Origin of the sequence: Arthrobacter endolithicus, assembly GCF_026627425.1 — a bacterium.
Lineage (GTDB): Bacteria > Actinomycetota > Actinomycetes > Actinomycetales > Micrococcaceae > Arthrobacter_M.
In genome coordinates, this window is sequence record NZ_JAPNLH010000010.1 from 1 (window position 1) to 115,343 (window position 115,343).

The following is a 115,343-nucleotide window of genomic DNA, read 5'->3' on the forward strand; positions in this document are numbered from 1 at the left end:
CGGTAGAGGAATCAAGATCTAGATAATCTGATTCTCTCCCAAGGCCCTCACCTCAACCGAAACAACCTCCAGCCGCGGACTCCTCACGCGGCAGCCCCGACTACACTCTCAATTCTGAAGAGCCATTAAAAGCTCCGAACGGCCAGCCGGAGCCGATAATTGAGCCGATGGCGGCAAAGAGCAAACCGATCGGACCGAGATGGCGTTTGAGTTTCACTTCCGGACGGCTGGTGGTGGTTGCCGTGTTGTCCTGCATCTTCGGCTCCTGCCTCGGTGAACCCCGATCCCGGCACTCTCACGCGGGATCCGTTTGGCAAGAGCATTGTCGGCGGAAGCCGCTGAGACAAAGAAGCGCTATCGCTAGAACGCGGAATACGAGGAGGCGCCTACTGGTTGAAGCTAGCAAGACCAACATGGGGAAGGACCAATGAGCACCTTACTTTTAGCGGCCCCGCCCACCGTCGGCCTGTGGCAGGGACCAATTCGGCAGACAACCGCACAGCCGGTACCAGTAGACTTGGCCCTGATGAATAGCACCGAGCATGCCGACACGCTGGCCACCGGAGACGATGCGGAAACGGCTCCCGAGCTGACTCCTGCGCAGCTGGCCGAGGGGTCCGTCGATGTCGCCACGGAGACGGCGGCCGCGCGCCGCATCCGGTTCGAACGCGACGCCATGCAGTACGTGGATCAGTTGTATTCAGCGGCCATGCGGATGGCCCGAAACCCCTCGGACGCCGAGGACCTGGTGCAGGAGGCCTACACCAAAGCGTTTTCCGCGTTCCACCAATACCGCCCCGGGACCAATCTCAAGGCGTGGTTGTACCGTATCCTCACCAACACTTACATCAACCTTTACCGCAAACGCCAGCGGGAGCCATTGCAGTCCAATTCGGACCAGGTGGAGGACTGGCAGCTGGCAAGGGCCGAGTCACATACTTCCCGCGGGCTGCGCTCGGCCGAGGCTGAGGCGATGGACCATCTGCCGGACAATGATGTGAAACGTGCGCTGCAGTCCATCCCGGAGGAGTTCAGACTGGCAGTCTATTTTGCAGACGTTGAGGGTTTTGCGTACAAAGAGATCTCGGAAATCATGAACACGCCGATCGGCACCGTTATGTCCCGGCTGCACCGCGGGCGCAAACTGCTGCGGGACATGCTTGCCGATTATGCGCAGGAGCGCGGCTTCCGTGCAAATGGTCCCGATTCGGCAGGTAAAACTGCGACCGCGGACGCCCAGAGCGCAAATACCGTTGCGGCCTCACCCGCCGTTGCGCCGGTGAACACCGTCAGCGGTACGGGAAGTAATGATCAGGAGAAAAGTAAATGAGCGACTGCCGGAGTTTAGGTGATTGCGACGACTCGCGCATGGTGCGGATCTATGAATATCTGGACGGTGCGCTGTCCTGTGACGACTTGGCCGAAATCAAGCAGCACCTGGACGGCTGCCCGGACTGTGCTCAGGATTATGACTTGGAGTGTGTGATCCGTACCGTGGTCAGGCGCTCCTGTAAGGAAGCGGCGCCGGAAAACCTCAAGGCCGCCATCCTGGAAAGAATCCACGGCAGCCGGGCCGCCCAAGTCTAGCGGGCACTGTCCGGCTCGCCGCTGGAGCCGGAATCTTTGGGACGGGGCTTAGGGGCAGCCGCGGGCTGGAAGGCCGCGGGTTTGATCGAGCCGATGGTCGTGAAATCGCTGGGACTTTTTCCGCGGACTCTGCGGTGGATGGAACCGGCTATCCTGGCTGCTTGGAGTTTTGCCAACTCTGCTTTTTCGCCGGCATAGAGATCGTCCACTGTGCCGGTCCAGAGCTCAAGCCAGCGATCGAAGTGTCCTGCCGTAAGTTCCACCTTGGCATTGAGATCCAGGTGGATCGCCAGCGCGTTCCGTCGGTAGAGGCCGGCCCGGAACAGGACCGTTTCCCAGAAGTCAGCCATAATTGGCAGGTGCTGCTCCAGTTCCATCCGCGCGACATCCACAAAGACTGGTCCCAGCAGCTGATCCGCGAAGGCCCGCTGGTAAAAGGTCCTGACGAGCAGGATGACGTCCGAGCGGTCGTACAGATCAGCCTTCACGGTTGGCTCCTGTCCGGGGCTTGGTGAAAAGCCCGGTAGCTCAATTGCGGCCGTCCGCGGCGGTGCGGGGCATTCTGGACGACTTCGCTGAGGGCGGCCCGGATCAATTCCTTGAGGTGGAACCGGATAGTGCTCAACTGCAGGTCCAGCCGGTCGGCAAGTTCGACCGCTGTCGCTGCTGTTCGGGAGGCTTCGGGTTGGGGCACGCGGTCAGTCTACGACTAGAAATGATGGTTCTCGATTCAATTCGGCAAATGGACTCCTCAGCGGCTTCGCGGGAAAAAGGAAACCTCCCAAACCAAATGGTTCAGGAGGTCTCTTTCAGCCTTGAGCACAAGGGTTAAGCGTTGGGACGCTTACCGTGGTTTGCGCCGCCACGCTTCCGGTCACGACGCTTGCGTGCACGTTTGGACATAGCTGCCTCCCATCTTCTAAAACGATTTGGAAAAGATCCGCCCTCTAGTCTCCCACATGCCGTACGCGCTGACCTAACCGGTGTCCGCCGCCGTCGACCGTCCCGCACGGGGTGAATCGATAAGATCGAGGTACGTCCAGCCAAAGGAGTCCTGTTATGCGTGCTGTGTTTGCCACCGCTATTTCCGCCGACGATCCCCTGTCCGGATTGGAGGTTGGCGAGCTCGACGACGTGGTCGGTCCGGCCGGCTGGGTCAAGGTCAGGTTAAAGACGTCAGCGCTGAACCATCACGATCTGTTTTCACTCCGAGGGATGGGACTGAGCGCCGATAAGCTGCCGATGGTTTTGGGATGCGACGGAGCCGGCGTCGACGATGAAGGATACGAGGTAATGGTGCATTCCGTGATCCCTACCGACGGTTGGCGCGGGGACGAGACGCTGGACCCCAAGCGCAGTCTGCTGTCCGAGCTGCATCCGGGGACGTTTGCCGATTATGTCTGGGTCCCTGCCGCAAATGTGCTGCCCAAACCGGCCGAATTGAGCTGGGAACAAGCAGGGTGCTTATCAACTGCGTGGCTGACCGCCTTCAAGATGCTCTTTTCGGTCTCGCCGGCCGGTCCTGGTTCCACCGTTCTGGTTCAAGGCTCCGGGGGCGGCGTGGCAACGGCCCTGATCGCGATGGCTGCGAAAGCGGGCTTCCGGGTCTGGGTGACCGGACGGACCGAGGCCAAACGGGCCGCAGCCCTGAGCCTGGGCGCGTCGGAAGCCTTCGAGTCCGGAGCGCGATTGCCCGAGCGCGTCGACGTGGTCTTTGACTCCGTAGGCCAGGCAACTTGGAATCATTCGCTGAAGAGCCTCAAGCCGGGAGGCGCCATTGTTACCTGCGGTGCGACCAGCGGCTCCAATCCGCCGGCGGAGCTGAGCAGGGTCTTTTTCACGCAGCTGAGGATTTTGGGATCCACCATGGGCAGCCGGTCAGAATTCCAGCGGCTGGCACAGTTCCTGGTCAGCTCCGGGGCCCGGCCAATGATTGATTCCGTGCTGCCGCTGGAGCGGGCCAGGGAAGGATTTGACCGGATGCTCAGCGGAGAGGTCCACGGAAAGATTGTGTTCCAACACTGAGAGCGCACGCGCTGGGCGGTTGTCTGCGCCGAGAAGAGCTGGACGGTTGTTTCCCCAGCGAAGAAGTGCAAGGCTCTGGGTATGAGCACGGATGCCAGCACGGACGTTTCCATGGACCGCCGGGACGACCGGAAGCACTATGAGGCGCTCGTCGGCGCAGAGCCTGCGGTGACCATCAGCTACTTGGAGCGCCCGGAAAGCGTCGACTTTGTGTACACGGAAACCGTGGAGAAGTTCCAAGGTCAGGGGCTGGCGACGAAGCTTGCGCTTTTTGCCCTGCAGGATGCCGTCAGCCGGGGAAAGCGGATCATCCCGCACTGTGCTTTTGTTGCCGATATTGTCAGCAGCCGCGAGGAATATGAAGGCAAGGTCGATTGGCCAGGGACAGGCGCCTAGTTCGCATATTCACCGGGTGCAGGCGAAGCTACGCAGCAGGACCAGTAAGTACCGAAGGTAGTAAAGGCAGGAGAAACCGTGAAAACGCTTCCGCTGTTGAACGCCGTTGACCGTCTGGAGAACCTGAAAGCGCTGGACCCGGTGGCCGGAGCCGTCCGGGATCTGGTGAACCGGGCTGTCCGGCCGCGGTGGTTGCGGGATGTATTGCACGGAGTCCCACTGGGCCACCCGTTACATCCATTGCTGGTGCAGGTACCCATGGGCGCGTGGATCAGCGCGGCCGTGCTCGACTGCCTGCCCGGTGGTGCTCCTGCTGCTACCTCGTTGGTAGCAGTCGGGCTCAGCACAGCGGGGCCATCAGCGCTGGCAGGTTATGTGGACTTCTCCACGCTCCATGAACAGCAGCAGCGTGTCGGCGTGCTGCACTCCGCTGCCAATCTGTCCGCCGTCGGCCTCTACACGGGATCCTTGCTGCAACGCCTCCGCGGCAGATCGCGAAGCGGGAAGGTGCTCGGGTTTGCCGGTCTTGCCGTCGTGATGGCCGGCGGCTGGCTGGGTGGGCATTTGGCTTTCCGGCAGGCCGCCGGCGCTAACCACGCCGAGGATGTTCCGCACCTGGTCCGCCCCGGTTGGCAGCCACTGGTGCGTCTGGACGAACTCACCGAGGGCAAAATGGAGCGCCGGATGCTCAGCACTGTTCCGTTACTGGTCCTGCGGACAGGGCAGGACGGGGTGCATGTTCTGTCGGACACCTGCAGCCACCTCTCCGGACCGCTAAGCGAAGGGAAGCTGCAAAACGCTGACGGGGCGGCCTGCGTCGTGTGTCCGTGGCACACGAGCGTTTTTTCCCTTGTTACCGGTGAGGTCGTGCACGGCCCGGCTACCTCACCGCAACCTGTCTTCCAAACGCGCGTCATTGACGGCACAGTGGAAGTCTGCCTGCCGGAAGCAGGCTAGAGGGCTTCGGGGATGTTAAGCCACTGATACCAGCCGCGGTGCAGGACCAGCCACGCCATCAGACCGTAGCCGGCCTGCCCTGGCATGCCGCCATTCGCGGCCAGATCGGTGCGCCACTGCTCGTGATTCTGCAGCGGGGAGAACGTATCCACGTACCGGTGCTTGCGGCGGGTGGTGACGTCTGCAAAGGCCGTGTTGAGCTCCGCCAGTTTCTTGTTCAGGGCCGGGTCAAGGCTGGGCGGGGGGCCGACGACGAAGGCCGGGATGCTCAGTTGGGCGGCGCCATCGAGAATGTTTGCCAGGTTTAGCCGGCTGCGGGCCGTGGACAGACCAAAGTCAATGTCGCGGCCGGAGAGTCCGATGACCAGCCGGTTTTCGTGAAAGTCGTCAAAGCGCCGATCGCACTCCTGCCGCCAGCGCGCGGCCAGCGCCTCGGTGCCTTCCTGCGGGCTCGCCAGCGGATACGCCTCTAGGGAGATCCCCTCCTGCGGGGTGCGGGCCAGCACACGGCCGAGCCAGCCCAGCGCACGGGGATCGCCCACGCCCGCAATGAGCTCATCTCCGACCGCGGCAATCCGCAGTTTCCTGTCCTCCACTATTGACCTTTCATGTGCTGCGTTAGGAACTGCCGTGACGGTAGATGCCCCGGTGCTGGATGTTACTGCCATAGCGGATGTCCGGTCTGCAGTGCAGGCCGGACATCCGCGGTTGGTACTACTGGCGTTCGAACGCTTTCTTCAGCAGGAGAGCCTGCTCGACGGCATGTCGCTTTGCTGACCCGGTGGCCGTTGAGGCCGAGGCAGGCCGGGATACCAGACGCAGCTTGCGGTCCAGTTTCGGCGCCAGGTTCAGACCCATGAACGGCCATGGTCCCTGGTTGGCGGGCTCATCCTGCGCCCAGACAATGTCGGCGTTCGGGTACTTGGCGAGCTCGGCACGAATCTCTGCCAACGGCAACGGATACAGCTGCTCCACCCGGATAATCGCAGATTTGCTGTCCTGCGCTTTCTGCCGGGCCGACAGCAGATCGTAGTACAGCCGCCCGGAGACGAGGACCACGCGTTCGACGGCGTTGCCATCCTGCACTGCCTCGTCACCGATGATCGGGCGGAAGCTGCCCGCAGTGAAGTCCTCCACGGCCGATGCGGCTGCCTTCAGGCGCAGCAGCTGCTTGGGGGTAAAGACAATCAGAGGTTTGCGCGGCTTGCTGTATGCCTGGCGGCGCAACAGATGGAAATGCGAGGCGGGAGTCGTCGGGTTGGCGACGATCATGTTTTCCTCCGCGCACATCTGCAGGTAGCGCTCGATCCTGGCTGACGAGTGGTCCGGACCCTGACCTTCGTAGCCGTGCGGCAACAGCAGCACCAGGGAGGAACGCTGGCCCCACTTCTGCTCGGCCGAGGAAATGAATTCGTCCACGACCGTCTGGGCGCCGTTGGCGAAGTCGCCGAACTGGGCCTCCCAGATGACGAGGGCGTCCGGGCGCTCCACCGAGTAGCCGTATTCAAAGGCCATGGCGGCGTATTCGGACAATAACGAATCGTAGATCCACAGTTTCGCCTGTGAATCGCTCAGTTCGGTCAGCGGCGTCCATTCACTGCCGTTGGCGCGGTCGTGGAAGACAGCATGGCGCTGGACGAACGTGCCGCGGCGGGTGTCCTGACCTGCCATCCTGACAGGAACGCCCTCCATCAGCAGCGAGCCAAGGGCAGCGAGCTCGCCAAAGCCCCAGTCGATGTTGCCTTCCCGGGACATCTGATCGCGCTTTTCCAGCAGCGCCTTGAGCTTCGGGTGGACTGTGAAGCCCTCCGGTACGCTCACGTGCGCGTGGCCGATCTGCGCCAGTACCTCCGTGGTGATGGCCGTGGACTTCGGCGTGTTCACGCCGCCGTCGGCCTGCTGCGCGGAGGGCCGCTCCAGATCCGAGATTGCCTGCGAATCGTCGGTGATGATCGGGATGGGGGACGTCTGCGCGGCGTGGGTTTCCGCGAAGACGCGTTCCAGCCGCTCCTGGTAATCCCGCAGTAACTGCTCGGCCTCTTCCTCGGAAATGTCACCGCGGCCGATCAGGGCTTCGGTGTACAACCGGCGGACCGACCGCTTGGCCTCGATCAGGTTGTACATCAGGGGCTGCGTCATGGAGGGGTCGTCGCCCTCGTTGTGCCCACGACGCCGGTAGCAGACCATGTCGATGACGACGTCCTTGCGGAATTTCTGCTGGAACTGATAGGCCAGCTGAGCCACCCGCACGACTGCCTCTGGGTCATCGCCGTTGACGTGGAAAACCGGCGCCTGGATCATTTTCGCCACGTCGGTGGAGTACACCGACGAGCGCGACGACGACGGCGCGGTGGTGAATCCAACCTGGTTGTTCACCACGATGTGAATGGTTCCGCCGGTGCGGTAACCGCGCAGCTGGGACAAGTTCAGCGTTTCCGCGACAACGCCCTGCCCGGCGAAGGCGGCGTCTCCGTGCACCATGACCGGCAGCACGGGGAAGGCCTCGCCCCGATCGAGTCGGTCCTGCTTGGCGCGGACGATGCCTTCTATGACGCCGTCTGCGGCTTCCAAGTGGGACGGGTTCGCGGCCAGGTAGACCTTGGTGGTATTGCCGCTGTCCGAGGTGAAGGTGCCTTCAGTACCCAAATGGTACTTCACGTCCCCGGAGCCCTGCACACTGCGCGGATCCTGGGTTCCCTCAAATTCACGGAACACCTGCGCGTAGGTTTTGCCCGCAATGTTGGTGAGCACGTTCAGGCGGCCGCGGTGTGCCATTGCGATCGCCACCTCGTCCAGACCGTCGTCGGCAGCGTCGGAGATGATGCTGTCCAGCAGCGGAATCAGCGATTCGCCACCCTCCAAGGAGAAACGCTTCTGGCCGACGAACTTGGTCTGCAAAAAGGTCTCAAACGCCTCCGCCGCGTTGAGCTTGGAGACAATCCTCAGCTGTTCTTCGCGGCTGGGCTTGGAATACGGGTGCTCCAGCTGGTCCTGGAACCAGTGGCGCTGGGCGGGATCCTGGATGTGCATGTATTCGATGCCCGTGGTGCGGCAGTAGGCATCGCGGAGCACGCCGAGGATGTCGCGGAATTTCAGCATCGGCTTGCCGCCAAAGCCGCCGGTGGGCCATTCGCGGTCCAGGTCCCACAGGGTCAGTCCGTAGGTCAGCACGTCCAGATCCGGGTGCTTGCGCTGGACATATTCCAGCGGATCTGTGTCCGCCATGAGGTGTCCGCGGACCCGGTAGGAGTGAATCAGCTGTTGGATCCGGGCCACCTTGTTGATCTGGTCGGCGGGATCGACCTGCAGGTCGTGGCTCCAGCGGACCGGCTCGTAGGGGATCCGCAGGGATTCGAAGATTTCGTCGTAGAAGTTCTGCTCACCCAGGAGCAGCTGCTGGACCAGCCGCAGGAACTCCCCGCTGCCGGCCCCCTGTATTACCCGGTGGTCATAGGTGGAGGTCAGCGTGAGGACTTTGCTGATGGCGTTCTGCGCCAGGATCTTGGCGCTGGTGCCCTGGAACTCGGCGGGGTAGTCAAGGGCGCCGACGCCGATAATGGCGGCCTGTCCCTTGGATAAGCGCGGCACCGAATGCACCGTGCCGATCCCCCCGGGGTTGGTTAGCGAGACCGTGGTGCCCGAGTAGTCATCGGCGGTCAGCTTACCGGTACGCGCACGCTTAATCAGGGCCTCGTAGGTATGCCAGAATTCGGAGAAGTTGAGCGTCTCCGCCTTCTTGATATTGGGTACAACCAACAGCCGGGAACCATCTGGCTTGGGCATGTCGATGGCGATGCCGAAGTTGACATGCGCGGGCTGGACCGCAACCGGCTTGCCGTCGGCCTCGTCGTAGTGGACGTTCATGGAAGGGAACTGGGCCAGTGCCCGGACCACGGCGTAGCCGATCAGGTGGGTGAATGAGACCTTCCCGCCCCTGGCCCGGCCGAGATTAGAGTTCAGCACCACGCGGTTGTCGATCAGCAGCTTGGCAGGGATGGCGCGCACGCTGGTGGCAGTGGGCACCTCCAGGCTGGTAATCATGTTCGTGGCGATGGCCTTCGCCGGTCCACGCAGAACGGTTTTCGTGTCCTCTTCGGGAACCGAGTTGTCCTTGGCGGTACGGGGGAGTTGGGCAGGTATCGGTGCGGAACCGTTCCGGGCCGCGTCCTTGGCCGGACCCGGCTGGGGTGCTGGCGTGGGAGCTGCGGCACCGGTGCGGGCAGCGGCGGCGTCATTAGCGGGAGCTGCGGAAGGGGCAGCGGGGGTAGGGGTGGCACTGGGCGCGTTGGCAGCGGGTGCGGTTGCCGCTGGAGCGGCTGCGGGAGTGCCAACCGCAGCGGCTGGTTTTGCTGCTGCCGGCGCGTTCGAAGGCTCGGCTGGGGCGGCTGACGCGACCGGTTTCGCGGGAGCCGACGTTGCACCAGCTGCTGCCGGCACGACGGGAAGTTCCCTGGTTATCGGGTTCGCCGTCCCTTCAGTGGACGAGCGGCTTCCATTACCCGTGGTTCCGCCGTCTGAATCGAAGGATTCAAAGAGCGGCCACCACTTGGTGTCGACAGACTTTTTGTTCTGTTGATACCGCTCATAGAGCTCGTCAACGAGCCACTCGTTTCCGCCAAAGTCCTCGGGTAGACGGTGGATAGGTTGATCTGGCACGTGAAATACGCCTCTTCCGTGAGTTCTAGTAGCCCGCTGACAGACCCCGACGCACGCGGGAGCTGCTCCTGCGTTCTGACCGCGCGGTTTCTGCCGATACTCTGCCTTGTCCGGACCGGGTCTTCAAACCTTCGCCCCATGACAGTCTAGTGAGAAGTACAAGGCGCAGGCCAATCTGGCTCCGGCCTGCGCGGAGTTTTTGGCTAGACTCGTCACGTTGGCACGAACGGGCCGAAAAGGCCCGTCGGCGACATGAATTTAGTAGTGACAGTAATTTTGTAGTGACGGAGTTTTGGTAGCGACGGGATTATTGCCGCGGTCATTGTAGCGACAGAATTTTCCCGGCACGTTCCGTCCTCTTTTTTCGTCCAATCGAAGGTTGTGCCCATGCGGTTCCTGAACACTCCCAGCACAGATCTGACGTATTCTGACGTTTTTCTCGTCCCGTCGCGTTCGGACGTGGCCTCCCGTCTGGACGTGGACCTGTCCAGCAGTGATGGAACCGGAACCACTATTCCATTGGTGGTGGCCAATATGACCGCCGTGACGGGTAAGCGCATGATGGAGACCGTTGCCCGGCGGGGCGGTCTGGCGGTTTTGCCGCAGGACATTCCGCTGCCGGTAGTCAGCAACGTGACGAGTTGGGTCAAACAGCGGGACCTGTTGTTCGAAACTCCACTGACGTTAACGCCGCAGGACACGGTGATTGACGCGCTGCACCTGATGAGCAAGCGGCCGCATAATGCCGTGCTGATCATTGCAGGACCGGAGGGGGACGACGGCGGCGCGGGCACCTTTGTGGGACTGGTCCGGGCAGCCGATTGCGCGGACGTGGACCGTTTTTCCTCGCTCCGGTCCGTTATGCACAGCAACGTGGTGACAATTGATGCCGCTCCTTTTGATCACGTTGATCACGCGGCTCCTTTTGACAGCTCTGCCGTGGCCGGTCTGCATGATGGCGCCCTTCGCGATGCCTTTGAACTGCTCGACGCCGCCGGCTCCGATTTTGCCCCGGTGCTCCGGGATGGCAAGGTGATTGGCGCTCTGACCCGCACGGGGGCCCTGCGGTCGACGATTTACCGGCCCGCGGTGGACAATACCGGCGCGCTTCGGGTGGCGGCCGCCGTCGGCATTAACGGTGATGTGCAGGCGAAGGCCATTGCACTGCTCGAAGCGGGTGTCGATACGTTGGTGGTGGATACGGCCCATGGGCACCAGCGGAAGATGATCGAGGCGGTACAGGCTGTGCGCAGGGTGGCCGATGATGCCCGGATCGTGGCGGGCAATGTGGTCAGCGCCGACGGCGTCCGCGATCTGGTGGCGGCAGGAGCCGACATTATTAAGGTCGGGGTGGGGCCCGGTGCCATGTGCACTACCCGGATGCAGACCGCCGTCGGCCGCCCGCAGTTCTCCGCCGTCCACGAGTGTGCCGCCGCCGCCGGGGAGCTGGGCGCCGCGGTATGGGCAGACGGCGGGGTGCGGTATCCACGCGATGTTGCGTTGGCGCTTGCCGCGGGAGCCAGTCAGGTCATGATCGGCTCCTGGTTTGCCGGCACGTACGAGAGCCCGGGCGACCTGAACACGGACAGCGAAGGACGCCGCTATAAGGAAAGCTTCGGGATGGCCTCGGCGCGGGCAGTCCAGCACCGCACGCAGGGCGACGGCGCCTTTGACCGGGCCCGCAAGGGCTTGTTTGAGGAAGGGATTTCGTCCTCCCGGATGTACCTGGACCCGGCCCGCCCCGGGGTGGAGGATCTGCTGGACCTGATCACCGCCGGACTGCGCAGTTCGATGACTTACGCGGGCGCCCGCAATCTGGCCGAATTCCACCGCAACGCCGTTGTGGGCGTGCAATCTGCTGCCGGGTACGACGAAGGCCGCCCGCTGCGAACCAGTTGGTAGCCGGCTGGCGTCGGGGCCTGTGCGCGGGGCCGATGCTAGCGGTGACGGCGGGAACCCTGAGCGCTTTCGATGGGTCAGCGTGCGGGAGCAGGACCGGTGGCGAGAAGGCCATAATGTAGACTGAGAGTCTCATGGACAGCAATTCTAGGGGCCGGCACCCGGGTCTGGACTGTGGAACCAACCACAGATCCTTGGACCACGCACCTGCCGGCAGACCCCGTACTCGTGCCCATCGTACTTCCGCTGACTCAACCGCCACAGGCTCTACGGCCGGCTGCGCAACAGGCGCATCCGACCGGCCTCCGCCTGCCGCGTCCGACAGGCGTGCGGAACCCTGGGGCAGGGGGAACGGCTGATGGAATGGCTGCTCTTACTCGTCGGACTCCTGCTGATCCTGGGCACCGGGTTCTTCGTCGCCGTTGAATTTTCCCTGCTGGCTCTTGACCAATCGACGGTGCAACGGGCCATCGACGGAGGGGATGGCGCTGCGGTCCCGCTGCTGCACTGCCTGAAATCACTGTCCACCCAGCTCTCCAGCTGCCAGTTGGGCATTACCCTGACCACGCTCTTGACGGGGTTCGTTATGGAGCCGTCGGTAGGCGTTTTGCTGGCCCGTCCGTTGACTGGTGTTGGGTTGGATCCGTCCGTGGTGCAGCCCGTCGCGCTAACGGCTGCTATGATCCTGGCCACCTTGCTGTCAATGCTGATCGGCGAATTGGTGCCCAAAAACATGGCAATCGCCCGCGCTTTTGAGATCGGCCGGGCCTTGGCACGCCCCCAATTGGTCTTCACTGCCATCTTCAAGCCGGCCATCCTGGCGCTCAATGGCTTTTCCAATCGCGTGCTCCACCTCTTTGGCCTGGAGGCGAAAGAGGAAATTTCCGGAGCCCGCTCGCCGGCCGAGCTTGCCTCGCTGGTTCGGCGTTCTGCTGACATGGGCACACTGGACGCACGGACCGCCAGTTTTGTGGCCCGAACGCTGAAGTTCGCGGACCGGACGGCCGCGGATGTGATGACGCCGCGGATTCGGTTGGTCAGTATCGAAGCGGATCAGTCCGTGGCGGATATTGTCGAGGCCGTGCGCCGGACGGGGCATTCGAGGTTCCCGGTGATTGGCGACTCGCCCGACGATGTCCGGGGTGTGGTGCATGTGAAAAAGGCCATCGCCGTCCCGTCCGGCAAACGGGCGCAGCTGCAGGCCGGTGCCATCATGACGGACGTCCTGCGTGTTCCGGAGACCATCCATCTGGATGCGCTGCTGACCGAACTCCGGGAGGGGAACCTGCAACTGGCCGTGGTGCTGGACGAGTATGGCGGCACGGCCGGAGTCACCACCTTGGAGGACCTGGTGGAGGAAATTGTCGGCGAGGTCTCCGACGAACACGACCGGACCAAGCCGGGTGTACTGCAAAGTGCCGCCGGAGAATGGTTCTTCCCGGGTCTGATGCGTCCGGACGAGGTCTCCGAGCAGGTGCCCGGACTGAGTGTGCCGGACGAATCGAGCTATGAAACCGTGGGCGGCTTTGTGATGGCGGCCCTGGGCAGGATCCCTCTCGTGGGCGACCTTGTCGACGTGGGCGGAGGACAGCTGGAGGTGGAACGGATGGACCGGCGAAGGATTGACCGGATCCGCTTCATCCCCGCTGCGGTGATCGAAGATTATCCGGAATCCGCCGGCGGTGCGCAGATGCCCAGTCGCGATGTGCCCAGTCGCGATGTGCCCAGTCGAGGTGGGGTCGGATGAGCGACTGGTCCGGCATCCTCTGGCTGGTGCTGCTGCTGGCAGGTAATGCTTTTTTTGTGGGTGCTGAATTCGCCATCATGTCAGCACGCCGCAGCCAGATTGAGCCGCGGGCGGACGCGGGATCCGTCCGTGCCAAGACCACTCTGGCGGCGATGGAGAACGTTTCCTTGATGCTGGCCTGCTCACAGCTGGGGATCACGGTCTGCTCGCTGCTGATTCTCAACGTTTCGGAGCCGGCGATTCACCACTTACTGGCCGGCCCGTTGTCCGCAGTGGGTATCTCCGATGACATTGCAGCGCCGGCAACCTTTGTGCTGGCCCTGCTGATGGTCACCTTTCTGCACGTGACGTTTGGCGAGATGATCCCGAAGAACATTTCCGTTTCGACGGCGGACAAGGCGGCCTTGCTGCTGGCGCCGCCGCTGGTCTTCGTCGGAAGGCTGGTGAAACCGGTGATCTATTCACTGAACTGGCTGGCAAACCACATTGTGCGGCTGTTCCGGATCGAGCCCAAAGATGAGGTCACCTCAAGCTTTACCCTGGAGGAAGTCCAGTCGATTGTGCAGGAGTCCACGCGCAGCGGTCTGGTGGATGACCAGACCGGGCTGATCAACGGTGCGCTGGAGTTCTCGGCCCAAACGGCGGGCAGAATCATGGTCCCGCACGATGCTTTGGTCACCCTGCAGACGACGGCGACGCCGGTGGACTTTGAGCGTGCGGTCCGCCGCACCGGGTTCTCCCGTTTTGTGCTGGCGGACGATTCGGGGAATCTGACCGGTTATATGCACGTCAAGGACGTTATTTCCATTCCGCAGGAAAGCTATCAGCTGCCCTTTGCGGAGAGCCGGGTGCGCTCACTGGTCAACATCGGAGTCGACGATGAGATCGAAGATGCGCTGGCAACGATGCAACGCACCGGGTCGCATCTGGCCCGCGTCATTTCCTCCGACGGCGGCACTGGTGGCGTCCTGTTCCTCGAGGACGTGATCGAAGAACTGGTCGGCGAAATCCGCGACGCCACCCAGGCCACCGGGTGGCGGCGGTTGGGCGGCCGGGGTAACGGCGAGGACTGACGGCACACTCCTGGGCGCGGCGCCTTCTGCGGCGTCGCCCCGCGCCGTCCTTGATGCGAATGGTTCCTATTTGCGCTATGCTGAGACAGAGCTTATTCGTAACTATTCTCATCTAGCTGGAAGTGAAGGGCAACCATAGTGCGTCGTCTTTTGGGTATCTGCGCGGCAGGGGCTGCGGCAGCACTGTTGCTGGCTGGCTGCGGGAACGGGGCAGTAACGCCTGGAGCGCAACCGCCGACGGCGGCGGCCGGCAAGATCCGCGTGGTCACTTCCACCGATGTTTACGCCAGCATGGTGGAAAGCATTGGGGGCGACCACGTGCAGGTCAGCTCCCTGATCAACAGGCCCAGCCAGGACCCGCATTCCTACGAGGCCACGGCGCAGGACAAACTTGCCATATCCAAAGCCCAGCTTGGCGTGGAAAACGGCGGGGGCTACGACGGATTCTTCGACCAGCTTGCCGGCGGGGGAACGCTGGCAGCGGAGAAGATCCTTAATGCCACGGACATCTCCGGGCTGCGGACCGAAGCGAACAAGGATAGTTTTAATGAGCATCTTTGGTACAGCCTGCCCACCGCCGGCAGGGTTGCCGACGCCGTGGCCGCACGCCTTGCTGAGCTGGATCCGGCGGCAGGCGGCATTTTCAAGGACAACGCCGCAGCCTTTAAGGATTCCGTGGCGAAGATAAGCGCAATGCTCGCCGGCCTTAAGGCCGAGCACGCCGGGCAGGAAATAGCGGTCACCGAACCAGTCCCGCTGTACCTGATCGAGGCGGCGGGCCTGGTGAACAAAACGCCGGCGGCCTACAGCCATGCCATTGAAGAAGGGCAGGATGTCCCACCGGCGGTGTTGCGCGAAACCACTGACTTGGTTGGTAAGCACACCATCCGGTTCCTGGCGTACAACGACCAGACGGAAGGCCCGCAGACGCTCATGCTGAAGAAAGCCGCCGACGCCGCCGGAGTCCCGGTACTCAATTTCAGCGAAACGTTACCCGCAGGCCAGGACTACCTGACGTGGATGGCCGCCAATGCCGAGAGTATTAAGAAGGCGCTCGGCTAGTGAGCTCAGTTTCTTCGCCGCGGTCCGCTGCACCAGCCGTCTCGACCCTGTTGGCCGTCCCCACCGCCTCGGCGCCGGTAGTGAGCCTCGCCGAGGCCAGCTTGAGCTTTGCTGAACGCGTCCTGTGGGATGGACTGGACCTGCAGATCAAGGCGGGGGAGTTCTTCGCCGTGCTGGGACCCAACGGCAGCGGAAAGACCAGTTTCCTGAAAGTGCTGCTGGGACTGCAGACCCTCACCGGCGGAAGCGTTCGGTTAGGCGGCGAGGCGCCGCGCCGGGGAAGCAAGCACATTGGCTACATTCCTCAGCAAAAGGGCTTCGCCGCGGATACTCCGCTGCGCGCCCGTGATCTTGTCGGTCTCGGGGTGGATGGACACCGCTGGGGAGTGCGGTTGGGCCTGCGCCGGCATCGACGTCGTGTCGATGAACTGCTGGACCGGGTTGGCGCAGCCGATTACGCCAACGTGCCCGTCGGGCTGCTGTCCGGCGGCGAGCAGCAGCGCCTTCGGGTAGCCCAGGCCCTGGCCACGGATCCGGAGGTCTTACTCTGCGACGAGGCCCTGCTCTCCTTGGATCTGCATCATCAGCAAGCTGTCAGCAAGCTGATCAGTGATCAGTCCCGGGACCACGGCAGCGCGGTGGTTTTCGTCACCCACGAGATCAATCCGATCATTGAGTATGTGGACCGCGTGCTCTATCTGGCCGACGGAAAATTCCGCATCGGTGCACCGGACGTGGTGATGACCACCGAGGTGCTTTCGGACCTGTACGGCACCCATGTTGAGGTGCTGCACGCCAACGGGCGCATCGTCGTCGTCGGACTGCCGGATGCCACGACCCACGGGCACGCAACGGGAGGGCACTGATGACCTTCCAGGACTTCATGGATGCGGTTTTCAACTTCCAGAACTACGGAGAACTCCTGCCGCTGTTTCGTGACTCCATTCTGGCCGGAGCCATCTTGGGACTCGTCGGCGGGCTGATCGGCACCTTTGTGATGATGCGCGATCTGGCGTTCGCCGTGCACGGTATTGCTGAACTGTCCTTTGCCGGTGCCGCCTTTGCCTTGTTGGTGGGTGCGGACGTCATTCTGGGGTCTCTGGTCGGTTCGGTGCTGGCCGCGCTGGTGCTCGGAGTGATGGGCGTGCGGGCGCGGGACAAGAACTCCGTCATCGGTGTGATCATGCCGTTTGGCCTGGGTCTGGGAATTCTATTCCTGGCGCTGTACCAGGGCCGGGCGGCGAACAAATTCGGGCTCTTGACGGGTCAGATAGTGGCGGTAGATTCAACGGCGCTGTCCATGCTGGCCGGCGCCGCAGTCGTCGTCATTGCCGGCCTGCTCATCCTCTGGCGCCCGCTCACCTTCGCCAGCGCAGATCCGGAAATCGCCTCCGCCCGCGGGGTACCGGTCCGCATGCTGTCCTTGGTGTTCATGTTCCTGCTGGGCATCTCCGTGGCGCTGTCCATCCAGGTGGTCGGGGCGCTGCTGGTGCTGGCGCTGCTCATCACCCCCGCAGCGGCGGCGCTGCAGGTGACGTCCTCGCCCAAGCTCGTGGTGCTGCTGAGCATCGGATTCGCCATGCTGTCCACAGTGGGCGGGATCTTGCTGGCGTTGGGCGGCCGGATCCCGGTCAGCCCCTATGTCACCACGCTGTCATTTTTGGTTTACGTCAGCTGCCGCGGAATCGGCGCCTTCAGGCGCAAGCGCGGCCGCAACGGGCGGATTGTGCGCCAGGAGTTGGCCGGGCGCATCGCCGTCAGTGAACTTCCCGTTCCGTAGCAGCCAGCTGTGCTCCCGGATCACGTCCGCGTGGCCCGAGCCGAGCATTCGGGGCAGAGGCCGACAATCTCCACGGTGTGCTGGACCTCGGTGAAACCATGCGCAGCGGCCGTTGTGGCCGCCCAACTCTCCACCTCGGGCGCCTCGATCTCCACGGCTTTTCCGCAACTGCGGCACAGCAGGTGATGGTGATGCGCCGCGACCGAACAGCGGCGGTAAACCGCCTCACCGTCGGCATTGCGCAGGACATCAACCAGACCGTCCTCCGCCATGGACTGCAGGATCCGGTACACCGTGGCCAGCGCCACTGATGACCCATCCCCTTGCAGGCTCCGGTGTAGCTCTTGGGTACTGACGAAGTCGTCCAGCTGATCCAACGCCGAACTGACCGCCACACGTTGCTTCGTGACGCGCTGCTCCCTGCCGGGACGCGACTGCTCACCGCCGGCATCGGCCACCGGCGTGCCCTCGGCGGCCGATGCCGCTTCAGGGGTCGCTGCCTCGGACGTTCTTACCTCGGACATTGCTGCTGCTCACTTCCTTGCGGGGTTATCCGCTCCGCCCCTCCAGATTATCAGTGCACGATTAAGCAGCTGACGGCCCTTCGCCCGTGGTGTGCAGCTCTTGCAGCATCCCTTGGTGCACGCGCACCCCGGACGTAGGCTGAGGGCATGAAGCTGACGAAGTACACGCATGCCTGTGTCCGGTTGGAAAAAGACGGCCACGTCCTGGTGATCGATCCCGGAATCTTCTCCGAAACAGAAACGGCGCTGTCCGGGGCCGGGGCAATTCTCATCACGCATGAGCACGCGGATCACCTCGACTCCGACGCGGTCGCGGCGGCGCTGAGGGCAAACTCCGACTTGGTGCTCCATACCCTCGCGGGTATCGCAGAGGAGCTGCGAAAGAAAGTGCCCGAAGCGGCAGCCCGGGTGCACGAGGTTGCACCCGGTGCGGACTTTTCTGCGGCGGGCTTCGCGATTCGCACCTTTGGCAGTCAGCACGCGCTGATCCACCAACTGGTTCCCATCGTTGCCAACATTGGTTTTTTGGTGGACGGGGATGTCTACCACCCGGGGGATTCCTTCACAGTGCCCGACGGCGTCCAAGTACAGACCCTGCTGGTCCCCATCCACGCGCCGTGGTCCAAGACGGCGGAGGTCATTGACTTCGTCATCTCCGTACGGGCCCCGAAAGCGTTCCAGATTCACGACGCACTGCTGAACGAGCAGGGGTTGAGCTTTTCCGAAGGACATGTGGCCAAAGTCGGAGCCAACTACGGCACTGAATTCCGTCACCTCGCATCCGGCGAAAGCGTCCAGCTCTGAGAAACTGAGTCATAAAGCGGGGTAGTGAGACTTTGGCGGCTATGAACCGTCTGACCAGGTGGTTTCGCTCACGGCGAGGGATGCAGGGTGACCTTGGCCCAGGTCAGGCACGAGTAGACAGTGGTCGGGGCAGGGGTCGTGCCTTCGATGGGGACAATGCACAACGAGTCAGCTCGCTGGCGGTGGCGCCGCTCGTGACTGACCTGGCCGGCGCCGCAGGCCCCACCAGTGCAGCGGCCACTGGGCAGGGGGACGTCTGGGCGCCTGACCACGCGCGCGGAGGCAAGACAGTGCGCGGACGGCCGGAACCATTGGCAGAGATCCGCCAACTGAATGCTATGTGGAGCTCTTCTCCACGAACAGGCACTCCGCGGGCCGGTGGTTGCCGGACGACTGGCTGGCAACTTGCCTGCCGTCGATCGTGACGGTGCAGGAGATCTCGCCGGTGGCGCCGGAGGCATATTTGCCCAGCACCAGGACCTTCGTGAAGGAGGCGTCGGCGGGCAGCGTGAGTTCTTGGTCGAAAGGCAGCTTCACATCCTGCATGTCTCCGCCGTTTTCTTTGCCGTCGCCTGTCACTACGAGGGTCTTCACGAGTGCATTGGCATGGGCGCCCTCAACATGAAGGCTCACCAGGCGTCCCACCGGTACCGTCGACGGCGTGGGGTCCGTGCTTGGGGTGGTCGTGACGTCAGTGGTGGCCTCCGCGGATAACGGCTTTTGGACCGGCGAAACGGCGCTGGGTGATTCGGCGGGGGCAGCGGTTTCAGTCGTGGAGCACCCGGCCAGCGACAATCCCAGCGCTGCCATGGTGATGCCGGAAAAGGCACTCACGGCGGACTTTCTGAGGGGTGTTATCGTACTGTTCATACAGCCATACTTGCCCACGGGCCGATGGAACGAAAATTGGACGTTGGCGCGCACTGTCTGTACCGGCAGCCAACGCCGACCCGGGCGGCGATGTCAGGGGAGTTCCGTACGGCGCAAAGGCAGGCGGTGGCCAGAATAGCTGCTCCGGCGTCGCACGTCACCGCGATGCCTGCAGTGAAGTCGCTGCAACTACCGTAGGTATTCGCATCCGTCGTCGCCCCCACGGGCGCGGGTCTGACTTTTGCTGGATCGATACGGCCGGCTCGTCCGCTGGCTCGAAGTGCGTTCCGAATAGGCTGAACCTTCCGTGTGCTGTACGGCAATGCGAGGTGGGCCAGCCGACCATGACAACGGTGGCTGAAGTGATGGCTGATCTCGAAACGACTAGCGGAACCATCCACTATTCTGCGGAGCATCAACTGGCGGACGCCGTCGTGCGGCGTATCGTCCAGGCCCGGCGAGCTGAGATTGACGCAGAAGCCCGTTAGGCAAGTTTTGCTTTGCTCTCGGGTCCGCACCTGTTGCTACCTCCGCGGCCCTTGATAGCCGATCAGGTTGAGCTCTGTTCACCACGGAGCCAGCTTGCGTTTCGCGTACTACGGGCCACGTCCAGCTAGCCAAACCATAAACGCCGCCATTCACTGGATGGACCCAGCCTGTCGGGGTCATTCGTCGATCTTTAGCCCGCGCGGGTGCCGACGATCTGGGCGAGAAGTGATCGGCGATTGTGCGTCTGCGACTTTGCGAAGATGGACTTGAGGTGATCCTGCACGGTTAGTTCGGACAGGAACATTCGCTGGGCAATCAGTTTCGTGTCGCTCCCGTCTGCCAGCATGGCCAGAAGTTCTGCCTCGCGCGCGCTCATACCGTGTGCCAGGGCGAAGACCTCAAGACGTTCCTCGGGCGAGCTCGCCTCAAGCGACACTGCGATCTGCGAACCCATTCTCGCTGCACGAACGGTGATCCACGTGCCGTCGGTGAGATGCACACGAGCGCGGGCCTCATGTGAATCGACCTTTTGTTCGACCGCAAGTAGCTGAGCTGCCGCGTTATAAACGCTCGCCGGCACCGGCGGGAAATCACTGGCAGCCGGCAAGAGCGTGCGAAGCCATTCTTCCGCCGCACCGGTCTGGCTGACCACCTCGAGGTTCTCACTCAGGACAAGTACGACGGGTCCGCTGTCGCGGCGACGGGCCGACGGTACTGTCGAAAAGGTGACCGACTGACGCACACGAAGCCCACGCGTCAGCACCGGCGCGAGCTGCCGAAGAAACGTAAGCTCATCGTCATCGAACGCGTTCGGGGCGCCCCTGCGCCATAGGTCGAGAAACCCCCAGCAACCGTAACGATCGGCCATGACTATCGATGCGACGTCCTTCACCCCGTAGTCGTGGAGAACTTCCCTCCAGAGAAGGCTCCTCGCCAGATCTGCGCCCGTAGCCTCGACAAGGGAGGCAACCTGCACCCTGCGCGCAATCAAATCACTCCATCGATTAACCGCAGTCAGGTACTTGAACTTAATTAGGGAAGGCAGCTGACCGAACGCCGGAACATCCGCATGCGGGTCGGAACCGACAGTCGTCACCGGATCAGTGAGCAGCCACACGTGCGCGTCAAAGCCAACCGCACGATGCAGTTCGCGTAGTACGTCGGTGCGAAACTTCCTGGCATCCGAAGCCGCCCCACTGAGGGACTCGATCCGCTCAAGAACGTTGGCGCGTGTAAGCTCTCTGGCCATGTCTCGACAGTACGCCCAACAAAACCCCGGCTCGCGCGTTGAGATTGCGGCCGCTCACCGTTGAAAACATCCCAGAGGGCTGGGATGTTTTCTGTCCGCGACCACACTTACGCTCAGAGAACACCCACTGGAGAAAGTAAGGATCATGCCTATTCTTCGGATTGAACATCCCACTGAAGATTTCGCCACATGGAAGGCCGCGTTTGACCGGGACCCGGCAGGCCGAGGCACAGCAGGAGTACAGCAATACTCCATCTACCAGCCCGTCGACAACCCGCGTTATGTGTTGATCGATCTGGAATTCGAGACGGTCACCCAAGCAGAACGGCTCCTAGCCTCAATGAAACAGGTCTGGAGCTCCGGTGCCGCCGGACCCGCGCTCGGCGGTGAGCCGCGAACGCAGATTCTTGCGACCAAGGAAGTCACACAAATCCTGGAGTGACGTCCGACAACCGTATGGCGCGGGACTTCTTCATCGTGGCCCGACGGCGTCAAAGTACAGATGAGCGCCGCGCACCCGCGACATCTTTGAATGGAAGCGGTTCGTCTTTGAGCTCCGCTCACAGTCAGGCCGGGCGCCGGGGCTGATCGGCCCGAGCCCGCACTTGCCTGCACGACACGGGCTTTGTCAGCCAGGACGGGCAGCACTTCCGTAGACTCGATGGGGATTCTGGATGTCTCCTTTAGGGAGACATGCCCGCCACAGGAAGAGCCATCTATGAAGATTGTCGTCCTTGTAAAAGTGGTCCCCGACACGTACGGGGACCGAAAGCTGAACCTCGAAACAGGCCTCGCCGATCGAGAAGCCAGCGAGGCAGTCGTTGATGAAATTGGTGAGCGAGCTTTGGAGCTGGCACTCACGTACGCCGACGCAAACGAGGGTACCGAGGTCGCAATTCTCACCTTGGCCCCAGAGAGTGCAACGCCAACGATACGCAAGGGGCTTGCGATGGGCGCGGGGTGCGCTATCCACGTCTCGGACCAGGGGCTTAGGGGAGCGGACCTTGGGCTGACGGCTGGAACCCTCGCCGCAGCGATTCGCCGCCACGACTTTGACCTTGTGATCACCGGCAACGTCTCCACCGATGGATCCGGCGGCATGATTCCCGCGATGCTTGCGGAATTGCTCGACGTACCGCATGCTACCGGTCTCAGCTCGGTAGAAATCAGCGACGGCGTGGTTTCTGGCTCCAGGCCGGTTGAATCCGGCGTGCAGCAGGTATCAGCGAACCTGCCCGCAGTGATCTCCATAACCGAGGCGCTTCCCAGCGGGCGCTTCCCGAACTTCAAGGGAATCATGGCCGCAAAGAAGAAGCCCCTTGAGGTGCTTACCCTCTCAGACCTAGGGATCATCGCCGACGATCCGGAGGCGGCGAGTTCGATCATGCTCACGGTTGCAGAGAAGCCCCCGCGTGCGGCGGGCGTGAAGATCATTGACGAGGGTGATGCTGGCGAAAAGCTCGCTGACTTCCTGGTAGAGAACCGACTGGCGTAAGGGGCAACGACATGACTGAATTCCCTCGTGATGCAATCCTGGTTGTCGTAGAAGTCCAAGGCTCCGGTGGGCTCGAGAAGGCTGCGGCCGGACTCCTCGGTGCTGCCGCTGCAGTTGGCACGCCGGTTGCCCTGGTACTAGCCCCACCCGGCGCCGGAACCGCCGCCGCCGCGAAGGTCGCTGTCCTTGGTGCTGCGCGCGTACTTATCGCCGAGACTGCCGATCCTTCAGTCCTCGGCGTGCCGAGCGTTGATGCGCTTACCGCCGCTGTGGAGCGGGTCCGGCCAGACGCGATCCTGATTTCACATTCTTTGGACGGGCGCGACCTTGCTGGCCGTTACGCTGCTCGGTCACGTGCAGCGATTTGTGCCGATGCGATCGGGCTGGCGCGTGATGAAGAGGGCGTCGTGGCACACCACTCCGTCTACGGCGGTGCCTACAACGTCACGTCGACATCCACGTTTGGGGCGCCGGTGATAACCGTTCGCTAGGGCTCCATCGATGCCCGTGCCACGGCTCAGCCCGAGGAATCAGAGACCCTGGCAGTGACGCCCTCCGAGAAGCCGGCTGCACGGATCGACTCCTTCGAGGAGGAAGTCGGAGCCTCCTCGCGGCCGGAACTGCGTGGTGCCGCGAAGGTTGTCGCAGGTGGCCGAGGCTTCGGGTCGGAGGAACAGTTCGCACTCGTTGGACAGCTCGCCGATACACTCGGCGCTGCCGTTGGCGCCTCGCGTGCCGCGGTGGATGCGGGCTACGTCCCGCAGTCGCATCAGGTCGGCCAGACCGGGGTTTCCGTATCATCACAGTTGTATGTCGCGCTGGGCATCTCCGGTGCGATCCAGCATCGGGCCGGCATGCAGACCTCGAAGATGATCGTCGCCGTCAACAAGGATGCCGACGCACCGATCTTTGAGATCGCCGACTTTGGTGTGGTCGGCGATCTCTTCAAGGTGGTACCCCAGCTGATCAGCGCACTCGAGGCTCGGAAGAAGCAGTGATGGTACCTCTATCTCCATCGGTTCGGCGGGGCCTGCCGCGCGTCGAGGGCGGTGCCCCCTGGCCTGCAGCAGGCCAGGCGCCCGCACGCATTGTCGCGGAAGAGGCGGGAAACCCGTCGGCGGCTGATTCCAGGGTGGTACCGGTAGCTGACGGGCCACCCTCTGCCCCCGCTGCGCCAACCGCTGCTGCTGCTTCCGCCCCGGTTGCTGCTGCTACCGCCACCGTTGAGCCCGCCCCTGCTGCCAGTCAGGAGACGGTACCCGCCGCGGCGGTGTCCGCGCCGACGGTGAACGAAAGCGTCAGGCTGACGCTGCAGCTTCGCCGGGGCCTGCCCCGCGTGCCGGGCGGAGAGCCTTGGCCGCCAGCGGGTGAGGTGTCGGTATTACTGACTCTGCCGGAATCGCCGGCCTCAGCAGCAACGCCAACCCCAAATCCAGGTGTTCCTGCGCAATCCGGGTCTGCAACGACGGCACTTGCGGCGGCTCCAACCACCGCATCCGTGTCTGCAACGACGGCACCTGCGGCGGCTCCAATGACGCCACCCACCACACAGACAATGGGAAGCGTCCCGCTTCGCCGCGGGCTTCCCCGTACCGCCGGTGGCGGACCGTGGCCGCCGGAAGGATTCACGCCCGCGGTTATGCCAGCGTCTCTTGCCCAGGCAGCCACTGAAGCTGTTGCTGCAGCGCCTTCTGCGGTGATGTCCGAAGCCGCGGTGCCAGCTTTTGCCGCTCCCGAAGCACCGGCTGTGGTGAGTGAGGCACCCGCACTGCGTGCCGCCGTCGTGCCTCCAGCACTGGCTCCTGCCAAAGCGGTTGTCACAGACATGCCAGCGAAGGCCACAGCCGAGGCGAAGCTCTACCGTTCGCGGACCGTGACCCAGTGGATCAAGTTGGTCGCGCTGCTCGCGGTCGGCGCTGTCGCTGCAGCAGGGATTCTTGTGCTCGCCGCGCGGGGTGTGACGACACTGCCGGGCGTGCCAGAGTTCCTCCAGCGGTACCCAGGGTCGTATCAGCTGCCCGATACGACCCAGTCCGGCTTCCCATGGTGGGCGCAGTGGGCACATTTCATGAACATCTTTCTGATCGTGCTTATAATCCGCTCCGGCTATCAGGTGCGCAGTCAGCAGAAGCCGCCAGCGTTCTGGACGCCGAAGCGCGGTGGCAAGAAAATCAGCATCAACCTGTGGCTGCATCAGTCGCTGGACATTCTGTGGTTGGTCACCGGATTCATCTTTGTGCTGCTGTTGTTCGCATCCGGTCACTGGATACGAATCGTACCGACCAGTTGGGAGGCGGTTCCGAACGCGCTCTCCGCGCTCCTGCAATACATGACGCTGGACTGGCCCGTGGAGAGCGGCTGGGTGAACTACAACAGCCTGCAGCAGATTATGTACTTCATCGTGGTCTTCATTGCGGCCCCGCTCGCGGCGATCACGGGTGTGCGCATGAGCGAGTTCTGGCCGAAGAACGCGAAGACGGTGAATAAGATCTACCCGGTGGAGGTCGCGCGCGCGATTCATTTTCCGACAATGTTGTTTTTCGTGCTGTTCATCCTCATCCACGTGTTCCTGGTCTTTGCCACGGGTGCACTGCGCAACTTGAACCACATGTTCGGCGGCACCGACCTGGTGAACTGGGTGGGGTTCTGGCTCTTCGCGGCCGCAATCGCTATCACTGCGGCTGGGTGGTATGCCGCCCGCCCGCTCCTGCTCGCGCCAATCGCGAAGCAGTTCGGGCAGGTGAGCAGCCGCTAGGCTTGGCGACTGCACGGGGGAGGGCCTGGCCACGCGCAGCCAGGCGGTCTGGGACGCGAAAGTCATGGCGTGGTTTCGTACCCGTAGGCTCAGGCGCGCGGGTACATCGAGGTGGCAGGTTGTGCTTCGGGCGGAAGTGGACCCACGACCAAGAGAAACTCAGGACTCTCATGCCAACAGTCTTCGTTGTCCGTAAAAAACCGTGTACTTTCGGGGGGATTCCAGGACGACGGGGTCCCTTTGGCATGCCAACAATTGGCGTTGGTTTTCGTTCAAAAACGTGAGTAAAACGTGACGAGGCTCTTCAGCGTAGCGCCGGAGCTGCCGTTTGATGGCGTTTGCAGGTTCGTCGACATCGTGGACGGCATGCCACCGGGTGTGAAATGACGGATGTCGTGTGTCAATGCACTTCGTTGTTCGGGGGGTGATTTTGGTCCGGCCGGCAAACGGCCAGCTGCGGTTGTGAAACTTGCAAATGGGTGACCTTTTGTTAGGCGATTGGAGCATTACCTACCTTAAATTGGTGGCTATTTGCGCTAACTATCCATCTCTCCGGGCCTGAATATGGATGATTTTCCTGAGCCAAACTGCGAACCTTTGAATGACTGCGGGACACGAGAAAGTGCGAGCGTTTGGTTTGCTAGGGGTCCAACAAGTCGAGGAGGGCACCGGCTTGTTACAACCCTTGAGTTATATGCCTTAGGTGTTGGCGCGGGCCGCAGCTTGGCCGACCTTTGGTGGACACGGTGGTGCGGTCGCGACACAAGAACATGAAGGAACTACGGCCAGGGTCCAGTGGCCGGTCGGAGCTGCGGGTGTTGTTTGCCTTTGATCCGCAGCGCCAGGCGATCTTGCTCGTGGCCGGGGACAAGGCCGGGAACTGGTCAAAGTGGTACATGAAAAACATTCCGATCGCTGATGACCTATTCGACGGCCACTTGAATACTTTGAAGGGAGAACCGTGATGGCAATGTCCATGGAGGAGATGCTGGCGAAGCGTCCCGTTGACCGGGTGGTCGTGGAGGAACATAAGAAGCGCATGCTCGATGAAGTCCGCGCCTACCGCCTGCGTGAACTGCGCGAGGCATTCGAGCTGACGCAGGTCCAGCTCGCCGGTCGTCTGCAGGTCACGCAGAACCGGGTGTCCCGGATTGAGCACGGTGACGTCGACGGTGCCCAGGTCGACACGCTGCGCAAATATGTTGAAGCCATCGGTGGCACGTTGCGCATCGAAGTCGAGCTCGGCGACGAACGCATCCAAATCGGCTAAATTTTCGATTGTCAGGTGCGGGTGAGCCCCAGAGCTGCCGGTGCAACCGGAGCCCGAGCAGTTTCGTCTGGGACCGTACTCGCTGACAGGGATCGATCCTACCGTGCCCAACGACTGAAACCGTGGCAAGATCCGTCCCATATAGGGTCCGCGGGATTCTATCGATCGAAGCAACACCTATTTTAAGGTGATTCGATATGCATTTGAGTTCTTCTTCTCCAACATGCATCAGGTTTTTGGCTTCATTTAAGCATGGACATGGTCTCAAGCCTTAATGCAATGGCGTTCCGGCAGAACTTATTTATATTTTCGAGATCCAGCGACCCGTGCCCGTGCCGATGAAATATCGAGGTTAGTCAGTGTCGGAAGAGTGGGTGCTTATTGTCCGCCAACTCTCCTGCTCCCGAATCGCGTGTTGGATCCGAAGACTGATATCGCGCAGCTGACCCCGTTGGGCGGTCGTGAGAGGCTCTAAGACTAATTTCGTGACGGTCCGAGAATGCACGGGAGTGGCCTTTTCGACCATCGCAAGCCCGGCCTCGGTCAGGGAGGCCAAGGTCGACCGCCCATCCAATGGGTCACGACTGCGCTGCACCCAACCGCGACCCTCAATCCGCGATACTGCTCGAGAGAGCCTAGAAAGCGAGCTATTGGCATAGCCGGCCAGGACAGTCATCCCCAGCGTCTGGTTCGGCGCGTCAGCCAAGGCGAAGAGGATTCCGTACTCGAAGTGCGTGAGGTCGAAATCACGAACCAAAGGCGCATCGAGTGCGGCAGGCAGCCATTCCAATACCGTCGCAAGAGCTGCCCACGACGTGAGGTTATCTCCCTTGAGGAGGTTTGGGACGCTGGAATAAGTCATGTATACAGGTTACCTGTTTACTTGACTGGGCAAACAACTTTGACTATTCTTACTTGACTGAGCAAGTAATAATGAGAGGTTAAAACGACCATGGACATGCAGCTGTCAACCAAACGCGCCTTTATAAGCGGGTCAACGCAAGGGATTGGGTACTCGATCGCAAAGGCGCTCCTCCAAGAAGGGGCCGAGGTGGTAATCAACGGCCGCGACGCCAGCCGCCTACAGCAATCGGTGAAGAACCTTCAAGCCGAAGTATCTGGCGGAGTAGTTACCGGCATTGCGGCGGACTTCACAGACGCCTCAGCGGTGCAGAGCCTGCTCAGCACGCTCGGGGCCGTCGACATCCTTGTCAATAACGTCGGTCTCTTCGGGCTAAAGCCCTTCACTGAAATATCTGACGATGACTGGTCTCGTTATTTCGCGGTAAACGTGATGAGCGGAGTCCGGCTCTCCAGAGAGCTACTACCCGGGATGATCGATGCTGGCTGGGGTCGGATCATTTTCGTAGGCAGCGAATCAGGCGTAAACGTACCCGCTGACATGACGCACTACGGCGTGACGAAAGCAGGGATGCTCGCCTTGAGCAACGGTCTCGCCAAACTCACCCGTGGAACCGATGTGACGGTCAACACGATCCTCGGCGGCCCGACCTACTCCGACGGCGTTGCCGGTACCATCCATGACATTGCGGAGTCGCAGCGAATGTCAGCGGATGAGATGAAAGCAATGATCATTGGTGGCAATCAGACATCTCTCCTTGAGCGCTTCATCGAGCCCGCCGAAATCGCGAACCTCGCCGTGTATCTCTCAAGCCCCCTCTCCTCCGCGACAAACGGAACTGCCGTGCGCGCTGACGGCGGAGTACTGACCGCAATACTCTGACCGGCGCACTAGAGTTCCACCCTCTCAAGCTTTCACCCACACTCACCGGTCCGTATCCGCCTTGCAGCCCGGTAGAGGTTCCCTTGTGGAACACCACCGATGCGAGACTTCAGCACACCAGATTAGTTTCAGTGTCCCATCCAGTGTTGGCCATAGGGGTGAAGAGGAAGTCGGTGGATGGACGAGCCATTTCCTGAAGCGCAGAATTAAATCGCGCACCAGTTGATACGTGAAAGGTGAGATCTATGAGCGAGACGATCGTTGTTGCGGGTGCCACCGGCTACGTCGGACGACATGTCGTCGAGGCGCTGGACTTGCGAGGTTATCGGGTGCGTGCGCTGGTCCGTTCGAGGGATCGGGCGGAAGCCAAGGGTGCGTTCGGTGCGCCGTCGTTGCGTGGCCATGTTGCCGAGTGGAGAATCGTTGACTACACGGATTCCTCGACGCTCATGGATGCCTGCCAGGGCGCCGACCGCGTCGTCTCCGCTCTGGGAGTCACCCGGCAGAACGCGAGTCCGTGGGATATCGACTTCCTCGGCAACCTGCGTTTACTCGAGGACGCAGAGCGCCACGGGGCAGCATCCTTCCTCTACGTCAACGTCTTGCACTGCGAGAGCGGCACGTCCCTGACCATGCGTTCCAAGCACGCATTCTCGGAAACGCTGTGCCGCAGCCGTGTAGCAGCTCAGATCGTCAACCCCTCCGGTTACTTCTCGGATGTTACCGATTTCCTGCTTATGGCGAGGCGAGGGTTCGGATTCACCCTCGGCGACGGCACCGCGAAAATCAACCCCATCCATGGCGCTGATCTCGCCGAATTCATCGTCGAACATCTTGGCGAACCGTCGATGAGCTGGGACGTCGGCGGCCCCGACATCCTCAGCTACCGCGAACTTGCAGAACTTGCGTTCAGGGTCGCAGGTCGCCGTCAGCGCATTCTGCGCCTCCGGCCGGCGATCGTGCGACCACTCCAATGGGCGGCCGATCGAAGTTCTTTGCGCCTGAGCAATCTCACAAGGTTCTTCCTCGAATCACTGAAAGTCGATGCCGTCGGCACCCCGACGGGAGAGCGGCGGATCGAACCATTCCTGAAAGCGATTCACTAACGCCCCGCTGAACTCTCCTTACCCCCGGGCTGCTGCCCTGGGCATGGCGACGCGGTTCGTTGGGCTGGTGTGAGGAATAACTGTCGAATGACGTGAGGTGGGGCCAACGCTTCCGCGGAGGTTCTTCCTGCAGTATTGCAAACAGAATTCCGGCTCACTCAAGGTTCTCAGTGCCGCGAGCTAGGACGATCGGAGGGCCAATAGTTGACAGCCACGGCCCCCAAACAGTTCGGTCCCGGGAAAACGGCGGATTACCGCGGATTTCCTGCCCACCAGTTGAAAATCGTGACCCCAACCGGCCTTTTAATTGGCCCTGCACAGGGCAAAAACGTGACCAACTTTTCGTTCAAAAACGTGAGTAAAACGTGATTTGGCTACTTACGCGTCACTGGTGGAAACAGTAAAACCGAAGGTCAGCGGCATGTTGGGTGCCCCGGGCCGGACTCGAACCGGCGGCCAAGAGAATGTCAGGACCCTCATTCCAACAGTCTCTGTTGACTGCCAAAAAACCACTAGTTTCCGGGGGAGTGCGGGACAGGATGCGCGAAGTGGAGAACCGAGGAACGACACGGGGTGACAGGGAGTCCGTCAGTCATCCCAACGGCCGGTTTTGAAGAAGCGTTCGATGGTGGCGGTGTGGGCGCCGGGTTCAAGACCTTTCTCTGCCAGCCACTCGGGATTGTTGTAGCTGCCTGCATACCGTTCGCCGCCGTCGCACATCAGGGACACGACGCTGCCGCGCTCGCCGTTGGCGATCATCTGGGCGATCAGCTGCCAGACGCCCCAGAGATTGGTCCCGGTCGAGGGACCGGCGAATAGACCGGTGAGCTTGCGCAGGTGCACCATGGCGGCGACCGATGCGGCGTCCGGGACCTGGATCATGTGGTCGATCACTGAGGGGACAAAGCTCGGTTCCATCCGGGACCTGCCGATGCCTTCAATGCGGGAGGGCATCCCGGTGGTGTGCTGGGCGTCGCCGGTCTTCCACGCGGGGTAGAACGCGGAGTTCTCCGGATCAACGACTGCCAGCGATGTTGCGTGGCGGCTGTAGCGCAGGTAGCGCCCGACGGTGGCGCTGGTGCCCCCGGTGCCGGCGCCGACAACGATCCAGCGCGGGACCGGATGCTCCTCCAGGGCAAGCTGGCCGAAGATGGATTCCGCGATGTTATTGTTGCCGCGCCAGTCGGTGGCCCGTTCCGCGTAGGTGAATTGGTCCATGTAGTGGCCACCACACTCGGCGGCCAGTCCGGCAGCGACGCTGTAGACCTGGTCGGCACGCTCCACGAAGTGGCAGCGGCCTCCGGATTGCTCGATCAGGGCGGTCTTCTCCGGGCTGGTGGTGCTCGCCATGACGGCGATAAAGGGCAGGCCCAGCATCCGCGCGAAATAGGCCTCGGAGACGGCGGTGCTGCCGGAACTTGCCTCCACGATGGTGGTTCCCTCTTGGATCCAGCCGTTGACCAGGCCAAACAGGAACAGGGAGCGGGCCAGGCGGTGCTTGAGGCTGCCGGAATGATGCGTTGACTCATCTTTGAGGTAGAGCTGAACGCCCCAAGACTCCGGCAAGGGTACCGCGTAAAGGTGTGTATCGGCGGAGCGGTTGTTTTCGGCCATAATGCGGCGGAGGGCGTCATCCGCCCAGGCGCGCGCGGAAGTATCGCTGACGGTATACATACTGGCCAGCTTATTGCACACTTTTTCCTGCACGGCCTTCGAGCCAGACTTCAAGGCACGGGCGTGTTTAGCGGCCGGTATTGAGGCCCGGGCGGGGCACGGGCGGGGCACAGGCTAGGCACGGGCTGGGCACGGGCATGGTACGGGCGGGGCAGCCGAGCGGCAGCCGGCAACCCACTGTGGGCTGCTGAATGCTGGCTAGAGTAAGGCAATGCTACGAATCAGGGTGTACCGCAACGGCCGGGTTACGAATGAAAAGGTTAAGGTGGATCAGCTTGGCTGGCTTGCAAAGGACCAGAACGCGACGATCTGGGTTGATCTGGATTCCCCAGATCCGGAGACGATCGAGGCGCTGCGGGATCAGTTGGGCTTCCACAAACTGGCCGTTGAGGACGTGCTGGGGGCGCGGCAGCGGCCCAAATTGGAGACGTACGGGGACCGGTTCTTCCTTAACGCGTACGCCACCGAGGTTCGCGCGGTCCGGGAGGACGGGGAGCCCCGCGAGGCCTGCGAGGACGGGGAATCCCGCAAAAATGCAGGCGCAGCGTCGCCTTCGGCGCTGGGACGTGGTCCGGATGAGGACGCGGGGGAGGACCCGGATGGTGACCCCGGCCAGGCCGCCGACCTGCGGCTGCGAACCACCGAAGTTTCCGCTTTCATTACCGACAATATGGTGGTGGTGGTGCCCGGCGGCGGTGGGTTTGACGCCGAAGAGGTTTTAACCCGCGCGGACCAAAATGCCGATATTTGCCACAGAGGATCAGGATTTTTGGTGTACAGCCTGCTGGACTACCTGGTGGACCGGCAGCTTGAGGCGGCAGAGGCCCTTGACGGCTCTGCCGATGATCTGGGCTCGCTGCTTTTTGCCCGCCGCCCACAGGACATCCAATTGCGCAGCTTTCGGCTGCACAAGGAGCTGACTGTTCTGCGCCGGGTGCTGGTACCCATGCGGGAGGTGCTCAGCGCCGTGCTGCGCCACGCATCCGCCCCGCAGAATGCTCAGGGCGCAGTCAACACGGAATTGCTGCCGTATTTCCAGGACGTCTATGATCACGTGCTCCGTGCGGTGGACTGGACCGAATCGGCCCGCGACATGGTCAACAACGTGCTGCAGACCTACCTGACCATTCAAAGCAACAACATGAACATCATCATGAAAAAAGTGACCAGCTGGGCTGCCATTGTTGCGGTCCCCACGGCGATCACTGGTTTCTATGGCATGAATGTGCCATATCCGGGCGTCGGCACGCAATGGGGAGTGGCGGTGGCCGTGGTCGTGATGCTTGCGCTGTCAGTACTCCTGTATACGGTGTTTAAACGCAAGAACTGGCTCTAAGTGATGATGAAGGGAGACGCCGTGAAGACCCTGATCGATGCAGCCGCGCTGTGGGAACGGATGCAGGCCGGCGCGAGGACGGTGCTGCTGGACGTCCGCTGGACGCTGGGGGGTCCGCATGGCCACGAATCCTATACCCGCGGGCATATCCCGGGTGCGGTTTTTGTGGATCTGGAAACGGAGCTTGCCGGGCATGGCACCGCGCAGCAGGGCAGGCACCCGCTGCCGGAGCCGGCCGCCCTCACGGAGGCAGCGCGAGGCTGGGGGATCAATACCGGGGACACGGTGGTGGCATACGACGACGGCGGCAACATGGCTGCGGCGCGCTTGTGGTGGCTGCTGCGCGACGGCGGCTTTGACCGGGTAGCGCTGCTGGACGGCGGTTTGGGTGCCTGGCGTGCCGCAGACTATCCGATAGCCGACGGCGACGAGAGGCCACCCAGAGGCGACGTCCAGCTCGCCTCGGGCCGGATGCCAACGGTGGGCGCGGACACAGCTGTAACGGGGCTTGACGACGTGCGTCGGTGGCCGTCATCGGGCATCCTGCTCGATGCCCGGGCCGGTGAGCGGTACCGGGGCGAGACGGAACCCATGGATCCGCGGGCTGGTCATGTTCCGGGAGCGCTGAGCGCCCCGACGTCAGCCAATCTGGCAGCTGACAACCGCTTCCTTCCGGCCGCGGAGCTGACCGTGCGGTTCGCCGCATTGGGCGTCACGCCGTCGTCTGCCGTTGCCGTTTACTGCGGTTCCGGGATCACGGCTGCACACGAAATCGCGGCCCTGGAAGTCGCGGGCATTCGGGCAGCGCTCTTTCCCGGATCCTTCTCTGCCTGGTCCAATCACCCGGAACTGCCCGTAGCCACCGGGCCAGCAGCCGGCGCCCAGGTGGTGGACCGGCAGCTCCCAGAATCCCGCGATAAAGTAAACGGATGAGTATAACTAAGGCCTATGCATCCGATTCTCCCACCAGTGGTTTTGCCGCCACGGCCCTGGACCGGCGTGAACCCGGTCCCACCGATGTGGAAATTTCCATCGACTTCTGCGGCCTTTGCCACTCCGATGTGCATTCGGTCCGGGGCGAATGGGGTTCCAACACCTATTCTCTGACGCCGGGGCATGAAATCGTGGGCACTGTCAGTGCTGTCGGTTCGAAGGTCAGCTCCTTTGCTCCCGGAGACGCCGTAGGGGTTGGCTGCATGGTCGACTCGTGCCGTGAATGTGACAGCTGCCTCAAAGGGTTCGAGCAGTACTGCGAACGGGGCATGATCGGTACCTATGGGGCCGTGGATAAGCGGCACGGGTCGGTAATCACGCAGGGCGGGTACTCACAGAGCATTGTGGTGGACCAGAGCTATGTGCTGCGCGTGCCCGGTAACCTGGACCCCGCCGCCGTCGCCCCGTTGCTGTGCGCCGGCATCACCACTTACTCGCCGCTGCGACGCCTGAACGTCGACAAGGGCGACACAGTTGGCGTGATCGGGCTCGGCGGCCTTGGACACATGGCCGTGAAGATTGCGAAGGCGATGGGGGCGCGGGTAACCGTCTTCACCAGCTCGCCGGCCAAGGAGGGGGCCGCCCGCGCTTTGGGTGCCGATACGGTGGTCGTTTCCAGCGACGCGCAGCAGCTGGAAGCGGCGAATGATTCCGTCAACGTCATTATCGACACTGTCGCCGCCGTGCACGATTTGAATCCGTATTTGCGCACGCTTAAGCGTGACGGCTCACTGGTCCAGCTGGGATTGCCGGCCGGGGCGATGCCTGCGGTGGATCCCGGGCAGCTGATCCGCAAGCGCCTGTCCTACAGCGGATCGCTGATCGGCGGGATTGCTGAAACCCAGGAAATGTTGGATTTCTGCGCCAAGCACAATGTGGTTTCCACTATCGAGATGGTCAGTGCAGGCCAGCTGGACGAGGCATATGACCGCATGGTGGCCGGCGATGTGCAGTACCGGTTCGTCCTGGACACCTCAACCCTCTAAGGACGCAGCATGGCAACGTTGTTCAGCCGCATCATCGCAGGCGAAATTCCCGGCCGCTTCGTCTGGAAAGACGAGGACCTGGTGGCATTCCTGACCATCGGCCCGCTCACCGACGGGCACACCCTAGTGGTGCCGCGGGAGGAAATCGACCGTTGGACGGATGCCCCGGCAGCGCTGATGGCTCGGCTGACTGCCGTGGCGCAGCTGATCGGGCAGGCACAGGTGCAGGCATTCGAGGTGGAGCGGGCCGGGCTGGTCATTGCCGGCTTCGAGGTGGAACACCTGCATCTGCATGTTTTCCCGACCCGCTCGATGGCGGACTTCGATTTCAGCCGGGTGGATAATTCTCCGGACCCGGCAGTGATGGATCTGAGCGCGCAGAAGCTGCGGGCGGCGTTGCGCGCCGCCGGGCACGGAGAGTTCGTCCCGGCAGGGTGACCGGAGTGGGGGTGCGCTTCACCCAGCCCTTCCCGGGGCCCGTGGGATCTAGTCGGGGAACCTGGTCCACAGTCGCGGACCGGGGAAATCTTCCACAGCTGCCGCGCTGACTCCGTTTCCGGCTGCCGCGCTGACTCCGTTTCCGGCTGCCGCGCTGAACAGGTCCACACTGGGCACTTCCGCGCAGCGGAAACCGGCGCGTTCGGCAACCCGCTCGCTGGCATGGTTACCGTCCTGTGTCCATAACGCTACGTACGGCGCGCCGGATTTCAGCGCCCAGCCGGTCAAGAGGTTGACCGCGGCCGTCGCAGTGCCTTGCCCACGCCCGATGGGCAGCAGCGCATAGAAGATTTCGGGAGCGTCGTCGCTGTTTTTGATCCCCGCCGTTCCTACGGCGGCTCCGTTGTGCTCCAGCACGTACCGGGCGCTGATCCCGGATGCGGCCGACTCTGCGGACCGCACGATTCGTGCGCAAGCCTGCTCCTGGGTCAGGTGCGCCGGGTAGTACGTCCAGGTCACCACGTCCGGGCACGAAGAGAGAGCCTGTTCCAGCTGTGCGTCCTGTTCCAGCTGTGCGTCCTGTTCCAGCTGTGCGTCCGTAAACCCCGAATCCGGACATCCGAGCCGGCGCAGCCGCACGGAACCGGCGGTCAGGACAATCGGTGGTATCTTAATCTGCACGCGCGGCGTCCTCACGCTGGCGCCAGGGCCTTATTCAGTGCCAGCCGGATGCGCTTTTCCGACACCGGGTAGGCCGTGCCGAGCTCGACGGCAAACAGGCTCACCCGTAGCTCCTCGATCATCCAGCGAACGTGTACAAGGGCGGCGTCCGGCCGCTGATGACGGCCGGGCAGCATAGCCGACACGGCGTCGTCGTACTCATCTTCCAGGCGCTGGACCACCGCCATATTCAACCCGTCGCGCTGGACGTTGGTGGGAAGTCTTTCGAGACGGCGTTCAATGGCGTTCAGATACCGCGGGAGCATGGCCAGCTGTGCGTACCCGGTGCGCGCCACGAATCCGGGATAGACCAGCAACTCCAGCTGGGCCTTAATATCGTTGAGGGCGGAAATCAGGGCAAGACTGGTGGTCCCCTTCAGCGCCTTCTCAATCCGGCGCGCGCTGGCCAAAATGCGTTCGACGACGGCTGTAACAGTGAATACCGTGTCGATCAGTTCCGCGCGTACCACCTCGTAGAGAGCATCGTATTCTGCGGACGACCAGGGGAGCGACTCGGGAGTCAGTTTGTCCACCGCGGCGAGTGTGCAGTCGGCAATCAGGGACGCGACGCTGCCGTGCGGGTTCTGCGTGAAGGTGAGTTTTTCATTGTTGCTCAGGTGCTCCAGCACGTACCTGTCGGGGGAGGGGACCCGTTGGGCCAGCAGCTTGATGACGCCACCGCGCATGGCCGTGAGCTGCTCCGGTTCGGTCTGGAAAATACGCAGACCCACGCCGGTTCCTTCATCCACCAGGGCAGGGTAGCCGGTGACGGTGTGGCCGGCCACGAGCCGCTTGACCTCACGTGGCACGGTGCCGACAGACCAGTCGGTCAGCCCGGAGCGCTCCTGAATAGCGGTACCGGCGGCACCGGCGGCACCGGCGGCACCGGCGGATGGCGACGGACCCCCTTCGCCGCGCCGGGAATCTGGGCGTTCCACGGACTTGCGCTGCGTCGTTTTGGGCGTCGCACCCAGGGACTCCGCGATGGCGCGGCGCGTGGCACCGGCCAGTTCGTCCTGCAGCCGGACCAGATCGGTGCCTTCATCGAGGATTCTGCCGTTGCGGTCCACCACTTGGAACGTCATCCGCAGATGAGTCGGAACCGCCTCCCAGTTCCAGGATCCGGGCGGGATGAGGTGGCCTTTGAGCCGACGCAGCACCAGTTCGAGGGACGACTCGAGGGCATCGGTCGCGGGGTCGAAATCCGCCGCGAGGGCTGCGGTGACGGCCCGTGCAACGTCCGGAGCAGGGATGAAATTCTTTCTGATCTGCTTGGGCAGGGACTTGATCAGCGCCGTGACCAGTTCCGCACGGAGTCCGGGGATCTGCCAGCGGAAAGGTGCCTCGGTGAGCTGGTTCAGGAACAACACCGGTACCCGAGCGGTCACGCCGTCGGAAGGATTGGGGGCCGAGCCGGGAGCGGTGGGATGGAACTCGTAGGAGAGCGGGAAGTCGAAGCCGCCCTGGTGCCAGACCTGAGGGAAGGCTCCCTCGTCAAGGCCGGCGGCGTCGTCGGCCAGCAGCACGCCAGGATCGAAGTCCAGCAGCGTGGGGTGCTCCTGGCGGGTGGCTTTCCACCACTTGTCAAAGTGCCGTTCGGAGACCACCTCGGACCCGACCCGCTCATCATAAAAGACGAACAGGGTCTCGTCATCCACGCGCAGGTCCCGGCGGCGCATCCGTGTTTCCAGCTCTTCAACCTCGGCCAGCAGCGCCTGATTCCGATGGAAGAACTTATGATGCGTGTTCCAATCCCCCTCCACCAGCGCATGCCGGATGAACAGTTCCCGGCTGAGTTCGGCATCGATGCGGCCGTAGTTGATCCGGCGCTGCGGGACGATCGGGATGCCGTAGAGCGTCACCTTCTCGTACGCCATGACGGAGCCCATTTTCTTGGACCAGTGCGGCTCGCTGAAGCTGCGCTTGACTAAATCAGGCGCCACCTGCTCGGCCCAGAGCGGGTCAAACTTCGCGGCAACGCGGGCCCACAGACGTGAGGTTTCCACCAGCTCGGCAGCCATCACCCAGTCCGGGGACTTCTTGAACAGCGCGGAGCCAGGGAAGATGGCGAAACGGGAGCCGCGGGCGCCGGCGTATTCGCGTTTGCGCGGATCGTAGAGACCTATGTGGCTGAGCAGTCCGGCCAGCAGGCTGATGTGGATTTCGGTGTGCTGTCCCACGGCGTCCACCTCACCTGGGGCCAGCGCAATCCCGAGAGGTTTGGCCAGCTGGCGCAATTGGGCAAAGAGATCCTGCCATTCGCGCACGCGCAGGAAATTGATGAACTCGGCCTTACAAAGCCGGCGGAAGGCTGTGGAGGAAAGCTCCTCCTGCTTCGCCTGCAGATAGCGCCAGAGGTTTAGAAAACCCGTGAAGTCGGAGATTTCGTCGGTAAACCGCTTGTGCTTTTCGGCGGCCAGCTGCTGCTTTCCACTCTCGGCCTGCGGGCGCTCCCGCGGATCCTGGATGGTCAGTGCGGCGGCGAGAATCATCACCTCGCGTGCACAGCCGCGCTTTCCGGCCTCCACAATCATCCGTCCCAGCCGGGGATCCACCGGTAGCTGTGCGAGCTGACGGCCGACGGCGGTAATGGCGCCCTGGGCGGTGACGGCGCCGAGCTCGCGCAACAAGGTGACGCCGTCGGCAATGGCCTTCGAATCCGGCGGTTCCACGAAGGGGAAATCCGCTACGTCCTTAGGGCCTTGGGCAACCCCCATGGAGGTCATCTGCAAAATGACCGCTGCGAGGTTGGTGCGCAAAATCTCCGGGTCGGTGAATTCGCGCCGGCTGGCGAAATCTTCCTCCGAGTACAGCCGGATGCAGATGCCGTCGGAAACACGGCCGCACCGGCCCGAACGCTGGTTCGCCGAGGCCTGCGAGACCTTTTCAATCGGCAGCCGCTGGACCTTGGTGCGGTGCGAATAGCGTGAGATCCGCGCCGTGCCGGGATCGATGACGTACTTAATGCCGGGGACCGTCAGGGAAGTTTCTGCCACGTTCGTGGCCAGCACAATCCGGCGTCGGGCCTTGGCACCTTTCCCCGGCGTGAAGACCGCATGCTGCTCGGCGAGGGAAAGGCGGGCAAAGAGCGGCAGGATCTCCGTCTCCCGCAACCCGGAGTTCAGCGGGGCTGATTTGGCCCGGCCGCGTAGGGCCTCGGCCGCATCGCGGATCTCGCGTTCGCCGGAAAAGAAAATCAGGACATCGCCCGGTGTCTCCTTGGCCAGTTCATCCACTGCGTCACAGACGGCGTCCAGCGGGTCGCGGTCCTCACTGGTGCCCTCATCGGTGGCGTCGCCGTCGTCATCCTCCATCGCCGGACCGCTCAGCGGGCGGTACCGGATTTCCACCGGGTAGGTGCGCCCGGACACCTCGACGATCGGAGCCGGACCCGCCGCGGTGGCGAAGTGCGCCGCGAAGCGCTGCGGATCAATCGTGGCGGAGGTGATGACGACCTTCAGATCCGGCCGTTTGGGCAGAATCTGCTTGAGATAGCCCAGGATGAGATCGATGTTCAGGCTGCGCTCGTGCGCCTCATCGATGATCAGGGTCGAATAGCGGCGCAGCAGCCGGTCGCGCTGGATCTCTGCCAGCAGGATCCCATCCGTCATCAGCTTGATCTTCGTCTGCGGGCCGACATGGCCGGTGAAACGGACCTGAAAACCTACCTCGGCGCCCAATTCGACGTCGAGTTCGCTCGCGATCCGCTCCGCAACTGTCCGCGCGGCGAGCCGACGCGGCTGCGTATGGCCGATCAGCCCCTTCTCCGCAAGCCCCAGTTCCAGACACATCTTGGGGATCTGCGTGGTCTTTCCCGACCCGGTTTCCCCGGCGATAATGGTGACCTGATTGGCGGCGATGGCGGCCATGAGATCCTCGCGGCGCTCCGAGACCGGCAGCTCGGGCGGGTACTGGATAGTCAAAGTCATTATGCCTCCAGTTTATCGGCCGTCTCCGCCAGTTGATGACCCAGCCTCCGACCCGATCCCCAACCTGACCCTTGACCAAACTAAGTAGCAGATAGCGCACTCATTCCGCGTTTTGAGAGCCACAAGTTCTACCTAGTTGGGGCGGGGCGCAAAAAACCCCGCCAATTCGGTGAACTGGCGGGGCATGCTGACTGGGACTTCTGTGGTGCCCTCGATAGGATTCGAACCTACGACCTTCCGCTCCGGAGGCGGACGCTCTATCCCCTGAGCTACGAAGGCAAGGTGACGGCGTGTCACCTGCAGGACTTAAATAGCTTATCAGGTGCGGGCGGTGCAACGGAAAACGCGTCCGACGGCGGCGTCTCGGGACTTGCGCGTGGCGCATCGCACCTCTTCAAGGGCGGACGCACAGCTCCTGTGCCCGGTATTTCCCGGTAACGTCTAAGGCGTGGTAAAAAAAGGAATTCGCTCCCGCTGGCTGGTGGTGGCCGGCATACTCCTGGTCGCGCTGACCCTTCGCACCACCGTGACGGTCGTGCCACCGCTGATCTCGACGATCAATCACGATCTCCCGCTGGACCCGTCGGTGGTCGGCGTACTGGGCATGCTGCCCACGGCGGCCTTCGCAGTCTTCGGCTTCCTGACCCCCTACGTCATTAAGTGGGCGAGCCTGGAACGGCTCACCGTCATCGCGATGCTGGTTGCCGTCGTCGGGCAAATCTGCCGGGTGCTGGTCCCGAACACCGGGCTGTTCCTGCTGTTTTCCGTGATCGCACTTGCGGGCCTGGGCGCCGGAAACGTGTTGCTGCCGCCGCTGGTCAAACAATACTTTCCGGACCGGATCGGTCTGATGACCGCACTGTATGTCACCGTCCTCAGTGCGGGCACGGCCTTGCCTGCCCAGCTGGCGGTCCCGGTAGCAGACGCCGCGGGATGGCAGACTTCGCTGGCGCTATGGGCCGGCGTTAACATGCTGGCGGCCGTGCCGTGGTTCTTCATGTTAATCGGTTCCCGAAGCCGTGGACGGTCGGCACCGGGTACCGCGGCGGCCGAAGACGCTGCTGGTCGGGCCGCGATGGGCGTGGCTGTGGCGGCGCCGAAAGCGCCTGTCCCGGAAGCGGCCAAGGCACAAACCATCAAGATACGCCCGTGGCGCTCGCCCCTGGCCCTCGGGCTGACGCTGATGTTCGGCTGCACGTCGTTAAATACTTACTCCCTCTTCGCCTGGCTTCCCTCAATCCTGACCGACGCGGGGCTCGGCAGATCGGAGGCGGGCAGCATGCTGGCCTTGTTTGCCGCCGTCGGCCTGCCGTTGAGCCTATTGGTACCGCTGGTGGCCTCCCGGCTGAAGAATCCCTTCCCCATGGTGCTGGTGTTTCTGGCTTGCTTCATCGGCGGCTATCTCGGGCTGCTCCTGTCTCCGGCGTCCGGAACCTGGCTGTGGGTAGTGCTTGCGGGCCTGGGGCCGGGGACCTTCCCGCTGTCCCTGCTGCTGATTAACCACCGCACCAGAACCAGGACCGGTGCCGGGGCGCTCTCCGGGTTCAGCCAGGGCGCCGGCTATGCCCTCGCCTGTACCGGGCCGCTCTTCTTCGGCCTGCTGCATCAGGGAACGGGGAGCTGGCTTGTTCCGTTTCTCTTCCTCTTCGCGACGTTGCTGCTGTTGGTCAGCGGCGCGTTCTTTGCCTGTAAGCCGCGGTATCTGGAGGACCACCCCTTCGTAGGCCGGGAATCTCGAAGAGGGAGCAGTGACTGACTCGCCGTGGCTGTGTTCCTTCGCCCTGCCTGTGTTCCCCGACGTGCACGCCCCCGCTCCCATAAAGGGGAGCGGGGGCGGGCATCGTCCGAGGCCTAGGGACGATGAAATGGACCTCGGATGAGCAGGTGTCTCTTAACCGCCAGACCACCGTGGAGTTTGCCCATCAGATCCTGGGGATTGATACCTAACTTGCTCAGCAGGCCCGAATCCTTGTCTGTGTCGACCTGGTCGGGGAGGTCAGACTGGTTTCCCAAGGAATTATTGAGGGTATACGTTCAGTGTTGGCGTCCTGCCCGTCCCGTGGGCGGGACAATGCTTCAGCGATTTCTGCCCTCGCCGCCCTTGGTGGCGTCGGTGCCGGCGTCGGTGTCGATTTGTTCCTTGCGGACTTCCTCGTTCACTTCATGATTCTCTGTCACGGTTTCGGTGCCGAGCCGGACCCGTTCCACCGGAACCGTTTCCTTCTCCACAACCGGCCGTTCTGCGTGGAGCGTGACCTCGTGCTCCTCTTCGCTGATGTCCGGACCGGAAGTCGCAGCTCCACGGTTGGCCTCGGTGATGGGCTCGCGTTCGATCCGGACCTCCTCATGGCTGACCGGTACCGTCTGGGAGACGTTTTCCGTGACCACGTACTTGCGCAGCCGGACCCTCCCGGACTCGACTTTTTCCGTCCCGATATTCAAGCGCTCCTCCGAACGTGTCATCGCGTCATCGGTGGTGGGGCCGGAGGTGTCGCGCCCCTGAACGCCGGGCTCGCCGCCGCGATCCTGGCGCTGTCCCTGGGCCGGAGCACCGCCGGCCGGAAGTCCGGAATCCGAGGTCCGTTCCGTATAGGCCATGCTGTAGTACTCATAGAGGGCCGCTTCCTGATCCTTGCTCAGGTGTCCTTCGGCGTCGTCCATGCGGGGAGCGTTTTTGACCTTGTCCTTGTCGTAGGGGACCCTGATGGTGTCACCGTCAAGGGTTGCTTCGGCCAACGGAATGAAGGTCTCGGAACCGCCGAACATTCCGGTCTTGGTAGTAACCCATTCGGGCTTTCCGGTTTCGTCATCCAGGTAGACCTGGCCGATTTTGCCGATCTTTTCCCCTTCGCCGCCGACCACGGTGCCACCGCTGCCGAGCAGGTCCTGAATCTGTTCTGTCGTAATCATGAGGATTCTCCTTTATTGTGCGGCCCCGAGTGGGCTCTGTGTTGTGGCGATGGACTCTGTGTTTTGGGCGCACCTGCGTGAACCGGCGCGTTGTAAAGCGGTCTGCTACCTGCTGGTGCCGTCAGAAAAGTCGGTGGCGATGCGTTCCTTGCGGAGATCGCCTTTGATATCCTGCTCCGCGGTGACGATGACCTTGCGGACTTTTATCCGCTCGATGGGTACGGTTTCCATCCGGACCACCGGCCGCTCGGCGTAGAGAATGACGTCGTATTCTTCTTCGCTCAGCACAGCATCGTCCGGCACTCGAGTCTGATTTCCCGCTGAAATTGGTTCACGGTCAAGACGGAATTCTTCGTGGCTGACCGGGACGGTCAGCGTGACCTCTTCGGTCACGATGTGTTTGCCCAAGCGGATTTTCCCGGTTTCAAACGTCCCGGTACTCACCCGCATACGCTCCTCTGAGCGGATCACGGAATCCTTGGCGGCCGATGCGAAGCTGTCATTCATGTCAGTGCCTTCCATGATCTATTGCAGAACGGTGCCGGAGGAATGCACCACCGTTCCGGAGCTTTGCGTACGGCCGCTGACATCAATCTGCAGCCGGCTCTTCTGCAACGTTGTCTCCAACGCCTTGGCCAGATCCGGCAGGGTGGACGTACGAATCCGCGCGATGACGTCCTGAACGTCAGCGCGGTCATTGACCGTCACCTTCAGGGTCAGGTCCGGATCTGTGGCCGTTCCGCGCAGTAGTGCCGAGGAGGTGACAACGCCCGGCAGTGTATTGATCTGGTTTTCCACGGCCGTGGCCAGGACGGAAGGGTCACAGACGGTGAAACCCTGCGCACCGTCGTGGTGCAGCCGGTAGGCATCCGCGGCGTTTTTCCGTGGAATCTGTGCCAGCATCCACAGCAGGCCCAGCAGGCCCACAATGACCCCTGCGAGCAATACCACGACCGCTACCCACTGCGGAGACGTGGCTGAGTGCAGGTCTGAGGTAACAACTCGGTCCGAGGAAGGAGCAGTGTTGGCCAGGCTATGGAGTTCTCCGCTGGCCTGCAGGAGCGCAGCGATGCCGGCAACCAGGACAATGATTCCTAGAATTGTCAGCCAAGTGCGGTTCAGAGTTCCGGCTGTTTGTCTCATCAGAAACGTTCCTTGCGTAGGTGGTGCGCGGGTTCGGGCATGATGTCAGTCCTTGGAGTGGACCGTGGCGCTCACGCGCGGAAGCGGGTCAAGCCCTGCGGCTTCGAGGCGCTCCCTGACCGATTCTGTGATCCTCGTCTGCAAATCACCGGTTTCGCGCAGATTGGTGCTGACGTTCAGGTGTACGCGCTTGCTGGTGGCCGTCGCGGTGGCGGAGCTCACGCCGTCGATCCCCCCGCACCGCGCCCTGGCGAGGTGGGCTACCGCACGTCGGGTCATCACGGTCTCTTGCTCCTGCACCGGCGCTTGGTCAGAACCATCGGAACCGCGGACCGGGAGGGCACTGAAAGCGCCGGGCACGATCGCGCACAACAAAAGAATCAAGCCCACGACGACGGCGCCGGCTCCTATGCCCCACACCCCGGGACTGTTCCAGGTCAGCCCGGTTAGCAAGTCCCGGGGTCCCTGCAGGACCGTGGGCCACGTACCGTTCATCAGTCTGGCGATTGTCAGCCAGACCAGGGTGACGCCGGTGGCCAAGAGTAAAATTCCCACGATCAGTGCCGGGACGGTCCGGCTGGGCCGGCGCCGCAAACTCGTAGATCGTCCGTCATGCCGACTCACAACAACCGCCTCCGCCCCGGCGCAGCTCCTTCGGTTGTCAACCATGCGACCTTGATATCGACTTGGCGGACCTCAACACCGGTCAGTTCCGTGACCCTGCCCCTGATCCGCTGCCGCAGATCCTCGGTGGCCTGGCGCAATGGAGTCGGGTACAACAGCCCGACCTCAACACTCACCGTGGCAATGTTCCCGCTCAGCTCAACGGAAGCTTTAGGCCGGGCAGACAAATCCGCGTGGGCGCCAATTCCGAGAAATCCTCCGGACGAGCCCCCGGCCGAGGTTTCATCGCTGGCGACCTGGCCGGCAATTTTCTCGATCACCCTGTTTGCCAGCACGGTGTGGCCCCGGGAGCCGAGGTCGTCACCGCCGCTGCCAAAATCTGCACCGGCGTCGTCGTCGACCGTGGTGAGCGGCGGTGCGTAGGCGCCCTGCAGGTTCATCGGCTCGTTGCCTTACCGAACAGGGCTGCCATGTCGAGTTTGCCCTCCGCAACCCGGCCGACCACCAAACCGATGAAGCCCAGGACGATAGCGGACACCAGCGCCCACCACCCGCCGAAAGCTAAGACAATTCCCAGCACCAGACCTATTGTCAGGCACCAACGTGTAGTAGACATAGCCATCCTTTTCGTTCTCGGCATTACGGTCACACCGGGCGGGATTCCCCGCCCGGTGCGGTGGACTTACTGAAGTTCGGTCTTCTGGTCCTGCTGGTCCTGCTGGTCATCGTCGGGGAGGTGCACATCGGTGACATTGATGTTCACTTCGATGACTTCCAGACCGGTGGCCCGCTCGACTGACTGGATGACGTTGCGGCGGATTCCCTGGCTGACATCCACCACGGAGGCTCCGTATTCCACCACGATGGAGACATCGATGGCGGTCTGCCGTTCGCCCTTTTCCACGGATACACCGCCGCTGACGTTGGTCTGGGAACCGGGAATGCGCTCCGCCAGGGCGCTGAAGGCACGACGCCCGGCACTGCCCATGGCGTAGACGCCGGGAACCTCACGGGTGGCCATGCCGGCAAGCTTTTGCACCACGGTTTCCTCGATCGTGGTGTCCCCGCGGTCCGTATGCAGTGCGTCGTTCTTTTTCGGCTGTTCCTGCGGAGCGTTTCGCTTCTGCTCCTCAGGCGTGGCCATAACGCCGCTGGAACTTCCGGGGGTCTTCGTTGCCTCTGACATGGAGAACATCTCCTTCTGAAGGGAATAGTAATCGTGCTTACAAAGATAAAGACGAAGCCCACAGCCAAACGTCACGCAAAACAGCAGATCTTTTTTTCCATCGGTAACGCCGGCGCTCCCACCGGTTCCACCCGAGGCGCGGTTGTGGCATATTAGGGGCAATGCGCCGGTACGCTGCCGGACGGAAACGGGTGGCCGATGGAGCATTACGGACACGGCTACGAGCCGGAACCGGGCCTGGATGAAGGAAGTATTGTCGCCCGCGCGCAGGATGGCGACCTCAGGGCGTTCGAATACCTGGTGAACTCCTATCAGGACCGTCTCTTCCGGCTGGCCTACCGCATGCTCAATGACCGCGGCGATGCCGAGGATGTGGTGCAGGACGCACTAACGGCCAGCTGGCGCGGCCTGGCAATGCTGCAGGACGTGCAGGCGTTCGGTGGCTGGGTCTATCGGCTGGCCACCAACAGATGCCTGGATGTTCTACGGAAACGTTCCACTCGAACCGAGCACATAACAGATCCGCAGGATATTCTTTCCATCAGCATGGACGGAGCTGGATCGGACCAGCTTGCTGACCCCGCCTACGAGGCCGAAAGGACCGCCCGCGACGACAGCCTCACGAGAGTGGTCAACACCCTCCCGCCGGAACAGCGTGCCTGTTGGCTGCTGCGGGAAATGCATGGTCGCAGCTATGCCGAAATCGGTGTAACACTGAAGATAAGCCCAGCGGCGGTGCGTGGACGGCTTGCCCGGGCACGGATCCAGATAGCGGAAGGGATGAGCGAATGGCGTTAGACGACGAACCGCGCTTGGGCTGCGGACGAAGCATCGACCGGATTTGGACCACCGTTGACCAGCCACCCAATGCGCACGAACAAACGTGCGGACAATGCCAGGCGGCCAGGTCGCGGCTGAGAAGCCTCAGGGAGGCAACCCAATCACTGCGCGAAAGCGACGTTCACAATACAGACCTGAAGCCGCGCAGCGGCGTCAAATCCAGCATCATGGATGTCGCCCGGGCAGAGATCCGACGCAGCAGGAGGATCCTCCTGGCCAGCAATGGCAACGGCACAACGGAGATCAGCGAGCAGGCGTTGAGCGCAGTCATCCGGTTGGCAGCTGCGGAGGTTCACGGGATTCATGCGCGGCGATGCCGTATCGAAATAGCCTCCGCCAGTTCCGACAGCTCCGCCGGCGATCGTCCCTCCGGATATCCAGGCCTCGTCGGGTCTCACCTCGTCATTGGTCTTCGGGTTGCAGTCGCCCCGGACATCAATATCCCCCGAACAGTTGAGTCGTTGCGGCAACGGATCATCACTGCCGTTCCGGCCGGCGTCGGTATCAGCGCCGGGACAGTCAACCTCACAGTGGAGGATCTTTACGATGTCTGAAATTCCGCTCCAAAGCCAGGTCATCACGAGCAAACTGGTCGCCTCCCTCGCCGCCCGCACAGCGCTGGAGACCCCCGGTGTCCTCAGGCTCGAGCCCACCGTCCAAGGATTCCTGGCCCGGCTCGGTCCTGCCGCACTGCAGCGACTCTACAATCCGGCCAGCCAGGACGGCACCTACCGGGACGACGGCGTTCGAGTCAGCATCAACGACAACGTCGCCCTGGTCCATCTCGATATAGCTACCGACATCGCCTACACGGCCCTGAACGTTGCTGAAATAGTGCAGCAACGAGTACGCGAGAACATCGGCCACACCGGTCTGGCCGTGGGCCCGGTCGACGTCACCATTCTGGCAATAGAGCCTCCACCACGGGCACGAGTCAGGTAGAGCGCTGCCGGGCCCGTGGTGCGCTGACTGCACCGGCAAGCGAGGCTGAACCGGCAAGCGAGACTGCTCCGGCAAGCGAGCACGGGAGTCACCCGCCAGCGGTACTGTAGACGAAAGGGAGGAACGCATGTCAGTTGCCCAGATTGTGTGGGTCATCGCGGCGATCATCGTCATAGTCGCGGGGTGCGTTGCGTTTCTGTCTCTGGGCCGGCGCCGAGGGCTGAAACGGGTCCGGGACGAACACGTTTCCCGGGATTCACAGTCCAAGGAAAATGACGGGCAATCATGAAATCCACCGACACAAACCATGGAGCGCCAGGGTCCTGGCCCGGGCGATTGGGGGCGCCAGTACGGCCCACCTTATGATTGGCAGGTGACTCCTGACGAACTTTCTGCCGCCATTACCGCCTGCCTCAATGCCGCCGTCGACGCCGGGGACCTTGCCGTTCCCGCCGACGCCGTTCCCGATCAGGTGCGCGTGGAGCGCCCGAAGAGCCGCGAACACGGGGACTGGGCGACCAGCATTGCGCTGCAACTGGCCAAGCCTGCCGGTGTTCCGCCGCGGAAGGTAGCCGAGATCCTGAGCACGCGGCTGGCGGAGATCTCCGGCGTGGCCAAAGTGGATATTGCCGGTCCCGGGTTTTTGAATATCACGGTGGAGGCCGCGGCAGCAGGAGCGCTGGCCCAACACATTGTCGAGGCCGGCAAAGACTACGGGGTCAATGACGCGCTGGACGGACACGTGATCAACATGGAATTTGTCTCCGCCAACCCCACCGGTCCGCTGCACCTGGCACATACCCGGTGGGCCGCCGTCGGCGATTCCATTGCCCGCGTGCTGGCGGCCAGCGGCGCCCAGGTGACCAAGGAGTACTACGTCAACGATGCAGGCTCGCAGATGAACAACTTCGGCGCGTCCGTGCTGGCATCGATTCAGGGTAAACCGACGCCGGAGGGCGGCTATCCGGGACGCTATATTGACGATCTGGCCGCGACCGTGCTGGCCGATCACCCGGATATCCGTGAGCTGACGGATCAGGCGGCGCTTCCCGTGGTGCGTGCGGCCGCCTACCAGGCGCAAATGGCCGACATCAGGGAAACGCTGGCGGACTTTGGCGTGGAATTTGATGTTTACTTCACCGAGCAGGGCCTGCACAACGGTGCCATCGAGGCCGCCGTGCGCAGGCTCCGCGCCCAGGGCCACGTTTTTGACCAGGACGGTGCGGTCTGGCTGCGGACCACGGATTTCGGTGACGACAAGGACAGGGTGCTGATCAGGGCCAACGGCGAACCGACGTATTTCGCCGCCGATGCCGCCTATTACCTGTCGAAAAAGGACCGCGGATTCACCGAGAAGATTTACCTGCTGGGCGCCGATCACCACGGCTATATTGGCCGGTTGAAGGCCATCGCCGCGTGTGCCGGGGACGATCCGGACGTCAACATTGAGGTGCTGATCGGCCAGATGGTTTCCGTTAATGGAGCCCGGCTGTCCAAGCGGGCCGGCAACATTGTGGAACTGCGGGATCTGCTGAACTGGCTCGGTGCCGACGCCTTGCGTTACTCTCTGGGCCGGTCGCCGGCCAACTCGCCGATGTCGCTGGAGCCCGAGGTGCTGCAGAAGAATACGAACGAAAACCCGGTGTTCTACGTGCAGTACGCGCACGCCCGCACCAGCGCGGTGTCCCGCAACGCCGCAGCGGCAGGAGTGCAGCGGACGGCATTCGACGCCGGCGCGCTGAACCACGCGAGCGAATCCGAGCTGCTGGCCCAACTGGGCGCTTACCCGTCGGTGGTTGCCGATGCGGCACGCTTCCGGGAGCCGCACCGGGTGGCACGTCATCTGGAGGTCATTTCCGGCTCGTATCACCGCTGGTATGACTCCTGCCGCGTGACGCCTGTGGGGGATGCGGAAATTACGGACGTTAACCGCACCCGGCTGTGGCTTAACGACGCCACCGGGCAAGTGCTGGCCAACGGGCTGGGCCTGCTGGGTGTTTCCGCGCCGGAGAGGATGTAACCGGTGATGTCTGACAGGAAATCCGTAACGCCCGCTGTGGACCCTGCCGCGGTTGCCGTTGCCTCGGAGCTGGCTCCCGGATGGCTGCCGTACCCGGCCGATGTCAACGAGCTCACGTCGGGGATGTGGGCGCACGACGTCGTCCGGGACGCGGCCGGACAGCTCACCGTAGCCGGGGTCACCGTAGCGGACCTGCACCAGGAATTCGGCACGCCCCTCTTTGTCATCTCCGAGGCGGATTTCCGCCGTCGGGCTCGGGATTTCAAGGACTCATTTGATGCGGCTTTCGCGGATATCTGCGGCGGCGTAGACGTTTATTACGCGGGCAAGGCCTTTCTCAGCATTGAAATCGCACGCTGGGTGGACAGCGAGGGCCTGCGCCTTGACACCTGTTCCGGCGGTGAACTGGCCGTGGCCGCGCGGGCCGGGCTGGCCGGAGAGAAGTTGGGTCTGCACGGAAACAATAAGTCCGACGCCGAGATCAACCGCGCGCTTCAGATGCACCTTGGGCGGATTGTGGTGGACAGCCTCGCCGAACTCGAGCGGGTGGGCAGCATTGCCCGCCAGCGCGGCGAAACGGCAAACGTATTGCTGCGGCTGACCCCTGGAGTACACGCCCATACGCACGAATTCATCGCCACGGCCCATGAGGATCAGAAGTTCGGCCTCTCTATGACAGCCGATTTCCCGGCATCGCAGGTACCCTCGACGGGACCGAATCCCGGAAACGGCCTTTCCGCGGACGCCCCACACTCCGGTGGGATAAGCGCGGCAGAGCAGGCGGTGGCGATGGCTGCGGCGGACCCGGGAATCGAACTGCTCGGACTGCACTGCCATATTGGGTCGCAGATCTTCGAGCCGGAAGGTTTTGAGCTGGCCGCCCAGCGGCTACTGACCTTCCTGGCACAAATGCGGAGCAAGTATTCCCTCGGACTGCCGGAGCTGGATCTGGGGGGTGGCTACGGCATTGCCTACACCGCCGCGGATACCCCGCGCCCGGCCGCGCAAATAGCGCGGGCGATGGCCGCCGTCGTCCGTTCCACCTGCGCGGAGCTGGGCATTACGGCGCCGCGGATCTCGATCGAACCCGGCCGCGCCATCGTCGGCAGCACCACTTTCACCCTCTATAAGACGGGCACGCTCAAGACCGTCAACGTGGAGCTGCCCGCGGCCGGATCACCAGACGCCGGGTCACACGAGCTCGAATCACACGCCGCCCGGCCGCAGGACGCTGCGCAGGTTACGCGGCCGCGGCGCTATGTGTCGGTGGACGGCGGTATGAGTGACAACGCCCGTCCGGTGCTCTACGACGCGGATTATTCGGCGATCCTGGCCGGTCGCAGCTCGACGGCGGTGCCTATGCTGTCCCGCGTGGTGGGTAAACATTGCGAGAGCGGTGACATTGTTGTTAGAGATGTATATCTGCCCGATGACGTCGCAGCGGGGGATCTGCTCGCAGTTCCCGGCACGGGCGCGTACTGCTGGGCTTTGGCCAGTAACTACAACTACGTTCCCCGGCCGCCGGTGGTGGCCGTTAGGGAAGGTTCCGCACGGCTGATAGTGCGCGGCGAAACAGAAGACGATCTACTGGCACGCGATTTAGGGACCGAATAACTTGACGCAGCTCGATACCTCCACGCACTCCGGTGCGGGGACTGAACCATCAAAGCACCAACCGACCCAGGCTCCCCAGCAGGCAACGGCGCCAGCCGGATCGGCGGATCAGACGCCCCACGGCAAGACGCTCAGGGTTGCGCTGCTGGGCTGCGGCAACGTGGGGTCCCAGGTGGCGCGCATTCTGCTCCGCGACGCCGATGCCCTGGCAGCCCGCACCGGCGCGCGCCTGGAACTGTCCGGCATTGCTGTGCGCAGCCTTGACGCCCCCCGGGATGCCGAGCTGCCACGGGAGCTGTTCACCACGGACGCTTCCGCGCTGGTGACGGAGGCGGATATTGTGATCGAGCTGCTCGGCGGAATTGAACCCGCACGGACGCTGATTCTGAGCGCCATTGAGCACGGCGCCTGCGTCGTGACGGGAAACAAAGCATTGCTGGCCGCTGATGGCCCCACGCTGTATGAGAAGGCCGACGCCGCCGGTGTGCAGCTTTCCTACGAGGCAGCGGTGGCCGGCGCCATACCGATCCTGCGCCCCATCCGCGACAGTCTGGCCGGGGACAAGATCACCCGGGTGCTGGGCATCGTCAACGGCACCACCAACTTCATCCTGGACCAAATGGATTCTACCGGCGCGCAGTTTGACGACGCGCTAAAGGAGGCGCAGCGGCTCGGCTACGCCGAGGCGGACCCCACGGCGGACGTCGAGGGCCATGACGCGGCGGCCAAGGCCGCGATCCTTGCCTCGCTGTCCTTCCACACCCGCTTTGCCCTGGAAACTGTGCACTGCGAGGGAATCACCTCGGTCACTGCCGCGGATATTGCGGCGGCCAGGGATGCCGGCTTTGTCATCAAGTTGCTGGCCATCGCGGAGAAGCTGGCCGTTCCGGCCGGCACTGGAGCGTCCGACGGCGGCACGGAGGGTGTGAGCGTTCGGGTGCACCCGACGCTACTGCCGCGGGAGCATCCGCTGGCCGCCGTACACGGCGCCTTCAACGCGGTGTTCATCGAGGCCGAATCCGCCGGTGAGCTGATGTTCTACGGCCAAGGCGCCGGCGGAACACCAACTGCCTCGGCCGTCCTGGGCGATGTGGTCTCCGCCGCCCGCCGGTTGGTCCTCGGCGGCCCGGGCCGCACCGAAACCACAACCGGTCACGTACCGGCGCTCGGGATCGATGCGGTGCAGACCAGTTACTGCATCGGCCTGGACGTTGCTGATCAGCCGGGGGTACTGGCCAGGATTGCGCAGCTCTTCGCGGAACACCAGGTATCCATTGAAACGATGAAGCAGACCATCCACCGGGATCTTTCGTTGTCCACTTCCAAAACGGCAGCGGGCACGGAATTGGACTCGCCGGCACATTCGGCGGAACTGCGAATCGTCACTCACCGTGCTTCCGAAGCCGCGCTCGCGGCCACAGTCCAGGCGATCAGCGCGCTGGATATCATCAATTCCGTAACAAGTGTCCTAAGGGTGGAGGGAGTCTGATGGCTCATCAGTGGCGCGGTGTAGTCCGCGAATATGCAGCACGTTTGCCGGTAACCGAGTCAACCCGGGTGATTACGCTGGGGGAGGGCGGCACCCCGTTGGTGCGGGCGCAGGCGCTGTCTGCGCTCACCGGCTCCGAGGTGTTCCTCAAGGTCGAGGGGATGAACCCGACGGGCAGCTTCAAGGACCGTGGCATGACCATGGCCATGACGGCTGCCGTTGCGGCCGGGGCCAAGGCCGTGGTCTGCGCCTCCACCGGCAACACCTCAGCCTCGGCCGCGGCTTATGCGACGGCGGCCGGACTGACCTGCGCCGTGCTGGTGCCGGCCGGGAAAATCTCGATGGGCAAACTCAGCCAGGCGGTGGCCCATGGCGCCACCTTGCTGCAGGTTGACGGCAACTTCGACAACTGCCTGGACGTGGCGCGCAAGCTGGCTGATTCCTACCCGGTCTTCCTCGTCAACTCGGTTAATCCGGCCCGGATCGAGGGCCAAAAAACCGGTGCCTTCGAGGTTGTGGACAGTTTGGGGGACGCCCCGGACATTCACGTGCTTCCGGTGGGCAACGCGGGCAATATCAGCGCGTATTGGAAGGGCTATAAGGAATACTGCGCTCCGTACGACTCGACCACGGGTGGCACACTGCCCGCCGTTTCGACGAAGACCCCGATCATGTGGGGCTTCCAGGCCGCGGGAGCGGCTCCGTTCGTTGCCGGTCATCCGATTACCGAACCGGACACCATAGCCACTGCCATTCGGATCGGCAATCCCGCGTCCTGGGATCTGGCTGTTGCGGCCAGGGATGAGTCCGGCGGACTGATCGACTCCGTTACCGATGAGCAGATCCTGCACGCGCACCGCTGGTTGTCGGCGAAAGAGGGAGTCTTCGTCGAGCCCGCGTCGGCCGCCGGAGTCGCGGGCCTGCTGAAGAAGCACGAGGCTGGTGAAGTGCCGTCCGGTAAGACCATTGTTATTACCGTGACAGGTCACGGGCTCAAGGACCCGGACTGGGCCTTGAAGAACGCCGACGGCAGCTCGGTGGAGCCGCAGCGGGTGGGGTTCGACGTCGTCACCATTGCCACCGCCCTCGGCCTGGAGGACACGGCAGGAGCAGTCGCCGACAATGGCGCTGAATAACGCGATGGCTGGCGGCACCGCCGGAACCATCGGGCTAAGCATCGCATCCGGCCAACGGGTCACCGTCCGGGTCCCGGCGACGACGGCCAACCTTGGTCCGGGCTTCGACAGCCTGGGCATGGCGGTCTCGCTATATGACTCGCTGACAGTGGAAACGTTCGACGGCGCCGCCGACGCAGGCGGTGAGCGGGAGTTGCTCTTCGAGCTGCGCGGTGAGGGCGCCGCAGCCCTGCCGCGTGACGCCTCACATCTGGCGGTCCGCGCCATGGACGCGGCGTTCAGCCGGCTGGGGTACCGCAGGTCAGGGCTGAAAATAACGGCCGACAATGCCCTGCCGCATGGGCGGGGGCTGGGCTCATCCGCCTCGGCGATCGTTGCGGCAGTCACAGCGGCCAACGCGCTGGTTCCGGAAGCGGCCCGGCAGGATGCGCAATGGGTACTCCAACTGACCTCGGAGCTGGAGGGTCACCCGGACAACGTGGCGCCGGCGATTTTCGGCGCCGTCGCCATTTCCTGGCAGGAAGGGGGGAGGTACCGTTCCGCGCGCGTCACGCCGTCCACGCACGTGATCCCGATTGCCGCGATCCCCGCCGTCGAGCTTTCCACCGAGGTTGCCCGTGCCATGTTGCCGGTGGCCGTTCCGCACGCCGACGCTGCGGCCAACGCCGGACGGACGGCCCTGCTGATTCATGCGCTGAAGGATGATCCAGCGCTCCTGCTGGCCGGAACCGAGGACTTTCTGCACCAGTCGTTCCGGGCGGCCGCGATGGCCGGCAGTGCTGCCCTGATGGACGGATTGCGCGCCGAGGGGTTCGCGGCGTTCATCTCCGGCGCCGGTCCGACGGTGATGACCTTGGCCGACGGCGACGCCGAAGCACAGCGGGCCGTGGCCTTCATTACGGCTTTCGGCGCGTCGACGGACCAGCAGGCCCGACCCGGGGATGAAACCTGCGCCAGCTGGCGCGTCCTGAGACTCAATATTGACGCCGATGGTGCTAAAGTGGAACTGCATCGGTGGTAGCAACCGCCTAGCGTAAAACATGCAGCTGTAACGCTAATTTCTAGTGCGTGTGAATTGCCGTTTTTTGCCGATGCCACCTTCACAGGCCTATTGCCGGTATCCACAGAGCAAATCTGCAGGAGACTGCACCCGCTGCCGGGTGAAACGATGACAGCCAGAAGGTGTTCCACTACCGGCCCTGCCACTATCTACGGTGACGGGGCACGGAGACCAGGCCACACAGCCCGCTGCGCAACAGCTGCAACAGGCGATGGTCAGGGACCAATCACCGCGATCTCAGTGCAGATCGCCCTCGAGGGGGAAGGATCCTTCGTGACAGACACCACAAACCTGACTGCAGGTTTGAGCGATACCGTCAATTCAGCTGATGCAGCACCCGCAAAGAGCACTGGACTAGCCGGCCTTAAGCTGGCGCAGCTTCAGACGCTGGCCGGTCAGCTCGGTATCACCGGCGGCTCGCGGATGCGCAAGGGCGACCTTGTGTCCGCAATTTCCGACCACCAGCGCGGCTCTTCCGTAGCGGACCGCTCCGTCAAGCCCGCCGCCGAGACCGAGTCGGGCAAAAGCCAAATCGGAACAGAGCCAACGGCAGCCTCCGACGGCGAGCCGACTAAGCGCGCCGGAACCAGGGGAAGCCGTAACGGTGCTGCCCGCAGCGGTTCCAGCCGAAACGGATCCTCGCAGAACGGATCGTCCGCCAATGGAACCGTGCAGGACCAGCAGGCGTCCAACGCAGGCGGTCAGTCCGATTCCGGAGCCGAAACCGTGAGCGATGCCGCTCCCGCAGCGGCATCCGAAGCCGCGGCTGAGCGCCCGGCACGAGGCCGTGGGCGCAGCAGGCGCGCCGTGAGCGACGGCGTTATCGCCTCCGCTGCCGGTGCCGACCAGTCCGGTGCCGACGCTCAGACCGGCGGTGCCGCGCAGAGCGACCGTGCTGGTCAGAACACTGACTCCGCCACCAAATCGGACGTAGTGGCCAGCTCGGACGCCGGACAAAACGACGCCGGGCAAAACGACGGCGGACAAAATGACGGGGCGCAAAATGAGGGCGGCAACCGCCGTCCGTCGCGTTCCCGTAACCGACGCAACGGTGAAGCCCGCAATGAACGCTCTCAGACCGGCGCGGAGGGGCAGGCGGAAACGTCGGCTCCGGCTCAGCAGCAGGTAGCCGCGGACAACACTGCCTCGGGGAACACTGCCTCGGCGAACACTGCGGACAACAACGCGGGGGATAACGCTGCCGGGGATTCCACCGACAGCAGCGATCAGCGGAACCAGCAAGCGGACTCCGGCCAGCGGAACCAGGACGGCCAGGACGGCCAGCGCAATCAGCGCGGCCAGCGCAACCGCAACGACGGCAACCGCGAGCAGCGCAGCGATAACCAGCGCAGCGAAAACCAGCGCAGCGAAAACCAGCGCAGCGAAAACCAGCGCAGCGAAAACCAGCGCAGCGATAACCAGCGCAGCGACGATGAAGACGGCTCGCGCAATAGCCGCAACCGTCGCACGCGCCGGGACAGGAATGACCGCTCCGGCGGCCAGGACAGCAATCCGCGCAATGACCGCTTCCGCGACCGCAACGACCGCAACGACCGCAACGACCGCAATGAGCGCCGCCGCGGCCGCAACCAGGGACCGGATTTTGACGATGTCGAGGTAACCGACGACGACGTTCTGCTGCCCGTCGCCGGCATCCTGGACCTGCTCGACAGCTACGCGTTCGTGCGGACCTCCGGCTACCTGCCCGGCTCCAACGACGTGTATGTCTCCCTCGCCCAGGTAAAGAAGTACAACCTGCGCAAGGGTGACGCCGTCGTCGGCGCTATCCGGGCACCGCGCGACGGCGAGGACCGGAGCCAGAACACGGGAACCAGCGCCCGCCAGAAGTTCAACGCCTTGGTCCGCGTGACCAGTGTGAACGGCAAGACGCCCGAGGAACTCAAGGACCGGGTGGAATTCTCCAAGCTGGTTCCGCTGTACCCCTCCGAGCGGCTTCGCCTGGAAACGGACCCCAAGAAGATAGGCCCCCGTGTCATTGACCTGGTGGCCCCGATCGGCAAGGGTCAGCGCGGACTGATCGTGTCCCCGCCGAAGGCCGGAAAGACACTCATCCTGCAGGCAATCGCCAATGCCATCACGATTAACAATCCTGAGGTGCACCTCATGATGGTGCTGGTGGACGAACGCCCGGAAGAAGTCACCGACATGCAGCGCACCGTCAAGGGTGAGGTCATTGCCTCTACCTTCGACCGGCCCGCTGCGGACCATACACAGGTTGCCGAGCTGTCCATCGAGCGCGCCAAGCGCCTGGTGGAGATGGGCATGGACGTGGTGGTGCTGCTGGATTCGATGACCCGACTGGGCCGCGCGTACAACAACTCCGCTCCTTCCTCCGGACGCATTCTCTCCGGTGGTGTCGACGCGGCAGCGCTGTACCCGCCTAAGCGATTCTTCGGCGCGGCCCGCAATATTGAAAACGGCGGCTCGCTGACCATTTTGGCCACGGCACTGGTGGAAACCGGGTCCAAGGCCGACGAGGTCATCTTCGAGGAGTTCAAGGGCACCGGAAATATGGAGCTCCGCCTGTCCCGCCAGCTGGCGGATAAGCGGATCTTCCCGGCCGTGGACGTGAACGCGTCGGGTACGCGCCGCGAGGAGAACCTGCTGTCCCCGGATGAGGTCAAGATCATGTGGAAGCTGCGCCGGGTCCTGTCGGGTCTGGAAATGCAGCAGTCGCTTGAACTGCTGATGACCAAAATGCGTGAGACGGGCTCCAACGTGGAGTTCCTGATGCAGGTGCAGAAGACGACGCTGGGCGTAAAGTCCGACGACGACAAATAGTTAGTGCCTAAGCCGCCTTTGTTGTGATGAGGGCCGTCCGCGTCCCTGACTGCTCCCGATGCCTGCAAGCCCGCATCGGGTCCGTCGCAGTCAGGGGCCATCGCGGCCCCGTAAGCCGTCCCCCGGCCTCATCACAACTATGGCGGCTTTGTCATTCCCGCTGGTGTCCGGTGATATTCCGTCGTCGTCATTAGACTCAGGTGTGAGTCGAAAGAGGTTTGAATATGTTTGAATCCATCCAGGGGCTATTGGATGAGCATGCGGAACTTCAGCTGCGGCTCAGTGATCCCGCGGTGCATGCCGATCAGGGGCTTGCCCGCAAGCTGGGACGGCGCTACGCCGAGCTGAGTGGGATCGTCGAGGGCTACCATCAGGTGGAAACGCTCACCGACGATCTGGCGGCTGCGCGAGAGATGGCCGCGGAAGACGCCGAATTCGCTGCCGAGGTTCCCGTGCTGGAGGAGTCGCTGCTGACCGCTCAGGAGAAACTGCGCCGGCTGCTGATCCCGCGGGATCCCGATGACGCCCGGGACGTGATTCTTGAGGTCAAGGCGGGGGAGGGGGGAGATGAGTCCGCGCTGTTCGCCGCGGACCTGGTCCGGATGTACACCCGCTACGCGGAAAACCGGGGCTGGAAGACCGAGGTTATTTCCGCCACGGAGTCCGATCTGGGCGGTTACAAGGATATTTCGATTGCGGTCAAGGGACGCTCCAATGATCCGGCCGAGGGTGTCTTTGCCCGGTTGAAGTTTGAGGGGGGCGTACACCGCGTCCAGCGGGTGCCGGTCACCGAGTCACAGGGGCGGATCCATACTTCCGCTGCCGGGGTGCTGGTGCTGCCGGAGGTGGATGAGCCTGAAGAGGTCGCGATCAGCCAGAATGACCTGAAGATTGATGTCTACCGCTCGTCCGGTCCCGGCGGCCAGTCCGTCAACACGACCGACTCCGCCGTTCGCATTACTCACCTTCCTACCGGCATCGTGGTGGCGATGCAGAACGAGAAGTCGCAGCTGCAGAACAAGGAGGCCGGGATGCGCGTGCTGCGGGCCCGTATCCTTGCCCACCAGCAGGCCATCGTCGATGCCGAAAATTCCGCGGTCCGCAAGTCCCAGATCAGGACGATGGACCGGTCCGAACGGATCCGCACCTACAACTATCCGGAAAACCGCATTGCCGATCACCGGACGGGCTATAAGGCGTATAACCTGGATCAGGTGATGAACGGCGATCTGGAACCGGTGGTGCAATCCGCCATTGAAATGGACGAGCAGGCGCGGCTGGACGCCATCGGCGACTAAGTGGCGCAGCAAACGCTGGCAGAGGCTGTGGCCAACGCCACAGCCGTGCTGAGCGCCGCAGGTGTCCCGTCTCCCCGGGTCGACGCGGAGTTGCTCGCTGACCACCTGCTGCGGGTGGGGCTGGGCCGGTTGCGCGCCTTAATGCTTGGGGGCACACCCGAACCCACCGGCTACGCAGCCCTGGTTGCGCGGCGGGCACAGCGGGTCCCGCTGCAGCATCTGACCGGTGTGGCGTATTTTCGTTATCTGGAACTTGCCGTGGGACCCGGAGTCTTCATTCCCCGGCCGGAGACGGAATCCGTGGTTCAGCTGGCCGTGGACCGGCTGGCAGAACTGCTGGACGCGGCAGAACAGACTCCGTTCAGTGCCCCAGCTCCCGTCGTGGTGGATCTCGGTACGGGATCGGGTGCCATTGCCGGCTCGCTGGCACTTGAGGTCCCGCGGGCGCGGGTGTTCGCCGTCGAGCTGGGTGCGGAAGCCTACTCATTTGCCGAGCGCAATCTGGCGCCGCTCCCGGTCACACTGGTGCAGGGCGATCTGCGGACAGCCTTCCCCGAGCTCGACGGTTCCGCCGACGTCGTCGTGTCCAATCCGCCCTACATTCCGGCAGGAGCGGTACCGCGTGAGCCGGAAGTGGCCAACTATGATCCTCATCAGGCGCTCTACGGCGGCGGCGAGGACGGCATGGAACTTCCGACGGCAGCGGCAACGACGGCCGCCAGACTGCTGAAACCTGGCGGATATTTTGTCCTGGAACACGCCGAAGTACAAAGTCCGCAAATGGCGGCGCTGTTGCGGGAATCCGGCTGCTGGTCCGAGGTCAGGACCCATCCTGACCTCAACGGCCGGGACCGGGCCACCAGCGCGATCCGTGCCGCTGACGGCAGCCGCGATCACGGGGCGCGGGACGGCGGCGAGGGTGCGGGACCTGATGATGAAAGAATGGCTACGTGAGTACCACATCCTATAACTGCACGTCCGAGGATCAGCGCGCCGAGGGCCTGGCACATGCACAAAAAGCGATTGCCGCCAAGCAGGTTGTCGTCATGCCCACGGACACCGTCTATGGCATAGCGGCAGATGCCTTTTCGCCGCAGGCGGTGGCGACACTGCTGGCTGCCAAGGGCCGCGGCCGATCCATGCCGCCGCCGGTGCTGATTCCCCGGCTCAACACGATGGACGGGCTGGCCACGGACATCACTGACGACGCGCGGAAGCTTGCGCAGCAGTTCTGGCCCGGCGGTCTGACGCTGATTTTCCATGCACAGCCAACGCTCACGTGGGACCTTGGCGACACGAAGGGTACCGTCGCCTTGCGGATGCCCGATGACAAACTGGCCCTGGATCTGCTGACCATTACGGGCCCGTTGGCCGTTTCGTCGGCCAACCGGACGGGTCAGGCGGCTGCGCAGAGCGCGTCCGAGGCACGATCCCAACTGGCGGAGTCGGTGGAGGTTTACCTGGAGGCGGGTTTTCGGCCATTGGAGGGCACGGATCCGCTGCCATCGACCATCGTTGATGCCACCGGCGGGAGCCTGCGTGTGGTCCGGTCCGGCGCCATCCCGCTGGAACGTCTGCGCGACGTCGTTCCATCCATTATGGGCCTGGGCGAGGAACTGCCGGAGACCGACGATCAGGCTGCCTTTACGGAGGCAGCAGCGCCGGCCGTCGCCAATGCAGCCGTGCCGGCCGTGCCGGAAAGCCCAGTTGGGCTGGATAGTCCCGTTGAACTAGAGGCCTCCGCAGCTACAACAGCGGAGCGGATTTCCGTCGGTGACGGCGATTCTCCGGACCGTGCAGAGCCGCATGCTGCGCAGCCGCCTGCCGAAGGACTGCCGGAGCGTGCGGATGGGGAAGTAATCCCTCCCGCTCTGCCCAGCCACGATGTTGCGCCTGGCCAAACCACATAAGTTCAAGGCGCCGCAGTGAACCATGCAGACGTTCACCGGCGAGCCGGGACAAGAAATACCCGCTGTACAGCGCCGACCTGCAGAGCCACGCCGGAAGTTGCAGGGGTTTCCTTCCTCCGGCGGCCGCCAAGACGTCGGTGACGCTCAGCCCTTCCCACGGCTGCAGTACGATCGCCGGCACGGGGCCGGCATGGAGCGCGATTTCTGCGGTAAACCACGCCAACGCGTTGATGGAGCTGACCGGCGTCGGAGCGGTGCCGGGAGCGGCAACCGAAGCAAGGGGTGAGGCGGCAAGCCTGGCCAGTGCCGCCGTCGTCGGACGTCCCGGTCCCTGAACGGATGTGGCCCGCAGAATTACGGCCTCGGTTCCGCCATGCTCGACCTTGAGCAAGGCCTCCTCGCCCAAGGATTTGGAGCGCGAATAGGCGGAAAAGGGGACCCGGTCGGTTGATTCATCGAGCAGCGGCCGGTGCCCCTGCACCGCAGCGCTGCTGAGCTGAACCACGCGGTGGACGCCTGCCTGCGCTGCCGCCGCGGCAACGATACAGGGGAGCAGTGCGTTGGCTCCGGTCAGGGCAGGTGAACCGGCCTGGCCCGGTGTGGCCAGGCCGGCGGCGTTGACCACCACATCCACCCCGGCAAACCCGGCAGCCAGTTGTGCAGTCACGGTTGCCGACCCCTGTGAGCCTGCTTCATGGACCAGATCGGCCACCGTGTCCGCGGAAGATTCCAGCCGCGGGGCGTGTACGGGGCGGATAGCCAGGCCGCGGGCGGCAAGTTCCGCTGCGACGGCCGAGCCAACAAATCCGCCGGCCCCTAGTACTGCAACTAGCACGTCCTGATTCTCCGCCTTCATTAATACGGTCCGTGTCCTTGCCCGGATGGCACCTTCGGCCCAGCCCCTAACGCCAAGTTTGCGCAGGGCTATGTCTGCAGCGCCGATCTCCGTGGGCGTAGGGCCCCGTTAGACTGATAGCCGGTACCCGTAAAATGAGTCTACCGGCCACTTCACGGCCGGTGGCTGCCGGACAAGAATCATGGGGCTTCCCCAAGCAGCCGGAATGACCGCCTGCAGACCTCTGGAAGGTATTTGACGAGGAATGAATTCCCCGGATTTTGGCGCGGGCAGCCCGCGAGTCGTTGCTGTTGTGGTCAGCTACAACCGGAGGGAGCTCCTCGGGAAAACGCTGCAGGGTATTGCCGGCGGTTCGCTGCTGCCGGATGTGGTGGTGGTGGTGGATAACGCGTCAACGGACGGCTCGGCCGGCTTCGTCCGGGACACGGAGCTGCCATACCCGGTGGACCTCGTGGAATTGTCGGTGAATCTCGGCGGAGCCGGCGGTTTTGCCGCCGGTATAGAGCGGGCCGTCCTGCAGCATTCTGCGGACCTGGTCTGGGTAATGGACGACGACACGGAGCCGCAGCGGCAATCTCTGCGCGCCTTGGTGGATGCGTGGCAGAACTATTCACCCGCGCCCGAGCGCAGACCCTCCTTGTTGGCCAGCCGCGTGGTCTGGGTTGACGGTAGGGACCACCCGATGAACACCATGGGCCCTCGGATTGGTGCGACCCGACAGCAGAAGCGCGCGGCGGAGCAGGTCAATGCGATGCCCATCCGGTCGGCTTCCTTTGTTTCCGCGATGATGAGCGGCGCAGCCATTCGGGAGCACGGACTGCCGCGCGCGGATTACTTTATTTGGAACGATGACTTCGAGTTCACGACCCGGTTGTCGCGCTTTGCCGATGCGATCCAGGTTCCGGCCTCGGTGGTGACACACCACACGGCCAAGTTTGGCAGTTCGGATGTGGACCCAGGCCCACGGTTCTATTACGACGTGCGGAACAAATTGTGGACGTTCAGCCGCTCACGTTCGCTGGCCGGCTGGGAAAAATTCCTGTACTCCGGGGCCACCGTGCGGATGTGGATCCGGGCACTGGCCCGTTCCGGCAACCGCCGCGTGCTGCTGGACGGGCTGGTGCGTGGCGGGCGTGCCGCGCTGCATGCCCCGCGCCCCAATGCGGAGGTCTTTGCCGGTATCTATCCGATCTCCGAGCTGACCCCCGCGGTAGTGCAACCGGCCGGGGATCAGCCGGAGCCCGCCCGCGCAGGGCCATCCTCCTTAGGCCAGCAGCCCGGACCCGCCGGCGCGGACCTGCCCTTTAGCGTATTGATGCCCGTTTATGCCAATGACTCGCCGGAGCGGTTCCGCCGCGCCTTTGATTCCGCCTCCTGGCAGCAAAGCGTCCGCCCGCACGAAATCGTCATTGTCCAGGACGGCCCGGTGGGGCCGGAGCTCGAGAGCGTACTGTCCGGACTATCCGGGAGGACCGCGATTCCGGTCAAGCGCATCACTTTGGCAGAACACGCCGGGCTCACTGCCGCACTGTCCATCGGGCTGACCCACTGCAGCTATGACGTCGTGGCACGGGCGGACGCTGACGATGTCTGCCTGCCCTACCGCTTTGAGCGCCAACTGCCGCTCATAGCGGCCGGTGCTGACCTTGTCGGCGCGGGTATGCAGGAGATCGGGGGAAGCGAATCCGAGCTGCACGCGGTCCGGACGGTGCCCGTGGGCGCCAACGCCATCCGCCGGGCATCGGCGATGCGCAACCCGATCAACCACCCCACGGCAGTCTTTCGGGTCTCGGCCGTCCAGCGGGTCGGCGGGTATCAGCATGTCCCGCAGGCAGAGGATTACTGGCTGTGGATGCGGATGCTGGCGGCAGGGGCGACCGTGGAAAATGTCAACGAGCCGCTGGTCCTCTACCGGGTCAGCGCCGGATCCTATGAACGGCGCGGCGGGCTGAAGATCTTCCGTGCCGAGCTGACGCTGCAGTCCAGGCTACTGGCCGCCGGCTATATCTCCCGGCTGCAGTACCTGCGCAATATCGTTGTCCGCGGGAGCTACCGGTTCCTGCCGACGCCGCTGCGCATGGGCAGCTATCGGACCCTCGTCGCACCCGCAGGCCGGACGGCCGGCAGTGCTCAGTGAAGGCGCTGCGCGGGAAGTCCGGCCATCCGATGTACTTTTAGAAGGGCAAGCCGTCATTCGAACGGTCCGCGCACTTTCCCACAAACGGCTGCAGCCCCGTGGTGAACGCGTCAGGGCCGTAGTGTGCAACGGAATTTCTTGAACAGGGTGTGAGTGTGGTCAGCGACAATAAATCCGATACCAAACCGGCGCTATGGTTGTGGTCCCAGTTTGTGCTCGATTCCTTTGCCTGGGTCGTGGCGATCGCGCTGGCGTTACTGCTGCGCTATGAGCTTGATGTCACCCTGATCCACGTTGGCGGGACCGTCCTGCTGATGGTTGTTGCCATCGTGACTCAGCTGATCGCAGGATGGTCCCTGGCGCTGTACCGCGGAAGATACGCCTTCGGCAGCTTCCATGAAGCCAGGATCCTTGTCGTTGTAACGCTGATCGTGGCGGCCGTGATGTTCGTTTTCCTGTACCTGCTGGTCAGCGAAATCCACATTGCCCGAAGTGTCGGCGCCATCGCGTTCCCGTTCGCCTGCCTGTTCATGGCGGCCATCCGCTATATGAAACGCCTGTATGTGGAGGGCAAGGCAAGGTCCGGCGAGGGGACGCAGAAAACGCTGGTCTATGGGGCCGGATTCCTGGGCAAATCGCTGATCAACCGCATGCTGCAGGATCACGAGTCGCCGTACTTCCCGGTTGGTTTGATCGACGACGATGCCGCCAAGAAGCACCTGCGGCTCTCCTCTGTTTCGGTGCTCGGCCGTGGGAATGACCTGCCGGAGATTATCCGCCGGACCAAGGCGACGGTCCTTGTGCTCGCCTTCGCCCATGTAGAGGCGGCCAAGGTTCGGGAGATATCCGACGCCGTCGCCGGTCTGCACGTGCGCGTCTTGGTGCTGCCGCCGCTGAAGGATATGCTCGCCGGGGATAACGCGGGCCTGTCCGATTTCCGTGAAATTGATGTTGCAGACCTGATCGGGCGGCGTCCGGTGGAAATCGAACTGGATCAGATTGCCGGTTACGTCACGGGCAAACGCGTTCTGGTTACCGGTGCCGGGGGATCGATTGGCTCCGAATTGTGCCGCCAGCTTTCCGGCTTCCACCCCGCGGAACTGATCATGCTGGACCATGACGAGACGGGTCTGCAGCAGACGCAGATTTCGATTTCCGGCCATGGACTGCTCAACGGCAAGGACACCGTGCTGGCCGACATCCGCGATCCGGATGCGCTCAATCGCATCTTCTGCGAACGCCGGCCCGAGGTGGTCTTCCACGCAGCCGCGCTCAAGCACGCCCCGCTGCTCCAGCAGTATCCGGAAGAGGGCTGGAAAACCAATACGCTGGGATCTCTCAATGTGCTTCGCGCGGCGCAGTCCGTGTCCGTTCAGACGTATGTCAATGTCTCCACCGACAAGGCCGCCAGCCCGACGACGGCGCTCGGCCATTCGAAACGGGCTGCGGAGAAGCTGACGGCCTGGATGGCACAGCAGACCGGGAAAAGCTATGTTTCGGTGCGCTTCGGCAATGTGATCGGCAGCCGGGGTTCGATGCTGCCGCTCTTTACCGAGCAGATCCGCACCGGTGGTCCCATTACTGTCACGCATCCGGAGGTGACACGTTTTTTCATGACCATTCCGGAAGCATGCCAGCTGGTGATTCAGGCCGGTGCTATCGGCAGCGGCGGTGACGTGCTGATCCTGGACATGGGGGAGCCGGTCAGGATTCTGGATGTGGCCCGGCGGATGATCGCCATGTCCGGCAAAGACATCGAGATTATCTACACCGGGCTCAGACCCAGTGAAAAAATGCATGAACAGCTCATCGGGGTGGGGGAGGAGGACGCCAAGGCGCTGCATCCGAAGATTTCCCACACCACGGCCGTTCCGCTGGCACCGGATGCACTGAGTCTGGACACCTGGCTGCTGCGCTGCGCGCTGGAATCGGGACCAGCCGAAGAGGATCTGGAAGAAGCCGACGACGACCTGGCTGCGGGCGCGTGATGGCCGTCCTGGTTGCGGCGCTGGCGCTGGCCCTGAGCCTGCTGCTGCCCTTCGCATTCAAACCCTGGCTGTTGCGCCGGGGTGTGCTCGATATTCCCTCCGACCGGTCCTCGCATAGCATCCCCACCATCCGCGGGATGGGAATTACCATCGCCATCGCGCTGGCCGCGGCCATGATCGCGGCGCTCTTTGCCACCGTGGAGCGGGCGGACAGCTTCATCTTGGTAACTGCCGTGGTCGTGATGGTGGCAGCGGCAACCATTGGCTGGGTCGAGGATCTGCGCGGGCTAGGGGTGCGGGTCCGCGCCGGCCTTCAGCTCGGCCTCGGGCTGTTGGGTACTGCGGCTCTGGCCACCGTTGCACAAGGGCATGCCTTTTGGTGGATCCCGGCTGGGGCTGTCGCGGTGGCGGCTTACATCAATGTTGCCAACTTCATGGACGGCATCAACGGCATTTCCGGCATGCACGGGCTGGTGGTTGGTGTCTTTTATGCCTTGGCCGGGCAGTACACCGGGCACAGCTGGCTGATCTATGCAGGCGTAGCAATAGCGGGTGCCTTTGCCGGATTCCTGCCCTGGAACCTGAGCCGAGGCGGCGTGTTTCTGGGCGACGTCGGCAGCTATCTGCTGGGCGCGGCCATCTCCGTGACCGCCGTGGCGGCCTTCCTGTCCGGCGTGTCGGTGGAGTACATCTTTTCGCCGGTGCTGATCTACCTGGCGGACACCTTCGTCACCTTAATCCGGCGCATCATCGCGGGGGAGCGCTGGTATGCCCCGCACCGCCAGCATGCGTACCAGCGGCTCGTTATTGTCGGACTGAGTCACCTCCAGGCGACGGCGGTAGTGACAATTGCGACGGTGGCAACGAGCATTCTCGGCGTGCTGGCCGCCCGCGGCGGAATGGCAGCGTCAGTGCCGATGGGAATCCTCTGTGCGATCGTCGTGGTGCTCTATCTGCGCACCCCCACGATCTTCCAGCGGATCATCGGCCGGCGCCCACTGCTGCGTGAGTAACACTTCTATCTCGTGTAGAATTTAGGCCGGTGCTCTCGTCGCTGCCCACAGCGTCGGAGTCCAGTCCAGACCCGAAGAGAAGTGGTTTTTTCATGCGCGACTCCCACGCCACCGGCGGCTCAGTGCCGCCGGGACGGATTGTCGTCTCTGGACCAACCGTGTCCCCGTGGCTGCGTATTCTGGCGTACTGCACGGCATCTGCTGTGGCGGTCATCGTTGTCCTCACGGCCATCTCCGCCGTCACCAGCGGGGGAGCCGGGGTGCTCAGCGTCCTCTTCGGAGCAGCAATCGTGATGCTCTTCTTCACCATCAGTCTGCTCGTGGGACACTTCGGTGGCCGGAACAATCCCTCCGGTGCCGTCGGACTGTTCCTTCTGACGTATTTAGTCAAGGTGATCGGTTTCGCTGCGGTGCTGTTCTTCTTTGGCGCCCCGGGCTGGCTGAACGGCGTATGGTTCTTTACCGCCGCCGTCGTGGTGGTTCTCGTGTGGCAGGCCACGGAAGTGTTTGCCTTCAGCCGTACGCGCCATCAGCTTTACAACGACCCTTCTGTGCCTGATTCTTCTGTGCCCGATTCCTTTGGGGAGGGCGGCAATAATGTCTAAGGGCCGTCGTCGAAGCGCTCACAGGGATTCACTAGCGCAGGAGCGCATCTCCGTCGCGGCTTCGGGCAGCACGGGGCCTGACGGCAATGGCGGATACAACGCCGGGATGAGTGTTTTTAGCTACGTCCTTGGCGGAACCCTGGTCTGGAGTTTGATAGGGTGGGGACTGGATAACGCGCTGGGAACCCATTGGTTTGTTCTGGCCGGCGCCTTCGTAGGACTGGCCGGCGGGTTCTATCTGTCCTTTGCTCGCCGCCTCGTCCGCAACCGCGCCAAAGATGCTGCCGGAACGCAGCCGGTCGAGGGCCCAAAGAGATTTGAGCAGCCGTAATGCCACAAGATTTAAACACCACCGGGGGTAACGGTGCGGCCGCAGGCCCGCTTCCCCGGACCATGCCCGAGTACGGACCCTGCAGAGAGGAAACGCGTTGATCGCGCTTACGCTCCCCGCCCAAGATGGTGGATCGTTCAACCCGCCCGGCGTCAACAGCCACCTGGCACCGCTGTTCACCATCGGAGACTTCGAGTTCACCAAGCAGATGCTGCTGGTCCTGCTCTCCGTGGCCCTCATTTCCTGGTTCTTCGTTGCCGCTGCGCGCAAGGGCAAGCTGGTTCCCGGGAAGCTGCAGTTTGCCGGCGAAGTGGGTTACAACTTCGTCCGCAACTCAGTCGCGAAGGATGTGATCGGCGGCAAGGACTTCATGAAGTATGTTCCGCTGCTGTTCTCGCTGTTCTTCTTCATTCTGATCAACAACATTTACGGAGCCATTCCGTTTATCCAGTTGCCCAGCTTCTCCCACGTCGGCGGCGCATATCTGCTGGCGGCCCTTGTCTACGTGATCTGGATTGGTGCTGGCCTGAAGGTCAACGGCATCCGTTTCCTGAAGCTGGCCGTTGTTCCCTCGGGGGTGCCGTGGTATATTCTGCCGCTGGTGGTTCCGATCGAGATTATTTCAAATTTCCTGGTCCGTCCGATGACGCACAGTTTGCGTCTTTTTGCGACCATGCTGGCCGGACACCTGATCGTCCTGATCGCGGGCTCCGGCATTGAATTCCTCATCATGCAGGAAAGTGCATTGATGAAGGGTGCCTCAGTTCTGGTCCTCGCCGGATCGGTTGCGATGTACATGCTGGAAGCGTTAATTATGGTGCTGCAGGCGTATGTCTTTGTGTTGCTCACGGCGATCTACATTGAGGGCGCTGTCCACGCGGACAGCCACTAGTATCCAGCATTCCCCGCGGGGGATTACTTGAACCAAACAACCTGCCTTCGGGCATCTTGAAAGGAATATTCATGAACGGCACAATCAACGGTTCTATCAACCTCGTTGGCTACGGCCTCTCCGCGATTGGTGGAGCTATTGGTGTGGGACTGGTCTTCGCGGCCTACATCAACGGCGTGGCACGTCAGCCGGAAGCCCAGCGCGTCCTGCAGCCCATCGCCTTCCTCGGCCTGGCACTGACCGAAGCCCTCGCCATTCTTGGCCTCGTGTTCGCGTTCGTTCTCAAGTAAAGAGACAACACTTCATTTGCGAGTAGATAGGACGGGCGAAATATGAACAGTCTCATGATTTCCGCCGCCTCTGACGCGGTAGCCGAGAATCCACTGGTCCCGAACGGGTGGGAAATTCTCGTTGTTGCGGTGGGCTTTGCGATCCTCATGTTCATTGTGGTCAAGTTTGTTGTCCCGATGTTCGAGAAGACTTTTGCCGAGCGCACCGAAGCGATCGAAGGTGGCATCGCCAAGGCCGAGAAGGCTCAGGCCGAGGCTACCGAGGCGCTGAACGAATACAAACAGCAGCTCACGGACGCCCGCGCCGAGGCCAATCGCATCCGCGAAGAAGCACGTGCCGAGGGTGCCCTTATCCTGGCGGACCTCAAGGACAAGGCAGCAGCCGAGTCCGCCCGTATCACGGAGCAGGCACAGGTGGCTATAGCCGCCGAGCGTCAGGCCGCCGTTGTGTCGTTGCGCGCCGAGGTCGGCAGCTTGGCTACGACATTAGCCGGTCGCATCGTTGGCGAATCGCTCAACGATGATGAGCGTTCCACGCGCGTGGTCGATCGTTTCCTGGCCGATCTGGAAGATCAGGGCACATCTAAGCAGAGCGCAGGTGCTCTCCAGTAATGGCAGGGGTATCGAGCGAATCGCTGACCGAGGCGCTGGCCGATCTTGCGCACCAGCTTCCAACCGCTTCGCTGACGCTGGCGGAGGAGTTGTTCGGCGTCCTTGGCGCTATCGATAGTTCAGCCGGTCTGCGGCGGGCGTTGACCGATCCGTCGCGCAGCGGCGCTGCCAAAGCGGCGCTGGTTGACGGACTGGTCAAGGGCAAGGTGTCCGCGCAGGCCGAAAACATTGTCGCCAAGCTGGCAGCCTCGCGCTGGGCAGCGGCCCGTGACATCGGCGATGCACTCGAAACCGTGGCCGCCACCGTGGCCATTGCCGTAGCGGAAAACGGTGCCGGGGCTGCAAGTCCCAGCACCGTTCCCGGTGTTGCCGGTTCAGGGGCGAGCGGGCTCGAGCGTTTGGAGGACGACTTGTTCGACTTCAACCGGGCCGTTGAATCCAGTCACGAGGTACAGGGCGCATTTGCCCAACCGCAGGCAAGCGCTGCGGCGAAGATTACGTTGGCGCTGAAGCTGGTGCCCCACGCGGGCGATGAGGCCCGTGCGTTGATCAGCCAGGCGGTGGCCCATCCGCGTGGCGTCAGAGTCACAAAGCTCATTGAGCGCTTTGCGGACCTGTCAGCCAAGCGGCAGCAGCGCTGGATCGCGGGCGTCACGGTGAGCCGCCCGCTGACTGGGCAGCAGACCGAGAGGCTGCAGGCTGGCCTGAACAGCCTGTATGGACGTGAGCTGAAGATCAACATCATTGTTGATCCGACGCTGATCGGCGGGGTGCGTGTGCGGGTAGGGGACGAAGTAGTGGATGCTTCGGTTATTTCCCGGCTCGGCGAGCTTCGCCGCCAGCTGGCCGGCTAGAGGGCCTGCGTAATAGAGACTAATCGACCGCCGGTCATCTGAACCGGACAGGTCACAGTTAGGTCATCGTGATTAACGGTGATCGCGAAATAGGAGAGCAGGGACTGCAGATGGCCGAATTGACCATCAACGCCGACGATGTCCGTAACGCGTTGAATGAGTTCGCGGCGTCCTACGAGCCTGGCAACGCCGAGCGCGTTGAAGTTGGCCGAGTAACCTCGGCCGGCGATGGCATCGCCCGTGTGGAGGGTCTTCCCTCCGTCATGGCCAACGAGCTGCTGCGCTTTGAGGACGGAACGCTGGGGCTGGCCCAGAACCTTGACGTACGGGAAATCGGCGTCATTGTTCTTGGTGACTTCGCCGGCATCGAAGAGGGCCAGGAGGTTCACCGCACCGGTGAAGTTCTCTCGGTGCCCGTCGGGGACGAGTTCCTGGGCCGTGTTGTCGACCCGCTGGGCGTCCCGATCGATGACCTGGGCGAGATTCATGCCGAGGGCCGTCGCGCCCTGGAGCTGCAGGCTCCGGGCGTTACGCAGCGAAAGTCGGTTCACGAACCGATGCAGACCGGCCTGAAGGCCATCGACGCGATGATTCCGATCGGCCGGGGCCAGCGCCAGCTGATCATCGGTGACCGCCAGACGGGTAAGTCCGCCATCGCGATCGATACGATCATCAACCAGAAGGCCAACTGGGCCTCTGGTGACGTCAATAAGCAGGTCCGCTGCATCTACGTTGCGATTGGTCAAAAGGCTTCCACTATTGCCGCCGTCCGGCAGACCCTTGAGGATAACGGCGCGCTGGAATACACCACGATCGTGGCGTCCCCGGCTTCCGACCCGGCCGGCTTCAAATACCTGGCACCGTATGCCGGTTCGGCCATTGGCCAGCACTGGATGTACGGCGGCAAGCATGTTCTGATCGTCTTTGACGACCTGTCGAAGCAGGCCGAGGCCTACCGCGCCGTTTCATTGCTGCTGCGCCGCCCGCCGGGCCGCGAGGCCTACCCCGGTGATGTGTTCTACCTGCACTCCCGTCTGCTGGAGCGTTGTGCCAAGCTCTCCGATGAGCTCGGTGCCGGTTCGATGACGGGGCTGCCTCTGATCGAAACTAAGGCAAACGACGTCTCGGCCTACATCCCGACCAACGTGATCTCCATCACCGATGGACAGATCTTCCTGCAGTCGGACCTCTTCAATGCCAACCAGCGTCCCGCCGTCGACGTGGGTGTTTCGGTGTCCCGCGTGGGTGGTTCTGCCCAGGTGAAATCCATGAAGAAGGTCTCCGGTACTTTGAAGCTGGACCTGGCCCAGTACCGCGACATGCAGGCGTTCTCCATGTTCGCCTCCGATTTGGATGCCGCATCGCGTCAGCAGTTGACGCGTGGTGCACGCCTGATGGAACTGCTCAAGCAGGGCCAGTACTCGCCGTTCCCGGTCGAGAACCAGGTGGTCTCCATTTGGGCGGGCACCAAGGGCTACCTGGACGATGTTCCGGTGGAGGATGTCAGTCGTTTCGAGGCCGATTTCCTGGAGCACCTGCGGCACAGCTCCTCGGTGCTGACCACGCTGGCGCAAACCAACGTGCTCGACGACGACACGGCCGAAGCGCTGAAGACCTCCATCACGGAGTTCAAGAAGGGTTTCTTCGGCGAGGGCGATGACCACCTGGTGGGCGCCGGACACGAAGAGCATGATGCTCTGGCCGGCTCAGAGGTAGACCAAGAAAAGATCGTCAAGCAGAAGCGCTAGCAACCCTGGGTGAGCCTGCCGAAACCTCTGCAGGTTTCGGCAGGCTCGACCAGCAGGGTTTGAACTAGTTCAACCAGCGGTACCTGAAAGGAAGACTATGGGAGCCCAGATCCGGGTCTACCGCCAGAAGATCACCTCGACGACGTCGATGCGCAAGATCTTCAAGGCGATGGAACTGATCGCTACCTCGCGCATTGGTAAGGCACGTGCCCGCGTGGCATCTTCCCTGCCGTACGCGAACGCCATCACCCGTGCGGTGTCGGCTGTGGCGTCTCAGTCGGAAATTGACCACCCGCTCACCACCGAGCCGGAACAGATCCGCCGTGCCGCCGTCGTCATTGTTACCTCTGACCGGGGCCTGGCTGGTTCCTATTCCGCCGGCGTTCTCAAGCAGGCCGAGGCTCTGCGGGAGCTGCTGACCGCTGAAGGTAAGGAAATCGAGTATTACCTGATCGGCCGTAAGGCGCAGGCCTACTTCGACTTCCGCGGCCGTGAATATGTTCGCGTCTGGACCGGGGGCACCGATGCTCCGGAGTTCAAAACTGCGCGTGAGGTCGGGGCCGCGGTATTGACGGCCTTCGCAACGGATTACGAGAAGGGTGGCGTGGACGAGATCCACGTCGTCTCCACCCGTTTCCAGTCGATGGTCGTGCAGGTTCCCACCGTTGTCCGACTGCTGCCTCTTGAGGTGGTTGAGGAACAGGCGGCTTCTGCCGAGGATCTGCTGCCGTTGTACGAGTTCGAGCCGGAGACGGAAAAGGTGCTCGATGCACTGCTGCCGCGGTACATCGAATCCCGGATCTTCAACGCTTTCCTGCAGGCGGCAGCGAGTGAACTCGCCGCCCGCCAGAGGGCAATGAAATCGGCCGGGGACAACGCCACGGACCTGATTAAGAAGTACACCAGACTGCGTAATACGGCCCGTCAGGCCGAAATCACCCAGGAACTTTCCGAGATCGTTGCCGGGGCGGACGCGCTCAGCGCATCTTAGCCGCAGCATCGGAGCGCAAGGTTCCGCACACGTTAGACTTAACCCCACGCCATCTACTGATTGAAGCGAGAGAGATGACAGTCACCAGCACAGAACAGGTAGCCTCCAAGGCCGGTGCTACCGGGCGTATTGCCCGCGTTATTGGCCCCGTCGTGGACGTTGAGTTCCCCGCGGATGCTATCCCGGGAATCTACAACGCCCTCACCACCTCGGTAACCCTCGACGGCGTTACCCGCACCATCACTTTCGAGACCGCTCTGCACCTGGGTGACAACCTCGTCCGCGCCATCTCCCTGCAGGCCACCGACGGCCTGGTCCGCGGAACGGCCGTGGCGGACACCGGTTCGCCCATCACCGTTCCAGTGGGCGACGGGGTCAAGGGTCACATCTTCAATGTCCTCGGCGAGCCGCTGGACGTTGACGCCTCGGAGCTCAATATCACCGAGCGCTGGCCGATTCACCGCAAGGCACCTGCCTTCGCCACCCTTGAGGGTTCCACCGAGATGCTGGAAACCGGTATCAAGGTGATCGACCTGCTCACCCCCTACATCCAGGGCGGCAAGATCGGTTTGTTTGGTGGCGCCGGTGTTGGTAAAACCGTGCTGATCCAGGAAATGATCACCCGTGTGGCCCGCAACTTCGGTGGTACCTCGGTATTCGCCGGTGTGGGAGAGCGTACCCGCGAGGGCAACGACCTGTGGGTTGAAATGGAAGAAGCGGGTGTCCTAAAGGACACCGCGCTAGTATTCGGCCAGATGGATGAGCCACCGGGAACGCGCCTTCGGGTTGCGCTCTCTGCCCTGACGATGGCGGAGTACTTCCGTGATGTGCAGAACCAGGACGTGCTGTTGTTCATCGACAACATTTTCCGCTTCACGCAGGCCGGCTCGGAAGTTTCCACGCTGTTGGGCCGGATGCCTTCCGCCGTGGGGTACCAGCCCAACCTGGCCGATGAGATGGGTCTGCTCCAGGAGCGCATCACATCCACCAAGGGCCACTCGATCACGTCCATGCAGGCCATTTACGTCCCCGCGGATGACTACACGGATCCGGCTCCTGCCACCACGTTCGCGCACTTGGATGCGACGACTGAACTGTCCCGTGAAATCGCTTCGCGTGGACTCTACCCGGCCGTGGACCCGCTGACCTCCACATCGCGGATCCTGGACCCGCAGTACATCGGCCATGAGCACTACAACACCGCTGTGCGCGTGAAGCAGATCCTGCAGAAGAACAAGGAACTGCAGGACATCATCGCGATCCTCGGCATCGACGAGCTGGGCGAAGAGGACAAGATTGTGGTGGCACGTGCCCGCCGCATCCAGCAGTTCCTTTCGCAGAACACCTACACGGCCAAGCAGTTCACCGGCGTTGAGGGTTCAACGGTCGCGATCAAGGACACCATCGAAGGTTTCAACGCGATCTGTAACGGCGATGTAGACCACATCGCTGAGCAGGCGTTCTTCAACATTGGTGGCCTCGATGATGTTGAACGCCAGTGGGCAGCCATCCAGGAATCGACCAAGTAAGATGGCTCAGCTCGAAGTAGAAATCGTCGCGGCGGACCATTTTGTCTGGTCCGGCGCGGCGAAGATGGTCAAGGGCCGCACCAGCGACGGCGAGATCGGCATCCTGCCTGGGCACGCTCCGCTGCTGGCGATTCTTGCGGAGGGTGAACTGGCCATCGAACCCGTTGACGGCGCCAGGATTTCCGTGACTGTTGATGGCGGGTTCTTCTCCGTGGACAGCGACCGCGTTGTCATTGTGGCTGACAACGCTCAGCTTCACGATGCGGCCGGTTCAGCCAACACGGGGATCCGATAGCCTCCAACAGATGAACGAGCCCGGAACCCAGTTCATCGTCATTGCAGCGGTTTTCCTGCTGTTCGTTCTCATTCTGTGCCTGTTCGGGATCCGCCGCTTTCAATTGCAGCGCGCATTCGGAACGGTCGACGCCTCCATTTGCTCATCGGGAAACCGGTGGCAGATGGGGGTTTGTCGTTATCAGGACGCGGATCTGGAATGGTTCAGACTGGTGTCGCTGAGCCCGCGGGCGCGGCACACCTTCCGGCGCAGTTCGATTGTCCTGGTGGGCCGGCGGCAGCCCACCGAATCCGAACGCGTCAGGGTCCAACCCGACGCTGTGATTGTCACCCTGAGCTACGAAGGCCAGGAATTGCTGATGGCGATGAAATTTGACGCCTACGCGGGATTATCATCCTGGCTTGAGGCTGGTCCCGTGATAGGCATTGGGACCTGGCGATAGCTCCAGCATGGACGTGCTGAAAAATTTGAGCACCAAGGCGCAAACGCCGCAGCCTTCCCGCCGCGGCCGCTGGGCGGATCGCGGTCGCTGGCTGCGGCGGCGTGTGCCATTCACCGTGTCCGCTGTGGCGCTTTTCTGGCTGCTGGCAGCGTTGACGGGAAGCTTCCTGGCCGGCCCTGCTTCCGGCCAGCTCAACGGCATCAGCTGGCAATTGCAGCACTTCCACGACGGTCAATGGTGGACCATGTTCACGTCGATCTTCTTTGCCACGAATCCCGCCGCCTACCTCCTGTCCACCGCAATGATTGCCGGATTCGTCGGATTGCTGGAGCTGCGAATCGGATCGCTGCGGGCTGCGGTCGTGTTTTTGTATGGGAACATTGCCGCCATAGCCGCCTTCACCCTTGCCACGCAACTGGCCCGGTATTGGGGCGATAGCTGGCTCGGTACAATGTCCGAAGCCGTCCTGCTGGGGCCCTACCCGGCTGCCGTCGCCTGTGCCGTGGCGGCTGCCGGAACGCTGGGACCGCTCTGGCGGCGCAGACTGCGCGTGGGGGTTTTCGCCGCTGCACTCATGCTTGTTCTCTACATCGGCCATGCGGAATCGGTTCTGGTGCTGGCGGGAGCATTGTCCGGGTTCACGGTTGCCTGCTGGCGAAGATCAGCCAGCATCAATGTTCGCTTTCACCGGTCAACGGCCCGCGAGGTGAGGAACATGCTCGCGATCGTCGTGGCCATTTTCGCGATCGGTCCCTTGCTCGCTGCCGTCGCGAAGAGCCCATCGGGACCGTTGGCCATTGTGCGCGATGTTGTACTGAACCCGGTGCCAACCCTCAACCAGCTGCAGGACAGCTGTGGTTCCACAGTCGATGCGGCCTGCCTACAGTTGGCGCAGAACAATGCAGGCTTGGGAACTCTGACCCTCGGACTCGCGGTTGTTCCGGCATTGTTGTTGTTGGTCTGTGCCGAGGGACTGCGGCGGGGCCACCGTCTGGCCGTGTGGATGGCAATTGGCGTGCAACTACTCGTGGCGGGTCTATTGTTCAGCTACCTCTCGCTCTTTGCCAGGATTCCGCACAGCCCCCTGCATGCGCACGGCAGGGCCCCAGGAGTCACCTTCCTCGACTCCACGATGCCGGGGGCAGGCTTCGCCCACTTACTGCCGGTCGCGCTGACTCCCTTGCTGGTCGCTGTCGTCCTGTTTCTGTACCGGAGGCGGTTCACGGTGTTTACCGCACGGTGGGTTTGGCAGCGTCTGCTTGCGCTGATAGTGCTGACTTGGCTGGTATTCACCGGCGCCTACAGCCTCACCTGGATTTCCAACGGAGGCCTGGGACGCCCGGGGGGAGTGCGGTCCCTACTGACGGAGCTGGCGCGTGCGTACCTTCCACTGCCGGTTCCCGGACAGCTCGCACAGGCCTTTGCCGGCCGGGATCAGTTGGAGATCCTCTTATTCCACCTCAGTGGGCCGCTATTCTGGCTGATCGTGCTAACCGGCGTTCTGACGGCTTTCCTCGTACAGGGCAGGCGGCGGTTTCGCGGCGACGACGACGTAGATCGGGCGTGCCGGCTGGTCCGGGTGGGCGGGGACTCGCTGTCCTGGATGGCTCTTTGGCCCAACAATCATTACTGGTTTACCCCCGATGGCAGGGCCGGCATCGCCTATCAGGAGCACGGAACCGTTGCGCTCACCGTGGCCGGTCCGTTCGGCGAACCAGACATGCAGCACAAGGCCGTGCAAGGCTTTCTGGGCTTCTGCGCCGAACGGGCGCTCACGCCCTGCCTTTACTCCGTTACGGGCGATTTTTGGCCGCACCTGCGCGACGAGGGCTTCAGCCGCGTGCCGGTGGCGCAGGAGACGCGGCTGCGCATCCGCGAGCTCCGATTCAAGGGCAAGGACTGGCAGAATGTCAGGACCGCGCTGAACAAGGCCAGCAAGCTGGGGATCAGCGTGGTGTGGTCTGCCTACCGGGAGCTGCCGGCGCACCTGCGGCAGCAGGTCGTTGAAGTCTCCGAAGAATGGGCCACCCGCAGAGCGGTACCGGAAATGGGCTTCACGCTCGGATCCCTTGAGGAGCTGATGGATGACGACGTGCTCTGCGCTGTTGCGGTGGATTCTGCCGGTTTGGTGCACGGTGTCACCAGCTGGCTGCCGGTGTATTCCGACGGAGCAGTTGTCAGCTGGACGTTGGATTTCATGCGGCGGGCGACGAACGGCTTCTCCGGCGTGATGGACTTCCTGATCGCCTCTGCCGTGCTGAAACTGCGGGACTCCGTGGAAATGATCTCTCTCTCCGGTTCGCCGCTGGCTCCCGCACAGGAGGGACCAGGCGGGACGGACTCCAACGGTCCAGACCCCCGGGACCCGGACTCAACGGAAAGGGGCTCAACGGAAAGGGGCTCAACGGACCCGGACTCCGGCGGCGCTGATCTTCAGCGTGCGGACGTGGCGCTGGCACGCATGCTCAATATCGTCGGCAACGCCCTGGAGCCGGTGTACGGATTCCGTTCGCTGGCCCATTTTAAATCCCGTTTCCAGCCCGAATACCGGACTCTGTACATGTTCTATCCCGATCCGCTGACGCTGCCCGCCATTGGACGGGCTCTGTCCGCGGCGTATCTGCCCGGGCTTTCCGTTCGGCAGACCGCGCGGTTGCTGCGGACGCTGGTTTCATAAACGTGGCACCCCCCGCCAACGGGCGTGTCTCAGGCGGCGGAGGATTCCCAGGCCGGCAGCCACAGTCCCTGCCTCAGGACACTCGTCAGGTGCAGCCCGCCGTCAACGATCACAGCGTCCGCCCGTAGCCCACGGCGCAGACCGCCGATCTCGTCGGAAAGACCAAGAACCGCCGCAGGAACCGCTGTTGCCGCCAGTACCGCGTCCTGCAGTGGGATACCGGCCGCGAAGGTCCTGCGCACCACATCCAGCAGCGTCGCCGTGCCGCCGGCAATCGAGCCCGTCGCGTCGAGCGTCGCTACACCGTCGGTCACCGTTACGGGTGAAGGCCCCAACATGTACCGGCCGTCGGAAAGTCCGGCGGCGGCCATCGAATCCGTCACCAACAGCACGTTGGCCGCACCCACCAGGTTGAAGACCATCCGGACCGTCTGCGGGTCAAGGTGCGTATTGTCTGCGATCAGCTCGACGGCGGCATACCCGGCCTTGGCCGCCGGTAGACACGCGGCCACGGGGCCGGGGGAGCGGTGATGCATCGGCGGCATGCCGTTGAAAAGGTGCGTCACGGTCGGCCGCCCGCCCGTCCCGGTAAACCCGGACGAGGACAGACCTTCACGGGCCTGCTCAAGAGAGGCTGCCGCCGTCGCCGTATCGCAGTCCGTGTGTCCCAGCGCGGGAGTGATGCCGTGCGCTGTCATCAGATCCACGAGTCCGCCGGCACCGGGAAGCTCGGGGGCGTACGTCATCGTGACGATCTGGCCCTGGCCCGCCTCGATCAGCTCGGCCATCAGAGCCAGGTCCGGCTCACGCAGCCACTTCGGATTTTGTGCCCCGCACCGGGCATGCGAGAGGAAAGGACCCTCCAAATGGATCCCTGCCAGCAGCCCCTCGTGCGTCAGACCAACGTAAACGCCAATCCCCGCCAGAAGATCCTCACGCGAGGCGGTGACCATGCTGGCCAGCAAGGTGGTGGTGCCGCTGCGGTGCAGGAAATCCACCGCCCGTCGCGCAGACGACTCCTCCCCGCCGGGAAAATCCCCGCCATTTCCGCCATGGTTATGGATATCCACCAGCCCGGGCAGGATGTACGACCCGGCCGGGAGCTCAAGCCGTTCGACGTCGGCAGGCCCGCGTGAGTGCGCCGCGCCGGGAGCTGCCGCGGGAAACCCCGTGCTGTCCAAGCCCGAGCTATCAAGGCCCACGCTGTCAAAATCCGCACTGTCAAAACCCGCACTGTGAAAACCCGCAGTGTCAAAACCCGAGGCCGGGCCTGCGTAGATGATCCTGTCGCCCTCGACGGCCAGCAATCCGTTGTCAATAACGGCCCCGTCGGTTACCAGCGTTCCGCTAATCAGCTTCCTGTCCGTGCTCGTGCCGTTGGGTCCCGGGGAAGCGTTCCAAGTCATCTAATGAGTCTAGTCAGCGACTGAGCCCAGCCAGCGACCGGTCTAGAAGAGCCGCGTCGATGTGTCATCCACCCCGCGCATGGCGTCGTAATCCAACGTGAGGCACTCGATGCCACGGTCAACCGCCAGCACCCTCGCCTGCGGCTTGATTTGCTGCGCCGCAAACACTCCGCGAACCGGTGCCAGCAGGGGGTCACGGTTTAACAGCTCAAGGTAACGCGTCAGCTGCTCAACGCCGTCAATATCGCCACGGCGCTTGAGCTCGACGGCGACCGTTCCGCCGGTCGCATCCCGGGCCAGAATGTCCACTGGCCCGATCGCAGTGAAATACTCGCGGCGGATAAGTGTGAAGCCATCGCCCAACGTGTGAATTTGCTCTGCCAGCAGACGCTGCAGATCCGCTTCCACGCCGTCCTTGATCAGGCCCGGATCCACGCCCAGATCGTGGCTGCTGTCGTGGAGCTGCTCGTAGATGTTGATTATCAGCCGATCATCGGCCTTAGCCGACTGGACGATCCACTGTTCCTCCACACCCTCTTCCAGATCCGTCTCAGCCGGGGTCGTCCTTCGGAGCGTGGCGGGCGGACTCATCCAGTTCAGGGGTTTATAGGACCCACCGTCAGAATGGACCAGAACCGAACCGTCGGCCTTGATCAGCAGCAGACGGATGGCCAGCGGGAGATGAGCTTTAAGTCGGCCGACATAATCAACGGAGCAACGAGCTATAACTAAACGCACCCAGAGAACTCTACCGTCCCATTCGTGACCGATCGCGAACTGCCCGCACGGACAGATGATCTCGACATGCGCAGGGGCGGCACGTGTTAGCCGACGATGTCGGATCACCCTGCGCGTGCTGGCGTGGCCATGCCGGTGATGCCGCAGCCGGCCGGGATACCGCAGCTGTGCCAAAGCTGTGCCGGATAACCCGGCTGCGTTAGCTGTAATCCGACGTAGTAGACCCAGGTCCCTCGGGGTCACTTGGTATCTCTGAGTCGATGAGGAACAGAGTGCAATACGCTTCGTCGTGGCAGGGATCCCAGGGCTGGTTTATTCCTGGTGCCGTGGTGTGGGCTGTTACCGGGTTGGTGAGCAGTTTTGGCAAACGTGGCCGGTGGTGGTCCGGTGGCGACGGCGGGTAGTATTTTCCGGCCGGTGAGGTCCATGCTGTCTGCCCGGTATCGGTTATGGACGGGGTCCAGCCCCGCAGCTGTGGTCCGGGCAGGTCGCCGACGCTGGTTTCCCCGTCAGGGGATGACCCATCATGGGGGGCGAATCTGCCGGTGCGTTTCCCGTGGCGGTTTTTACCGTCTTTGAAGTGTTTGATCAGGTGATGCTTTTTACACTCATCCGTCAATTCCTTCCCGCCGGTCCCGCTGCCGTGTTCCCATCCGGTGATGTGATCGAGTTGAGTATCGGCAGTGACGGTGTTATACCCGGGGAACGTGCACGTCTGGTCCCGGGCCCGTAACCAGGCCCGCAGGCGCGCGCTCACCCGGTACCGTTCCCTACCGATGGCCAGCGGCTCACCGGTATGCGGATGGATCAGCAACCTGATCATTTCCGGGCTCTCGGCGGCGAGTTGACGGGCCACATCAGGTGGAATCGGCCCGTACCCTTCCAAATCAGCCGGTTCATCGGTCAACCCCAGCAAAGCGAAAACAGGGATCGCGACCAGCACCTGGGCCCGTGGCAAAGGACACCCACCCGCACTCCCCACGCCCGCATCCTGGTCATCCTGGTAATCCAAGTCAGCAGGCCCGGCGAGCTCACCGGATGGGCTGCCGTGTCTGTCGCCGCCCTGCCTGTCGCCGACTTTGCCCTGCCCGTTGTCGCAGCCCGGCCCGACGCTGTTCTGTCCCGGGTTCTGTCCTGGGTTCTGTCCGGTGTTGCTTAGTAGCCAGCCTGCGGCGATGTCCAGGCGTAGTTGGGTCAGGGTCCGGGGCTCGTCGGGGCCCTGGGCCGCGCGGGCAGCCTCGGTCGCCCGATTCCAGATCCCCTGGGCAGTGGGCGCGGGCATATACCCGGACAGGTAGGACATGCCATCCCGGTCCGGGGTCAGCTGCAGCCGGCGCTTGGTGATAGCGGCTTTATGCCTGGACACCATCGTTTCCGGGTGCTCCCGCTCCCGCCATTTCCGTGCCAGGGACTTCAGCTTCGGCACCGTCAACCCCGGCGCCACCACCAGTAGCCGCGATTCAAACTCCTCCGCGACCGCGGCGGGGATACCCGGTTCCGCTACCGCGGTCAACGACCCCACCTCATCAATAATGACCTCCGCGTGCCGGTAGGACAGGTCTCCGGCCGCCAAGCCGGCCAGGGTCCGGGGGCGGTCATGAACCAACGTGATACTCTCCGACAGCAGCGCGTTCGCGGTCGCGTCCGGGAGGCATAACGCGGCAGCCAGTTCCGCCGTCATCGATGCCGTCGCCTCCTGCCGCTGCCATGCATCCAACCCCAACCCCGTGCCGATCCGATCCGCCGCCGCGGCGAGGCGTGCAACCTCCCGGGCCTTCCCGGCAGCGACCCTGGCCTCCAAACGCGACCATTGCGTCAACGCGGCCACCGACGCGTTATACACCGCTTCCTGCTCAGCCAGCCACTCGTCCGCAGCAACAACCCCCGCAGTGAACACCGGATCCGGGGCCCCACCATCAGGCCCCCGCGCAGGAAACCCCGGATGCGGCCGAAACAACCGATCACGACCGGAGTCCGGACCGGTTCCGGGTCCAGGCCCGGAACCGTCGGGCAAGACCACAGCAGCCAGCAGCGCCGCCGTCGTCGGCTGTGCCCCCGCCCCGCCCGGTGTCCCCGATGCTCCCGTAAAACCGTCCATAACCCAACACTGCCACCAGCCACTGACATTTTGACCACCCCAATACCTCCACGGGGAAAACAGGTGAGAAATATCCGCAGACGCGCACGGCTGCGGCCGTTTCGACTGTCCTGGTGCTCTCAGACGGACCGCGATCGACAGGGCTCCAGGCCCCCGTTACGGTGAAGCTATCGAGGACGGCAAACAGGCCGGTGGCACGACAACACGGCGGTCGTTCACCGCCTGCGACTCGAACAGGATGGCACTCCCGCCTTCACGACCTCGCTTTCAGCCAGGTCTTTAGCCACACCACCCCTCCGGACTTTCGCAACTGCACAGCGCTGTTCGTCAGCCCATGACCATGACTGATCCGACGCCGCCAGCAGGCAGTGGCATCTAAGGCAGAATGGAATCATGCCCCGTTCCAATCATCCGCGCCGTGCAAACGGAGGCAGGCCGGGACAAAAGACCGCCGCTGGAAGCGGCGCTGCCGAAGAGCTGGACTTGGAACGCGCCCGTTCCGGCTTCCCGCGCCGCGAGTCCGCGCCGGATGGCGAATGGATGGTTCGTCCGATTACCGCCCGGAATGCCGCCAAAATCTACACCTGCCCCGGCTGTCACCGCCCCGTCCAGCCGGGAATTGCCCACTTGGTGGTCTGGCAGGAGGACTCGCTTTTTGGCGCGGCCGCCGGGCTGACGGACCGCCGGCACTGGCATACCAACTGCTGGCAGTCGCGCAGCTACAAATACCGGCGGTGATGCCGGGCGTCGGGCTAAACTTGCCCAATGGCTCTAGGCGTAGAAGTATTTGACCCCGCATCGTTCGAATTTTCTGACTCGGGAACGGCGCAACAGATTCGCGCGGCATCGGTCCTCCCGGCCCGGCGGGAAAACATCGAACTGATCACGGACGATGGACTGACTCTGGTAGGGGAGCTGGCGCTGCCGGCCGAGGGCCCGATCCGTGGGACGCTGATTACGCTTCATCCGCTGCCCACCCACGGTGGATTCATGGATTCGCACGTTTACCGGAAGGCGTCCTACCGGCTTCCTGCTTTGGCCGGCATAGCGGTGCTGCGTTTCAACACCCGCGGGACCTCGTCTGTGCGCGGCACGAGCGAGGGGACCTTCGGCGAGGGGATCTCCGAACGGGCCGATGTGGCGGCTGCAGTGGATTTTGCGGTCCGCCGCGGGCTGCCGAATCGTTGGCTCGTCGGTTGGTCCTTTGGCACGGAGCTGGTTCTAAAGTACGGTGCGCGCGCGCCGGTCGTGGACGCTATTGAGGGCGCAATACTGCTCTCCCCGCCGCTGCACCGGGCTACCGCGGAGGATCTTCAGTCATGGGCTAGGTCCGGGAAGCCACTGACCGCGCTGGTACCCGAATTTGACGATTACCTGCAACCGGCGGAAGCCGCCGACCGCTTCTTGGCTGTTCCGCAGGCGAAAGTGCTGGGGATCGACGGCGGCAAGCACCTGTGGGTGGGAGAAAAGTTTACTGCCAGGGCACTGAACGAGATCTCCGCGCTCGTGCTGGACCGCCCGGGGTCGGTACTCCCTACGGTGTGGAACGGGCCGCTGGCCGCTGCATGAAGCAAGACCTACCTGACGGCAGACCCGCTCGACGTCAGACCCGCACGACGGCAGACACGCAACACGCTCGCGCCACGCTCGACCGCGCGCCACCGTAGACCGACGCAGCAGCGGACCCGCAGTCCCGGACGGAGACGAACGGCCGCAGGCAGCGTCCGCTGCCGTTCCGCCGTCGGCCGTTCCCTGCGCTTGTGCAGAGTCGTTTGTGCAGCGTTGTTGGTGCAGAGTCGGTTGTGCAGACCGGTGGCTAGTGCTTGTCCTGGCGCGGTATGTACACTTCTTTGACCAGCAGCAGGACGGCGGCAGCCGTAGGGATCGCGATTAATGCTCCGAGGACGCCCAGCAGACTGCCGCCGGCAATCACCGAAATCACGGCGACGGCGCCTGGAACGGCTACGGCCTTCTGCATGATCCGCGGTGAGATGAAGTACGCCTCAAACTGCAGATAGGCGAAGTAGAAGATGGCGTAGATCACCGTCGTCTGCCAGCCCGCAGTGAGTGCAACCAGGATGACGACGACGGCGGCGATCATGCCGCCCACGAGCGGAATAAAGGCCAGCAGCGCGACAACGAAAGCCAGCAGAACGCTGAACGGAATGCCCAAGATGGTCATCACGATAAAGGCGAAAGTGGCGTTGAGGACCGCGACGCAGACCTGGCCGATCACGTAGTTGCCCACCGAGCCGGTGATTTCCTCACTGAGCCGCCGGACTCTGTCGCGGCGCGAGCGCGGGGCGAGCCGGTAGCCCCAGCGTTTCATCGCCGGCAGCGAGGCCAGGAAATACAGGCTGAGCACCAGGACGATAAGGGCACCGAACAGGCCGTTGGCAATGGTGCTGCCCACTCCGACGACGCCGCCGAAAATTCCGCCCACGGCCTGGGAATCCTGGAAGAACTTGGCGACTTGCTCGCTGATGGTATCCCGCACGTGGTACTGCGTGTCGATATTCTTGAAGAAATCCGAGTTCAGGAAAGTGTTGATCCAGCTGGGAGCGTTGGTGATCAGCTGCGTGGACTGTTCAATGATGGTGGGGATCAACGTGGCGAAGAAGCCGGCCACAATGCCGACCAGAACGACGAGCGAAATCAGGATTCCCAGTGGGCGCGGCACCTTGCGCGCCTCCAGCCAACGGACCACCGGGTCCAAGCCGAGGGCGATGAACAGCGCCGTCACGATCCACAGCAGCAGCTGTTCGGTATGCGTGAGCATGAAGTACAGGAACAACGCCAAACCCACACCCACGGTGCCCATGAATCCGATGTAGATGGGCTGCTGGAGAGATACCGCGGGCCTTGAGCTGCGGAATTTTCTACCTGCGGCTCCGGTCGTAGCTGCCTTTCTGGAGGCGGCGTCGGTCGCATCCGACGAGTCAGTCCCTTTCGGGGGTACGGGCTCGGTCTCGGCGTCCGGCGGCATTTCGAAACGAAGCCGGGGATGGGCGCCGGGAATTGGCCGCCGCAGCTGTCCGAGCGTTCGAGCGATCAATCCGGAATGCGAGGAGGTAAGCACCGAGGCAGCCTCCACGGGCACGGGCGCGGGCGAATGCTGGCTGGGGTCATCTGCTGAGGTCAAGGGGGATTCGCTGCTTTCACTTCGAGGCTTTTCGGTCACCCGCGGCGGCTTCTGAGGCTGGGGCTTTGTGCCAAACATTATCAGCCGTGCGAAGGTGAGTAAGCCCTCATCTCGGCTCGCAGCAGCGGCTACATACCGTTTGGCGACCCCGGGGAATTCCGCATGAACCCGCGGCTAACGGCGGTAGCTCCCGCCGTGCCCCTGGCAGGACGCGCGGCGGCAAAAAGGCGGCAACCGGACCGGAAGAGCACCTGCACCGGTCCAAAATCCCCATGATATAGCAAAACGGTTAGGCTTAAGGGAAGTAGGAATCCCCGTTTTTCCATTGACGTTAGGTATATTTGTGCGTTCGAAGGTAGCAGTAGTGCTGGCCGTTTTGGGCTTGGTGCTCCTAGGACTCGGAATCGGGCAGCGTACGGTCTGGGCGCCGCCGGCCACTGTCACGGCGTCCGTGGCGCAGGGGACCAAGAGCGCCCCGGTCACGGTTATTGATCCCGCAGTCCGGACGCTGCACGGCAGCCCGGTCACCGTCGCCGTCAAGTCCGGCGGGCCGATCCTGCTCGCTGCGGGCCGTTCGGACGACGTCGACGCTTGGGTTGGCAAGGCCGCCCACCTCACAGTTACGGGAGCGGACGCGGACTTCAAGGTGCTGTCCACGACGAGCACGGACGGCGAGGGCACGGTTCCGAACCCTGCGGGCTCCGATCTCTGGATCCAGCAGCAGAGCGGCACCGGAACCGTCAGTTATGAGTGGACCCCGCCCGTCGACGGCAATTGGTCCTTGTTGGTCGCCTCCGACGGTTCGGCCCCGGCTCCGACGGATATTTCGGTGACCGCCCCTAATGACACGAGCACTCCCTGGGCGGTTCCGCTGCTGGTGATTGGAGCTTTGCTGCTGATTATGGCTTTGCTGCTGCTGATTTTCCGGCCGAAAAAGGGGCGCCGCAGCGCCACAAATTCAGGACCGGCCCGGCGTGGGCCCGATGGTGGCAGGGACGGCAAAACGCCGATTTCGGCGGACGCGACGGGTTCGACGGCGATAGCGCCCGATGAGCCATCGCGGCCGTCCTCTACCGGGCCGTCCTCTACTGGCCCGTCCTCTACTGGCCCGTCCTCTACTGGCCCGACTTCTACCGGGCCCTCGTCTACTGGCCCGACTTCTACCGGGCCGACTTCCGCGGGGGAGACCGGGCGAACGCTCTTCGCGCGCCGGGCTCCGCTGGCTGCTGCCGCTGCTCTGCTGCTGCTTACGGGCGCCGTGGCGCCGGCTGCCAACGCGGCCAGCACGCCGCCATCCGGGGGCGCAACCTCGGGGGGTGCTACGGGCACGTCGACAGCAACCTCTCCCGCGCCCGGAACCGCATCGGTTCCGGTGGTGTTGGAAAACCAGTTCGTCCGCATATTGGATGCGGTTGCGGCTGCTGTGACCACCGCGGATGCGGCAAAGGACGCCAGCCAACTGACGGGCAGGGTCTCCGGATCCGCGTTGGAACTACGGACGGCGAACTACAAAATCAGGTCCCAGGTTGCCGATTACGCCGCTGTGATGCCGGTGGCAAGTTCGAAGTTGTTGACCAAGGTCATCAGCACAAGCCGCACCTGGCCGCGGAGCGTCATGGCTGTGACGCAGGGCGAGGGTAACGCTGTTCCGCAGCTGCTGACCATGGTGCAGACGACGCCGAGAGAGAATTACAGGCTGGATCACGCGACCCCGCTGCTGCCGGGGGAGACCTTCCCGACCGTCGATAAGAAGGGCGCGGAGACGGTAGCGATGGACGATAAGTCCGACCTGCAGATGTCCCCGACGGCGGCATTAGCTGCGCTGGGAGACAGGTTGACCAAGCCGGACAGTGCCTGGAAGGACAAAATCACCGATCCCGTCTACATCCCGGACGTGGACTCATATCAGGCGGACATTGCCGCCAAGGGCCCGGACGCGACGTACGTCTTTTCGCATACGCCCGTGGCCGGTACCGGCCACGTTTTTCGCACGGCCGACGGCGGCGCACTGGTGAGCGCCAACTTCCACTTTAACGTCGACGCCACCTCCAAGGCGGACGCCAAATTGACCGTGGGTCCGGATGCCGCCGTCTTCACGGGCGGAACGGAAACCACCAAGGGGTTTGCACTCAACTTCGGCGAACCCGTAGTTCTCTACGTTCCGCCGGCCGGTTCACCGAACAAAATGGCGCTGCTGTCGGCCACCCGCGGGCTCATCGGCGCGAGCTTCAAGTAGTGCCGACGGTGCTCCACCCCGCCCGAGCTTTCCCGGTCCCTCCCGCGGCATTTGCCGCAGATAGAGTAAATCCATGAGTCAACCAGGTTCCGTTCCCGTAAATCCAGCCTTCGCTGCCGGCGTCAACCTCCGCGGTGCAGTGGACCTTTCCGCGTTGAAAAAGCCCCGGCCCGCAGGTCCGGCCGTCGCTTCGCCGGGAGGCGGTGCCGCTCCCGGGAACGGCCAACCCGGCGACGGTTCCGACGGCGCCGCAGCCGGGTATGCAGTGGATGTCACCGAGCAAAGCTTCCAGGAGTTGGTCCAGGTTTCCGCGCAGGTCCCTGTTGTGGTCTCCCTCGGGGCAGCATGGTCCGGCCAGTCCAGCACACTGAATGTCATGTTGGAGCGACTGGTGAGCGGATACGCCGGCCGGCTGTTACTGGCCCGGGTCGATGCGGAGGCAAGTCCGCAGATCGCGCAGGCCTTTGCTGCGCAGGCTATTCCAACCGTGGTTGCCCTCATCAACGGCCAGCCGGTGCCGCTTTTTGAAGGTGAGATGCCGGAGGACCAGGTGGGCCGGCTGTTGGATGAGCTTTTGAAGGTGGCGGCAGCGAACGGCGTCAGCGGCAATCTGGGCGCAGACCCGGCGGCTGCCGACGCGGAACCGACGCCACCGCCGTTGCCGCCGCTGCATCAGGAGGCGTTCGATGCCATTGAAGCAGGGGATTACGACGCTGCTGAAACTGCGTACCGCCGGGCGCTGGCCGATCAGCCTGCAGACGCTGATGCGAAAATCGGATTAGCACAGGTGCATTTGATGCAGCGGACCTCCGCCATTGACACGGAGCAGGCCGCTGCCCTGCGGCACGCTGCGGCGCAGAAAACGGACGATGTTGACGCGCAGCTGGCCGTGGCGGATTTGGATATTGTCGGAGGACATGTGGAGGACGGCTTTGGCCGTATTCTTGCGTTCATCAGCGCGAACTTCGGTCCGGAGCGGGAAACCGCACGGATCCGCCTACTGGAACTATTCGACGTCGTCGGCGTGACGGATCCGCGGGTGTCCAAGGCCCGGCAGTCACTGGCCCGGGCGCTGTTCTAAGGCCGGTAATCCGAGGCCTCGAGGAATGACTTAAGGGACAGCCTTGTTGGGTTGACTGCGACCACGTCCAAACTGTTTGCGCCTTTCTCCCTACGCTCCCTCGAGCTGTCCCACCGCGGCTGGGTTTCGCCCATGTGCCGTATTCTTCGGATCCTGTGCGGGCTCCCGGGGTACCGGCCGACTGGCACCTGCCGCATCTGGGGCAGTTCGCCGCTGGGGGAGCGGCCCTGGCCCTCCGCTACCGGCTGGCTGCCGGAGGCCTGGATTCAGCGAGTTCCGTTCGACTGGCCCACGTTGCTGCAGCGCACGGCGTGGATCTGATCGATGTCTTCAGCGGCGGCGCGGTCCCCGGTGCCAGCATTCCCGTAGGCCCGGGATACCAGACCGGGTTCGCCGAGCAGATCCGCCGCGAGGCCTGGGTGGCGACCGCCGCCGTCGGGCTTATCTCGACGGCGGAACAGGCGGAGCACCTGCTGGCAACAGGTCTGGCCGACGCCGTTTTCCTGGCCCGGGCGGCGTTGCGGGATCCGCACTGGTGGCAGCGGGCGGCGCACGATCTCGGCGTCGAGCTGGCATGGGCACCGCAATATGAACGCGCGGCCGCCCGGGCGAAGTACTAGCGCCCCTGCCGCGAAGTACGGGAAAATCATCCTTTTTGATGTCCCGCGGCCAATCGACAGACTGCTAGCGTGGCCGGTATGACCGACATCCCGAACAGCTCATCACGCCCCGTTCTCCCGGATGCTGCCCGTCCTGCGGACCCCGAAGCGACAGAAACCTCCATGGCGGCACCCGGCGCAGCCACGGACAGCCCCCCGGCCCTGGTTCTGCGCGGCCTGACCAAGCGATTCAACGGCAAGGTCGCCGTCAACGCCATCGACCTCGACGTGCCCTCGGGCTCGTTCTACGGGCTCGTTGGACCGAACGGCGCCGGAAAGACCACGTCCCTTTCGATGGCCACCGGCCTGCTGCGTCCGGATTCCGGCCAAGTGTGGGTGCATGGGGTCAACGTCTGGGAGCACCAGCTGCAGGCCAAGCGGCTAATGGGCATCCTGCCGGACGGCGTTCGGCTCTTCGACAGGCTGTCCGGGGAACAACTCGTGACGTATGCGGGCCTACTGCGCGGGATGGATCGGGAGACCGTGAAGGAGCGTGTGAAGGACCTGCTGGCAGCCCTCGATCTGGCGAAGGACGCCGGCACCCTGGTCGTAGACTATTCCGCTGGAATGACCAAAAAGATTGCCCTCGCCTCCGCCCTGATTCACGCTCCCCGGGTGTTGGTCCTGGACGAGCCCTTCGAATCAGTAGACCCGGTCTCCGCGGCGAATATCCGCGACATCCTGCACAGCTATGTGAGCTCCGGCGGCACCGTCATCGTCTCCAGCCACGTCATGGACCTGGTGCAGCGGATGTGTGATCATGTGGCCGTCATAGCCGGCGGAAATGTGCTCGCTGCCGGGACGGTGGATGAAGTCCGGGCAGGTGCCAGCCTGGAAGATCGCTTTGTGCAGCTGGTCGGTGGACGTCACGAAACGGGGGGTCTGGCATGGTTGCGGACCTCCTGAGGCTCAAGCTCACGCTGCTGCGCAATTCGCTGCGGCGCAGCCCGTGGCAGCTGGTGGGACTGATCATCGGCGGCCTCTATGGGCTCGGTGTGCTGACCATCGCCGTCATAGGTCTGCTGGCCCTGAGTGCGGCGGACGTTGAGCTGGCCAAGACCGTCATCGTCCTGGCCGGGTCCGCCGTCGTCCTTGGCTGGCTGGTGATCCCGGTCTTCGCGTCCGGCGTGGACATGACTTTGGACCCCGCGCGCTTTACCACCTTCGCTGTTCCCATGAAGCAATTGCTGGCCGGTCTGGCGTTTTCCGGGTTCCTCGGTATTCCCGGTGCCATCACGCTGCTGGCCTCGCTCGGGACGGTGGGAACCTGGTGGCGGCACCCGCTGGCGATGCTGGCCGCGGCAGTCTGCGCGGTGCTCGCGGTGCTCACATGCATTGTTGCGTCCAGGGCCATCACGTCGGCCAGCACCAACTTGTCCTCCTCGCGGCGGTTCAAAGATGTCAGCGGGGTGCTGCTGTTTCTGCCGTTGATATTGCTGGGGCCGATAATCAGCGGGCTCAGAAGGGGGGTCGAGAACGCAGCGGACGTGCTGCCCGGTTTTGCGCAGACCCTGTCCTGGACACCCCTGGGGGCGGTCTGGTCCGTGCCCGCTGATCTCGCCGCAGGATCCCCAGGCCAAGCGGCGCTGAAGTTTTTGATTGCCCTCGCAACGCTGGCTGTGCTGACCTGGCTGTGGAAGATCAGCCTTGCCAAGGCGCTGGTGACGCCCGTGCATAGCGCCGGCGTGCGGCGAACCGGCGGTAAGCTGGGTGCGTTCGATCTCTTCCCCGGGACTGAGGCAGGGGCAGTTGCCGCACGAGCCATGATCTACTGGCTTCGGGATCCGCGGTACACCGTCAGTCTGATCACAGCGGCGGTCATTCCGCTGGTCTTCACCGTTCCGGCGCTGCAAAGCGGCTCGCTTGGAATATTGAACTTTGCCGGAGCCATTGCCGTTTTCTTCCTGGTCTGGTCCATCTCCGCGGACATTTCGTACGACAACACGGCTTTTGCCTTGCACGTTGGCTCAGGGGTCCGCGGCCGGGCGGACCGGGCCGGCCGGGCCCTTGCGTGCGGTGTATTGGCGGTCCCGCTGGGCCTGATCTACAACCTGGTGGGGGCAGCGGTGAACTCCAGCTGGATCTATCTGCCCGCGCTGATGGGCCTGACGCTGGGGTTGGCGCTCAGCGGCCTGGGATTGTCCAGTGTGGTGTCCGCGTGGTTCACCTACAACGCACCGGCGCCGGGGGACAGCCCGTTTAAGTCCCGCCCGGGGAACAATTTTGCCGTGCTGGGCACGCAGTTGGGCGGCTACGTCGGCTTGGGCGTGCTGGTCCTTCCGGAAATCATCCTCACGGCGGTGGCTTTTGGCACCGGACGGCCGGTGTTTGGCTGGATCTGCCTTGCGGTCGGGCTCGTACTGGGCATGGTGCTGCTGAGTGTGGGGATTGTGCTCGGCGGCAGGCTCTACGACAAGCGCGCACCGGAGCTGTTGGCCGCCTTGGTCAAGGCGAGGTAGCGAACTCGGCGCTGCCCGTACGGCATAGATAGAATGCCCGACGACGCCGAAAGCCTTCCGCCGCCACTGGAGCTTAGGTAGGACATGGGATAAGTTCGATGTAAGCCCGAAATTTGGTTTGATATCAATTCGCCGTATTACCGCGTTCCGAGCGGCAGCCCCGGTGAGGGAAAGGCAGTGAACCATGGAGGTAGTAATCCTCCCCAGCAGCAAAGAAATAGGCGCCTTGGCCGCCGACGCCATCGAGGCACTGGTCCGCCGGAAACCGGCCGCGGTGCTCGGGCTTGCCACGGGTTCATCCCCGTTGCCGATCTACGATGAACTGGCCCGTCGGCACGGCGATCACGGGCTCAGCTTTGCGCAGGCCCAGGGCTATGCACTCGATGAATACGTGGGTCTACCGGTCGGTCACCACGAGTCTTACCGTGAGGTGATCCGGCGGGAATTCACGAACCGCGTGGATATTGCCGCCGAGAATGTGCACGGTCCCGACGGGTCCGCCAAGGATGTGCTCGCGGCCTGCCAGGGCTATGAGGATGCTATCAAGGCAGCCGGCGGCGTGGACCTGCAGATTCTGGGCGTCGGCACCGATGGCCACATCGGCTTTAATGAGCCCGGCTCGTCGCTTGCTTCGCGGACCCGGATCAAGACGCTGCTGGAGCAGACGCGGCGGGACAACGCGCGCTTTTTTGACAGCATTGATCAGGTGCCGCACCACGTCGTGACGCAGGGACTCGGGACTATTATGGATGCACGGCACGTGCTGCTCGTGGCCACCGGTGCGCACAAGGCCCAAGCTGTCCGGGACTTCGTCGAGGGTCCGGTCGCCGCCATCTGCGCGGCTTCCGTGCTCCAGTTCCACCCGCACGTCACGGTCCTGCTCGACGAGGCCGCCGCGTCGTCCCTGCAGTTGGCCGATTTCTACCGACACACCTATGACAACAAACCGAACTGGCAGGGCCTCTAAGCCGAAGCCGCTACGATGGCGCGGCCCGCATGGCGCCGGCCACCTATTCCAGGATCAGCGGCCAGTGAACGAGCCGAGCCGCCCATTCACGTGTGCGACTCGGCCTTCACCTGACGCAGCACCATGGCGGACACCAGGCCCAGGAGCAGGAGCGCCCCGGCGGCGGCGAGGGGGACAATGAACGCCGCCTGATAGCCGGCAGACTGTGCCAGCGCACCGGAGATCGAGGAACCTAACGCGATGCCGGCGAGAATGCCGCTGGCCAGCGCCGTCATGACCGTGCCCATCCACTGCGGAGGGGCGATGACACTGCCTACGCTGAAGATGGTGACCATGGCCGGTCCAACCGGGATGCCCACCAGCAGCAACACAACAATCATGGTGCTCAGGGAGTCCGGCAGGAAGAACGCGGCTGCGCCGGCCACCATGAGCATGGATACCAGCACCCACCGCCAGGCGTGGGTGAAGGCGAGCGGCCAGTAGGCCACGGACAAAGAGGCGAGGGCCGAGCTTGCACCCATGGCGGCGTACATGAGCCCTGCCTGGTCGACCGAGCCATGGACGCCGGTGAAGGCCGTCAAGGCGGTCTGGGCTGAGCCGAAGAACGTCCCCATGCACAGCATGCCGGCCACCGGGACCGCCACCTTGAACCAGTTCACCGATTCCTTGGGTACGTAACCGGCGTTTCCTGAATACCCGACGCTGCGGGCGTTGACAACTGTGTGGGTGGGGTGGACGGCGAACAGCGTCACGAGGACCAGAGTCATAGCGGCGGCCAAAACCAGCGGCAACCACGGCGCGACGAGCGAGGCCAGCAGGCTCACCAGGGCCGGCCCCAGCACAAAGGTGACCTCGTCTGCGGTGCCTTCCAGCGACAGTGCCGTGTCAATGACCGGCCCGCGCTGGTCCCTGGGCAGCCGCCTGCTCAGCGCCATCCACCGCACCCGCGACAGCGGCCCCACCTGCGGGGAGGTGGCCCCGGCCAGCAGAGCCGCGGCCAGGACAGCCAAGGTCCGCCCGCCAGTGTATTCCCCCGTGGCATACACCAGGGCGACGACGGCGCCAACGATCAGCGAGTTGGCCACCGCGGCGACCAACAGGACCGGCTTTTGGCCGAGCCGGTCCGCCAAGTAGCCAACCAACGGCGCACCGACAGCCGCACCGGCACCGACGGAACCGGCGGCAAAGCCGCCAATGGCATAGGACCCGCTGATGGCCGTAACGAGGGTGAGAACGCCGATGGTGAGCATAGCGAGCGGCACGCGGGCAAACAGGCCCAGCGGGATATAGCCGTTCCCGGCCAGGCGTGGAAGAAGACCATAGCGGCCCCCTCTATTCGCCGGACCCGGGCCCGCTGAGGGGCTGCCGGCCGGTTCAGGGCAGGACCCGGCCGTGGCGTCGACAAGCGCGGACTTTGGTGTGGTCATCTTTTACCCGTTTAACAAAAGAGTGTGCACCGTCCCTGCCTCCCGGTGCACCCGACCCAAATACTCCTGCCAGTCTACCCAGCCGGCAACACTAGCCCCGCAAATGAAACTGTCCCAGGTTACAAGATCATTTGAAACCCTGAAGCGGTTCGTTGGATCACGCTTACGGCTGCACGTACAGGACCTCGCCTGCTGACTTTCCAGTGTGCAGGTCCCAAAAGGCCTCGGCGATCAAATCCGGATCGAAGAACGTGCCGGCCTGGACGACGCCGCCTATGGTCACGGTGCCGACCTTGAGGCCCTGCTCGGCAAGCTCATCGGCCAGGGTTAGGGCCAGGTTGCGTAGTCCGGCCTTGCTGATGGAGGCCGATGCCCTGGACGCAACGGGATTCAAGGCCAGTAGTCCTCCGGTGAAAAGGATGGAACCCGAACCCCGTGCAATCATGGCGGGCGCCGCCAGCTGGGCGCAGTTCAGCGCCCCGACTACGTTGACCATGAAATCCCGGGTCAGGTCCGCGGCGTTCAGGACGGAGGGGTTGGCAATCGTGTTGGCTCCGGCGTTGTAGACCAAAGCATCCAAGATTCCGTGTTCGGCCTGGATGCTGGCGAAAGCCGACTGCAGGCTCTGCAGGTCGGTCACATCGGCGACGACGCCGTGGGCCTCGATGCCGGCGCTCTGGAGCTCCGATACCCGAAGCTCAAGTGATGCCGGGTTCCTGGCCAGCAGGATCACCGTGAAGCCATTGGCTCCAAACTTCCTGGCTACACCGGCGCTGACGCCCGGACCGGCGCCCACGATGGCCACGCACTTCTGGTTCATGTCTGCTGCTTTCGATTGATGCGATCGCGACGACAACAAATCTGGTGGAAAGGAGCTGGAGACGTTCGAGGCGTGGGCAGGCATTCCTTGTCATTCGCGTGAGAGGACTGGATTTTCAATGTATCATCCGAAGAATTCTTGCTTTGGAGCCTCTGGGGCCATAAGCGTCGATGGTTTCCCCACCGGCGCGAACCTGCGCAGCAGCGCCGCGTGTATTCTCCTGTTGCCCCATGGTGGCCACGACCAGGCGGACCTGGGCCGGGTTCATCCTGCACGGCTGACCGCCCTCGCGCCCGCGTGCCGGGACTGAGGCGCGGCCGACTATGGTTCGTTGGTGAATGAGGGCGCGCTCGATCTCAGCCAGGGCTATTGGAACTACATCGTCGATGCGGTCCCTAGCGTTGGAGGTCTCCCGTTTGACGCCGGTCAGAGCCCCCTCCAGTTTTCACACAACAAGACTCTCACGTGCTTGAAGGTTCCGTCATTGCGTGGCGTAGCTTGAAAATGCTGTCCCGAATCCGGCTTTTTACCGTTGGCAGCGGCACATTCAGGATGTTCGCCACTTCGGCATACGTCAGGCCATCAAAGAAGGCAAGATTGATTGCGGCGTGCTGGAGTGCCGATAGCGAAAGTAAATGACGGTTGACGTCCTCAGCCTCAAAGATCATAGCGGCCGTCTCTGCCACCACATCGTGGTCGGTGGAGTGACTCGTCGATGCAAAACGTGTCTGGCGGTTGCGGTGGGATTGTTCGGCTCGCACGTGGTCCACAGCGCGGCGCCTGGCAATGGTCAGCAGCCACGCCATCGCGGACCCCCGTTCCGGATCGAACCGGTCCGCTGTTTTCCACACTTGCATGTACACCTCCTGGGAGGTATCCTCGCTGAGCTCCGTTGACACAAGAACGGCCCGGATCGTCGCGAACACTTTTTTGTTGGTCTGTGCGAAAAATTCCTCAAACGCGTCGTTGTCGCCCTCTGCTATACGGCCCAGCAGCCCGGTCAGAGCCCGCAGGCCTACGCGTTCAGCCCGTTCTTCAATTTCGCGACACGGCGATACAGACGGGTCGGGCGCGGGTGGTGTCGGCGGCACTGGCATGGACGGCCCTTCAAGGTCGGAGTGCATCATGACTACGGGTACGTGCCGGCAACAGGGGCCTTTCGTTATCCAGTCAGGTGCTTCCTTGCCTTGGTGGGGTCAATTGGGTGCCGCCTCCGTGATCTGCGATGAGGGAGACGGCCATACTTTTGGCCCAAACGGCGGCTTCCTTATCTCCCTCTACGGCGGAGATGATGGAGCCTTTCGTCAGGATGTGGCAGGACCTGGCAAAACGGTCTGGTTCCTCAAGACCTGCTTCCGTGGCGAGAGTCCGCATGAAGTCCCGCACCTGGGCCAGATAGCCGGCTGCGGCCTTCCCCAATGGATGGGTGGCGCCCATTTCCAGCATGGTGTTTATGAAGGAACAGGCCTCGAAATCGTCACGGCGGAACCACCCGTCCAAAACATCGAAAATGGCCAGCAACTGGGCTGTAGGAGTATCGGCCCTCCTTCTGGACTCGGAGATGATCTGCTCGACAGTCCAGACCTGATGGCAGCGTTCCAAGAAGGCCAGGACCAGATCGTCCTTTGAAGCGAAGTGTCCGTAGAAGGTCGCCTTGGCAACCCCGGCCCGCGATATCAGTTCCGCGATGCCGACATCGCGGATCCCACGCTGGGCGAATAACTCATAGGCGGCAACCATAATTCGCTCCCGCGCGCCAGGAGGAATCACCGGAGACGGGGCTGACGTATCGGTCAGGTCGGCTAAGAGGCGTTGGGAGTGTTTCATCAGAAGCAGACACTACACGTAAAACCAGACAGACCGGTCGGTATGGTCCTTGTACACAGAAATAAGACCTAATTCCATCCGAGCCCCGGGCCCAACCGCCACCAAAAAAACCCCAATCGCCCCTAAGATCGGGTTATGCGCACGCCAGTGCTGGCCACCAAGCTTTTCGTGCCACGACGGCGCACTCGCCTCGTCGCACGCCTACGACTCACCGAGCAGCTTGACGCTGCACTCGACTCCGGCCACCGGCTCACGCTCATCTCGGCACCGGCGGGCTTCGGTAAGACAACCTTGGTCATCGACTGGATCGAGCACGTCACTCGCGGCCGATCAGAGACGCGCGTGGCCTGGCTCTCCCTCGATGATGGCGACGACGACCCCGCGCGCTTCCTGACGCACCTGATCGCCGCTTTTCAACGTTTCGATGAGGGCCTCGGCGCTGACGCGCTCACCCTCCTGGGCGCCACCCAACCTATTCCCGTCGAGACGACACTGACTGCGCTCATTAACGACCTCACGGCGGCAGCCGGGCAAACCGTCCTCGTCCTGGACGACTACCATGCTATCGAGGCACCGGCGGTCCACGACGCAGTCACGTTCTTCGTTGACCATCTCCCTGCCCAACTGCATCTGCTTATCGTGAGCCGGTCGGACCCGCCGCTCCCACTGGCCCGCCTGCGAACCCGCAGTGAGCTCACCGAGCTGAGAGCCTCCGACCTGCGCTTCAACCACGACGAAGCCGAGGACTTCCTAAACCAGGTCATGGGTCTGAGCCTGTCGGTCGGCGACATCAGTGCGCTCGAGACCCGAACCGAGGGTTGGGTCGCCGGTCTCCAGCTCGCCGCGCTCTCGCTTCGGAACCTTGATGACGTCTCCGCGTTCATCGACGCGTTCACCGGAAGCAACCGCTTCGTCCTGGACTATCTCGTTGAGGAGGTGCTCGGTCACCAGCCCGAGCAAGTCCGCAGCTTCCTTCTCCAAACCGCACTGCTGGAGCGGCTGACAGGTCCGCTGTGTGACGCGCTCACCGGCGGCACCGACGGCAGTCGCATGCTCGAGCATCTGGAGCGTGCCAACCTCTTCGTCGTCCCACTGGACGACCGCCGGCAGTGGTACCGCTACCACCACCTCTTCGCCGACGGCCTCCGCGTACGCATGCTCGCCGAGGACCGCGAACGGGTGCGGACGCTGCACCAGGCTGCCAGCGTCTGGTATGAGCAGCACAACCTGTTGGAGGACGCGATCCGCCATGCCTTCGCCGCCAGCGACTACGATCGTGCGGGTCAGTTGATCGAGCTTGCGGTGCCGGAAATCCGGCGCACCCGGCAGGACGCGTCGCTGCTCGGCTGGCTCAAGGCGCTGCCCGATCAGGAGGTGCGCCGTCGGCCTGTCCTCAGCGTCTTCTACGGCTGGATGCTCATGGTCTCGGGTGACCTCGACGGGGTAGAGGCCCGCCTCGACGACGCCGAACGAGAACTCGCGGGCACGCCGAGTGTGACGTGGGCGGATACCGATGAACTGCGAACCCTGCCGATGACCATCGCCACCTACCGGGCCTCACTGGCCCAGGCGCGCGGTGATGTGGCCGGCACGACCCACCATGCCCGACGGGTTCTCGAGCTCGCCGGACCCGAGGATCACCTCGCCCGCAGCGCCGGAGCCGGGTTCCTCGGACTCGCAGCCTGGGCGCAGGGGGACGTGCAGACCGCGTTGCAGACGTTTCCGCAAGCGGTAACGAGCTTGCACGCGGCCCGGAACCCAGTCGAGGAACTCAGCAGCACTGTCGTGCTCGCCGAGATGTGGATCGCGGCCGGACGACCGAGCAGGGCCCGCTGGCTTTATGAAGACGCGCTCAAATTGGCCAACGCCGGCGGAGGAGAACGGGGAGGGCCCGTTCCGGTGCCGACCGCCGGCCTTCACATCGGGCTTGCCGAGCTCGACCGGGAGGTCGCCAACCTTGACTCCGCCACCCGGCACCTCGATACCGCCAAGGCCGTAGGCGAGAGGGCCTCAGTGGCGGAGCATCGGTACAGGTGGTTCGTTGCAGCGGCCCACGTCCAGGAGGATGGCGGGGACCCGGACGGGGCGATCCGCCTCCTGGACCAGGCAGAGCGCCTCTACCTGCGCGGCTTCTTCCCCGATGTACACCCCATCGCGGCCATGAGGACCCGGCTCCGGATCGCTCAGGGCGACCTAGCTTCGGCCGCCAACTGGGCCAGTGACCGCGGCCTGTCCGCCACCGATGACCCTAGTTATCTGCGCGAGTTCGACCACCTCACCTTGGTTCGGCTCTTCCTGGCTCAGTACCGCACCCACAACCACGCCAGCGCACTCGACGACGCGGTCGCCCTGCTGGACAGGCTTCACGAGCCGGCCCACGCATCTGGACGCGAGGGCAGCGTCCTGGAGATCCGGATGCTGCAGGCGCTCGCCCACGACGCGCAAGGACACCGGCCGCTCGCCCTCGAGATGCTGGACCAAGCCCTGGCCGCGGCGCCCGAGCCCGAGGGCTTCGTGCGGCTGTTCCTCGACGAGGGCATACCCATGATTTCCCTTCTCCGCTCCGCCCAAGCAGGCGCCGGGTTCCTTGGAGGGCACGCGCGTCGATTGCTGGCCGCCGGCGCGATGACCGGCGCCCGCCCGATGACCGGCGCCCAGGTGACGTTGAGCGAGCGGGAGCAACAGGTGCTCGGACTGCTGGCCAGCGAGCTGAGCGGCCCCGAGATCGCGCGCCAACTGTTCGTCTCGATCAACACGCTGCGCACCCACACCAAGCACATCTTCGCCAAACTCAACGTAACCAGCCGCCCCGACGCCGTCCGCCGCGCCCGCAACGATGGCCTCCTCTAGGCTGCCGGTAACCGGTGCCTGCTGAAGGCGGGCTGGCACCATGGCTGCAGAAATCACCACATCAATCACATCGCGATGTGATGCTCAGTCATCACATGCCTTCCTACATTGGAGATACCCCGCGGCACCCCGCCACGGACATCCCGAACCAGGAGCCGGACATGATTATCACCACCACCATCCTCACCCGGGCGGCCGGCGTTGCCGCTGCCACCGCAGGACTGTTGTTCATCGGACTTCAGATCAATCATCCTCACGTGGACGCGAACTTCGCCACCACGACCGAGTACGCGGTCCGCGAATCCCTCAAGGTCCTCATGGCGGCACTGGCGTTCGCCGGCATCACCGGGATGTACCTGCGCCAGGTGAAGCAGACCGGAGTGCCCGGTCTGATCGGGTACGTCATGTTCGGCACCGGCTGGCTCGCACTCATGAGCATCGAAGTGGTTGGCCTGTCCATCATCCCGTCCCTGGCTCACAGCGCACCCGGCTACGCCAACGACGTCCTCGCCGTGGCCACCGGAGGCACCGCGACCGGCGACATCGGCCTGTTTCCGACCGTCAACCTGGTCACCGGCATCCTTTATCTGGCCGGCGGACTTGTCTTCGGCATTGCCCTCTTCCGCGCCAACATTCTCACCCGGTGGGCTGCCGCACTCCTCTCCGTTGGCACGGTCGCCACCATCGGGACAATGGTGCTCCCGCAGGTCAACTACAGACTGTTCGCCATTCCTGTCGGCGTGGCTCTGGTCGGCCTCGGCTACTCCCTGTGGCGCGAGCAGCGCACCTCGGCCGCTCAGCCCGGGACCAGTCCTGTCAGTTCGCGGCTAGACCCCGCTGGCGCCAAGTGACCGACCATGCGGCACCCCGCCCCGCCCGGTCGCCCGGGTGGGTGCCGTTCGCCCTGGTCACCCTCGTTTTGGTGCCCGCCATTGCCGGCTCTCTGCGCCTGGTTGAGCTCGCTGGTGGTCCGCCCCTGATTCCGGCCAACCCGCGCATCACAGTCTCGCCCGTGCCTGTGGCCGTGCACATCGTCTGCGCCGTGCTGTACGCCGTCCTCGGCGCCTTCCAGTTCTCCGCCGGGCTCAGGCGCCGCCGGCCCGGCCGGCACCGGGTGGCCGGACGGGTCCTGGTGGTGCTGGGCTTGGCCGTGGCGTTCTCAGCTCTTTGGATGACGCAGTTCTACCCCCGCCAGCCCGGCACCGGGGAACTGGCCCACGTCTTCCGGCTCGCGTTCGGATCGGGCATGGCCGCCAGCATCATCCTCGGCTTCACCGCGATCCGCCACGGCGACGTCGCCCACCACCGGGCCTGGATGACACGCGCCTACGCACTGGCTCTCGGGGCCGGCACCCAAGTGTTTACCCTGGGCATCGGGAAAGCGGTCTTCGGCACCAGCGAACCCACCACCGATCTGAGCCTGGGCGCTGGCTGGGCCATCAACCTAGCTGTCGCCGAGTACCTCATCCGCCGGTCGGCGCCCCGACGAGCGCACGCCCGAGCAGCATTCGCCAGCTTCCAATGAGCCCACGGCCAGGACACCGCGCCCCCACGCACTACGAGTTCCGGGTCGGTGGGCACCTCGACGACCACTGGTCTGTCTGGTTCGCTGACCTCACCCTGACCCGCGATAGCGACGGCACGACCAGCCTCAGCGGTCTCGTCTCGGACCAATCAGAGCTGCATGGGCTCCTCATGAAGGTCCGCGACATGGGAGTCACGCTGATCTCGCTCAAGGCTTTTGACACACCCCACTGGACCGGCGGCACGCCGGGCGTAGCTCGATGGAGAACCAATGAATGTCCACAACACCAGCTGGAGGAGAGCACCCATGACCATCACCTCGTCCCGTCTCATCCCCCAAGCCAGCCAGACCAACCTGACTCATCGGCACATCCCAAGGACGCCAAGGCCCCCGGTCCTGGTCGTTAGTGGGGTGGCTCCAGAAAACGGCAAAAAATCGAATGTTAAGGCCTCGCCGACGCAGCTAACCACTGGCATGAAGCTTGCCGATGGAAGCTAGCCAAAGTCCTTCCGTAAGCCAAGCCTCCAGCGACACCAGTCCGCAACAGGCAGGCATCATTCTCCATGGAACCGAACCATGGATCTGACTAGTCCTTTGAGAGATTCCGAGAATGAGTAGCGCGCTGAGCGCACTGTCCGTGAGTGTTTGGCAGCGGGCCTGGACCAGTCGAGCACTTCTGAGCTGTCGATTGATGATTGACTGAAAGTATGATTTCGCATTTCTACCGCCCAGCCGAGGGCCATCGGCTTCCGCATGATCCGTTCAATGCAATTGTCGGGCCGCGTCCGATCGGTTGGATCGGAACACTTTCCCCTGATGGCGTTCGCAACCTCGCACCGTACAGCTTCTTCAATGCATTCTCATACACGCCGCCACTTATTGGTTTCTCGAGTACTTCGCGTAAGCACACCGCGCGGAACGCTGAGCTGAGCGGTGAGTTCACCTGGAACCTGGTTACGCGCGCCCTCGCGGAGCAGATGAACGCAACGTCAACGATGGCCAACGTTGATGAATTCCTCGCATCCGGCTTGGAAGCCGCCGATTCTGTTGATATCAGTGCGCCGCGAGTTGCAGCCTCGCCGGTGAGTTTTGAATGCAGGGTCAGCGATGTCATTCCATTGCGTGGTGCAGCCGGACACACTTCTACCGGCGTGCTCACGATCGGCGAAGTCATCGCGGTGCACATCGATGAGGCCCTGATTCCCGAGGGTATTTATCAGACGGCTCTCGCCCAACCGGTCCTGCGTGCAGGCGGCCCAAGTACTTATTTCGAGGTCCTTGCCGAAGGGCGTTTTGATCTCGTGAGGCCACACTAGAGCCTAACGCGGTTTCTCTACATGCCCGTTAGACGGTGGCTCGTCGGGCACGCTATTGCCCGATGAGGGATTGGCTTGCGGGACGAGTTTTGATCGAAAGATGGTGCCCCATGATTACTCGTTAATGGGGATAAATGGGAGCTCGGGTTGGAATGGTTTTTTCGCGCACCGGGGAGGCTATTCAGCGCCGACCAGGCCGGCCGCCGCTTCCCGTTCGTGCTTTAGGGTCGGGGCGGTGTGAGTAATTCGCTGGGTTTAACTGCGGTGTCGGGCACGGTTGTTAGGGTGTGGAGTCTGGTGGAAAGCGCTGCAATGGCGGCGAAAACGAAAGCTCCGGCGGCGATGGCCACGGACATAGTTGCGACGGCAGCGTAGCCCCCTATCCGTGGGTCAAGGAAAGGATAGGGGTACCATCCAGCGATCGGCCCCCGGGCGAGGCTGTAGATCAGGTACAGCAGAGGAAATCCCAGCCAGATCAAGGATGTCCGCAGGGGAATTCTGGTCTTCGGGAGGTCCACGAGCCAGTCGATCACCATGATGGTCGGCATTGTGTAGTGGAGCACTACGTTGATCCAAGGGATGGGGGTATTAACGTCGATGTCACTCAAGAGAAGGCTGTAGACAATCCCGGTGATGGTCATATAAATAGTCGCTGCACCACGCAGGAGATCAAGCGACCGAGGATTCTGGCCTTTCCAGGCGCAGGTGCCCGCTATTGCCAAGGTGATAAAGGCGATGACATTGGATTCGATAGTGAAGTAGCTGAAGTAATTCGCAGCAGACGCGCCGGGCACGTTTGTTAGCAGGTGGGCTAGTTGAACTGTGACTGCAAGCAGCCCCAGGGCGGCGAACCAGAATCTGAAAAGAGCGAGCCCACGGTTGCGGGTAGTCATCACGGCTTCCTTCTCGTAGTGCCCACAATGCTGGGGGCCAGTGGCGGCGGCACCAGATTTTGCGCACCGCCGGTCAGTGGTGACGGGGTTTGCGTGTCACCAGCCACCGCAGCGCCGGAGGAAGATGAGGAAACCGCCAGTGAGTATCAGAATAGTTCCAACGTTAACAAACACGGCCATGACCGGACGCATTCATCCTGGGCTGTTTTCGTGATGGCAGAGAAACAGCGCATTCAGAGGCTACTCCCGTAAGAGGGTGGCGGACGAGACACCGAAAACCAGCGGGCTGGCGTAGAGGGGTGTTTCATAAGGGAACCTCATGCGGGATAGATTTCGGGAGACAGGCATCCGGTCTCGTTTCAATTCCAATAGGAAGGTTCGCATGGACCGGTTTTTGGAACGCGCGTAGGTTCATGTGATGAGGAGAATCGCGGCACTAGTGCTGTCTGGGGTCGGATCATCTCTCTGGCTAACCGGGTACGGCATCGTGTCAGGCACCACTTCTGGGACGTGCGTCGACTGGGTGCATTTTGACACCCCTCAAGACATCTTTAATCAAGCCGGCGTGGTGGTGATAGGTAAGCCGCTGAGCCAAGACGGGCAGACCAGCATTTATGGTTACACGGCGCAGACCCATCTTGTGAAAATTGAAAAAGTCCTTAAGGGAGACACGGGCGCCAATACGATGCAGATCTCTGCCATGCCTGAAACGTGCACGGGGGGCGTCTCCTACCCGGACGGCGACCCACTGGAAACTAGTCGTAGATTGATCATTTTTCTGACCAAGGACGACGGCAAGTGGTTTACTTTTACACCCGCCCAAGGAGTCCTTTCCTTTGATAACGGAACGGCGCTTCCCTTCCACCAGTGAGGACGCCCCCGTCGTAACGGCACGACGGCGGCGGGCGCCGTCTCGGTGCATCTGCACTGCCGCCGTCGTACTTGAACGCCTGCAGCTCTGCCGCCCGAGTGGACAACAGCTCGTTTGCAGACATGACCGGTGAAGCGTCAACGGCTAGGATGGAGACCATGAGTATGCCTCCAGACCCCTTCGAATCCGACCCGATGCGGGCCCCGCTTGGCACCGGTACGTCCACCGCCACCATTGAGCGCGAGGAACTGCGCCAAGAGGTGGAACCGGGCGATAGCGAGCGTTTTGCGCATTATGTGCGCAAGGAGAAAATCATGGAGTCCGCGATGTCCGGCGAGCCCGTGATTGCCCTCTGCGGCAAGGTTTGGACGCCCGGCCGCGACCCGGAAAAGTTCCCCGTCTGCCCGGAGTGCAAGTCCATCTACGACGGATTGCGCCCGGGTAAAGACAAGGGCAAAGACAAGTCGGGCTCCGATAAATAAGTGCTGACGGTTTTCATTTACCCTTCGGTCGGTGAGCTAGCCCCGGCACGGGTCGCAGTGTTGTGCATCCGGCCCGGAGGTATTCAGCTGTGACGGACACCCTTTTTGGCGGCCCGGCGCTGCCTCCTGCGTACCCCGAACGCGCCGCCTGGGGAACTGCCCCGAAGCTGCGCGCGTGGCAGGCGCAGGCCATCGAGAACTACTTCGCCGCCGAGCCGCAGGATTTCCTGGCGGTGGCGACGCCCGGCGCGGGAAAGACGACGTTTGCGCTGCGGATAGCCACGGAACTGATCGAGCGCGGCGTGGTGAACCGTGTGACCATTGTGACGCCGACCGACCATCTGAAGCGGCAATGGGCCGATGCCGCGGCCCGGGTGGGGATCGCGATTGATCCGAACTTCAAGAACGCCGATGGCAAGCACGGGCGCGGTTTTATGGGCGTGGCGGTGACCTATGCACAAGTTGCCAGCAAGCCGATGCTGCACCGGGCCAAAACGGAGGCGGCCCGGACCCTGGTGATTCTCGATGAGATCCACCACGGCGGCGACGCGTTGTCCTGGGGCGACGGGATCCGTGAAGCCTTTGAGCCGGCCTCCCGGAGGCTGGCCCTGACCGGGACTCCTTTCCGCTCAGACACCGCAGCCATTCCCTTTGTTGAATATGTGGAAGACCGCGAGGGAATCCGGCGTTCGCGGGCCGATTACACCTACGGCTACGGCGAAGCGCTGCGGGACCACGTGGTGCGCCCGGTGATGTTTATGGCGTATTCGGGCCAGATGCGCTGGCGCACCGGGACCGGGGAGGAGATGTCTGCCTCGCTCGGGGCGCCGGTGACCAAGGATATTACCTCCCAGGCCTGGCGGACGGCGCTGAACCCCGCCGGCGAATGGATTCCCTCCGTCCTGGCGGCGGCGGATAAGCGTCTCACAGAGGTGCGGCGGGCGGTTCCTGACGCCGGCGGCATGGTCATTGCCACCGACCACGAGGACGCGCGCGCGTACGCCGGAACGCTGAAGAAGATCACTGGCGAATCTCCTACGGTGATTCTCTCCGATGATGCCAAGGCCTCGCACAAAATCGAGGAATTTTCCGCCGGGCACAAGCGCTGGCTGGTCGCCGTGCGGATGGTCTCCGAGGGCGTTGACGTGCCTCGGCTGGCCGTGGGTGTGTACGCGACCTCGACCGCGACGCCGCTGTTTTTCGCCCAGGCAGTGGGACGCTTTGTGCGGGCACGCAAGCGCGGGGAAACGGCATCGGTGTTCCTGCCGTCCGTGCCGAACCTGATGGTGTTGGCCAACCAGCTGGAACTGGAACGGGACCATGCGCTGGACAGGCCGGAGGCCGAAGCGGACGGATTCGTCACCGAAGACGCCGAGATGCTGGAGGCGAACCGGGAGGAAAAAGGCTCGGACACGCTGGAAAAGTTCAAGTTTGAAGCTCTTGAATCGCAGGCATCTTTTGATCGGGTCTTGTTCGACGGCGGCGAGTTCGGTACCGGCGGCGAGATGGGAAGCGAGGACGAACTCGATTTCCTCGGCATTCCGGGGCTGCTGGACGCCGATCAGATGAGTGTGCTGCTCCGCCAGCGTCAGGCCGAGCAGCAGTCCCGCCGCCGCAAGTCCCCTTCCACGGCCGCCGCCCCCGCCCCGGACGGCGCACCGGCCGTGATGGACCATCGGATGCTCACCGAACTGCGCAATGAGCTGGCCAAGAATGTCTCGGCCTGGTCGGCGCGATCGGGCATGGCGCACGGCCTGGTGCACAGCGAGCTGCGGCGCACCTGCGGGGGCCCGGCGGTTGCGCAGGCCAATGAGGTTCAGCTGCAGGACCGGCTGAAGAAGCTGCAGGGCTGGTTCATCGGGCGTAAATAGCCCGGTTGCGGCAGCGCCGGGGGGTTCTCAGGAGTGGCGGAGCTCCACCCCGGCGTCGGTGAGCTGCTCGAGTGCGGCCGCCGCCGTGTCCGGGGCGACGCCGGCAATCAGGTCGGTCAGTACGGTGGTGTCATAGCCGGCCTCCAGGGCATCCAAAGCGGTGGCCCGGACACAGTGGTCCGTCGCCAGTCCCACTATGGTGACCGAGTCGACGTCGCGCTCCCGCAGCCAGTCGTCCAGCGTGACGGTTCCCGCGGCCGCGGACGGGCTGCCGGGACCGAAACCGTCATCGTCCTCATCCTCATCCTCAGCTTCATCATCCGCGATGCCACCGGAAGCGCCAGGTGTGTGCTCGCCGGTGCGCACTTCATCCTCCGGTGCCAACAGCCCTTCAAAGCCGGAGTAGCCAGCATCAAACTGGCCCTTGCGGAAGTACGCGTCAATGTTCTCGGTGTCCAGATCTGGGTGCAGGGCGGCCCCGCGGCTGTCCGCGACGCAATGGACCGGCCAGCTGGTGATGAAGTCGGGGGAGTCGGAGAAATGCGCGCCCGGAGCGATATGCCAGTCCTGGGTTGCCACGATATAGTCATAGTCCACGCTGGTGTCCAGCAGCTCGCTGACGTCCGCGGCCAGGGCGGCTCCGCCGGTGACGGCCAGTGACCCTCCTTCGCAAAAATCATTCTGCACGTCGACAATGATCAGTGCCTGCGTCATGATGCCTCCTCAAATTCGGTAGGGATTACGGGTTCGCCGCGCTGGAGCCGCATGGCCGCGCCGGGCAGCTCGGCCAGCGAAGCGCGGTGTCTTTCGGCGGCCCGGCGCACACCTTCGGAACCCGTCCAACCCGGCGTCAGCACGCCGTCGGCCATGAACTGTTGGAGCAGCGTCCGGTCGTCGCCGTCATCTGGCGGCCGGTGCCCGATGCCGATGACCTCGGCCGTGGCTTTGCCCTTCGCGTCGCGGCGACGGAGCGCATGCTTTCTCCCGCCGAGGGACGTTTTGTTCTTGGCAATTTTGGCCACCGGAACGAACGTGCCCTCGTCGTCCTCCCGGCTGACCAGCTTGTAGACCATGCCCGCCGTCGGCGCGCCGGACCCGGTCACCAGCGAGGTGCCCACGCCGTAGGAATCCACCGGCGCCGCGGCGAGGGCCGCAATGGCATATTCATCAAGATCCGATGTCACGGTGATCCGGGTCCCGGTGTTCCCGAGTGAGTCCAGCAGCGTGCGCACCTCGCGCGCCTGCGCCAGCAGATCGCCCGAATCCAGCCGGACGCCGCCCAGCCCGGGGCCGGCCAGTTCGACGGCGGTGCGCACCGCGGCCTCGACGTCGTAGGTGTCCACGAGCAAGGTGGTATCCGCGCCCAGGGCCTGCAGCTGCGCGGCAAAGGCCGCCCGCTCCGAGTCATGGAGCAATGTAAAGGAATGTGCGGCGGTCCCCACCGTCGGCACACCGTACCGGCGCCCGCATTCCAGGTTCGAGGTGCTGGCGAAACCGGCAATGACGGCGGCGCGGGAGGCGGCGACGGCGGACTCCTCATGCGTGCGGCGCGAACCCATCTCTATGCACGGCCGCCCGCCGGCGGCACCGGCCATTCGGGACGCGGCGGAGGCTATTGCGCTGTCATGGTTGAGCACGGAGAGGACATAGGTCTCCAGGACGCAGGCCTGCGCAAAGGTCGCCTCGAGGATCAGGATGGGGGAGTTGGGGAAGTAGGAGTCCCCCTCGGCATAACCGTAAATGTTGCCGGAGAACTTGTAGCCCGCCAGCCAGTCAATTGTCTGGTCATTGACCACCTTGTTGCGGGCCAGGAACTCCAGCTCGGCGGAGCCAAAACGGAACTTTTCGATTCCCTCCAACAGCCGCCCCGTCCCGCCGACAACGCCGTAGCGCCGGCCATCCGGCAAGCGCCGGGCGAATGCTTCGAAGACGCTGCGGCGGTGTGCTGCGCCCGAGTGCAACGCGGCCTGCAGCATGGTCAGCTCGTAGTGGTCCGTGTACAAGGAGGTGGCGGGTTGGTCCCAGGAAGGCGAGATAGTCACGAAATTTACTCTAGTGCGGCCACACTAGAATGGACACATGACCGTCAGTACCGCCCCCGATCTTGCCCGGGAAACCCGTACCCACGAGCTCAGCGCCCCGGATGTGCCATGGGTGCTGATTGTCTGGAACGATCCGGTCAATCTGATGAGTTATGTCAGCTACGTTTTCCAGACGTACTTTGCCTATTCCGAGGCGAAGGCGGCCGAGCTGATGATGCAGGTACACACGAACGGGCGCTCCGCGGTTGCGCATGGCGGTAAGGAAAAAATGGAGGCCGACGCCGCAGCCATGCACGGGTACGGTCTCTGGGCCACCGTGCAAAAAGACGACATGAATACGGGGTCCTGATCTACGTGGCGAAGGCTTTCAAATACGGTCGCAAGGGAATCACGGGGCAGTTGGAGCAGGCTGAACGGGATTTGCTGCGCAACCTTTTTGCCGACATTATTGACATGCTGGAGCCGGCCTCGGCGGCCCATGCAGACCCGCTCGCGGCGCTGATCGGGCTCGATATGGACGTCAGCGTCCCGACGGATCCGGCGCTCAAACGGCTCTTGCCGGACGTGGTCAAGGCCGTGGATCCGGCATCCACGGCGATGGCCCTGGAATTCCGCCAGCTCACCGAACGCTCGCTGCGGGAGGATAAAATCGGCGCGTTGCGGGCCGCTGACCTGGACCTGGATTCGGACAAAATGGTCCTCAATGACGAGCAGGCCAAGCACTGGGCGATGGCTTTAAATGACGTGCGGCTGGTGTTGGGCGAACGGTTGAGCATCCGCGGCGAAGCGGACGCCGATCGGATCCACCAGTTGCAGGACTGGTCCCAGGCCGACGACGTGGACAGCTACCTGGCGCTGGTCTATAACTTCGTTTCCTGGCTGCAGGAAGGTCTTGTCCAAGCCATGCTGCTGGGCCTGAAGGACCGTGGCCGGGCCCGTGGCTGAACCGGTGGGCGCGCCTCCGGCGGGGACCGGCGGGCGGACCGGCGGGCGGACCGGGGCGGTGCGTCACTGTGACCAAGCCGACGGCGGCAAAACTACCACGCGGCTCACGGACCCCTTAGTCTGGGACGATTATGACCTGCGCATTCACTGACCGGGCGGACCGTCCCATTGGCATCTTCGATTCCGGCGTCGGCGGACTCACCGTCGCCCGTGCCGTCATCGACCAGCTGCCCAATGAATCGATTCTCTACGTCGGGGACACCGCGCGGGGCCCGTACGGCCCTCTTCCCATCGCCGACGTCCGGGCAAATGCCCTTGGTGTCATGGACGAGTTGGTGGACTCCGGCGTAAAGCTGCTGGTCATTGCCTGCAATACCGCCTCCGCTGCGGTGCTCCGCGATGCACGGGAGCGCTATACCGCGCGGTACTCCATCCCCGTGATCGAAGTGATCCAGCCGGCGGTCCGGCGGGCTGTCGCAGCGACCCGTACGGGGCGCGTTGGCGTCATCGGGACCGTGGCGACCATCGCCTCGCGGGCCTATGAGGACACCTTCGCTGCCGCGCCGGATCTGCAGATTACCTCGGTGGCCTGCCCGGACTTTGTTGAATTCGTGGAGTCCGGGATAACCGCCGGCCCGCAACTGCTCTCCACCGCGCAGCGCTACCTCGCCGGGCTCAAGGCCGCTGAGGTGGACACCCTGGTGCTGGGGTGCACGCATTATCCGCTGCTGACGGGTGTCATTTCCTACTGCATGGGCGACGGCGTTACCTTGGTTTCCAGCGCGGAAGAGACCGCCAAGGACGTCTACCGGGCACTGGTCAGCCACGATCTGGAGCGCACCGCCGCGCCGGCGCCGGTGCACAGCTTCCTGGCCACCGGGGACGCGGCGACCTTTGAGGTGCTGGCCCGCCGGTTCCTGGGGCCGGAGGTGCTTAGCGTGGAGCAGGTGTCCCACGTCGCGGCCCATTACCCGACGGGTTCGATGGCACGGATCAGCCCCGGGATGGTTGCCGCCGGGAAATCGCCTTACTCCGGCGGGCAGCTGTGAAGCTGACCATTGTGGGCTGCAGCGGCTCGTTCCCCGGCCCGCAGTCGCCGGCGTCGTGCTATCTGCTGACCGCACACGACGGCGTCCGGCCCTGGCGCATCCTGCTGGACCTGGGCAGCGGCGCACTCGGGGCGGTGCAGAAATACATGGATCTGCAGGACATCGACGCCATATTCCTCACCCATCTGCACCCGGACCACTGCATGGACCTGTGCGGCCTGCACGTAGCTGTGCGCTGGGACCCGAGCGGCTGGAAAGCGGGCCGGATTCCGGTCTGGGGACCGGCGGCGACGGCGGATCGGTTAGCAACCGCCTATGGGCTGGATCCGGATCCGGGCATGCGCGAGGAATTTGACTTCCGGCTCTGGACCGAGCGCGAAACCGTTCAGCTGGGGCCATTTAGGATCACCCCTTATGCCGTGAACCACCCCGTAGATGAGGCTTATGCCCTGCGGGTGGAGACCAGAGAATATGACGGCACCGGCGTGGACAGGGTGGCCGTCCTGACCTATTCCGGCGATACCGATTCCTGCCCCGGCCTCGTCGACGCTGCCCGGGATGCAAACCTTTTCCTTTGTGAGGCCGCCTTTGAAGAGGGCCGTGATGACGCAGTCAAGGACGTCCATCTCACCGGAAAGCGGGCGGCGCAGGCTGCGGCCAAGGCCAATGCCCGCCGGCTCCTGCTGACGCACCTGCCCGTGTGGACGGACGCCAACCGGATTGTTGCGGAGGCTCTTCCCGAATTTGACGGCCAGGTGGCGGTCGCGGTGGCAGGGGTGCACTACACGATCTGAGCAGGTCCGGGCGCCGCGCGGTGGCTGGTGACGGCCTACAGCATTTCCAGCGGCTCAGCGCGGGTCGGCGGCGCGAACGCCGCGTCCAGCGCGGTGAGGTCTGCGCTGCTGAGCGTGATCTCCAGGGCGCCGTGGTTCTGCCGGACATGGTCTACGGTGGACGCCTTGGGAATGGCAATAATATCCGGCCGGCGGAGCACCCAGGCCAGCGCGATCTGTGCCGGGCCCGCGTTGTTTGCCGCACCTCCATGTTCACCCGCTATCCGGTGCAGTTCGGGGTGCTGCAGCAGCCGTCCCTGCTCGATCGGAGAATAGGCCATCACTGGAATATTCCGCTCGGCGAGCAGCGGCAGCAGGTCGTATTCAATGCCGCGGCGGGAAAGGTTGTAGAGCAGCTGATTCGTCTGCAGCGCGCCGGCGTCCGGGACGGTGTCCAGCTCGTGCAGATCGTCGAGGTCCAGATTGCTCACTCCCCAATGCCGGATTTTCCCGGCGCCGACCAGTTCCTGCAGTGCCCCGACGCTTTCCTGAAGCGGGATGCTGCCGCGCCAGTGCAGCAGATACAGATCCACATAGTCCGTGTTCAGCCGCTCCAAGCTCGCTTCCAGGGCCCGGGACGTGCCGCGGGTACTGGCATGGGAGGGCAGCACCTTGCTGACCAGGAACACCTCATCCCGGCGCCCGGCGATGGCCTCTCCCACCAGTTCCTCGGCCCGGCCGTCGCCGTACATTTCCGCCGTGTCGATCAGCGTCAGCCCCAAGTCCAGACCGGTGCGCAAGGTGCGGATTTCCGCCGCCCGCGTGCCGCCGTCGTCGCCCATGTACCAGGTTCCCTGGCCCAGCCGCGGGACCTGCTCGCCGCAGGGGAGGGAGACCAGGCCGGTCGTTGCGTCCACAGGGCACGGGATATCTGTAGGGCGTGAGGCAGTCATAACGAATGACTTTACTCCGGTGCGGACTGGCTAAGCTGGAATCATGACAACAGGGAACATTTCAGCGCCAACGTCCACGCTCCGTGCCGACGGGCGCACCCCCGACCAGCTCCGGGACATCAGCATCACCCGCGGCTGGTCCAAGCAGGCGGAAGGCTCCGCGCTGATCGAGTTCGGCAACACCCGGGTGCTGTGCACCGCCTCGCTGACCGCAGGAGTGCCGCGCTGGCTCAAGGGCGAGGGCCGCGGCTGGGTCACGGCCGAATACGCAATGTTGCCCCGCGCCACCAACACCCGCAACGACCGCGAATCCGTGAAGGGCAAAGTGGGCGGCCGCACCCATGAGATCTCCCGGCTGATCGGCCGCTCGCTCCGGTCCATTATTGACACCAAAGCCCTTGGCGAGAACACGATTGTGCTGGACTGCGACGTGCTGCAGGCCGACGGCGGCACCAGGACCGCAGCCATCACGGGCGCCTATGTGGCGCTGGCCGACGCGATCCACTACGCCCGGGAGAACAAGTTGATTGCCCGCAGCGCCCAGCCGCTGATCGACACGGTGGCCGCGGTGTCGGTCGGGATCATTGACGGCATCGCGATGCTGGATTTGCCGTATGTGGAGGACGTGCGCGCGGAAACCGATATGAACGTGGTGGTGACTGGATCCGGGAAGTTCGTGGAGGTGCAGGGGACCGCCGAGGGCGCGCCCTTTGACCGTAATGAGCTGGACGCGCTGCTGGATCTCGCCCTGCTGGGCACGCGGCAGCTGGCGCAGATCCAACTCGACACGTTGGGCCTGTGAGCTTGGCAGCGGTCAAACCGCGGTTGGTGCTGGCGACGCATAATAAGGGCAAGCTGCGTGAGTTCCGTGAGCTGCTGCGCGGCCAGATTCCCGGGCTCGACGTCGACACGCAGGTTATCGATGCGGCGGCGGCGGGTGCGCCCGACGTGGCCGAAACCGGAGTGACATTCGCGGAGAATTCGCTGCTGAAGGCCAGGACCGTCGCTGCTGCTACCGGGCTGGTCGCCGTGGCCGATGATTCTGGCCTGGCCGTTGACGTCCTGGGCGGCGCGCCGGGGATATTTTCCGCACGCTGGTCCGGACGGCACGGCGATGACGACGCCAATACCGCGCTGCTGCTGGCCCAACTGGCAGACATTGACGACGCGCACCGTGCCGCCCGCTTTGTCTGCGCTGCCGCCGTGGCTGTACCCGGTACGGTGTCCGGTACAGCGTTTGGCCCTGCGGCCGGCCCTGCTTCCGGCACAGCGGCCGGTGCCGACGGCGTTGCCGCGCCTGCCGCCTTCGGACTTCGGGCCGCCGAGCATGTGGAACACGGCGAACTGCCCGGGGTATTGCTGCGCGCACCGCGCGGAGACGGCGGCTTCGGATACGATCCGATCCTGGTCCCGGACGGCCTCTGCGTCAGCTGCGCGGAGCTGGCCCCGGACGACAAAAACGCTATTAGCCACCGCGGCCAGGCCTTCCGGAAGCTGCTGCCGTACATCATTGCGGCCCTGGAACGCAACTAGGTCGCAGTTGCGGCAGCCAAAACGCGATTTGGCTGCCGCAACTGCGACCTAGTGGGGATGGCGGAGCGTTAGAGACCGGCGGAGCGCTTGGCTTTGCGGCTGGCGAGGTAGCCCTTGGAGAACTCCAGGATTATGGGAATGATGGAAATAAGGACAATAAGAATGAAGATCAGGTCCAGATTTTTCTGCACCCACGGAACCCGGTCGCCGAGGACGTAGCCCAGCAGGGTCACACCTCCTGCCCAGAGCACGGCCCCAATGGCGTTGAAAATGACGAAGTGCCGGCGGTCCATCCGCGCCACACCGACAATCACGGGTACAAAGGTACGCACAATGGGGACAAAGCGGGCCAGAATCAGCGCCTTACCGCCGTGCTTTTCAAAGAATGCGTGCGCATTCTGTACATTCTCCCGTTTAAACAGCCGCGAATCGGGCTTATTGAAAATAGCGGGACCGGCTTTGAGGCCAATCAGATAGCCCGCCTGATTGCCCAAGAATGCGGAGAGGATGAGCAACCCGAGCACGGCCCAGATGTTGAAGTGGATGACGCCCGTGGCCACGAGCAGACCGCCGGTGAACAGCAGCGAATCTCCCGGCAGGAAGAACCCGATCAGCAGACCCGTCTCGGCGAAGATAATGGCGCAGGCCAGCAGCACTACCCAGGGCCCCAGTGCGGAGTTACCCAGAATAACGGCAGGGTCAAGCCACGGCGGCAGGAAACCAGTGGGAGCGGGTCCGTGTCCGGACATGGCGGGCACGACGAAGGAACTGATGGAGGAAATCACCCTCCAAGATTACGGCACGCGCCGGCGCAGCGACTCAGCCGCAGGGATGAGATATTTCGCGCACATGCAACGCACAGCCGGCTGGTAGCTTACGTCAGGTTTTCTGCCAGCAGGCAGGGCGAAAATTGAATTATGGCCACACGACCCACCCTGAGGACCGCCAGCGGGCCGATAACGCGGCGCGGCCCTGCTCCGCGGATTGCACCGGACCGGTTAGGCGAGTATCGTCGCAGGGCGCTGCGACTGGATGGCCTTCTGGTCGCAAGCTGGGTTTCGGTGGCACTGGTCATCGCCTTCTTTTTGGCCGACGACGTCGCCGCGGGTTTCGTTTCCGTCGGCCAGTCTCTCACGTCGCTGGGTATTCTGACGGGTCTGGTGGGGACGGATCTGCTGCTGGTGATGATGCTGCTCAGCGCCCGGCTGCCGCTGATCGATAAGGCCTACGGCCAGGATCGGGCGGTGACATTTCATAAAAAGCTGGGCAAGCCGGTGCTCTACCTCCTGCTCGCGCACACCATCGGGCTGATCGCCGGCTATGCCATGACCGAGGGAGTCACCCCGGTCGCGGAGACGCTCTCGCTGTTTCTGACCGTACCGGACATGTGGCTGGCTTTTGCGGGGGTGGGACTGTTGATCGCCGTCGTCGTGACCTCCATTGTGAGCGTGCGGCGCAGATTTCCCTACGAGGCTTGGCTGGCGGTCCACCTGCTGGCCTACGTGGCCGTTCTGGCCGCCGTTCCGCATCAATTCAGCACCGGCGCCGTGTTCGCGCCGGGAACATGGCAGCGCGGATATTG

The 115,343-nt window shown here is 63.4% G+C and carries 108 protein-coding genes, 1 tRNA gene and 2 pseudogenes (1 of these 111 running past the window's edge); 75 read left to right on the top strand and 36 right to left on the bottom strand.

The window, feature by feature from the left end; genetic code table 11:
* Positions 1-100: 100 nt before the first annotated feature.
* Positions 101-256 carry a hypothetical protein gene (locus OS914_RS10270; RefSeq protein ID WP_267545974.1) on the bottom strand — a complete coding sequence of 52 codons (156 nt, stop codon included), beginning with the start codon at positions 254-256 and terminating at the stop codon, positions 101-103.
* A 171-nt stretch (positions 257-427) separates the two neighbouring features.
* Between OS914_RS10270 and OS914_RS10275 the strand changes: the two genes are divergently transcribed.
* Complete coding sequence (locus OS914_RS10275; RefSeq protein ID WP_420713928.1) at positions 428-1,330, top strand: sigma-70 family RNA polymerase sigma factor; 903 nt, start codon at positions 428-430, stop codon at positions 1,328-1,330.
* Complete coding sequence (rsrA, locus tag OS914_RS10280) at positions 1,327-1,587, top strand: mycothiol system anti-sigma-R factor (RefSeq protein WP_267545976.1); 261 nt, start codon at positions 1,327-1,329, stop codon at positions 1,585-1,587. Before OS914_RS10275 ends, rsrA begins: the two co-directional genes overlap by 4 nt.
* Here rsrA and OS914_RS10285 read toward each other — a convergent pair.
* From OS914_RS10285 to OS914_RS18225, 3 genes are all read right to left on the bottom strand, one after another.
* Complete coding sequence (locus OS914_RS10285; protein WP_267545977.1) at positions 1,584-2,075, bottom strand: group III truncated hemoglobin; 492 nt, start codon at positions 2,073-2,075, stop codon at positions 1,584-1,586. The genes rsrA and OS914_RS10285 overlap by 4 nt on opposite strands.
* Positions 2,072-2,281, bottom strand: a complete 210-nt coding sequence (locus OS914_RS10290; RefSeq protein WP_267545978.1) for a helix-turn-helix domain-containing protein — start codon at positions 2,279-2,281, stop codon at positions 2,072-2,074. The genes OS914_RS10285 and OS914_RS10290 overlap by 4 nt, the downstream gene beginning before the upstream one ends.
* Before the next feature lie 134 nt (positions 2,282-2,415).
* A complete protein-coding gene (locus tag OS914_RS18225; RefSeq protein WP_104061284.1) occupies positions 2,416-2,490 on the bottom strand; it encodes a 50S ribosomal protein bL37 in 75 nt (24 codons plus the stop codon).
* 156 nt (positions 2,491-2,646) lie between these two features.
* Between OS914_RS18225 and OS914_RS10295 the strand changes: the two genes are divergently transcribed.
* The 3 genes from OS914_RS10295 (at position 2,647) to OS914_RS10305 (ending at position 4,965) form a co-directional block, all read left to right on the top strand.
* Entirely contained in the window at positions 2,647-3,612 is a 966-nt protein-coding gene (locus tag OS914_RS10295) for a zinc-binding dehydrogenase (protein WP_267545979.1), read from the top strand.
* 81 nt (positions 3,613-3,693) lie between these two features.
* Positions 3,694-4,008: a GNAT family N-acetyltransferase gene (locus OS914_RS10300; protein ID WP_267545980.1), complete on the top strand. Its 315-nt coding sequence runs from the start codon at positions 3,694-3,696 to the stop codon at positions 4,006-4,008.
* A 78-nt stretch (positions 4,009-4,086) separates the two neighbouring features.
* The gene (locus OS914_RS10305; RefSeq protein ID WP_267545981.1) at positions 4,087-4,965 is read left to right on the top strand and encodes a Rieske (2Fe-2S) protein; all 879 of its coding nucleotides are present in this window, start codon (positions 4,087-4,089) and stop codon (positions 4,963-4,965) included.
* On the opposite strand, the gene OS914_RS10310 is transcribed toward OS914_RS10305, so the two are convergent.
* Positions 4,962-5,561 carry a GDSL-type esterase/lipase family protein gene (locus OS914_RS10310; RefSeq protein ID WP_267546100.1) on the bottom strand — a complete coding sequence of 200 codons (600 nt, stop codon included), beginning with the start codon at positions 5,559-5,561 and terminating at the stop codon, positions 4,962-4,964. The genes OS914_RS10305 and OS914_RS10310 overlap by 4 nt on opposite strands.
* Positions 5,562-5,679: 118 nt before the next feature.
* Positions 5,680-9,621 carry a multifunctional oxoglutarate decarboxylase/oxoglutarate dehydrogenase thiamine pyrophosphate-binding subunit/dihydrolipoyllysine-residue succinyltransferase subunit gene (locus OS914_RS10315; RefSeq protein ID WP_267545982.1) on the bottom strand — a complete coding sequence of 1,314 codons (3,942 nt, stop codon included), beginning with the start codon at positions 9,619-9,621 and terminating at the stop codon, positions 5,680-5,682.
* 387 nt (positions 9,622-10,008) lie between these two features.
* Here OS914_RS10315 and guaB1 point away from each other — a divergent pair, with 387 nt between their 5' ends.
* The 6 genes from guaB1 to OS914_RS10345 all read left to right on the top strand — a co-directional run bounded on the left by guaB1 (position 10,009) and on the right by OS914_RS10345 (position 17,182).
* Positions 10,009-11,523: a GMP reductase gene (gene guaB1, locus OS914_RS10320; protein ID WP_267545983.1), complete on the top strand. Its 1,515-nt coding sequence runs from the start codon at positions 10,009-10,011 to the stop codon at positions 11,521-11,523.
* 355 nt (positions 11,524-11,878) lie between these two features.
* Positions 11,879-13,267: a hemolysin family protein gene (locus OS914_RS10325; protein ID WP_267545984.1), complete on the top strand. Its 1,389-nt coding sequence runs from the start codon at positions 11,879-11,881 to the stop codon at positions 13,265-13,267.
* A complete protein-coding gene (locus OS914_RS10330) occupies positions 13,264-14,340 on the top strand; it encodes a hemolysin family protein (protein WP_267545985.1) in 1,077 nt (358 codons plus the stop codon). Before OS914_RS10325 ends, OS914_RS10330 begins: the two co-directional genes overlap by 4 nt.
* A 138-nt stretch (positions 14,341-14,478) precedes the next feature.
* The gene (locus OS914_RS10335) at positions 14,479-15,402 is read left to right on the top strand and encodes a metal ABC transporter solute-binding protein, Zn/Mn family (RefSeq protein WP_267545986.1); all 924 of its coding nucleotides are present in this window, start codon (positions 14,479-14,481) and stop codon (positions 15,400-15,402) included.
* Between the two features lie 80 nt (positions 15,403-15,482).
* Positions 15,483-16,268, top strand: coding sequence for a metal ABC transporter ATP-binding protein (locus tag OS914_RS10340; RefSeq protein ID WP_267546101.1), 786 nt, complete (start codon positions 15,483-15,485; stop codon positions 16,266-16,268).
* The gene (locus tag OS914_RS10345) at positions 16,268-17,182 is read left to right on the top strand and encodes a metal ABC transporter permease (RefSeq protein ID WP_267545987.1); all 915 of its coding nucleotides are present in this window, start codon (positions 16,268-16,270) and stop codon (positions 17,180-17,182) included. Before OS914_RS10340 ends, OS914_RS10345 begins: the two co-directional genes overlap by 1 nt.
* Before the next feature lie 20 nt (positions 17,183-17,202).
* On the opposite strand, the gene OS914_RS10350 is transcribed toward OS914_RS10345, so the two are convergent.
* Positions 17,203-17,706: a Fur family transcriptional regulator gene (locus tag OS914_RS10350; protein ID WP_267545988.1), complete on the bottom strand. Its 504-nt coding sequence runs from the start codon at positions 17,704-17,706 to the stop codon at positions 17,203-17,205.
* Positions 17,707-17,853: 147 nt separating this feature from the next.
* Here OS914_RS10350 and OS914_RS10355 point away from each other — a divergent pair, with 147 nt between their 5' ends.
* Positions 17,854-18,510, top strand: a complete 657-nt coding sequence (locus tag OS914_RS10355; RefSeq protein ID WP_267545989.1) for an MBL fold metallo-hydrolase — start codon at positions 17,854-17,856, stop codon at positions 18,508-18,510.
* A gap of 336 nt (positions 18,511-18,846) precedes the next feature.
* On the opposite strand, the gene OS914_RS10360 is transcribed toward OS914_RS10355, so the two are convergent.
* Positions 18,847-19,380, bottom strand: coding sequence for a hypothetical protein (locus OS914_RS10360; RefSeq protein ID WP_267545990.1), 534 nt, complete (start codon positions 19,378-19,380; stop codon positions 18,847-18,849).
* A gap of 679 nt (positions 19,381-20,059) precedes the next feature.
* Positions 20,060-21,118, bottom strand: a complete 1,059-nt coding sequence (locus OS914_RS10365) for a helix-turn-helix domain-containing protein (protein ID WP_267545991.1) — start codon at positions 21,116-21,118, stop codon at positions 20,060-20,062.
* 145 nt (positions 21,119-21,263) lie between these two features.
* On the opposite strand from OS914_RS10365, the gene OS914_RS10370 reads away from it, so the two are divergent.
* The 3 genes and pseudogenes from OS914_RS10370 to OS914_RS10380 all read left to right on the top strand — a co-directional run bounded on the left by OS914_RS10370 (position 21,264) and on the right by OS914_RS10380 (position 23,611).
* Positions 21,264-21,560: a hypothetical protein gene (locus OS914_RS10370; protein WP_267545992.1), complete on the top strand. Its 297-nt coding sequence runs from the start codon at positions 21,264-21,266 to the stop codon at positions 21,558-21,560.
* 276 nt (positions 21,561-21,836) lie between these two features.
* Positions 21,837-22,613: an electron transfer flavoprotein subunit beta/FixA family protein gene (locus OS914_RS10375; RefSeq protein WP_267545993.1), complete on the top strand. Its 777-nt coding sequence runs from the start codon at positions 21,837-21,839 to the stop codon at positions 22,611-22,613.
* An 11-nt stretch (positions 22,614-22,624) separates the two neighbouring features.
* Positions 22,625-23,611, top strand: a pseudogene (locus OS914_RS10380) (electron transfer flavoprotein subunit alpha/FixB family protein).
* A gap of 247 nt (positions 23,612-23,858) precedes the next feature.
* Here the strand turns inward: OS914_RS10380 and OS914_RS10385 are convergent.
* A complete protein-coding gene (locus tag OS914_RS10385; RefSeq protein WP_267545994.1) occupies positions 23,859-24,158 on the bottom strand; it encodes a hypothetical protein in 300 nt (99 codons plus the stop codon).
* 154 nt (positions 24,159-24,312) lie between these two features.
* Between OS914_RS10385 and OS914_RS10390 the strand changes: the two genes are divergently transcribed.
* The 3 genes from OS914_RS10390 (at position 24,313) to OS914_RS10400 (ending at position 26,638) form a co-directional block, all read left to right on the top strand.
* Complete coding sequence (locus tag OS914_RS10390) at positions 24,313-25,368, top strand: cytochrome b/b6 domain-containing protein (protein WP_267545995.1); 1,056 nt, start codon at positions 24,313-24,315, stop codon at positions 25,366-25,368.
* Positions 25,369-26,060: 692 nt separating this feature from the next.
* Positions 26,061-26,333 (top strand): type II toxin-antitoxin system RelE/ParE family toxin, encoded by a 273-nt coding sequence (locus OS914_RS10395; RefSeq protein ID WP_267546102.1) that lies wholly within the window; start codon positions 26,061-26,063, stop codon positions 26,331-26,333.
* Positions 26,333-26,638 (top strand): XRE family transcriptional regulator, encoded by a 306-nt coding sequence (locus OS914_RS10400; RefSeq protein ID WP_267545996.1) that lies wholly within the window; start codon positions 26,333-26,335, stop codon positions 26,636-26,638. Before OS914_RS10395 ends, OS914_RS10400 begins: the two co-directional genes overlap by 1 nt.
* A gap of 352 nt (positions 26,639-26,990) precedes the next feature.
* On the opposite strand, the gene OS914_RS10405 is transcribed toward OS914_RS10400, so the two are convergent.
* The gene (locus OS914_RS10405; RefSeq protein WP_267545997.1) at positions 26,991-27,500 is read right to left on the bottom strand and encodes a MarR family winged helix-turn-helix transcriptional regulator; all 510 of its coding nucleotides are present in this window, start codon (positions 27,498-27,500) and stop codon (positions 26,991-26,993) included.
* Positions 27,501-27,590: 90 nt separating this feature from the next.
* Between OS914_RS10405 and OS914_RS10410 the strand changes: the two genes are divergently transcribed.
* Positions 27,591-28,382, top strand: a complete 792-nt coding sequence (locus OS914_RS10410; RefSeq protein WP_267545998.1) for an SDR family NAD(P)-dependent oxidoreductase — start codon at positions 27,591-27,593, stop codon at positions 28,380-28,382.
* A 245-nt stretch (positions 28,383-28,627) separates the two neighbouring features.
* Positions 28,628-29,488 carry an SDR family oxidoreductase gene (locus tag OS914_RS10415; protein ID WP_267545999.1) on the top strand — a complete coding sequence of 287 codons (861 nt, stop codon included), beginning with the start codon at positions 28,628-28,630 and terminating at the stop codon, positions 29,486-29,488.
* A 588-nt stretch (positions 29,489-30,076) separates the two neighbouring features.
* Here the strand turns inward: OS914_RS10415 and OS914_RS10420 are convergent.
* Positions 30,077-31,162 (bottom strand): PLP-dependent cysteine synthase family protein, encoded by a 1,086-nt coding sequence (locus OS914_RS10420; RefSeq protein WP_267546000.1) that lies wholly within the window; start codon positions 31,160-31,162, stop codon positions 30,077-30,079.
* A gap of 211 nt (positions 31,163-31,373) precedes the next feature.
* On the opposite strand from OS914_RS10420, the gene OS914_RS10425 reads away from it, so the two are divergent.
* The 4 genes from OS914_RS10425 to OS914_RS10440 are packed head-to-tail and all read left to right on the top strand — an operon-like array spanning position 31,374 to position 34,915.
* A complete protein-coding gene (locus OS914_RS10425) occupies positions 31,374-32,498 on the top strand; it encodes a magnesium transporter CorA family protein (RefSeq protein ID WP_267546001.1) in 1,125 nt (374 codons plus the stop codon).
* A gap of 21 nt (positions 32,499-32,519) precedes the next feature.
* The gene (locus tag OS914_RS10430; RefSeq protein ID WP_267546002.1) at positions 32,520-33,431 is read left to right on the top strand and encodes a sulfurtransferase; all 912 of its coding nucleotides are present in this window, start codon (positions 32,520-32,522) and stop codon (positions 33,429-33,431) included.
* Positions 33,428-34,477, top strand: coding sequence for an NAD(P)-dependent alcohol dehydrogenase (locus OS914_RS10435; protein WP_267546003.1), 1,050 nt, complete (start codon positions 33,428-33,430; stop codon positions 34,475-34,477). The genes OS914_RS10430 and OS914_RS10435 overlap by 4 nt, the downstream gene beginning before the upstream one ends.
* 9 nt (positions 34,478-34,486) lie before the next feature.
* A complete protein-coding gene (locus OS914_RS10440) occupies positions 34,487-34,915 on the top strand; it encodes an HIT family protein (RefSeq protein ID WP_267546004.1) in 429 nt (142 codons plus the stop codon).
* A 48-nt stretch (positions 34,916-34,963) separates the two neighbouring features.
* Here the strand turns inward: OS914_RS10440 and OS914_RS10445 are convergent, their stop codons facing one another.
* The 3 genes from OS914_RS10445 to OS914_RS10455 all read right to left on the bottom strand — a co-directional run bounded on the left by OS914_RS10445 (position 34,964) and on the right by OS914_RS10455 (position 39,843).
* Complete coding sequence (locus OS914_RS10445; protein ID WP_267546005.1) at positions 34,964-35,596, bottom strand: GNAT family N-acetyltransferase; 633 nt, start codon at positions 35,594-35,596, stop codon at positions 34,964-34,966.
* An 11-nt stretch (positions 35,597-35,607) separates the two neighbouring features.
* Positions 35,608-39,564, bottom strand: a complete 3,957-nt coding sequence (gene hrpA, locus OS914_RS10450; protein ID WP_267546006.1) for an ATP-dependent RNA helicase HrpA — start codon at positions 39,562-39,564, stop codon at positions 35,608-35,610.
* A 203-nt stretch (positions 39,565-39,767) separates the two neighbouring features.
* Positions 39,768-39,843, bottom strand: a tRNA-Arg gene (locus tag OS914_RS10455).
* Positions 39,844-40,012: 169 nt separating this feature from the next.
* Between OS914_RS10455 and OS914_RS10460 the strand changes: the two genes are divergently transcribed.
* Positions 40,013-41,320 carry an MFS transporter gene (locus OS914_RS10460; RefSeq protein WP_267546007.1) on the top strand — a complete coding sequence of 436 codons (1,308 nt, stop codon included), beginning with the start codon at positions 40,013-40,015 and terminating at the stop codon, positions 41,318-41,320.
* A 320-nt stretch (positions 41,321-41,640) separates the two neighbouring features.
* On the opposite strand, the gene OS914_RS10465 is transcribed toward OS914_RS10460, so the two are convergent.
* From OS914_RS10465 to OS914_RS10495, 7 genes are all read right to left on the bottom strand, one after another.
* Positions 41,641-42,474, bottom strand: coding sequence for a PRC and DUF2382 domain-containing protein (locus OS914_RS10465; protein WP_267546008.1), 834 nt, complete (start codon positions 42,472-42,474; stop codon positions 41,641-41,643).
* 105 nt (positions 42,475-42,579) lie between these two features.
* Positions 42,580-42,981, bottom strand: coding sequence for a YsnF/AvaK domain-containing protein (locus OS914_RS10470; protein WP_267546009.1), 402 nt, complete (start codon positions 42,979-42,981; stop codon positions 42,580-42,582).
* A gap of 18 nt (positions 42,982-42,999) precedes the next feature.
* Positions 43,000-43,617 carry an Asp23/Gls24 family envelope stress response protein gene (locus tag OS914_RS10475; RefSeq protein ID WP_267546010.1) on the bottom strand — a complete coding sequence of 206 codons (618 nt, stop codon included), beginning with the start codon at positions 43,615-43,617 and terminating at the stop codon, positions 43,000-43,002.
* A gap of 45 nt (positions 43,618-43,662) precedes the next feature.
* On the bottom strand, positions 43,663-44,172 hold the full coding sequence (locus OS914_RS10480) for a DUF6286 domain-containing protein (RefSeq protein WP_267546011.1): 510 nt from the start codon (positions 44,170-44,172) through the stop codon (positions 43,663-43,665).
* A gap of 65 nt (positions 44,173-44,237) precedes the next feature.
* Positions 44,238-44,681 carry an Asp23/Gls24 family envelope stress response protein gene (locus OS914_RS10485; protein ID WP_267546012.1) on the bottom strand — a complete coding sequence of 148 codons (444 nt, stop codon included), beginning with the start codon at positions 44,679-44,681 and terminating at the stop codon, positions 44,238-44,240.
* A complete protein-coding gene (locus OS914_RS10490) occupies positions 44,678-44,857 on the bottom strand; it encodes a hypothetical protein (RefSeq protein ID WP_196397384.1) in 180 nt (59 codons plus the stop codon). The genes OS914_RS10485 and OS914_RS10490 overlap by 4 nt, the downstream gene beginning before the upstream one ends.
* 66 nt (positions 44,858-44,923) lie before the next feature.
* A complete protein-coding gene (locus OS914_RS10495; protein WP_267546013.1) occupies positions 44,924-45,427 on the bottom strand; it encodes an Asp23/Gls24 family envelope stress response protein in 504 nt (167 codons plus the stop codon).
* Positions 45,428-45,625: 198 nt separating this feature from the next.
* On the opposite strand from OS914_RS10495, the gene OS914_RS10500 reads away from it, so the two are divergent.
* The 13 genes from OS914_RS10500 to OS914_RS10560 all read left to right on the top strand — a co-directional run bounded on the left by OS914_RS10500 (position 45,626) and on the right by OS914_RS10560 (position 60,538).
* Positions 45,626-46,225 (top strand): RNA polymerase sigma factor, encoded by a 600-nt coding sequence (locus OS914_RS10500; protein ID WP_267546014.1) that lies wholly within the window; start codon positions 45,626-45,628, stop codon positions 46,223-46,225.
* A complete protein-coding gene (locus tag OS914_RS10505) occupies positions 46,216-46,821 on the top strand; it encodes an Asp23/Gls24 family envelope stress response protein (protein ID WP_267546015.1) in 606 nt (201 codons plus the stop codon). Before OS914_RS10500 ends, OS914_RS10505 begins: the two co-directional genes overlap by 10 nt.
* Entirely contained in the window at positions 46,814-47,209 is a 396-nt protein-coding gene (locus tag OS914_RS10510; RefSeq protein ID WP_267546016.1) for an Asp23/Gls24 family envelope stress response protein, read from the top strand. The genes OS914_RS10505 and OS914_RS10510 overlap by 8 nt, the downstream gene beginning before the upstream one ends.
* Before the next feature lie 127 nt (positions 47,210-47,336).
* Positions 47,337-47,498: a hypothetical protein gene (locus OS914_RS10515; protein ID WP_267546017.1), complete on the top strand. Its 162-nt coding sequence runs from the start codon at positions 47,337-47,339 to the stop codon at positions 47,496-47,498.
* Positions 47,499-47,582: 84 nt separating this feature from the next.
* Positions 47,583-49,229, top strand: coding sequence for an arginine--tRNA ligase (gene argS, locus OS914_RS10520; RefSeq protein ID WP_267546018.1), 1,647 nt, complete (start codon positions 47,583-47,585; stop codon positions 49,227-49,229).
* Between the two features lie 6 nt (positions 49,230-49,235).
* On the top strand, positions 49,236-50,843 hold the full coding sequence (locus OS914_RS10525; RefSeq protein ID WP_267546019.1) for a diaminopimelate decarboxylase family protein: 1,608 nt from the start codon (positions 49,236-49,238) through the stop codon (positions 50,841-50,843).
* Between the two features lie 142 nt (positions 50,844-50,985).
* Positions 50,986-52,332, top strand: a complete 1,347-nt coding sequence (locus OS914_RS10530) for a homoserine dehydrogenase (RefSeq protein ID WP_267546103.1) — start codon at positions 50,986-50,988, stop codon at positions 52,330-52,332.
* A complete protein-coding gene (gene thrC, locus OS914_RS10535) occupies positions 52,332-53,468 on the top strand; it encodes a threonine synthase (RefSeq protein ID WP_267546020.1) in 1,137 nt (378 codons plus the stop codon). Before OS914_RS10530 ends, thrC begins: the two co-directional genes overlap by 1 nt.
* The gene (gene thrB, locus OS914_RS10540; RefSeq protein ID WP_267546021.1) at positions 53,455-54,489 is read left to right on the top strand and encodes a homoserine kinase; all 1,035 of its coding nucleotides are present in this window, start codon (positions 53,455-53,457) and stop codon (positions 54,487-54,489) included. The genes thrC and thrB overlap by 14 nt, the downstream gene beginning before the upstream one ends.
* 312 nt (positions 54,490-54,801) lie before the next feature.
* Positions 54,802-57,330 (top strand): transcription termination factor Rho, encoded by a 2,529-nt coding sequence (rho, locus tag OS914_RS10545; RefSeq protein ID WP_267546022.1) that lies wholly within the window; start codon positions 54,802-54,804, stop codon positions 57,328-57,330.
* Between the two features lie 224 nt (positions 57,331-57,554).
* A complete protein-coding gene (gene prfA, locus OS914_RS10550; protein ID WP_267546023.1) occupies positions 57,555-58,628 on the top strand; it encodes a peptide chain release factor 1 in 1,074 nt (357 codons plus the stop codon).
* A complete protein-coding gene (gene prmC / locus OS914_RS10555) occupies positions 58,629-59,582 on the top strand; it encodes a peptide chain release factor N(5)-glutamine methyltransferase (protein WP_267546024.1) in 954 nt (317 codons plus the stop codon).
* The gene (locus OS914_RS10560; RefSeq protein ID WP_267546025.1) at positions 59,579-60,538 is read left to right on the top strand and encodes an L-threonylcarbamoyladenylate synthase; all 960 of its coding nucleotides are present in this window, start codon (positions 59,579-59,581) and stop codon (positions 60,536-60,538) included. Before prmC ends, OS914_RS10560 begins: the two co-directional genes overlap by 4 nt.
* Before the next feature lie 238 nt (positions 60,539-60,776).
* Here OS914_RS10560 and OS914_RS10565 read toward each other — a convergent pair.
* Positions 60,777-61,394, bottom strand: a pseudogene (locus OS914_RS10565) (NAD-dependent epimerase/dehydratase family protein); the annotation flags it as partial.
* Between the two features lie 244 nt (positions 61,395-61,638).
* Between OS914_RS10565 and OS914_RS10570 the strand changes: the two are divergent.
* The 15 genes from OS914_RS10570 to OS914_RS10640 all read left to right on the top strand — a co-directional run bounded on the left by OS914_RS10570 (position 61,639) and on the right by OS914_RS10640 (position 77,798).
* Positions 61,639-63,531 (top strand): glycosyltransferase, encoded by a 1,893-nt coding sequence (locus OS914_RS10570; RefSeq protein ID WP_267546026.1) that lies wholly within the window; start codon positions 61,639-61,641, stop codon positions 63,529-63,531.
* A gap of 155 nt (positions 63,532-63,686) precedes the next feature.
* On the top strand, positions 63,687-65,519 hold the full coding sequence (locus OS914_RS10575) for a polysaccharide biosynthesis protein (RefSeq protein WP_267546027.1): 1,833 nt from the start codon (positions 63,687-63,689) through the stop codon (positions 65,517-65,519).
* Positions 65,519-66,532 (top strand): MraY family glycosyltransferase, encoded by a 1,014-nt coding sequence (locus OS914_RS10580; protein WP_267546028.1) that lies wholly within the window; start codon positions 65,519-65,521, stop codon positions 66,530-66,532. The genes OS914_RS10575 and OS914_RS10580 overlap by 1 nt, the downstream gene beginning before the upstream one ends.
* Before the next feature lie 92 nt (positions 66,533-66,624).
* Positions 66,625-67,137 (top strand): Cg1360 family ATP-synthase-associated protein, encoded by a 513-nt coding sequence (locus OS914_RS10585; protein ID WP_267546029.1) that lies wholly within the window; start codon positions 66,625-66,627, stop codon positions 67,135-67,137.
* Positions 67,130-67,468, top strand: coding sequence for an AtpZ/AtpI family protein (locus OS914_RS10590; protein ID WP_267546030.1), 339 nt, complete (start codon positions 67,130-67,132; stop codon positions 67,466-67,468). Before OS914_RS10585 ends, OS914_RS10590 begins: the two co-directional genes overlap by 8 nt.
* A gap of 97 nt (positions 67,469-67,565) precedes the next feature.
* Positions 67,566-68,360, top strand: coding sequence for a F0F1 ATP synthase subunit A (gene atpB / locus OS914_RS10595; protein ID WP_267546031.1), 795 nt, complete (start codon positions 67,566-67,568; stop codon positions 68,358-68,360).
* 71 nt (positions 68,361-68,431) lie between these two features.
* A complete protein-coding gene (atpE, locus tag OS914_RS10600; RefSeq protein ID WP_196398210.1) occupies positions 68,432-68,650 on the top strand; it encodes an ATP synthase F0 subunit C in 219 nt (72 codons plus the stop codon).
* Between the two features lie 42 nt (positions 68,651-68,692).
* Positions 68,693-69,262: a F0F1 ATP synthase subunit B gene (locus OS914_RS10605; protein ID WP_267546032.1), complete on the top strand. Its 570-nt coding sequence runs from the start codon at positions 68,693-68,695 to the stop codon at positions 69,260-69,262.
* Positions 69,262-70,116 carry an ATP synthase F1 subunit delta gene (gene atpH, locus OS914_RS10610; RefSeq protein ID WP_267546033.1) on the top strand — a complete coding sequence of 285 codons (855 nt, stop codon included), beginning with the start codon at positions 69,262-69,264 and terminating at the stop codon, positions 70,114-70,116. The genes OS914_RS10605 and atpH overlap by 1 nt, the downstream gene beginning before the upstream one ends.
* A 110-nt stretch (positions 70,117-70,226) precedes the next feature.
* Positions 70,227-71,864, top strand: coding sequence for a F0F1 ATP synthase subunit alpha (gene atpA / locus OS914_RS10615; RefSeq protein ID WP_267546034.1), 1,638 nt, complete (start codon positions 70,227-70,229; stop codon positions 71,862-71,864).
* Positions 71,865-71,961: 97 nt separating this feature from the next.
* The gene (locus tag OS914_RS10620) at positions 71,962-72,855 is read left to right on the top strand and encodes a F0F1 ATP synthase subunit gamma (RefSeq protein ID WP_267546035.1); all 894 of its coding nucleotides are present in this window, start codon (positions 71,962-71,964) and stop codon (positions 72,853-72,855) included.
* A gap of 74 nt (positions 72,856-72,929) precedes the next feature.
* A complete protein-coding gene (gene atpD / locus OS914_RS10625; RefSeq protein WP_267546036.1) occupies positions 72,930-74,384 on the top strand; it encodes a F0F1 ATP synthase subunit beta in 1,455 nt (484 codons plus the stop codon).
* Between the two features lies 1 nt (position 74,385).
* Complete coding sequence (locus tag OS914_RS10630; protein ID WP_267546037.1) at positions 74,386-74,679, top strand: F0F1 ATP synthase subunit epsilon; 294 nt, start codon at positions 74,386-74,388, stop codon at positions 74,677-74,679.
* Positions 74,680-74,689: 10 nt separating this feature from the next.
* On the top strand, positions 74,690-75,121 hold the full coding sequence (locus OS914_RS10635; protein WP_267546038.1) for a DUF2550 domain-containing protein: 432 nt from the start codon (positions 74,690-74,692) through the stop codon (positions 75,119-75,121).
* Positions 75,122-75,128: 7 nt separating this feature from the next.
* Complete coding sequence (locus tag OS914_RS10640) at positions 75,129-77,798, top strand: bifunctional lysylphosphatidylglycerol flippase/synthetase MprF (protein ID WP_267546039.1); 2,670 nt, start codon at positions 75,129-75,131, stop codon at positions 77,796-77,798.
* 29 nt (positions 77,799-77,827) lie between these two features.
* Here OS914_RS10640 and OS914_RS10645 read toward each other — a convergent pair whose 3' ends face one another.
* The 3 genes from OS914_RS10645 to OS914_RS10655 form a co-directional block, all read right to left on the bottom strand.
* The gene (locus tag OS914_RS10645) at positions 77,828-79,204 is read right to left on the bottom strand and encodes an N-acetylglucosamine-6-phosphate deacetylase (protein WP_267546040.1); all 1,377 of its coding nucleotides are present in this window, start codon (positions 79,202-79,204) and stop codon (positions 77,828-77,830) included.
* Positions 79,205-79,246: 42 nt separating this feature from the next.
* Positions 79,247-79,942: an endonuclease NucS gene (nucS, locus tag OS914_RS10650; RefSeq protein WP_267546041.1), complete on the bottom strand. Its 696-nt coding sequence runs from the start codon at positions 79,940-79,942 to the stop codon at positions 79,247-79,249.
* A gap of 199 nt (positions 79,943-80,141) precedes the next feature.
* On the bottom strand, positions 80,142-82,040 hold the full coding sequence (locus OS914_RS10655; protein WP_267546042.1) for an HNH endonuclease signature motif containing protein: 1,899 nt from the start codon (positions 82,038-82,040) through the stop codon (positions 80,142-80,144).
* A gap of 393 nt (positions 82,041-82,433) precedes the next feature.
* On the opposite strand from OS914_RS10655, the gene OS914_RS10660 reads away from it, so the two are divergent.
* Both OS914_RS10660 and OS914_RS10665 read left to right on the top strand, forming a co-directional pair.
* On the top strand, positions 82,434-82,778 hold the full coding sequence (locus tag OS914_RS10660) for an ATP/GTP-binding protein (RefSeq protein ID WP_267546043.1): 345 nt from the start codon (positions 82,434-82,436) through the stop codon (positions 82,776-82,778).
* Positions 82,779-82,805: 27 nt separating this feature from the next.
* Positions 82,806-83,609, top strand: a complete 804-nt coding sequence (locus OS914_RS10665) for an alpha/beta hydrolase (RefSeq protein ID WP_267546044.1) — start codon at positions 82,806-82,808, stop codon at positions 83,607-83,609.
* A gap of 247 nt (positions 83,610-83,856) precedes the next feature.
* On the opposite strand, the gene OS914_RS10670 is transcribed toward OS914_RS10665, so the two are convergent.
* Positions 83,857-85,221 carry an AI-2E family transporter gene (locus OS914_RS10670; RefSeq protein ID WP_420713930.1) on the bottom strand — a complete coding sequence of 455 codons (1,365 nt, stop codon included), beginning with the start codon at positions 85,219-85,221 and terminating at the stop codon, positions 83,857-83,859.
* Between the two features lie 304 nt (positions 85,222-85,525).
* Here OS914_RS10670 and OS914_RS10675 point away from each other — a divergent pair, with 304 nt between their 5' ends.
* The 6 genes from OS914_RS10675 (at position 85,526) to nagB (ending at position 92,584) form a co-directional block, all read left to right on the top strand.
* Positions 85,526-87,418, top strand: coding sequence for a DUF8094 domain-containing protein (locus tag OS914_RS10675; RefSeq protein WP_267546045.1), 1,893 nt, complete (start codon positions 85,526-85,528; stop codon positions 87,416-87,418).
* A 73-nt stretch (positions 87,419-87,491) separates the two neighbouring features.
* Positions 87,492-88,499 carry a tetratricopeptide repeat protein gene (locus tag OS914_RS10680; protein WP_267546046.1) on the top strand — a complete coding sequence of 336 codons (1,008 nt, stop codon included), beginning with the start codon at positions 87,492-87,494 and terminating at the stop codon, positions 88,497-88,499.
* A 134-nt stretch (positions 88,500-88,633) separates the two neighbouring features.
* Positions 88,634-89,119, top strand: coding sequence for an oxidoreductase (locus OS914_RS10685; RefSeq protein ID WP_420713931.1), 486 nt, complete (start codon positions 88,634-88,636; stop codon positions 89,117-89,119).
* A 162-nt stretch (positions 89,120-89,281) separates the two neighbouring features.
* On the top strand, positions 89,282-90,064 hold the full coding sequence (locus OS914_RS10690) for an ABC transporter ATP-binding protein (RefSeq protein ID WP_267546105.1): 783 nt from the start codon (positions 89,282-89,284) through the stop codon (positions 90,062-90,064).
* Positions 90,046-91,617, top strand: a complete 1,572-nt coding sequence (locus OS914_RS10695) for a transporter (protein ID WP_267546047.1) — start codon at positions 90,046-90,048, stop codon at positions 91,615-91,617. Before OS914_RS10690 ends, OS914_RS10695 begins: the two co-directional genes overlap by 19 nt.
* 184 nt (positions 91,618-91,801) lie before the next feature.
* On the top strand, positions 91,802-92,584 hold the full coding sequence (nagB, locus tag OS914_RS10700) for a glucosamine-6-phosphate deaminase (RefSeq protein ID WP_267546048.1): 783 nt from the start codon (positions 91,802-91,804) through the stop codon (positions 92,582-92,584).
* 86 nt (positions 92,585-92,670) lie between these two features.
* Here nagB and OS914_RS10705 read toward each other — a convergent pair whose 3' ends face one another.
* The 4 genes from OS914_RS10705 to OS914_RS10720 form a co-directional block, all read right to left on the bottom strand.
* The gene (locus OS914_RS10705; protein ID WP_267546049.1) at positions 92,671-94,011 is read right to left on the bottom strand and encodes an MFS transporter; all 1,341 of its coding nucleotides are present in this window, start codon (positions 94,009-94,011) and stop codon (positions 92,671-92,673) included.
* A 163-nt stretch (positions 94,012-94,174) separates the two neighbouring features.
* Positions 94,175-94,831, bottom strand: a complete 657-nt coding sequence (locus OS914_RS10710; RefSeq protein WP_267546050.1) for an SDR family NAD(P)-dependent oxidoreductase — start codon at positions 94,829-94,831, stop codon at positions 94,175-94,177.
* 461 nt (positions 94,832-95,292) lie between these two features.
* Positions 95,293-95,958, bottom strand: coding sequence for a sigma-70 family RNA polymerase sigma factor (locus OS914_RS10715; RefSeq protein WP_267546051.1), 666 nt, complete (start codon positions 95,956-95,958; stop codon positions 95,293-95,295).
* A gap of 43 nt (positions 95,959-96,001) precedes the next feature.
* Entirely contained in the window at positions 96,002-96,571 is a 570-nt protein-coding gene (locus OS914_RS10720) for a TetR/AcrR family transcriptional regulator (RefSeq protein WP_267546052.1), read from the bottom strand.
* Positions 96,572-96,793: 222 nt separating this feature from the next.
* On the opposite strand from OS914_RS10720, the gene OS914_RS10725 reads away from it, so the two are divergent.
* The 4 genes from OS914_RS10725 to OS914_RS10740 all read left to right on the top strand — a co-directional run bounded on the left by OS914_RS10725 (position 96,794) and on the right by OS914_RS10740 (position 102,349).
* Positions 96,794-99,508 (top strand): winged helix-turn-helix domain-containing protein, encoded by a 2,715-nt coding sequence (locus OS914_RS10725; RefSeq protein WP_267546053.1) that lies wholly within the window; start codon positions 96,794-96,796, stop codon positions 99,506-99,508.
* A gap of 95 nt (positions 99,509-99,603) precedes the next feature.
* Positions 99,604-100,359 (top strand): hypothetical protein, encoded by a 756-nt coding sequence (locus OS914_RS10730; protein ID WP_267546054.1) that lies wholly within the window; start codon positions 99,604-99,606, stop codon positions 100,357-100,359.
* Positions 100,356-101,033 carry a DUF2306 domain-containing protein gene (locus tag OS914_RS10735; protein WP_267546055.1) on the top strand — a complete coding sequence of 226 codons (678 nt, stop codon included), beginning with the start codon at positions 100,356-100,358 and terminating at the stop codon, positions 101,031-101,033. The genes OS914_RS10730 and OS914_RS10735 overlap by 4 nt, the downstream gene beginning before the upstream one ends.
* A 707-nt stretch (positions 101,034-101,740) precedes the next feature.
* A complete protein-coding gene (locus OS914_RS10740; RefSeq protein ID WP_267546056.1) occupies positions 101,741-102,349 on the top strand; it encodes a flavin reductase family protein in 609 nt (202 codons plus the stop codon).
* 221 nt (positions 102,350-102,570) lie between these two features.
* On the opposite strand, the gene OS914_RS10745 is transcribed toward OS914_RS10740, so the two are convergent.
* Complete coding sequence (locus tag OS914_RS10745; RefSeq protein WP_267546057.1) at positions 102,571-103,242, bottom strand: Pr6Pr family membrane protein; 672 nt, start codon at positions 103,240-103,242, stop codon at positions 102,571-102,573.
* 487 nt (positions 103,243-103,729) lie between these two features.
* On the opposite strand from OS914_RS10745, the gene OS914_RS10750 reads away from it, so the two are divergent.
* From OS914_RS10750 to OS914_RS10760, 3 genes are all read left to right on the top strand, one after another.
* Positions 103,730-104,113, top strand: a complete 384-nt coding sequence (locus tag OS914_RS10750; protein ID WP_267546058.1) for a hypothetical protein — start codon at positions 103,730-103,732, stop codon at positions 104,111-104,113.
* A gap of 158 nt (positions 104,114-104,271) precedes the next feature.
* The gene (locus OS914_RS10755; protein WP_267546059.1) at positions 104,272-104,595 is read left to right on the top strand and encodes a DUF3039 domain-containing protein; all 324 of its coding nucleotides are present in this window, start codon (positions 104,272-104,274) and stop codon (positions 104,593-104,595) included.
* Positions 104,596-104,684: 89 nt separating this feature from the next.
* Positions 104,685-106,466, top strand: coding sequence for a DEAD/DEAH box helicase (locus OS914_RS10760; protein WP_267546060.1), 1,782 nt, complete (start codon positions 104,685-104,687; stop codon positions 106,464-106,466).
* A gap of 27 nt (positions 106,467-106,493) precedes the next feature.
* Here OS914_RS10760 and OS914_RS10765 read toward each other — a convergent pair whose 3' ends face one another.
* Positions 106,494-107,180: an isochorismatase family protein gene (locus OS914_RS10765; protein ID WP_267546061.1), complete on the bottom strand. Its 687-nt coding sequence runs from the start codon at positions 107,178-107,180 to the stop codon at positions 106,494-106,496.
* Positions 107,177-108,508 carry a nicotinate phosphoribosyltransferase gene (locus tag OS914_RS10770; RefSeq protein WP_267546062.1) on the bottom strand — a complete coding sequence of 444 codons (1,332 nt, stop codon included), beginning with the start codon at positions 108,506-108,508 and terminating at the stop codon, positions 107,177-107,179. Before OS914_RS10770 ends, OS914_RS10765 begins: the two co-directional genes overlap by 4 nt.
* Positions 108,509-108,545: 37 nt before the next feature.
* On the opposite strand from OS914_RS10770, the gene clpS reads away from it, so the two are divergent.
* The 4 genes from clpS to OS914_RS10790 all read left to right on the top strand — a co-directional run bounded on the left by clpS (position 108,546) and on the right by OS914_RS10790 (position 111,296).
* Positions 108,546-108,857 carry an ATP-dependent Clp protease adapter ClpS gene (gene clpS, locus OS914_RS10775; protein WP_267546063.1) on the top strand — a complete coding sequence of 104 codons (312 nt, stop codon included), beginning with the start codon at positions 108,546-108,548 and terminating at the stop codon, positions 108,855-108,857.
* Between the two features lie 5 nt (positions 108,858-108,862).
* Positions 108,863-109,453, top strand: a complete 591-nt coding sequence (locus OS914_RS10780) for a DUF2017 domain-containing protein (RefSeq protein ID WP_267546064.1) — start codon at positions 108,863-108,865, stop codon at positions 109,451-109,453.
* A 131-nt stretch (positions 109,454-109,584) separates the two neighbouring features.
* Positions 109,585-110,502, top strand: coding sequence for a glutamate racemase (gene murI / locus OS914_RS10785; protein WP_267546065.1), 918 nt, complete (start codon positions 109,585-109,587; stop codon positions 110,500-110,502).
* Positions 110,499-111,296 carry an MBL fold metallo-hydrolase gene (locus OS914_RS10790; RefSeq protein WP_267546066.1) on the top strand — a complete coding sequence of 266 codons (798 nt, stop codon included), beginning with the start codon at positions 110,499-110,501 and terminating at the stop codon, positions 111,294-111,296. The genes murI and OS914_RS10790 overlap by 4 nt, the downstream gene beginning before the upstream one ends.
* Positions 111,297-111,331: 35 nt before the next feature.
* On the opposite strand, the gene OS914_RS10795 is transcribed toward OS914_RS10790, so the two are convergent.
* A complete protein-coding gene (locus OS914_RS10795; protein WP_267546067.1) occupies positions 111,332-112,228 on the bottom strand; it encodes an aldo/keto reductase in 897 nt (298 codons plus the stop codon).
* A gap of 43 nt (positions 112,229-112,271) precedes the next feature.
* Here OS914_RS10795 and rph point away from each other — a divergent pair, with 43 nt between their 5' ends.
* Positions 112,272-113,030, top strand: a complete 759-nt coding sequence (rph, locus tag OS914_RS10800; RefSeq protein WP_267546068.1) for a ribonuclease PH — start codon at positions 112,272-112,274, stop codon at positions 113,028-113,030.
* A gap of 2 nt (positions 113,031-113,032) precedes the next feature.
* Positions 113,033-113,761, top strand: coding sequence for a non-canonical purine NTP pyrophosphatase (locus OS914_RS10805; protein WP_267546106.1), 729 nt, complete (start codon positions 113,033-113,035; stop codon positions 113,759-113,761).
* A 68-nt stretch (positions 113,762-113,829) separates the two neighbouring features.
* Here OS914_RS10805 and OS914_RS10810 read toward each other — a convergent pair whose 3' ends face one another.
* A complete protein-coding gene (locus tag OS914_RS10810) occupies positions 113,830-114,534 on the bottom strand; it encodes a DedA family protein (protein WP_420713934.1) in 705 nt (234 codons plus the stop codon).
* A 144-nt stretch (positions 114,535-114,678) separates the two neighbouring features.
* Here OS914_RS10810 and OS914_RS10815 point away from each other — a divergent pair, with 144 nt between their 5' ends.
* A protein-coding gene (locus OS914_RS10815) for a ferredoxin reductase family protein (RefSeq protein ID WP_267546069.1) crosses the window boundary here: on the top strand, positions 114,679-115,343 show its 5' end (the start). Its footprint extends 871 nt past the window's final position; only the first 665 of its 1,536 coding nucleotides appear in the window; the start codon lies at positions 114,679-114,681; its stop codon lies off the right edge, out of view.

Bases quoted from the DNA above. Each gene is read 5' to 3' on its own strand.
- OS914_RS10470 (WP_267546009.1), bottom strand. From the start codon at position 42,981: ATGAATGACAGCTTCGCATCGGCCGCCAAGGATTCCGTGATCCGCTCA.
- OS914_RS10710 (WP_267546050.1), bottom strand. From the start codon at position 94,831: ATGAACCAGAAGTGCGTGGCCATCGTGGGCGCCGGTCCGGGCGTCAGC.
- thrC (WP_267546020.1), top strand. From the start codon at position 52,332: ATGGCTCATCAGTGGCGCGGTGTAGTCCGCGAATATGCAGCACGTTTG.
- OS914_RS10420 (WP_267546000.1), bottom strand. From the start codon at position 31,162: ATGTATACCGTCAGCGATACTTCCGCGCGCGCCTGGGCGGATGACGCC.
- atpD (WP_267546036.1), top strand. From the start codon at position 72,930: ATGACAGTCACCAGCACAGAACAGGTAGCCTCCAAGGCCGGTGCTACC.
- OS914_RS10765 (WP_267546061.1), bottom strand. From the start codon at position 107,180: ATGACGCAGGCACTGATCATTGTCGACGTGCAGAATGATTTTTGCGAA.
- OS914_RS10360 (WP_267545990.1), bottom strand. From the start codon at position 19,380: ATGAACAGTACGATAACACCCCTCAGAAAGTCCGCCGTGAGTGCCTTT.
- OS914_RS10365 (WP_267545991.1), bottom strand. From the start codon at position 21,118: ATGGCCAGAGAGCTTACACGCGCCAACGTTCTTGAGCGGATCGAGTCC.
- OS914_RS10755 (WP_267546059.1), top strand. From the start codon at position 104,272: ATGAGTATGCCTCCAGACCCCTTCGAATCCGACCCGATGCGGGCCCCG.
- OS914_RS10330 (WP_267545985.1), top strand. From the start codon at position 13,264: ATGAGCGACTGGTCCGGCATCCTCTGGCTGGTGCTGCTGCTGGCAGGT.
- OS914_RS10510 (WP_267546016.1), top strand. From the start codon at position 46,814: ATGTCTGAAATTCCGCTCCAAAGCCAGGTCATCACGAGCAAACTGGTC.
- OS914_RS10720 (WP_267546052.1), bottom strand. From the start codon at position 96,571: ATGGTTGCCGCCTATGAGTTATTCGCCCAGCGTGGGATCCGCGATGTC.
- OS914_RS10635 (WP_267546038.1), top strand. From the start codon at position 74,690: ATGAACGAGCCCGGAACCCAGTTCATCGTCATTGCAGCGGTTTTCCTG.
- OS914_RS10715 (WP_267546051.1), bottom strand. From the start codon at position 95,958: ATGATGCACTCCGACCTTGAAGGGCCGTCCATGCCAGTGCCGCCGACA.
- clpS (WP_267546063.1), top strand. From the start codon at position 108,546: ATGACCGTCAGTACCGCCCCCGATCTTGCCCGGGAAACCCGTACCCAC.
- murI (WP_267546065.1), top strand. From the start codon at position 109,585: ATGACCTGCGCATTCACTGACCGGGCGGACCGTCCCATTGGCATCTTC.
- OS914_RS10660 (WP_267546043.1), top strand. From the start codon at position 82,434: ATGCCCCGTTCCAATCATCCGCGCCGTGCAAACGGAGGCAGGCCGGGA.
- OS914_RS10725 (WP_267546053.1), top strand. From the start codon at position 96,794: ATGCGCACGCCAGTGCTGGCCACCAAGCTTTTCGTGCCACGACGGCGC.
- OS914_RS10620 (WP_267546035.1), top strand. From the start codon at position 71,962: ATGGGAGCCCAGATCCGGGTCTACCGCCAGAAGATCACCTCGACGACG.
- guaB1 (WP_267545983.1), top strand. From the start codon at position 10,009: ATGCGGTTCCTGAACACTCCCAGCACAGATCTGACGTATTCTGACGTT.
- OS914_RS10440 (WP_267546004.1), top strand. From the start codon at position 34,487: ATGGCAACGTTGTTCAGCCGCATCATCGCAGGCGAAATTCCCGGCCGC.
- prfA (WP_267546023.1), top strand. From the start codon at position 57,555: ATGTTTGAATCCATCCAGGGGCTATTGGATGAGCATGCGGAACTTCAG.
- atpH (WP_267546033.1), top strand. From the start codon at position 69,262: ATGGCAGGGGTATCGAGCGAATCGCTGACCGAGGCGCTGGCCGATCTT.
- OS914_RS10645 (WP_267546040.1), bottom strand. From the start codon at position 79,204: ATGACTTGGAACGCTTCCCCGGGACCCAACGGCACGAGCACGGACAGG.
- atpE (WP_196398210.1), top strand. From the start codon at position 68,432: ATGAACGGCACAATCAACGGTTCTATCAACCTCGTTGGCTACGGCCTC.
- OS914_RS10485 (WP_267546012.1), bottom strand. From the start codon at position 44,681: ATGAACCTGCAGGGCGCCTACGCACCGCCGCTCACCACGGTCGACGAC.
- OS914_RS10590 (WP_267546030.1), top strand. From the start codon at position 67,130: ATGTCTAAGGGCCGTCGTCGAAGCGCTCACAGGGATTCACTAGCGCAG.
- OS914_RS10375 (WP_267545993.1), top strand. From the start codon at position 21,837: ATGAAGATTGTCGTCCTTGTAAAAGTGGTCCCCGACACGTACGGGGAC.
- hrpA (WP_267546006.1), bottom strand. From the start codon at position 39,564: ATGACTTTGACTATCCAGTACCCGCCCGAGCTGCCGGTCTCGGAGCGC.
- OS914_RS10345 (WP_267545987.1), top strand. From the start codon at position 16,268: ATGACCTTCCAGGACTTCATGGATGCGGTTTTCAACTTCCAGAACTAC.
- thrB (WP_267546021.1), top strand. From the start codon at position 53,455: ATGGCGCTGAATAACGCGATGGCTGGCGGCACCGCCGGAACCATCGGG.
- atpA (WP_267546034.1), top strand. From the start codon at position 70,227: ATGGCCGAATTGACCATCAACGCCGACGATGTCCGTAACGCGTTGAAT.
- nagB (WP_267546048.1), top strand. From the start codon at position 91,802: ATGGAGGTAGTAATCCTCCCCAGCAGCAAAGAAATAGGCGCCTTGGCC.
- OS914_RS10405 (WP_267545997.1), bottom strand. From the start codon at position 27,500: ATGACTTATTCCAGCGTCCCAAACCTCCTCAAGGGAGATAACCTCACG.
- OS914_RS10270 (WP_267545974.1), bottom strand. From the start codon at position 256: ATGCAGGACAACACGGCAACCACCACCAGCCGTCCGGAAGTGAAACTC.
- OS914_RS10295 (WP_267545979.1), top strand. From the start codon at position 2,647: ATGCGTGCTGTGTTTGCCACCGCTATTTCCGCCGACGATCCCCTGTCC.
- OS914_RS10585 (WP_267546029.1), top strand. From the start codon at position 66,625: ATGCGCGACTCCCACGCCACCGGCGGCTCAGTGCCGCCGGGACGGATT.
- OS914_RS10740 (WP_267546056.1), top strand. From the start codon at position 101,741: ATGATTTCGCATTTCTACCGCCCAGCCGAGGGCCATCGGCTTCCGCAT.
- rsrA (WP_267545976.1), top strand. From the start codon at position 1,327: ATGAGCGACTGCCGGAGTTTAGGTGATTGCGACGACTCGCGCATGGTG.
- OS914_RS10300 (WP_267545980.1), top strand. From the start codon at position 3,694: ATGAGCACGGATGCCAGCACGGACGTTTCCATGGACCGCCGGGACGAC.
- OS914_RS10505 (WP_267546015.1), top strand. From the start codon at position 46,216: ATGGCGTTAGACGACGAACCGCGCTTGGGCTGCGGACGAAGCATCGAC.
- OS914_RS10690 (WP_267546105.1), top strand. From the start codon at position 89,282: ATGGCGGCACCCGGCGCAGCCACGGACAGCCCCCCGGCCCTGGTTCTG.
- OS914_RS10795 (WP_267546067.1), bottom strand. From the start codon at position 112,228: ATGACTGCCTCACGCCCTACAGATATCCCGTGCCCTGTGGACGCAACG.
- OS914_RS10580 (WP_267546028.1), top strand. From the start codon at position 65,519: ATGGCCGTCCTGGTTGCGGCGCTGGCGCTGGCCCTGAGCCTGCTGCTG.
- OS914_RS10465 (WP_267546008.1), bottom strand. From the start codon at position 42,474: ATGATTACGACAGAACAGATTCAGGACCTGCTCGGCAGCGGTGGCACC.
- OS914_RS10680 (WP_267546046.1), top strand. From the start codon at position 87,492: ATGAGTCAACCAGGTTCCGTTCCCGTAAATCCAGCCTTCGCTGCCGGC.
- OS914_RS10410 (WP_267545998.1), top strand. From the start codon at position 27,591: ATGGACATGCAGCTGTCAACCAAACGCGCCTTTATAAGCGGGTCAACG.
- OS914_RS10515 (WP_267546017.1), top strand. From the start codon at position 47,337: ATGTCAGTTGCCCAGATTGTGTGGGTCATCGCGGCGATCATCGTCATA.
- OS914_RS10730 (WP_267546054.1), top strand. From the start codon at position 99,604: ATGCCTTCCTACATTGGAGATACCCCGCGGCACCCCGCCACGGACATC.
- OS914_RS10665 (WP_267546044.1), top strand. From the start codon at position 82,806: ATGGCTCTAGGCGTAGAAGTATTTGACCCCGCATCGTTCGAATTTTCT.
- OS914_RS10415 (WP_267545999.1), top strand. From the start codon at position 28,628: ATGAGCGAGACGATCGTTGTTGCGGGTGCCACCGGCTACGTCGGACGA.
- rph (WP_267546068.1), top strand. From the start codon at position 112,272: ATGACAACAGGGAACATTTCAGCGCCAACGTCCACGCTCCGTGCCGAC.
- OS914_RS10525 (WP_267546019.1), top strand. From the start codon at position 49,236: ATGTCTGACAGGAAATCCGTAACGCCCGCTGTGGACCCTGCCGCGGTT.
- OS914_RS10495 (WP_267546013.1), bottom strand. From the start codon at position 45,427: ATGTCAGAGGCAACGAAGACCCCCGGAAGTTCCAGCGGCGTTATGGCC.
- OS914_RS10490 (WP_196397384.1), bottom strand. From the start codon at position 44,857: ATGTCTACTACACGTTGGTGCCTGACAATAGGTCTGGTGCTGGGAATT.
- OS914_RS10570 (WP_267546026.1), top strand. From the start codon at position 61,639: ATGAATTCCCCGGATTTTGGCGCGGGCAGCCCGCGAGTCGTTGCTGTT.
- OS914_RS10655 (WP_267546042.1), bottom strand. From the start codon at position 82,040: ATGGACGGTTTTACGGGAGCATCGGGGACACCGGGCGGGGCGGGGGCA.
- OS914_RS10630 (WP_267546037.1), top strand. From the start codon at position 74,386: ATGGCTCAGCTCGAAGTAGAAATCGTCGCGGCGGACCATTTTGTCTGG.
- OS914_RS10695 (WP_267546047.1), top strand. From the start codon at position 90,046: ATGGTTGCGGACCTCCTGAGGCTCAAGCTCACGCTGCTGCGCAATTCG.
- OS914_RS10605 (WP_267546032.1), top strand. From the start codon at position 68,693: ATGAACAGTCTCATGATTTCCGCCGCCTCTGACGCGGTAGCCGAGAAT.
- OS914_RS10400 (WP_267545996.1), top strand. From the start codon at position 26,333: ATGGCAATGTCCATGGAGGAGATGCTGGCGAAGCGTCCCGTTGACCGG.
- OS914_RS10705 (WP_267546049.1), bottom strand. From the start codon at position 94,011: ATGACCACACCAAAGTCCGCGCTTGTCGACGCCACGGCCGGGTCCTGC.
- OS914_RS10745 (WP_267546057.1), bottom strand. From the start codon at position 103,242: ATGACTACCCGCAACCGTGGGCTCGCTCTTTTCAGATTCTGGTTCGCC.
- OS914_RS10275 (WP_420713928.1), top strand. From the start codon at position 428: ATGAGCACCTTACTTTTAGCGGCCCCGCCCACCGTCGGCCTGTGGCAG.
- OS914_RS10425 (WP_267546001.1), top strand. From the start codon at position 31,374: ATGCTACGAATCAGGGTGTACCGCAACGGCCGGGTTACGAATGAAAAG.
- OS914_RS10350 (WP_267545988.1), bottom strand. From the start codon at position 17,706: ATGTCCGAGGTAAGAACGTCCGAGGCAGCGACCCCTGAAGCGGCATCG.
- OS914_RS10640 (WP_267546039.1), top strand. From the start codon at position 75,129: ATGGACGTGCTGAAAAATTTGAGCACCAAGGCGCAAACGCCGCAGCCT.
- OS914_RS10475 (WP_267546010.1), bottom strand. From the start codon at position 43,617: ATGAGACAAACAGCCGGAACTCTGAACCGCACTTGGCTGACAATTCTA.
- OS914_RS10435 (WP_267546003.1), top strand. From the start codon at position 33,428: ATGAGTATAACTAAGGCCTATGCATCCGATTCTCCCACCAGTGGTTTT.
- OS914_RS10390 (WP_267545995.1), top strand. From the start codon at position 24,313: ATGTCCGAAGCCGCGGTGCCAGCTTTTGCCGCTCCCGAAGCACCGGCT.
- OS914_RS10370 (WP_267545992.1), top strand. From the start codon at position 21,264: ATGCCTATTCTTCGGATTGAACATCCCACTGAAGATTTCGCCACATGG.
- OS914_RS10355 (WP_267545989.1), top strand. From the start codon at position 17,854: ATGAAGCTGACGAAGTACACGCATGCCTGTGTCCGGTTGGAAAAAGAC.
- OS914_RS10325 (WP_267545984.1), top strand. From the start codon at position 11,879: ATGGAATGGCTGCTCTTACTCGTCGGACTCCTGCTGATCCTGGGCACC.
- OS914_RS10500 (WP_267546014.1), top strand. From the start codon at position 45,626: ATGGAGCATTACGGACACGGCTACGAGCCGGAACCGGGCCTGGATGAA.